Source organism: Paenibacillus wynnii (assembly GCF_000757885.1).
Classification (GTDB): Bacteria; Bacillota; Bacilli; order Paenibacillales; family Paenibacillaceae; genus Paenibacillus_AQ; species Paenibacillus_AQ wynnii.
Genome location: NZ_JQCR01000003.1, coordinates 575,390 through 690,732, shown reverse-complemented (window position 1 = coordinate 690,732; position 115,343 = coordinate 575,390). Strand labels below are relative to the sequence as shown.

The 115,343-nt window shown below is 45.1% G+C and carries 104 protein-coding genes and 3 pseudogenes (2 of these 107 running past the window's edge); 16 read left to right on the top strand and 91 right to left on the bottom strand.

Translation table 11 applies throughout. The features are described from left to right. The 14 genes from PWYN_RS18395 to psiE all read right to left on the bottom strand — a co-directional run. A protein-coding gene (locus PWYN_RS18395; RefSeq protein WP_036655026.1) for a DUF5682 family protein crosses the window boundary here: on the bottom strand, positions 1 to 274 show its 5' portion. 2,021 nt of this gene lie to the left of the window's left edge; 274 of the gene's 2,295 nt are visible here — the first part of the coding sequence; its start codon is at positions 272 to 274; its stop codon lies beyond the left edge, outside the window. After that, complete coding sequence (locus PWYN_RS18390) at positions 271 to 1,374, bottom strand: AAA family ATPase (protein WP_036655023.1); 1,104 nt, start codon at positions 1,372 to 1,374, stop codon at positions 271 to 273. Before PWYN_RS18390 ends, PWYN_RS18395 begins: the two co-directional genes overlap by 4 nt. Before the next feature lie 27 nt (positions 1,375 to 1,401). Beyond that, complete coding sequence (locus PWYN_RS18385) at positions 1,402 to 3,252, bottom strand: HEAT repeat domain-containing protein (RefSeq protein WP_036655021.1); 1,851 nt, start codon at positions 3,250 to 3,252, stop codon at positions 1,402 to 1,404. Between the two features lie 27 nt (positions 3,253 to 3,279). After that, positions 3,280 to 4,719, bottom strand: coding sequence for an SWIM zinc finger family protein (locus PWYN_RS18380; RefSeq protein ID WP_036655019.1), 1,440 nt, complete (start codon positions 4,717 to 4,719; stop codon positions 3,280 to 3,282). A gap of 164 nt (positions 4,720 to 4,883) precedes the next feature. Then, the gene (locus PWYN_RS18375) at positions 4,884 to 5,486 is read right to left on the bottom strand and encodes a response regulator transcription factor (RefSeq protein WP_036655017.1); all 603 of its coding nucleotides are present in this window, start codon (positions 5,484 to 5,486) and stop codon (positions 4,884 to 4,886) included. Continuing rightward, positions 5,483 to 6,619, bottom strand: a complete 1,137-nt coding sequence (locus PWYN_RS18370; RefSeq protein WP_036655014.1) for a sensor histidine kinase — start codon at positions 6,617 to 6,619, stop codon at positions 5,483 to 5,485. The genes PWYN_RS18375 and PWYN_RS18370 overlap by 4 nt, the downstream gene beginning before the upstream one ends. Positions 6,620 to 6,779: 160 nt before the next feature. Further along, a complete protein-coding gene (gene desA / locus PWYN_RS18365; protein WP_036655012.1) occupies positions 6,780 to 7,844 on the bottom strand; it encodes a Delta(5) desaturase DesA in 1,065 nt (354 codons plus the stop codon). A gap of 197 nt (positions 7,845 to 8,041) precedes the next feature. Next, positions 8,042 to 9,640 carry a response regulator gene (locus PWYN_RS18360; protein ID WP_036655008.1) on the bottom strand — a complete coding sequence of 533 codons (1,599 nt, stop codon included), beginning with the start codon at positions 9,638 to 9,640 and terminating at the stop codon, positions 8,042 to 8,044. Between the two features lie 18 nt (positions 9,641 to 9,658). Continuing rightward, positions 9,659 to 11,005, bottom strand: coding sequence for an ABC transporter substrate-binding protein (locus tag PWYN_RS18355; RefSeq protein ID WP_036655005.1), 1,347 nt, complete (start codon positions 11,003 to 11,005; stop codon positions 9,659 to 9,661). Positions 11,006 to 11,031: 26 nt separating this feature from the next. After that, positions 11,032 to 12,756, bottom strand: a complete 1,725-nt coding sequence (locus tag PWYN_RS18350; protein WP_036655002.1) for a cache domain-containing sensor histidine kinase — start codon at positions 12,754 to 12,756, stop codon at positions 11,032 to 11,034. An 84-nt stretch (positions 12,757 to 12,840) separates the two neighbouring features. Next, positions 12,841 to 13,704 (bottom strand): carbohydrate ABC transporter permease, encoded by an 864-nt coding sequence (locus tag PWYN_RS18345; RefSeq protein WP_036655000.1) that lies wholly within the window; start codon positions 13,702 to 13,704, stop codon positions 12,841 to 12,843. Then, entirely contained in the window at positions 13,701 to 14,654 is a 954-nt protein-coding gene (locus tag PWYN_RS18340; protein WP_052088110.1) for a carbohydrate ABC transporter permease, read from the bottom strand. Before PWYN_RS18340 ends, PWYN_RS18345 begins: the two co-directional genes overlap by 4 nt. Before the next feature lie 93 nt (positions 14,655 to 14,747). Continuing rightward, positions 14,748 to 16,112 carry an ABC transporter substrate-binding protein gene (locus PWYN_RS18335; protein ID WP_036654998.1) on the bottom strand — a complete coding sequence of 455 codons (1,365 nt, stop codon included), beginning with the start codon at positions 16,110 to 16,112 and terminating at the stop codon, positions 14,748 to 14,750. A 291-nt stretch (positions 16,113 to 16,403) separates the two neighbouring features. Continuing rightward, positions 16,404 to 16,811, bottom strand: a complete 408-nt coding sequence (gene psiE / locus PWYN_RS18330) for a phosphate-starvation-inducible protein PsiE (RefSeq protein ID WP_052088108.1) — start codon at positions 16,809 to 16,811, stop codon at positions 16,404 to 16,406. Between the two features lie 171 nt (positions 16,812 to 16,982). Between psiE and PWYN_RS18325 the strand changes: the two genes are divergently transcribed. Together PWYN_RS18325 and PWYN_RS18320 are read left to right on the top strand one after the other, a co-directional pair. Then, entirely contained in the window at positions 16,983 to 17,195 is a 213-nt protein-coding gene (locus tag PWYN_RS18325; RefSeq protein WP_036654996.1) for a hypothetical protein, read from the top strand. Positions 17,196 to 17,219: 24 nt separating this feature from the next. Then, entirely contained in the window at positions 17,220 to 17,630 is a 411-nt protein-coding gene (locus PWYN_RS18320) for a VOC family protein (protein ID WP_052088106.1), read from the top strand. A gap of 90 nt (positions 17,631 to 17,720) precedes the next feature. Here the strand turns inward: PWYN_RS18320 and PWYN_RS29645 are convergent, their stop codons facing one another. From PWYN_RS29645 to PWYN_RS18315, 3 genes and pseudogenes are all read right to left on the bottom strand, one after another. Continuing rightward, on the bottom strand, positions 17,721 to 17,879 hold the full coding sequence (locus PWYN_RS29645; protein ID WP_169744130.1) for a hypothetical protein: 159 nt from the start codon (positions 17,877 to 17,879) through the stop codon (positions 17,721 to 17,723). Positions 17,880 to 18,063: 184 nt separating this feature from the next. Then, positions 18,064 to 18,258, bottom strand: a pseudogene (locus tag PWYN_RS30070) (transposase); the annotation flags it as partial. Between the two features lie 297 nt (positions 18,259 to 18,555). Further along, on the bottom strand, positions 18,556 to 19,557 hold the full coding sequence (locus PWYN_RS18315; protein WP_036654994.1) for an aldo/keto reductase: 1,002 nt from the start codon (positions 19,555 to 19,557) through the stop codon (positions 18,556 to 18,558). Between the two features lie 379 nt (positions 19,558 to 19,936). Here PWYN_RS18315 and PWYN_RS18310 point away from each other — a divergent pair, with 379 nt between their 5' ends. Continuing rightward, positions 19,937 to 20,611, top strand: coding sequence for a tetratricopeptide repeat protein (locus PWYN_RS18310; protein ID WP_036654992.1), 675 nt, complete (start codon positions 19,937 to 19,939; stop codon positions 20,609 to 20,611). Between the two features lie 186 nt (positions 20,612 to 20,797). Here PWYN_RS18310 and PWYN_RS29320 read toward each other — a convergent pair whose 3' ends face one another. Beyond that, the gene (locus tag PWYN_RS29320; protein ID WP_157261217.1) at positions 20,798 to 20,947 is read right to left on the bottom strand and encodes a hypothetical protein; all 150 of its coding nucleotides are present in this window, start codon (positions 20,945 to 20,947) and stop codon (positions 20,798 to 20,800) included. Between the two features lie 408 nt (positions 20,948 to 21,355). On the opposite strand from PWYN_RS29320, the pseudogene PWYN_RS18305 reads away from it, so the two are divergent. Then, positions 21,356 to 21,607, top strand: a pseudogene (locus PWYN_RS18305) (transposase); the annotation flags it as partial. A gap of 271 nt (positions 21,608 to 21,878) precedes the next feature. Here PWYN_RS18305 and PWYN_RS18300 read toward each other — a convergent pair. From PWYN_RS18300 to rpiA, 8 genes are all read right to left on the bottom strand, one after another. Next, a complete protein-coding gene (locus PWYN_RS18300) occupies positions 21,879 to 22,799 on the bottom strand; it encodes a metal ABC transporter substrate-binding protein (RefSeq protein WP_036654989.1) in 921 nt (306 codons plus the stop codon). Between the two features lie 2 nt (positions 22,800 to 22,801). Next, complete coding sequence (locus PWYN_RS18295; protein WP_420805817.1) at positions 22,802 to 23,635, bottom strand: iron chelate uptake ABC transporter family permease subunit; 834 nt, start codon at positions 23,633 to 23,635, stop codon at positions 22,802 to 22,804. Beyond that, entirely contained in the window at positions 23,631 to 24,377 is a 747-nt protein-coding gene (locus PWYN_RS18290; RefSeq protein ID WP_036654984.1) for a metal ABC transporter ATP-binding protein, read from the bottom strand. The genes PWYN_RS18295 and PWYN_RS18290 overlap by 5 nt, the downstream gene beginning before the upstream one ends. Positions 24,378 to 24,793: 416 nt before the next feature. Beyond that, positions 24,794 to 27,952: an MMPL family transporter gene (locus PWYN_RS18285; protein ID WP_036654982.1), complete on the bottom strand. Its 3,159-nt coding sequence runs from the start codon at positions 27,950 to 27,952 to the stop codon at positions 24,794 to 24,796. Beyond that, positions 27,949 to 28,401 (bottom strand): MarR family winged helix-turn-helix transcriptional regulator, encoded by a 453-nt coding sequence (locus PWYN_RS18280; protein WP_036654979.1) that lies wholly within the window; start codon positions 28,399 to 28,401, stop codon positions 27,949 to 27,951. The genes PWYN_RS18285 and PWYN_RS18280 overlap by 4 nt, the downstream gene beginning before the upstream one ends. A 143-nt stretch (positions 28,402 to 28,544) precedes the next feature. Next, positions 28,545 to 28,985, bottom strand: coding sequence for a GNAT family N-acetyltransferase (locus PWYN_RS18275; RefSeq protein WP_036654977.1), 441 nt, complete (start codon positions 28,983 to 28,985; stop codon positions 28,545 to 28,547). A 14-nt stretch (positions 28,986 to 28,999) separates the two neighbouring features. Then, positions 29,000 to 29,455 carry a VanZ family protein gene (locus tag PWYN_RS18270; RefSeq protein WP_157261216.1) on the bottom strand — a complete coding sequence of 152 codons (456 nt, stop codon included), beginning with the start codon at positions 29,453 to 29,455 and terminating at the stop codon, positions 29,000 to 29,002. 29 nt (positions 29,456 to 29,484) lie between these two features. Further along, complete coding sequence (rpiA, locus tag PWYN_RS18265; protein WP_036654975.1) at positions 29,485 to 30,171, bottom strand: ribose-5-phosphate isomerase RpiA; 687 nt, start codon at positions 30,169 to 30,171, stop codon at positions 29,485 to 29,487. A 75-nt stretch (positions 30,172 to 30,246) separates the two neighbouring features. Between rpiA and PWYN_RS18260 the strand changes: the two genes are divergently transcribed. After that, a complete protein-coding gene (locus PWYN_RS18260; RefSeq protein ID WP_036654973.1) occupies positions 30,247 to 30,444 on the top strand; it encodes a hypothetical protein in 198 nt (65 codons plus the stop codon). A gap of 18 nt (positions 30,445 to 30,462) precedes the next feature. On the opposite strand, the gene PWYN_RS18255 is transcribed toward PWYN_RS18260, so the two are convergent. The 3 genes from PWYN_RS18255 to PWYN_RS18245 are packed head-to-tail and all read right to left on the bottom strand — an operon-like array spanning position 30,463 to position 31,994. After that, the gene (locus PWYN_RS18255) at positions 30,463 to 30,945 is read right to left on the bottom strand and encodes a GNAT family N-acetyltransferase (protein ID WP_240479785.1); all 483 of its coding nucleotides are present in this window, start codon (positions 30,943 to 30,945) and stop codon (positions 30,463 to 30,465) included. Positions 30,946 to 30,979: 34 nt separating this feature from the next. Then, positions 30,980 to 31,522 carry an O-acetyl-ADP-ribose deacetylase gene (locus PWYN_RS18250; protein WP_205622806.1) on the bottom strand — a complete coding sequence of 181 codons (543 nt, stop codon included), beginning with the start codon at positions 31,520 to 31,522 and terminating at the stop codon, positions 30,980 to 30,982. A 4-nt stretch (positions 31,523 to 31,526) separates the two neighbouring features. Beyond that, positions 31,527 to 31,994 carry a hypothetical protein gene (locus PWYN_RS18245; RefSeq protein ID WP_036654969.1) on the bottom strand — a complete coding sequence of 156 codons (468 nt, stop codon included), beginning with the start codon at positions 31,992 to 31,994 and terminating at the stop codon, positions 31,527 to 31,529. Positions 31,995 to 32,244: 250 nt separating this feature from the next. On the opposite strand from PWYN_RS18245, the gene fsa reads away from it, so the two are divergent. Beyond that, entirely contained in the window at positions 32,245 to 32,892 is a 648-nt protein-coding gene (gene fsa, locus PWYN_RS18240) for a fructose-6-phosphate aldolase (RefSeq protein WP_036654966.1), read from the top strand. A 192-nt stretch (positions 32,893 to 33,084) separates the two neighbouring features. Here fsa and PWYN_RS18235 read toward each other — a convergent pair whose 3' ends face one another. The 3 genes from PWYN_RS18235 to PWYN_RS18225 all read right to left on the bottom strand — a co-directional run bounded on the left by PWYN_RS18235 (position 33,085) and on the right by PWYN_RS18225 (position 37,982). Beyond that, positions 33,085 to 34,365: a bacillibactin exporter BcbE gene (locus PWYN_RS18235; protein WP_036654962.1), complete on the bottom strand. Its 1,281-nt coding sequence runs from the start codon at positions 34,363 to 34,365 to the stop codon at positions 33,085 to 33,087. Between the two features lie 128 nt (positions 34,366 to 34,493). Further along, positions 34,494 to 36,851, bottom strand: coding sequence for an RNA polymerase recycling motor HelD (gene helD, locus PWYN_RS18230; protein ID WP_036654960.1), 2,358 nt, complete (start codon positions 36,849 to 36,851; stop codon positions 34,494 to 34,496). 99 nt (positions 36,852 to 36,950) lie between these two features. After that, positions 36,951 to 37,982: an FUSC family protein gene (locus PWYN_RS18225; RefSeq protein ID WP_036654958.1), complete on the bottom strand. Its 1,032-nt coding sequence runs from the start codon at positions 37,980 to 37,982 to the stop codon at positions 36,951 to 36,953. Positions 37,983 to 38,149: 167 nt separating this feature from the next. Between PWYN_RS18225 and PWYN_RS18220 the strand changes: the two genes are divergently transcribed. Further along, entirely contained in the window at positions 38,150 to 38,620 is a 471-nt protein-coding gene (locus PWYN_RS18220; RefSeq protein ID WP_036654955.1) for a hypothetical protein, read from the top strand. A 34-nt stretch (positions 38,621 to 38,654) separates the two neighbouring features. Here the strand turns inward: PWYN_RS18220 and PWYN_RS18215 are convergent, their stop codons facing one another. Next, a complete protein-coding gene (locus PWYN_RS18215; RefSeq protein WP_036654952.1) occupies positions 38,655 to 39,305 on the bottom strand; it encodes a phosphatase PAP2 family protein in 651 nt (216 codons plus the stop codon). A 111-nt stretch (positions 39,306 to 39,416) separates the two neighbouring features. On the opposite strand from PWYN_RS18215, the gene hfq reads away from it, so the two are divergent. Next, positions 39,417 to 39,638 (top strand): RNA chaperone Hfq, encoded by a 222-nt coding sequence (hfq, locus tag PWYN_RS18210; RefSeq protein ID WP_157261215.1) that lies wholly within the window; start codon positions 39,417 to 39,419, stop codon positions 39,636 to 39,638. Between the two features lie 110 nt (positions 39,639 to 39,748). Here the strand turns inward: hfq and PWYN_RS18205 are convergent, their stop codons facing one another. After that, complete coding sequence (locus PWYN_RS18205) at positions 39,749 to 40,855, bottom strand: lactonase family protein (protein ID WP_036654949.1); 1,107 nt, start codon at positions 40,853 to 40,855, stop codon at positions 39,749 to 39,751. 216 nt (positions 40,856 to 41,071) lie between these two features. Here PWYN_RS18205 and PWYN_RS18200 point away from each other — a divergent pair, with 216 nt between their 5' ends. Next, positions 41,072 to 41,413: a LytTR family transcriptional regulator DNA-binding domain-containing protein gene (locus tag PWYN_RS18200; RefSeq protein WP_036654947.1), complete on the top strand. Its 342-nt coding sequence runs from the start codon at positions 41,072 to 41,074 to the stop codon at positions 41,411 to 41,413. A 197-nt stretch (positions 41,414 to 41,610) separates the two neighbouring features. Then, positions 41,611 to 42,783: a peptidylprolyl isomerase gene (locus tag PWYN_RS18195; protein WP_036654945.1), complete on the top strand. Its 1,173-nt coding sequence runs from the start codon at positions 41,611 to 41,613 to the stop codon at positions 42,781 to 42,783. Positions 42,784 to 42,840: 57 nt separating this feature from the next. On the opposite strand, the gene PWYN_RS18190 is transcribed toward PWYN_RS18195, so the two are convergent. Continuing rightward, a complete protein-coding gene (locus tag PWYN_RS18190) occupies positions 42,841 to 43,440 on the bottom strand; it encodes a nitroreductase family protein (RefSeq protein WP_036654942.1) in 600 nt (199 codons plus the stop codon). A gap of 164 nt (positions 43,441 to 43,604) precedes the next feature. Here PWYN_RS18190 and PWYN_RS18185 point away from each other — a divergent pair, with 164 nt between their 5' ends. Further along, positions 43,605 to 45,011, top strand: coding sequence for a metallophosphoesterase (locus PWYN_RS18185; RefSeq protein WP_052088097.1), 1,407 nt, complete (start codon positions 43,605 to 43,607; stop codon positions 45,009 to 45,011). 184 nt (positions 45,012 to 45,195) lie between these two features. Here the strand turns inward: PWYN_RS18185 and PWYN_RS18180 are convergent, their stop codons facing one another. From PWYN_RS18180 to chvE, 5 genes are all read right to left on the bottom strand, one after another. Continuing rightward, positions 45,196 to 46,707, bottom strand: a complete 1,512-nt coding sequence (locus PWYN_RS18180; RefSeq protein ID WP_052088095.1) for a copper amine oxidase N-terminal domain-containing protein — start codon at positions 46,705 to 46,707, stop codon at positions 45,196 to 45,198. An 84-nt stretch (positions 46,708 to 46,791) separates the two neighbouring features. Further along, complete coding sequence (locus PWYN_RS18175) at positions 46,792 to 47,418, bottom strand: TraX family protein (protein WP_036654939.1); 627 nt, start codon at positions 47,416 to 47,418, stop codon at positions 46,792 to 46,794. A gap of 120 nt (positions 47,419 to 47,538) precedes the next feature. After that, the gene (mmsB, locus tag PWYN_RS18170; RefSeq protein WP_036654936.1) at positions 47,539 to 48,702 is read right to left on the bottom strand and encodes a multiple monosaccharide ABC transporter permease; all 1,164 of its coding nucleotides are present in this window, start codon (positions 48,700 to 48,702) and stop codon (positions 47,539 to 47,541) included. A 6-nt stretch (positions 48,703 to 48,708) separates the two neighbouring features. Then, positions 48,709 to 50,238, bottom strand: coding sequence for a multiple monosaccharide ABC transporter ATP-binding protein (gene mmsA / locus PWYN_RS18165; RefSeq protein ID WP_036654934.1), 1,530 nt, complete (start codon positions 50,236 to 50,238; stop codon positions 48,709 to 48,711). A gap of 104 nt (positions 50,239 to 50,342) precedes the next feature. Then, positions 50,343 to 51,425, bottom strand: a complete 1,083-nt coding sequence (gene chvE / locus PWYN_RS18160) for a multiple monosaccharide ABC transporter substrate-binding protein (protein WP_036654931.1) — start codon at positions 51,423 to 51,425, stop codon at positions 50,343 to 50,345. A 1,181-nt stretch (positions 51,426 to 52,606) separates the two neighbouring features. Between chvE and PWYN_RS29315 the strand changes: the two genes are divergently transcribed. Continuing rightward, complete coding sequence (locus PWYN_RS29315; RefSeq protein WP_157261214.1) at positions 52,607 to 53,083, top strand: hypothetical protein; 477 nt, start codon at positions 52,607 to 52,609, stop codon at positions 53,081 to 53,083. On the opposite strand, the gene PWYN_RS18155 is transcribed toward PWYN_RS29315, so the two are convergent. From PWYN_RS18155 to PWYN_RS18080, 17 genes are all read right to left on the bottom strand, one after another. Next, positions 53,006 to 54,223 (bottom strand): response regulator, encoded by a 1,218-nt coding sequence (locus PWYN_RS18155; protein ID WP_084146781.1) that lies wholly within the window; start codon positions 54,221 to 54,223, stop codon positions 53,006 to 53,008. The genes PWYN_RS29315 and PWYN_RS18155 overlap by 78 nt on opposite strands. A gap of 26 nt (positions 54,224 to 54,249) precedes the next feature. Next, positions 54,250 to 56,112, bottom strand: coding sequence for a cache domain-containing sensor histidine kinase (locus PWYN_RS18150; protein WP_052088094.1), 1,863 nt, complete (start codon positions 56,110 to 56,112; stop codon positions 54,250 to 54,252). A gap of 24 nt (positions 56,113 to 56,136) precedes the next feature. Then, positions 56,137 to 57,150, bottom strand: a complete 1,014-nt coding sequence (locus PWYN_RS18145) for a substrate-binding domain-containing protein (RefSeq protein WP_036654924.1) — start codon at positions 57,148 to 57,150, stop codon at positions 56,137 to 56,139. A gap of 162 nt (positions 57,151 to 57,312) precedes the next feature. Beyond that, complete coding sequence (locus PWYN_RS18140; protein WP_036654922.1) at positions 57,313 to 58,305, bottom strand: aldose 1-epimerase; 993 nt, start codon at positions 58,303 to 58,305, stop codon at positions 57,313 to 57,315. Between the two features lie 87 nt (positions 58,306 to 58,392). Further along, a complete protein-coding gene (locus tag PWYN_RS18135) occupies positions 58,393 to 59,109 on the bottom strand; it encodes an MgtC/SapB family protein (protein WP_036654920.1) in 717 nt (238 codons plus the stop codon). A 528-nt stretch (positions 59,110 to 59,637) separates the two neighbouring features. Further along, positions 59,638 to 59,847 (bottom strand): hypothetical protein, encoded by a 210-nt coding sequence (locus PWYN_RS30065; protein ID WP_240479784.1) that lies wholly within the window; start codon positions 59,845 to 59,847, stop codon positions 59,638 to 59,640. After that, entirely contained in the window at positions 59,841 to 61,169 is a 1,329-nt protein-coding gene (locus tag PWYN_RS18130; RefSeq protein WP_240479783.1) for a hypothetical protein, read from the bottom strand. The genes PWYN_RS30065 and PWYN_RS18130 overlap by 7 nt, the downstream gene beginning before the upstream one ends. A gap of 130 nt (positions 61,170 to 61,299) precedes the next feature. Beyond that, positions 61,300 to 62,088, bottom strand: a complete 789-nt coding sequence (locus PWYN_RS18125) for an SDR family oxidoreductase (RefSeq protein WP_036654919.1) — start codon at positions 62,086 to 62,088, stop codon at positions 61,300 to 61,302. 89 nt (positions 62,089 to 62,177) lie between these two features. Further along, on the bottom strand, positions 62,178 to 63,212 hold the full coding sequence (locus PWYN_RS18120; protein ID WP_036654916.1) for a glycoside hydrolase family 88/105 protein: 1,035 nt from the start codon (positions 63,210 to 63,212) through the stop codon (positions 62,178 to 62,180). Positions 63,213 to 63,246: 34 nt separating this feature from the next. Beyond that, a complete protein-coding gene (locus tag PWYN_RS18115) occupies positions 63,247 to 64,086 on the bottom strand; it encodes a carbohydrate ABC transporter permease (protein WP_036654913.1) in 840 nt (279 codons plus the stop codon). A gap of 3 nt (positions 64,087 to 64,089) precedes the next feature. Then, positions 64,090 to 64,986: a carbohydrate ABC transporter permease gene (locus PWYN_RS18110; protein ID WP_036658849.1), complete on the bottom strand. Its 897-nt coding sequence runs from the start codon at positions 64,984 to 64,986 to the stop codon at positions 64,090 to 64,092. 103 nt (positions 64,987 to 65,089) lie between these two features. Further along, complete coding sequence (locus PWYN_RS18105) at positions 65,090 to 66,370, bottom strand: ABC transporter substrate-binding protein (RefSeq protein WP_052088496.1); 1,281 nt, start codon at positions 66,368 to 66,370, stop codon at positions 65,090 to 65,092. A gap of 182 nt (positions 66,371 to 66,552) precedes the next feature. Beyond that, positions 66,553 to 68,106 (bottom strand): response regulator transcription factor, encoded by a 1,554-nt coding sequence (locus PWYN_RS18100; RefSeq protein ID WP_036654909.1) that lies wholly within the window; start codon positions 68,104 to 68,106, stop codon positions 66,553 to 66,555. Continuing rightward, the gene (locus PWYN_RS18095) at positions 68,099 to 69,880 is read right to left on the bottom strand and encodes a sensor histidine kinase (RefSeq protein WP_036654907.1); all 1,782 of its coding nucleotides are present in this window, start codon (positions 69,878 to 69,880) and stop codon (positions 68,099 to 68,101) included. Before PWYN_RS18095 ends, PWYN_RS18100 begins: the two co-directional genes overlap by 8 nt. A gap of 335 nt (positions 69,881 to 70,215) precedes the next feature. Beyond that, positions 70,216 to 71,010 (bottom strand): ABC transporter ATP-binding protein, encoded by a 795-nt coding sequence (locus PWYN_RS18090; RefSeq protein WP_036654905.1) that lies wholly within the window; start codon positions 71,008 to 71,010, stop codon positions 70,216 to 70,218. Beyond that, positions 70,994 to 71,923: an ABC transporter permease gene (locus PWYN_RS18085; RefSeq protein ID WP_036654903.1), complete on the bottom strand. Its 930-nt coding sequence runs from the start codon at positions 71,921 to 71,923 to the stop codon at positions 70,994 to 70,996. The genes PWYN_RS18090 and PWYN_RS18085 overlap by 17 nt, the downstream gene beginning before the upstream one ends. 71 nt (positions 71,924 to 71,994) lie before the next feature. Next, positions 71,995 to 73,053, bottom strand: coding sequence for an ABC transporter substrate-binding protein (locus PWYN_RS18080; RefSeq protein WP_036654900.1), 1,059 nt, complete (start codon positions 73,051 to 73,053; stop codon positions 71,995 to 71,997). Positions 73,054 to 73,379: 326 nt separating this feature from the next. Here PWYN_RS18080 and PWYN_RS18075 point away from each other — a divergent pair, with 326 nt between their 5' ends. Then, the gene (locus tag PWYN_RS18075; RefSeq protein WP_036654898.1) at positions 73,380 to 74,285 is read left to right on the top strand and encodes a C40 family peptidase; all 906 of its coding nucleotides are present in this window, start codon (positions 73,380 to 73,382) and stop codon (positions 74,283 to 74,285) included. A 75-nt stretch (positions 74,286 to 74,360) separates the two neighbouring features. Here PWYN_RS18075 and PWYN_RS18070 read toward each other — a convergent pair whose 3' ends face one another. From PWYN_RS18070 to PWYN_RS18055, 4 genes are all read right to left on the bottom strand, one after another. Continuing rightward, complete coding sequence (locus PWYN_RS18070) at positions 74,361 to 74,648, bottom strand: stage VI sporulation protein F (RefSeq protein ID WP_036654895.1); 288 nt, start codon at positions 74,646 to 74,648, stop codon at positions 74,361 to 74,363. A gap of 66 nt (positions 74,649 to 74,714) precedes the next feature. Next, positions 74,715 to 76,766, bottom strand: coding sequence for an ATP-dependent DNA helicase RecG (recG, locus tag PWYN_RS18065; protein ID WP_036654893.1), 2,052 nt, complete (start codon positions 76,764 to 76,766; stop codon positions 74,715 to 74,717). Positions 76,767 to 76,778: 12 nt separating this feature from the next. Continuing rightward, on the bottom strand, positions 76,779 to 77,639 hold the full coding sequence (locus tag PWYN_RS18060) for a DegV family protein (RefSeq protein WP_036654892.1): 861 nt from the start codon (positions 77,637 to 77,639) through the stop codon (positions 76,779 to 76,781). A gap of 58 nt (positions 77,640 to 77,697) precedes the next feature. Further along, complete coding sequence (locus PWYN_RS18055) at positions 77,698 to 79,476, bottom strand: DAK2 domain-containing protein (RefSeq protein ID WP_036654888.1); 1,779 nt, start codon at positions 79,474 to 79,476, stop codon at positions 77,698 to 77,700. 192 nt (positions 79,477 to 79,668) lie between these two features. Between PWYN_RS18055 and rpmB the strand changes: the two genes are divergently transcribed. Further along, positions 79,669 to 79,857 carry a 50S ribosomal protein L28 gene (rpmB, locus tag PWYN_RS18050; RefSeq protein WP_036654886.1) on the top strand — a complete coding sequence of 63 codons (189 nt, stop codon included), beginning with the start codon at positions 79,669 to 79,671 and terminating at the stop codon, positions 79,855 to 79,857. Positions 79,858 to 79,959: 102 nt separating this feature from the next. Here rpmB and spoVM read toward each other — a convergent pair whose 3' ends face one another. From spoVM to PWYN_RS17970, 16 genes are all read right to left on the bottom strand, one after another. After that, a complete protein-coding gene (spoVM, locus tag PWYN_RS18045) occupies positions 79,960 to 80,040 on the bottom strand; it encodes a stage V sporulation protein SpoVM (RefSeq protein WP_020431362.1) in 81 nt (26 codons plus the stop codon). Between the two features lie 230 nt (positions 80,041 to 80,270). After that, positions 80,271 to 80,936: a ribulose-phosphate 3-epimerase gene (gene rpe / locus PWYN_RS18040; RefSeq protein ID WP_036654881.1), complete on the bottom strand. Its 666-nt coding sequence runs from the start codon at positions 80,934 to 80,936 to the stop codon at positions 80,271 to 80,273. 4 nt (positions 80,937 to 80,940) lie between these two features. Continuing rightward, positions 80,941 to 81,846 carry a ribosome small subunit-dependent GTPase A gene (gene rsgA / locus PWYN_RS18035; RefSeq protein WP_036654879.1) on the bottom strand — a complete coding sequence of 302 codons (906 nt, stop codon included), beginning with the start codon at positions 81,844 to 81,846 and terminating at the stop codon, positions 80,941 to 80,943. A 39-nt stretch (positions 81,847 to 81,885) separates the two neighbouring features. Further along, positions 81,886 to 84,063: a Stk1 family PASTA domain-containing Ser/Thr kinase gene (gene pknB, locus PWYN_RS18030; RefSeq protein WP_036654877.1), complete on the bottom strand. Its 2,178-nt coding sequence runs from the start codon at positions 84,061 to 84,063 to the stop codon at positions 81,886 to 81,888. After that, the gene (locus PWYN_RS18025; protein ID WP_036654875.1) at positions 84,060 to 84,836 is read right to left on the bottom strand and encodes a Stp1/IreP family PP2C-type Ser/Thr phosphatase; all 777 of its coding nucleotides are present in this window, start codon (positions 84,834 to 84,836) and stop codon (positions 84,060 to 84,062) included. The genes pknB and PWYN_RS18025 overlap by 4 nt, the downstream gene beginning before the upstream one ends. A 6-nt stretch (positions 84,837 to 84,842) precedes the next feature. Continuing rightward, the gene (gene rlmN, locus PWYN_RS18020) at positions 84,843 to 85,883 is read right to left on the bottom strand and encodes a dual-specificity RNA methyltransferase RlmN (protein WP_036658846.1); all 1,041 of its coding nucleotides are present in this window, start codon (positions 85,881 to 85,883) and stop codon (positions 84,843 to 84,845) included. Between the two features lie 140 nt (positions 85,884 to 86,023). Beyond that, a complete protein-coding gene (gene rsmB / locus PWYN_RS18015; RefSeq protein WP_084146780.1) occupies positions 86,024 to 87,436 on the bottom strand; it encodes a 16S rRNA (cytosine(967)-C(5))-methyltransferase RsmB in 1,413 nt (470 codons plus the stop codon). Then, positions 87,433 to 88,383 carry a methionyl-tRNA formyltransferase gene (gene fmt / locus PWYN_RS18010; protein WP_036654872.1) on the bottom strand — a complete coding sequence of 317 codons (951 nt, stop codon included), beginning with the start codon at positions 88,381 to 88,383 and terminating at the stop codon, positions 87,433 to 87,435. Before fmt ends, rsmB begins: the two co-directional genes overlap by 4 nt. A 5-nt stretch (positions 88,384 to 88,388) precedes the next feature. Beyond that, positions 88,389 to 88,874: a peptide deformylase gene (gene def, locus PWYN_RS18005; protein WP_036654870.1), complete on the bottom strand. Its 486-nt coding sequence runs from the start codon at positions 88,872 to 88,874 to the stop codon at positions 88,389 to 88,391. A gap of 86 nt (positions 88,875 to 88,960) precedes the next feature. Continuing rightward, a complete protein-coding gene (gene priA / locus PWYN_RS18000) occupies positions 88,961 to 91,519 on the bottom strand; it encodes a primosomal protein N' (protein ID WP_036654868.1) in 2,559 nt (852 codons plus the stop codon). Beyond that, positions 91,519 to 92,739 (bottom strand): bifunctional phosphopantothenoylcysteine decarboxylase/phosphopantothenate--cysteine ligase CoaBC, encoded by a 1,221-nt coding sequence (gene coaBC, locus PWYN_RS17995; protein WP_036658840.1) that lies wholly within the window; start codon positions 92,737 to 92,739, stop codon positions 91,519 to 91,521. Before coaBC ends, priA begins: the two co-directional genes overlap by 1 nt. A 295-nt stretch (positions 92,740 to 93,034) precedes the next feature. After that, on the bottom strand, positions 93,035 to 93,253 hold the full coding sequence (gene rpoZ, locus PWYN_RS17990; protein ID WP_036654866.1) for a DNA-directed RNA polymerase subunit omega: 219 nt from the start codon (positions 93,251 to 93,253) through the stop codon (positions 93,035 to 93,037). A gap of 40 nt (positions 93,254 to 93,293) precedes the next feature. Then, positions 93,294 to 93,863, bottom strand: a complete 570-nt coding sequence (gene gmk, locus PWYN_RS17985) for a guanylate kinase (RefSeq protein ID WP_036654864.1) — start codon at positions 93,861 to 93,863, stop codon at positions 93,294 to 93,296. 19 nt (positions 93,864 to 93,882) lie between these two features. Further along, a complete protein-coding gene (gene remA, locus PWYN_RS17980; protein WP_006209218.1) occupies positions 93,883 to 94,143 on the bottom strand; it encodes an extracellular matrix/biofilm regulator RemA in 261 nt (86 codons plus the stop codon). 49 nt (positions 94,144 to 94,192) lie between these two features. After that, a complete protein-coding gene (locus PWYN_RS17975) occupies positions 94,193 to 95,089 on the bottom strand; it encodes a YicC/YloC family endoribonuclease (protein ID WP_036654860.1) in 897 nt (298 codons plus the stop codon). Positions 95,090 to 95,127: 38 nt separating this feature from the next. Continuing rightward, entirely contained in the window at positions 95,128 to 96,999 is a 1,872-nt protein-coding gene (locus tag PWYN_RS17970) for a bifunctional homocysteine S-methyltransferase/methylenetetrahydrofolate reductase (protein WP_036654857.1), read from the bottom strand. 173 nt (positions 97,000 to 97,172) lie between these two features. On the opposite strand from PWYN_RS17970, the gene PWYN_RS17965 reads away from it, so the two are divergent. Beyond that, on the top strand, positions 97,173 to 97,430 hold the full coding sequence (locus tag PWYN_RS17965; RefSeq protein WP_036654853.1) for a hypothetical protein: 258 nt from the start codon (positions 97,173 to 97,175) through the stop codon (positions 97,428 to 97,430). Here PWYN_RS17965 and PWYN_RS17960 read toward each other — a convergent pair. The 5 genes and pseudogenes from PWYN_RS17960 to PWYN_RS17940 all read right to left on the bottom strand — a co-directional run bounded on the left by PWYN_RS17960 (position 97,403) and on the right by PWYN_RS17940 (position 104,691). After that, the gene (locus PWYN_RS17960) at positions 97,403 to 98,503 is read right to left on the bottom strand and encodes a GerAB/ArcD/ProY family transporter (protein ID WP_036654850.1); all 1,101 of its coding nucleotides are present in this window, start codon (positions 98,501 to 98,503) and stop codon (positions 97,403 to 97,405) included. The genes PWYN_RS17965 and PWYN_RS17960 overlap by 28 nt on opposite strands. 15 nt (positions 98,504 to 98,518) lie before the next feature. Continuing rightward, a complete protein-coding gene (locus PWYN_RS17955; protein ID WP_036654847.1) occupies positions 98,519 to 99,724 on the bottom strand; it encodes a Ger(x)C family spore germination protein in 1,206 nt (401 codons plus the stop codon). Next, positions 99,717 to 100,838, bottom strand: a pseudogene (locus PWYN_RS17950) (spore germination protein); the annotation flags it as partial. The gene PWYN_RS17955 and the pseudogene PWYN_RS17950, both read right to left, overlap by 8 nt. A gap of 133 nt (positions 100,839 to 100,971) precedes the next feature. Next, positions 100,972 to 101,805, bottom strand: coding sequence for a diaminopimelate epimerase (gene dapF, locus PWYN_RS17945; RefSeq protein ID WP_036654845.1), 834 nt, complete (start codon positions 101,803 to 101,805; stop codon positions 100,972 to 100,974). Positions 101,806 to 101,874: 69 nt separating this feature from the next. Next, positions 101,875 to 104,691 (bottom strand): calcium-translocating P-type ATPase, SERCA-type, encoded by a 2,817-nt coding sequence (locus tag PWYN_RS17940; RefSeq protein WP_036658838.1) that lies wholly within the window; start codon positions 104,689 to 104,691, stop codon positions 101,875 to 101,877. A 195-nt stretch (positions 104,692 to 104,886) separates the two neighbouring features. On the opposite strand from PWYN_RS17940, the gene PWYN_RS17935 reads away from it, so the two are divergent. Then, entirely contained in the window at positions 104,887 to 106,728 is a 1,842-nt protein-coding gene (locus PWYN_RS17935) for an Rqc2 family fibronectin-binding protein (protein WP_036654843.1), read from the top strand. Positions 106,729 to 106,792: 64 nt separating this feature from the next. On the opposite strand, the gene PWYN_RS17930 is transcribed toward PWYN_RS17935, so the two are convergent. The 9 genes from PWYN_RS17930 to PWYN_RS17890 all read right to left on the bottom strand — a co-directional run. Then, entirely contained in the window at positions 106,793 to 107,638 is an 846-nt protein-coding gene (locus PWYN_RS17930) for a PHP domain-containing protein (protein WP_036658836.1), read from the bottom strand. 61 nt (positions 107,639 to 107,699) lie between these two features. Next, positions 107,700 to 108,599 (bottom strand): selenium metabolism-associated LysR family transcriptional regulator, encoded by a 900-nt coding sequence (locus PWYN_RS17925; protein ID WP_036654841.1) that lies wholly within the window; start codon positions 108,597 to 108,599, stop codon positions 107,700 to 107,702. Between the two features lie 92 nt (positions 108,600 to 108,691). After that, entirely contained in the window at positions 108,692 to 109,132 is a 441-nt protein-coding gene (locus PWYN_RS17920) for a hypothetical protein (protein ID WP_338049203.1), read from the bottom strand. 181 nt (positions 109,133 to 109,313) lie between these two features. Further along, positions 109,314 to 109,577: a YlbG family protein gene (locus PWYN_RS17915; RefSeq protein WP_036654838.1), complete on the bottom strand. Its 264-nt coding sequence runs from the start codon at positions 109,575 to 109,577 to the stop codon at positions 109,314 to 109,316. A 40-nt stretch (positions 109,578 to 109,617) separates the two neighbouring features. Continuing rightward, positions 109,618 to 110,058, bottom strand: a complete 441-nt coding sequence (locus PWYN_RS17910; protein WP_036654835.1) for a YlbF/YmcA family competence regulator — start codon at positions 110,056 to 110,058, stop codon at positions 109,618 to 109,620. Positions 110,059 to 110,074: 16 nt separating this feature from the next. Beyond that, positions 110,075 to 112,006, bottom strand: coding sequence for a helicase-associated domain-containing protein (locus tag PWYN_RS17905; RefSeq protein WP_036654832.1), 1,932 nt, complete (start codon positions 112,004 to 112,006; stop codon positions 110,075 to 110,077). Then, positions 112,003 to 113,679, bottom strand: coding sequence for a DNA repair helicase XPB (locus PWYN_RS17900; RefSeq protein ID WP_036654830.1), 1,677 nt, complete (start codon positions 113,677 to 113,679; stop codon positions 112,003 to 112,005). The genes PWYN_RS17905 and PWYN_RS17900 overlap by 4 nt, the downstream gene beginning before the upstream one ends. 83 nt (positions 113,680 to 113,762) lie before the next feature. Then, positions 113,763 to 114,227 (bottom strand): CBS domain-containing protein, encoded by a 465-nt coding sequence (locus tag PWYN_RS17895; RefSeq protein ID WP_420805779.1) that lies wholly within the window; start codon positions 114,225 to 114,227, stop codon positions 113,763 to 113,765. A gap of 37 nt (positions 114,228 to 114,264) precedes the next feature. Beyond that, on the bottom strand, positions 114,265 to 115,343 hold the 3' portion of the coding sequence (locus PWYN_RS17890) for an amidohydrolase (RefSeq protein ID WP_036658830.1). The gene runs 94 nt beyond the window's last position; only the last 1,079 of its 1,173 coding nucleotides appear in the window; its start codon lies beyond the right edge, outside the window; the stop codon is at positions 114,265 to 114,267.

Below are 115,343 nucleotides of genomic sequence, written 5' to 3'. Positions count from 1 at the left end.
CCCATTTCATGCCTTGATACTCGGGAGAGTAAACGGCGTAAGGCCATAACACCGTGCGCACCGGGATCTCATCGGTGAAAGCTAATATAGCGACAGGTGGCTTCGTAACCAGATTCGTCAAATGCCTGATCTCGTCTGTGGCATCCGTAGGTCCTTCTATAAGAACCGCTGTAGGCTGAAGCTTATCCAAGTACTTCAGAAGATGATTCGCACCGCCTGGAGATAAATGTCTCACCCCGAAAATATGCACTGGAGCATCCGCTTTCGATGTCACTCGTTCATCTCCTTACAGGCCTGGTAGAGTCCCCGCCATTCCGCTCCTCTTTTCTTCATTACATTATCCAGGTATTCCTTCCAAACCAGCTTATCCTTGTCATCATCCTTCACAATTGCTCCTTGTAGCCCGGAAGCCAAGTCGGCATCTGTAAGCTCTCCAGTGCCGAAGCTGGCAGCCAACGCCATACTGTTGGTTAATAGGGAGATTGCCTCAGCAGTAGAAATTACACCGGCAGGTGATTTCAACTTCTCTTTCTTATCCAGCGTCATGCCGCTTCGCAGCTCGCGGAAGATAGTAACCACCTTAAGCAACGCTTCATCCGCAGGAAAAGAAGCCTGCAGTTCATAAGAAGAAGCAATCTCACGAACCCGCTTCTTGACAATCGAAAGCTCTGTTTCGATATCCGCCGGAGCAGGCAGCACAATAATGTTGAAGCGTCTTTTCAGCGCTGCTGACATCTCGTTGACGCCGCGGTCTCTTGTATTCGCAGTAGCGATGATGGAGAACCCTTTACGCGCGCTTGTCTCTTTGGCCAACTCAGGAACAGAAATCGTCTTCTCCGACAAAATCGAGATCAGAGCATCCTGAACTTCTGAAGCACAGCGAGAGATTTCTTCAAAGCGTGCAATGCCCCCGCTCTCCATTGCCCGCATAATTGGGCTTTTCACAAGCGCTTCCGGTGTTGGGCCGTTTGCTAGCAACATCGCATAGTTCCAAGAATAGCGAACATGTTCTTCACTAGTTCCTGCAGTTCCTTGAACAACCAGCCCCGAATTCCCGTAGATAGCCGCCGCCAAATTCTCAGACAACCATGATTTTGCGGTACCTGGCTCTCCTATAAGGAGAAGTGCCCGGTCAGTAACAAGCGTTGCAATAGCCATCTCAATCAGACGCGTATTGCCGATATATTTGGGGGTAATTTCCGTTTTACCGGCTTTACCCCCTGCAATGAATGTCAGCACCGAGCGGGGTGACATTTGCCAGCCTGACGGAATCTTTCCTGTATCTGCTTTACGAAGGGCTTCCAACTCCCCACTGTACAGCATCTCTGCAGGCAGTCGCATGTAATCCTGAAGTTGATCTTGCCCAATAGTCATCGATACATCTCCTTTTCATTTAAGGCGCTAGATACGTGATTTGTTGTGCAAATGTCTAGATACAACCTCCAACTGTCGGCTGGCTTCATATTTATGTTGCGTAGCGGCAGCCTCAATGCGGCTGATATAACTTATAGGGAAGCGGAGCATCATATCAAATAGATAATAATCAAACATGTACGGATGATACCGCTTTCTGTTCTCTAATACAGTCATCAGCAGCTCTAATCGTTCTGATTCTTCCATCCCCGTACGCTCTAGGCCCATGAGGACATGTTTCACGTCATCGGAGTAGTAATTTTTTCTGCCGATTGGCTCATTGTGCAATTTATTCAATATATATTCCTCAGCAGCCTTATGCCCAGGTCGGGCAAATGCACAGACTAGATCCATTGAATCCCGTTCGATCAGCCAGTCCAGCCAGCGGGGATCCCATTGTGTTGAAATCTCCTCTGCAGACATCATCTCAAGTGTGTAATGAGTGTCACCTCCGTCTAACTCCGGCGGTACTTCATAAACCAACTGTGTACAGTGCATAACTTGAGTCTCAAGAGTTTCCAAGAGCTGTTTCTCACGCTGAAGCGCAGATTTCGATACAAATGATTTTAATTTATCGATTAGGTTCCCAGTAAAATGGTTATAAATATCCTTCGGTGACATTAGCATCCTTGCGGCTCTGAAGTAATGAGGAAAATAACGCAGGTTCTGCTTCTCCAGTACCTGAAGCAGTTCCAAGGCTTCCATTGAACCGGTCTTCTCCAGGTATAATGCCGCTTGATCAATTAATGGAATCCAACCCAGAGCAAGGAACTGCTTATATTCCTTCACAACATAGCTGTAAATCTCATCAAGCTGTTTATTTCGTTGCTCTTCTAAAGCGGTTATAAAGGGGCCGATCGTATTAAATACGGCCTCACACTTTTTCTTATCATCCGTCTCTATAGGAGCTTGCTTAAGCTCAGCCATAAAAAGAGGTGACAACTGCTCCGTCAACTGTGGAGACGGCCATTTCACCAATGCTTCCGCTACCAGCCCTCTGTCATTTCCTAGAAAAGCTTCATATAGCCGTTCTCTGCCTAGCAAAGTACCCCCAGAGGCTAAGGCTTCATAGGCAGCTTCCCGAATCACTTTTTTCTTACTCTTCGTCCATTGCAGCAGTGCCTGCACATATTCATCAAAGCCCGATAGGCATTTGATTGCCTCTACTCTAATATCGTCCGTTCCATTCTCTGCTGCATTGTAGATCACCCCAAGGACCTCAGTACCGCCTACTTTGCGGATGACCTGTAGCTTGCGAACCTCACTTTTGCTGCCGGAGGGGTTGAAGATCTCTAGTAGATGCGGGACTATTGGCTGTCCGTAGGCAGGAAGAATCTTATCTTTAGCGAATTCAGCAATCTCCACATATGGATCATCCAGCGCTTTAATAGCTAATGGAAATAGACGTAAATCCCGGAATATTCCTTGTGCAAATGCTTCAGTTACAATTTCGTAGCGTCCGCTTCCAGTTGTAGTTAGTGCTCTTTGCACCTGTGCCAGCTTCCGGTAGGAGAAGCTCGTTGACAAATTTATAGGCCGGTAACTAAGGTCCACAGACACACCGTCAGGTGTAGTTGAGCCTTGAGTACGCAGCACTGAACCTAGTAGCGAGGTGAGATTCTGAAGCTTTATAGCCGTTTCCTGCCCCTGACCCTCCGAACTTTCCAGAAGCTCGGTAATGCCTTCCCCTAATTTCTTAAAGATAGGTGCCCGTGTCCCAAGTTGCTCAAACTGCGGTAAAAGCCTCTTTAACCGGAAATCTCCCGGCGCCAAATCACTTCCGGCAATATAGAGCCTTCTTACCTCTTGATGAAGCTCCTGCAATAAATCTTTACTCATCGTTGATCCTCCCAACTTATGGTTCTGCTAGTATAAAAGGCGGGTGACAAGAGTTCGAGTAATAAACGTCAGAGGCTGCGCGATAAGCCTTCCCTGATCCATACGGTGTTCGAACATCACCAGTACCGAACTGTCTTCTACTTGTATGGGATCAAGAAAAGGAAGAAAGGAAACCGTCCCTTGCGGCAAAGATAAAAGATCCTCAAGGACTAACAACTCGCCAGTCTCATCCTCGATTGCGTATTGGCCGCTTTCTGTTTGGCTCAGCTTAGATACATGCAGCAGTACAACCGGTGAAGTATCACTGAGTGGATTTTTGAGCTGATTCTTCACCTTTTTAATGACCTCCGCATAAGAGCGCTGTGCACTGTTTGTAACTTCGGTCAAGTCAGCTGCCGTCAGAGGTCTGGGGATCATTTCCTCATACCGTACACGGGCATTCATACCGCCGGGATATCTATTTAAAGCCGGAATCTGAGCAACCTCAAAGAAGCTGTCATCCTCTCTGATAAACTTAGCAGCCTTGTAGGGCCGGTACTGTATCGTGCGGTGTATTTCTCCGTTGGATATTTCCATCCAGAAGCCTATATCTACATGTTCCTGACGAGCGGTATCGTTATAGCTATAAAAGGCTAGTTGAAGCAATTCTGCATTTTCCCTTATCAGGCCGCATTCTTTCAGCTCCGATAACTGCCATGCATGGCCGAGCCACTCTTCAATTGTAGATTCATGATCCAGGGCAAGCTCCGGGTCCTCCTGCTTGGCAGTCAAGTAGGTCCGGCCTTTCTTAATGAATGAATGAAGCCGAGTTAATTGATCTACGGCATATGTATAGCTCTGCTCACGATCGTGATCCTGTGACAACAGCAGCGCGAACCGTCGAAGCTCTACTTGTGCACCTGATAAATAATAGTTCCCCATCTGTTTCACATGCTCGTGAATATGAGATATCGTTTTGCTGTCAATCGTAGCCAGTCCGCCACGAATCAGGAAAAGGATCAGCTTCTCCAGTACATCCAGTCCTTCCAACTGCGTGGTGATTTTTTTCTTTAATGCAGACTTATTCACTTTTTTAGGCTTTAATACGGCTTCTTCCGTCAGTTGGTTCACTTTGGACTCTACACGCTTCTCGGCCTTTTCACGCTTCAAGGTAATATCCTCAGGTACAACGTCTACCGTAAATGCTTGACCTTCTGCAGAAGCATACATCAGGCCCAACACATGCTTACATGGAAATTGCCTGCTAGGACAGGTACAACGGAATACCGGCTTATCCGGGGACATAAAATCTACAGAACATTCATAGTTGGATTTCCCGCTGCCTGAGCATTGTCCGAAGAGTAATTCTCCGTTTTCTGAACGGTTAAGCTGCACGAAGCTTCTCTTCCTTACAAGTCCTTGACCGTTCTTAATGGCTGCGGCATTAGGGGCGAGTGAATCCACGTAAGAAGATGTAAGTTCAACCAAATAAGTTCCCTCCCTATTCAGTAAATATAATAGTTTTTATATATAATAGATCAGCTTGGATATTATTACCCATTCCCAGCAAACAAGATCATCTGTTTGCCTATAATTTTAACAAAAGGTGTCCCACAACCATTTTCATGGCTTTATGAGACACCCTTGCTCATTCATTTGAACCAGCCCTTCTCTTTGAAACGGGTAATAGCTTCAATCCGGTTGCCAACACCAAGCTTATCCAAGATCACGGAGATATAATTACGTACAGTTCCAGTTGTGATGTACAGCTGGCTGGCGATTTCCTTCGTATTTTTGCCGTCGGCTATTAGTCCTAGAACTTCTTTCTCCCGCTGTGTGAGCGGATTAGATTCGCCGCCATAAGCCTCATCCATAAGCTCGGGGGCGTATATCCGGCGCCCGGTCATCACGTTGCGGATAGCGAGCGCCAGCTCCTCACTCGGGCTATCTTTCAGCAGATAAGCATTAACCCCAGCCTTTACTGCACGTTCGAAGTAGCCTGCCCGGGCGAAAGTCGTGAGAATCATCACCTTACAACCTGACCCCTTAATCGCCTCTGCGGCTTCAAGACCGCTCATAGCCGGCATCTCAATGTCCATGATACATACATCCGGTTTATGGATCTGCACCAGCTTTACGGCTTCTTCCCCGTTACTTGCCCTGCCCACTACCTTCATATCCTCTTCCAAATCAAGCAGCGAAGCCAATGCGCCCAGCAGCATTCGCTGATCCTCGGCAATCACAATTTTTATCATATATTAGCCTCCTGATCGGCCTGTTTAAATACATTGGGCACCTTAATGACAAGGGTCGTACCCTGATCGCTAACGATATCCATACAGCCGTTTACAAATTCTAGCCTTTCTCTCATTCCTTGCAATCCATGTCCTTTAAAATATACATTATTGTCTGAAATTCCTGCACCATTATCCTGCACTTTAATCATGAGGTCCGTCCGAGACGGCTCAATAATGATATGGCAGACCTCGGCCTTACTGTGCTTAACCACATTGGTAACGGCTTCTTTAATGCACATGCTTAGGACATTCTCGGTAATAAGTGACGTATTAGTCAGCTTCGGGTTGCCTTCCAATATAAATTCAATTTCAGCAGCATCTAAAAGCTGTCGTATCCGCAGCAGCTCATCCTCCAACCGAATACCTCGCATCTGCGTGACCATCTCACGCACCTCTTTCAAGGCACTTCTTGCCGTCTGGCGTACGTCATTAATCTCAGAAATCGCTTGCGTCGGATTTTTGGTAATCAGCTTGCCGGCCAAATCGCTTTTCAGCCCAATGAGTGACAGCTTCTGACCCAGTGTATCATGCAGATCACGGGCAATCCGCTGACGTTCTTCTTGCTTGACCATCTCGGAAATACGCTTATTAGCATGTTCCAGCTGACCTTGCAGCTTATCCTGATTGTTGCGGTTATAGGTGGTCACTGGAAGCAGCACAACAGCAATCATACTGACAAGTACAAAGGGCAGCTGGGTAATGAACACGGGATTCCGCGAAAGTAATCCATAGTTAATCGTAACAATTGTCGTCACCAGATGTATTGAATATAGGGTAAAGAACCCGATACGATTCTGTATGTTACCAATGAAAAATGCCAGGAAAAGCGCAAAGTATACATATCCGAACAACAGTGTCATCGCGATAGAGACCACAATCTGTACACTTGTCCAGAAATAAACGACCCAGCCTTTGGATATAAATGAGAGCACATAACATATGAAAAAAACAGCTATCATGATAATCCCGGAGACCACTTCATACATGGAGGAGGATCGAAAGATAAAGTAAAAAGGCAGAATGTAAAAAACAGCCCAGACATAAGGACTTAGACCCGTACTTTTGTGAAAGATATGATGCCACTTCTGCATGTCCGCCATCCTTTTTCCAATGAATTGATACCCTTATTTTAGCATAAACCTGACCGTATCCGGTAAACCACATTAAAAAGAGAAGAAGATCAAAACCGGTAAGCATTGCTCGGCTTTAATCTCCCTCTGAATTACTGCTTATGGTCTGCACTTTTATGCGCTATTCATTTTGTAATCTTCGCTGTTTAATAATTAGATCCTCAGCCGCGTGTTCCGGATTGCGAAGTCTGGATTTTAGCTGCTTGAAAGTGATAAAGGCTTTATTCTCCTCATCCCATAAGCGGTAGTGGAGCGCCTTAAGACTTGTTTTAATGGTGATGGTCGTAGCTTTATGGAGCGGCGGTGTGGCGTTATGTGCTTTTTCCAAATTATAATTAGGTACCTTTGGACTTAAATGATGGACATGGTGGAATCCGATATTGCCCGTGATCCACTGGAGCACCTTAGGCAGTTTATAGTAGGAGCTTCCTTCTACCGCTGCTTGGACATAACTCCAATCTTCTTCCTTCTCGAAGAACGTATCCTCGAACTGATGCTGAACATAGAACATCCAAATTCCAAGAAAACCAGAAACAAATACAATAGGGATCTGAACCAGAAGAAAAGCCTGCCAGCCGATAGCCCAAGTAAGTAATCCGTACACAGCAGCAATAGAGAAGTTAGTCAGATAGGTGTTCATCCGTTCCTTGCGTTTTGCGCCTTTGGCATTAAAGCGGTATTGAATAACAAAGACTGCAATCGGTCCGATCCCGAAAATCACCAACGGATGACGGTAGAATCTGTAATATAGACGCTTCCAGGCGCTTGCGGCCTCATATTCCTCAACAGTCATTATCCAGATATCACCAATTCCTCTTTTATCGAGGTTGCTGCTTCCGGCATGATGAATGGAATGGCTATGCTTCCACTGCCGATACGGAACTAGGGAAATGATTCCCGTAATGGTGCCGATAATATCGTTGGCCTTACGACTTTTAAAGAACGATCCATGACAGCAATCATGGCAAATTATAAACGTTCTGATCACAAAACCGGCTGTCGGAACCGCCAACAAGAGCGTAAGCCAGTAGGAAACAGACAGACTGAGATATGTTGCGTACCATAAAAACACAAGCGGCACCAAGGTATTCACAAGCTGTCTAATGCTCGCTTCTCGATCATATTTTTCGTAAGGGGCAACACTCTTTTTTAAGTTGATAAGTTGTTTGGTGTGATCTTTATTCATCGTAAGGGTTCCTCCTTGATGTTTCTGGCAAGAAAATCTACATGTATCTATTTTTAATTATAGATATTGTATCCCCGATTTGTTAGTCATAAACATCAAGTGGAGAGTATGACATTTGTCATACTCAAGAGCAAGATTAATCGTTTGCGATTGTAGCAACGGTCCGTTCGCGGAGCGTCCATTCAGCCACATCTTGCCTAATTTACCTCTTTAGCATTCTGCTCCCTATACTCCGTAGGAGTCTTTCCTGTAGCTCTTTTGAACACTTGGGTAAAATATCTGGAGTCCTGGTAACCGACAAGCGGTGCAATCTGGTATACCTTTACATTACTGTTCTGCAGAATATTTTTCGCTTTCTCCATGCGGCAGTACGTGACATACTCCAAAAAGGTATAGCCGGAAATTTGCTTGAACAGCGTGCAGAAATGACTAATGCTAAGATCCGCCAGCTCGGATACTTCCTCAATGCTCAGATCTTTATGATAGTTACTGTCGATATACCGTATGGATTTCTCAATGACACTTCGTCCGTCCTCACGGGTCACGGTCTTGTTGCTTTGCAACATCCATTCCCGAAATTCCTGCTTCAGGGCGTCAATCATCTCACTTAGGGTTTCCAGCGTATGCAGCTTGCTCAGCAAACCATCCAAGGACCAATCTGCTAATAAATTTAAATGCTCAAATTGTCTATACAGCACAACAACCATCTCAATGATGAGCCGCTCAGCTATTTCTTTGGGAAGGGCCTGCACTTCGATCACCGCTGACACCTCATCAAAAAGGGTTAACATGCGCTCCAAATCCAAGGTTCGGATACTGTCCATTAACGCGGCTTCTAATTCCTTAGGGTATTTAATCTCCCGACTCCCTGGAATTAACTTGTCTTCATCAATATAAACTCCAGACTGACCGGAATAGAAACGTTGATACAATGCTTTTGCCGCCAATGGATAGATGGTGCTTAATTGATCAATACCACGCGTATTGCGACTAATTCCTACAGAGCAAGATAATTTGGAGTATCTTATAATCGAGCGAGTCAAGTTTTCTCCGAGACTTACCTTCTCGCTGCTTAGTGAACCCGGAAACAGGATAATCCACTCCCCGTTATGAAAAGGAAACACCGTCATCCCGCCATTTTCCATGGACCATTCCTCTGTTATATTCCGGACCGCGAACAGCCATAGCCGTTTCTCTTCGGCACTCCACTTCGTAGTCAGAGACGCATAATGGTCGAGCTGGACGACTGCCATGAAATAATCTCCCTCCAGCTCACTGTTCTCTAGCCATTGTAAATGCTGTAAGGGACGCGGATTGCCCAAAGTGAATTCTGCAAACATACGCTCTCTGGCTAATAAGGACAGCATATGTACCGAATGTAGCAGCTGATCATTCTCTTTCTGTTGGTCCAGCCTTAATTTAGCCCGGGTTAGCATGCCCGTCAGCTCATCATGATCAATGGGCTTCAGTAAATAGTCAAAAGCTCCCTGCCGCAATGCTTCACGAGCATACTCAAACTCCCCATAGCCGCTTATAAAAATAAAAATAAGCTTGGAATTGCGTGACAGCACTTCTTTCATTAAGGTAATTCCATCTATAACAGGCATTCGGATGTCGCTGATAATAATATGCGGAGAGCATTCACTGATCAGGCGAAGTGCTGCCTCCCCGTTCCTGGCTTCACCAACGATATCGAGCTGAAGATCATTCCACGGAATGGCCATTTTCAAGCTGCGAAGAATGATGGGCTCGTCATCGACCAATATCACTTTGTATTTCTCTTGTTGTACTCCCAATTGCAGCACCCCCAGGTATTAATTAACGTTAGAGCTTTGGATCAGTTTCCAGTACTGCTCAGAAGCCGACTGTAGTTGCCGTAGTGCATGGTCAGAATCCTTACTCCCATCAATCATTTCTTCAATTACACTCAAAAACGTCTTTTTCACTTCCGGTGACAAAACATTGTCATAGGGAACAAAGCTCAGACGACTCTCCTCCATGAGGCGCATAACCTGAGCAAATACAGGTCCTGTCTTCTCGGGATCAAAGGAAATCTGCATGGACGGAATACGCAAACCTTCATATACGATACGAGTCTGCACATCCTTCGTGTAAAAAGCTTTCATCAGCTCTAACGCCGCCTCCCGCTTAGCTCCATTTAAATTAGAGGATAAACCGATTCCCATCGTATACCCGCCGGCAATGGAAGCTTCCTCCCCAACCTTTAGCGTAGGGAATGAAATAACCCCCACCTCATTTTGAAAATTAGCTGGCGTATCCCCGCCGGAGAATAAATTAATATCCCAGTTCCCGTTCAAATACATAGCAGCTTTTCCGTTGGTAAACAGTTGAACGGCCTTCTCCGTGGATAGATCGTTAGCTCCCGGACTGAAAGCACCGTCTTTTACCCATTTATCTAGATGGTTGAAGGCTTGAACATATTCTATATTCTGAAATGTAGACTGGTCTTTCCCTGTCACCAGATTATTGATAAGCGTAGAACCGGCATACCTATCCATCAAGTATTGGGCAAAAATCCCCGCCGGCCACCGGTCCTCATTCCCCAGTGCAAAAGGGATATATCCGTTCTTCTCCAATTTAATGATAGCTGCGTCCAATTCCGCAAGGGTCTCAGGGATCTTTAGGTCCAGCTTACTGAATAGAGTTTTGTTGTAATACAAAGGTTCGGCGTTCCCCTCAATGGGCAAGCCATAGATATGTTTGTTTAATGTCCACAGATGAATATCCTTGAACTGGTTGCCCAGCCCATTCTCTTCTACAAAGTCAGATAAATCCATCAGTCGGTTGGACCGTATATACGGCTCCATCTCTGCCCCGCCGAACAATACAAACATATCCGGAGGCGTACCGGTTACCATCTCGCTCTTCAGCTTTTGTTCACGGTGGATGGTCTGATCGAGGCCTTCAAAGTTCACTTTGACGTTCGGATGAGATTGTTGATAGTCACTCACGATCTCTTCAAAAATACTCAGCAGCGGACGGTCATGCTCCTTCATCCAGAAGTGGCGGAACGTCAGCGTTATTTTATCCGGCGATTGATCTTCTATAGGTTCCCGGTCACCAAGGGTGATAAACAGAACGGCACTGGTCATAGAAACGACATATAGCAGAATCCATCCCCATTTCATTAGCCACTTCACGGCATTCTCCCCTTTGTCCCTGATGTTCAAGGTAGTATTTTTGGTATTCGGATGCGGATGGTTGAACCGAACCCAGGGGATGAACATACAAGAATGCCGTACGGGCTGCCAAAACGAATGTTTAAGCGTTCGTGCACATTTTTGAGTCCTACACCGCTGTCATTGTATTTCTTCTGATTGCCGGTTTCTTTGTCCCAAAGACTTTGCAATGTCAAAAGGTCGAAGCCGGGCCCGTTATCCTTCACCATAATGATAAGGTCAGGACCGACCTCACTCGCCTCAAGCACAATCGTACCCGGATTCTCCATCTGCTCAATGGCGTGGTACAAAGCATTTTCTACAATAGGCTGTACAATCAGTTTCTGAGTCATATAGGTTCTGAGATTCTCAGGAATTTCAATGGCATAGGAGAATTTGTCCTCAAAACGGAATTTCTGAATATCCAAGTAATGACGCACGTGTTCAAACTCCATATGCAGCGGGATAAGCTCCTGATTTTGACTGATACTGATACGCAGCAGCTTGCCGAGAGAGATCACCATTTTACTAATATCCTTATTCCCTTGCAGTACAGCCATTGAGTTAATGGATTCCAGTGAATTATAGATAAAATGGGGATTGATCTGGGCCATCAGCGCCTGCAGCTCCGCTTCTTTCTTGCGCCCCTGCTCGGTCTGCACCTGTTCAATCAACTCATTGATCTGCGTACTCATCTGATTGAATCCGTCAATCAGCAGGTCGCTTTCGTCATCCGCGCGATGGGGTGTAGTGATGGGCATAAATATCCCCTGTTTCACCCGCTTCATTCCGTTCACTGCACTGTTAATACTACGTACGAGTCGAGTAACGAAATAACGGTCAAACAAAACGGCAGATAGCAGGGATACCATGACCAAGATGATCGCAATGTTGCGGATCGTGTCCGATTCCGAGGAAATAAGATTCATCGGTGTAATCGCTACCAAATACCAATCTAAATTATGCGAAGGGAGGAAAGTAATCAGAGATTTCTCATCCTCATAATAGTCAATGTAATAGTCTTGCTCTTTGGAATAATGACTTTCCAGGAAAGGGAAATCTGTCCGCTGCCCAATGTGTTCACCGGATTTATTAAAGACTATATTCCCTTGCTTATTCACAAGCAGAATATCACCTTTCTTCAAGGTAGCCGCTTCCCAAAAAATCTGATCTAGCAGATCCGGCTTCACATACACGACTAGGTACCCGATATCCTCCAACGAGTAATAATCCTTGATGACTCTGGCTTGAATAAGTACAGGATTTCCGGCTTGAGCCGATCCATTCTCCCCGGGACCGGACCAAACAGGGCGCCCTTCAGCGCTTTCCATTGAACCGTACCAAATTTGTTTTTTCATATCTTCATAAGACATGGGTGCATTATATTGATATAACAGCTGATCCTTACTGTAAAGACTGAATGAAGTAATCATAGGATGATTGATCAGCAGGTTATTGATTTCTTGTTTGCGGTCATAAGTAATAACAAATTCAGGTTGCTTAAGTGTCTGTTGAATGGCTGGCTGTGTGATGGCGGAATTTGAAATAGAGGCTATTTCACTGAGTGCGAATTTCAGCTTACGGTCGGTCTCTAGAAGAGAGATCCAGTAGAAATTACTTGATTTCTTCTCCATGGCATTCGAGAAATTAATATACGTTACGGTTCCCATTAATATCACAGGAATAAACACGAGAAGAATAATAGCGAACAAGATTTTACGGCGGAGCTTCATCGTCTTTCCCTTCCTCCTGCTGTCTCTGTTCTCTAGTATTCTTCATCATGCTCAAAAGTCCTTGCTTGCACTGAAAAAGTAATCTTAGCTTTTTATGGCTCCTGAGGTAAGACCGGCTATAACCCAACGGCTGAACAATAGGAATACAACAAGTAATGGCAGTGTTGCTGTAAAGGTCGCTGACATAATCATCCCATAATCGATACCGTCCCGCGTCGTAAACAGCTGCTGCAATGCGATTTGAATCGTGTAATGCTCCCGACTTTTTAACACAACCAAAGGCCAGAAGAAGTCATTCCATACCGTCATGAAATTCAAAATACCTAGTGTAGCCATCGCCGGAGTAATAACCGGGATCGCAATGTTCCAGAAGATTCGAAAATGTCCGCCTCCGTCAATCCGGCCTGCTTCAATCAGTTCTGTATGTACTGCTGTGGAAATATATTGACGCATCCAGAAAATCCCGAAGGCATTTACCATGGCAGGAACGATCAGCGCCTTGAAGGAGTCGATCCAATGAAGCTTGGCCATAATGACATACGTTGGCAAAACCCCAAGCTGCTGTGGTACGAACAGTGTAGCAATGACAAAATAAAACAATATATTTTTAAACGGAAATTCATACTTGGCAAAGGCATATCCAGCCAATGTACAGAAAAATACTACAGAAATCGTAACCATCGATGAAACGAACAAGGAATTTCCGATCGCTTGGAAGAAATCTGACTTCTCCAGCACTCTTTTGAAATTATCTATGAACTGATCTCCTAAGGTTAGAAGCGGTGGGACATGAAACACTGCACCTTTATCGTTTGATGCAACAACGAACATCCAATAAAAGGGGAATACAGAGGCTAGAGCTCCAAGAATGAGAATGAAGTAAAAGCCGATTTTACCGAGTAACCCCATATCGTCCGGTTTCTTGCGAAAAGCACCTAATGTACTCATTTTTTTCTCCCTCCTGTATCTCCGCCCATGCGGCTAGAGACCAGCATATTAATGACAGAGAAAATGATCGTAACTAGGAACAGCATAACCGCGGTAGCTGCTGCCGTACCGAAGAATCCATTACGGAATGCCTCACTGTACAAATAAGTTACCATAGTAACACCTTCCTGCCGTGTTGAGCCTGTTCCCGATTGACCTAGGAATACATAAGGTTCCGTAAATAATTGCAGGGCGCCAATGGTCGAAATTAGAGTTACAAAGACGATAAACGGTTTCAACAACGGTAATGTAATGAAGGTAAACTGCTGCCTTCTGTTCGCACCGTCAATTCGAGCCGCCTCATATAAGTCTGTCGGTATGCTCTGAAGTCCAGATAGGAAAATAATTGCGTTATAACCCGTCCAGCGCCACATCACCATCGTGGAAATTGCTATTTTCACACCCCACCAACCGGAGTTAAAGGCCATGCTTTCGAGTCCTAGTCCATTTAACATCCAGTTTATCATCCCGTTATTACCGAACAGGGTGCTGAATACCAAGGTAACCGCCACAATCGAAGTAATATTGGGCATAAAAAATAGAACACGGAACGTTTTCTTAAAGCGAGTCATTCCTGACTGCAGCAGTACTGCAAGCAAGAGTGCCAAAATGATTTGGGGAATGGTTCCCATGACTCCCATAATCAGCGTATTGCTGAAAGATATCCAAAAGGTAGGGTCACTCGTAATCAATTCATAGTTTTTCATGCCCACAAATTTCATAGGGCCCATAGCATCCCATTTGAAGAAAGACAAATAAATCGTGAAGAATATCGGGTACAGTCCAAATATCGAGAACAGAATAAAGAATGGAGATATGAAGGTATAAGCAGTAATGCGGCTCCGTCTTTGTTCAGTTAAAAAAGGACGTTTGCTCTCGGCATGCGGACTAATCAATACAGGTTGTGCCATGTCACACCTCCAGTTAATATACGGATAAATCCGGGTTCACAGAGAGTTCAGCTCCCCGTTAAACCCGGACATTTAATACAACTTAGTACAAATTTAGCTGCGTTCAGCAAGCTTCTTAGCTTGTTTTACCGCTTCATCCCACTCTTTGGCCGGGTCAGCCTTTTTCTCCAATACGTTTTTCAGGGCATTCTTGAAGAAAGTATCGGTTTGGTCATGTAGAGGACCGTAGAATACCGGTTTTACACGTTGTGCTGCTTTACCATACTCAACTGCAGTTACTTGATCCCCGAAGAATGCATCTTTACCTTCTGTGAAAGCAGGATCTTCGAACAATGCTGGAATCGAAGGCATAAGGCCTACAGATTTAAATGATCCAAGTTGGTTCTCTTTGTTAAGTGCAAATTGAATGAAATCGTAAGCTTCTTTAGAATGCTTCCCTTCTTTAGGCAGTGTCAGGAATGAACCGCCCCAGTTACCAGCACCTTCTGGAAGTTGTGTAATGGACCATTTTCCAGTTGAATCCGGAGCATTGGTCTTAATATTTCCAGCCATCCAAGCAGGTCCAAGAACGACTGCAAATCCGCCGTCTGTCATGCCTTGACCCCATTCAGGCGACCACAGCATTGCATTGCTGATCCAGCCTTCTTGAATGCCTTTTACTGTGAAGTCATACGCTTTTTTCACTTGTGGATTGGTGTCACCAATGAATTTTCCATCTGCTTTGCTGAAATAGATTTCATCTTGGGATTGGTCACGAAGTGCATTGAACACCAAATCTGTTACGTCTGCAAAAGGTTTACCGGTTTTTTCCTTGTACTGTTTGGCAACGGTTGCAAACTTATCCCAAGTATTAAGTGCTGCTCCTAATCCTGCTGGATCTACTGGCAGGCCGGCTTCCTTCATCAGATCTGAACGGTAATACACAACCGTTGGACCGATATCCGTTGGAAGACCGAGTTGGAAGCTGCCGTCCACGGAGGAACCTTGTTTCCATTTCCAGTCGAGATAGTTCGCTTGAATGTCTTTCGCACCTAAATCATTCAAGTTATAGAATTTATCCTGAGCGCTGATGAAACGTTCCATGAAACCGATCTCAAGTTGGAAAATATCAGGAGCGCCCGATCCTGCCGACAATGCTGTGGTCAGGTTGTTGTGATGAGCGGTTTGATCGCCTGTATTTTGGAACTTGAAGGTTACGTTTGGATGCTGTTTCGTATACTCTTTAGCCAAATCTTCATAGTCAACAATACCGAGTGTCCAGACGGAAAGCTCAACCTTTTCTGCGGGCTCAGCAGTCTCTTCAGTTTTTGTAGCATCGTTTGTTGCCGCAGTGTTACCTGAAGTGTTCTTGGAATTATTAGTGCTGTTCTTGGCATTGTTGTTGCCTCCGCATGCTGCAAGTGAAGCTACAAGCATGATAGCAACTAACATCAGTGCCAAATGTTTTACTCTTTTCATTCATCTGTACCCCTTTCGACTATTTCTCTTACATTTCCAAGTGTACATTAGGCCATCTAATATTTTGAGGAGGCAAACTTCCGATTTAAGGTGGAAATACTTACGGTTTGGTTTGAGCACAAGAAGAAACGGCTTTGCCGTCCTCAACGGGAGCCTATGCTTCCGAAGCAGCGATACTCCGTTTCGCTTTCAGGTATCCGTTTCTCGTACTTTCTTATATTTTTAAAAAGAGTTGCCCCAACAGCCCATAAATAGCTGTTGGAACAACTCTATTTTGACGATAAAAGCTTGTTAATCATCCCGTTTAAGCTGTCGTGAATTGGCAAGATACAATGTAACAACCAGTACTAGAATCGCTACTGCGTAAATCAGTGTGTCGAATGGATTCTCGTGATCAATAATGATCAGTCGAATAATCGCCGTTATTCCAATATAGATAAAATAACGGAGTGGGAAATGATGTCTTGCCTCGAAATATTTGATGATTAAGGCAATGAACTCGAAATACAAAAAATAAATTAGTATACCCTCCAGTAAATCCAACTTACTTAAATCTCCCTCGTCATTAATGAAGCCAAAGATATACAACGTCTCCTTACCTAGAAATGTAACGAGAATGATCGCCAACACAATTAGAGCGATGTTCAAAACCCACTGTAGGACTCTCGGAATGTACTCAAACTTATTTTTTATGTTCAACTCGATCACCTCCTCCACTAAAAGTAATTTCAGTATAGAAGTGATTCCGTTTTCACAGCAAGTACGCCATAGATTTTTGGTTAACGGTTGGTTTTCTTTTTCTCCAAAGGTATACTATTGTTACTTCTATTTATAAATTTGTACAACTTAATCAGAGGAGATTTCTAACCTATGCCTATTAACCGCCCTATAATTACAGATACCGAGTTACAGGAGGCGATGGATCGCAAACTGCATGTTCGAGTCTTTCAGGATGATCACATGGTGGTTTCCAATGCTACTGTCGTACGTTTTACTGATGCGGATGTAGTGATGCAGTCCAGAGTAAGCGATCTCGCCTATTATTCCCGCCGAACCTGCGAATTCTATGAGGTTAGAGCTTAATTCAAGAACAGGAGTGATGGACTTTTGACCAACAAACACATTCTTCGTGTGGCAACCGTTGAAATTCCCGTTACAGATTTGGACGAGTCTATTTCTTGGTATTCAAAGTATCTTGGCACAACTATCCTCACAAAAACAAACCATACAGCCATGCTTACTTGTTCAACCACGAATTCCCCGGGTAATCCCACTCTTTATCTGGTAGAAACCAGTGACAATGAGCGTCTATCATTTAGAAGCAGTCATACTGGCATTACCCATAGTGTTATTGATTTCTATGTTCCTGACCTAGAGTCTTTTCATGCTTTCCTAGCCGAAAATGGAGTCCAAGTGAGCCCACTACATCTATTTCCCGATACGAAAGGTCTAGGGGGCTTCGGGTTTAGCGATTCAAGTGGTAATTCCTTCGGCGCTACTAATATTGTTCATTCCTAAGTTCTAAAATGACAAAAAGCCGAATGCATCGACCCTAACCAAGGTCTTTGCATTCAGCTTTTCACATGTCAGCCTATTAGAAAGTTCTTACTATTTACTTGGTGCACGGTTTGATCTCATTTTTTCATTCAGAACTTCCTGAAAGCTTAGGGTGGTCTTATCGGATTTCTCTAGCTTTAGATTGACCACGGGCTGAGGTCTAAAAAACTGATGATTGAAAGCCATAAGATTATGTACTGTCATACTCATTTACTTCAACCTCCTCCCGTAATCTTTCCAGTAAATTTACGCAGATGCCGAAATTTCTTATTTCTTAATTACCCCGGTCATTCCAATCCTAAACAGTTATTCTCAATTGGCTTTAGATAAAAATTTAGAATAACAATTAAGGGCTGTCCCAAAAGAAGATAATTTTTACGTATGAAACAGCCTTTTACACATCGAAGCTGTAATAGTAAAAAAACGAGCCAGTCTCCGGGTTATTGGAGACTAGCTCGTTTTCGTTTTTGATCCGTAGTGGCTGCTTTAGCAGGTTATGGGCAAGCGAAAGCCACCCGACTTCGAGCGTCACTTTTGACAACCCTCGAAGCAGGAAACGCCGGAATCCCCGGTTGTTCTTCAGTTGGCCATTTTACCAAAGGGCGATTTCTTTTTGTGATTTCAATGAAGATTTTGAGTATGATTTTTCCGCTGAAACCAGCGGAGAGAACGGAATGATTGCGGAAAAGCGGTAGCGGTCGCCTTTGTGTCCGGATTTTCACCGCTAAGGGGGATTAAAATAATCTGGACACAACAGCGATTGGAGCAACAGTCCGTTCGCGGAGGGTCCTCACAAGCACAACCGTTTATCCGACTCCAAAAACAAGGGGTGTCCCAAGCAGCCATTTCATGGCTTATGGGACAGCTCCTTCATTAATAACATTGTTTATTTTAAAGCTGCCCACGAAACATCACTCAAATGATCCAGTTCATCCCTGGTAAGCTGGAAAGTCATCGCCCCGATATTTTCTCTGGCATGACGAACCTTGGATGCTCCCGGTATGGCCACTACAGTGTTACCGTGATAATGAATAAGCCAATTCAGTGCAATCTGACCTGCTGTTACATCATACTTTTCTCCAAGTGTCGTTAATGCTTCAATTAAGGGTCTGGTTCTTTCCATGCCCTTAGGGTCCATTCCATTTTGCATTCGACGAATACGAGAAAGCGACTGAATCTGCTCAGGGTTGTTATGGAATCTTCCTGTAAGAACTCCCTGTTGCAGCGGAGAATACGCAATGATGGAAATCCCCAGTTCTTTAGCAGCAGCTATAATCCCGTTCTGATCAATATTACGATGCAGAAGATTGTACTTCACTTGATTTGAAATCAGGGTTAGACCATATTGTTGTAACATCTGATGTGCCTGTACCATTTGCTTAGCGGAATAATTACTAACTCCCACATATCGAATTTTCCCTGCTTTCACTAATCCCGCCATAGCTTTCATTTCATTTGCGATCGAGGATAACGAAAAGGGCTGATGGATCTGATACAGATCAATACTTCGCCCCCCTAAACACCGGATACGATCTTCTATAGTGGAAGATATAGATTGAGCTGTACGGAATAGAGGCCACCATTTGGTTGCAATCAATGGCGTAAAGCTGCCGTTACTGCCCTCTGCTTGCAATTGATCCAGTACTTGGGCAAGTGCCTGTTCCGATTTGCCGCCCCCGTAGATCTCTGCCGTATCGACCCAGTTCATCCCTCCTTCTAAGCTAACTCTTACAATATCCAGAATTTCTCCTTCATTTAGATTGCTCCAGTACTTTCCAATCAGACCGCTTCCTCTGCTGAATTGCCAGCAGCCCAACCCAAGCGGTGAGACGGACAGCGATGATTGTCCCAAGGGACGCATACTAATTTCTGTTGTATTTGGCTCCATTAACTCATCCTTCTTTCATTGGAATCACTTGTCTGTAAATTATATTTTTCCAAGAGCCGTCTTCCAACTTGCTCATATGAATAATATTACCTGTCTCATGATCTCCGTAGAAGATGATGTGACTGGACACCCGGTTGTACGAGTAAGACCAAGCTGAGGACACATGCAGAAATCAACTTTTTCATAAGTCTTCTCCTTATAAGAACAACATATTTTATTGAAATCGGCTAATTATAGCATTCACCACATCCCTTTGTATGTATAATTTTTGGAAGAAATCCACGATCCAGTTGGTTAGCTTATATGGTATAATTACCCTGTTACAGCGGCGATTTTGCTAACTAAAATCACGGGTACATCAATACAATGGAGGGAAATCATGTTTAAATTATTTATAGGTTATATCTTGTTAAGCAGATTAGTCGGGAATCCCTTTCTCGCTATACTGATCCTTCTGGTTATTGTATATCTTCTGGATCGCAGGTATGTCGGGATCTTCCCCAACGTTACGAAGCCTTTCCGCAGAGCGCGTCAAATCTCCAAGCTGCGGACGACAATCTCATTGAATCCCAATGATGTATCTTCCAAGTATGAGCTTGCCCGGCATTTGTCAGACCGAAAGCGTTATTCAGAAGCCAAAGATTTATTCCTGCAAATTCAAGCCCGCTTTGAGCAATCTGCAGAATTTTGGGTAGAATTAGGACTTGTGAATCTGAAGCTCAGGCATATGGAAGAAGGAGAAACCCTGATGCTTCAAGGGTTAGAGATTAACCGTAAAGCCCAATACGGGCAACCTTATCTCCGGCTGGCCGAAGCTTACCGTAATACAGACCGCGACAAAGCTCTATATTATGTAAGTCAATTTCAGGAGATCCATACCTCATCTAGTGAGGCCTATTATTTAGCCGGATCCATGTACAGAGCCTTAGGCCGAGAAGAAGACGCCAAACGGGCCTTCGCGGAATCCACATCCATTTATCGCTCCCTTCCTAAATATAAGAAGCGGCAAGAACGACGCTGGGCGCTGCGCAGCTTTTTCGCTAAGATGAGATAAGTCTGCCCAATTAACAAACAAACACGGCTTTCGAGACGCTGTAAATAACGGTTAGGATCTCGGCGGAGGCGTTTGGTGCCTTCGAGAAGTCGGTATTCCCATCTTCGAGTAAAACGGCGTGCACCGCAGCCAGGTAGTCTTTGGCAATGGCGGCCTCTTAGGAATCATCGGACTGGATCTTCTTCCCTAACGAGCGAATGCCTCGCAAATTTTTCTTGATTCCCTCTTTAGCTTGCGGTCCAGATCCATGACAGGCTTGACAATATCCTTGCAAGTTTTGTGCAGCGAGAAACCTGTCGCTGAACCTTCGGTAATCCGGTTTTTAGTTGAAGGCATGAATACCGCCTCCTCCTTCCTTACCCTTTACTACCCCTTAGGAGAATATTTTTACAAACGTTAGTCAAACGGGCAGACCTAGAAAAAAATGGGGCTGTACCAAAAGCCATACAAATGGCTGCTGGGACACCGCTTGTTATTTTGGAGTAAGATCAACGTTAATTGGGGTGAGGACGCTCCGCGAACGGACTGTTGTTCCAATCGCTGTTGTGTCCAGACTTTATTTATTCTGCTTAGTGGTGAAAATCCGGACACAAAGGCGAACGCTGCCGCTTTTCCACAATCAGTCCGTTCTCTCCGCTGCTTTGAGCAGAAAAAGTTTCTACAATTCTCTTAAAAATCGCAAAAAGAAATCGCCCTTTTGGCAAAATGGAGGTACCACCCAACCATTCAAAAGGAGCGATTTCTTTGTACATTCAATATACCATGGACAAACTTTGCTTGCCAATGGATCTGGAAGAAGACTGCCCGGAAAACCACCTCGTTCGTGTCGTTAGCTCAGCCGTCAATCGGTTGGACGACACCATCTTTGACGCTGCCTATCCCGGCGGCGGTCGTGACAGCTACCACCCTAAAATGCTCACCAAAGTCATTATCTACGCTTACACCCAGCGAATTTATTCGTCTCGCCAAATTGCCAAAGCGGTACGGGAGAATATTTGTACAGATCGGGACGGAAAATCAGTTTATTTTAGCCTACAGTGTTCATCAAAGACCTACAGATACACGGTGTCTGGAACCTCATTTTGAGAAGGCGAAACGGACACTGGGAAGACTACCTGGAACGGTCATCGCCGATGCAGGGTATGGAAGCAAAGAAAGTTTTTTAGCTTTTACAGATTTGAAGTGTAAAAGGCTCTCTCATACGTGAAAAATATCTTCTTTTGGGACAGCCCCGACTTCATAAACCATAAGAATTAAGTTCACTCATTTATTTCTGGGATAATCCTTCTATGACTTTATCAATATTCCATTTAATCATCTTAAGGTAAGTGTCCCCTTCTTCACCTTTTTTAGCTAAAGAATCGGTAAATATTTTTGAATAAATCGGTACCCCTGTTTCATTTGAGATGGTATCCATTGTTTTCGGATTAACGCTTGTTTCTAAGAATAAAGCAGGTACATGATTATCATTAATGATTTTAATAATTTTTTTCATTTGTTCCGGCGTTCCTTGGCTATCTGTATTGATCTCCCAGATAAAAGCTGATTTAAATCCATAGGCGTTTGAAAAATATTTGAAAGCCCCCTCGCTTGTAACAAGAATACGTTTCTCTTGTGGGATTTCTTCTACAGCTTTTTTTGCATATTGATCCATTTCCTCAAGCTGTTTAACATATTGAGTTTGATTTTTTAGATAAAACTCTCTGTTGTCCGGATCTTTTTCAATTACACGCTGTGTGATAATATCTACATATTTAATTGAATTCTGAATATCCAGCCAAGCATGGGGATCTTCCTGAGTTTCTTTCCCTTTATCGCTTAAATAGATGGGTGTTACTTCTTCTGAAACAGCAAATGCAACATCTTTTTTATTGGTCACTTCGAGAAGGTCCTGAAACCATCCCTTACCCGTTTCAAGGTTCAATCCGTTATAGAAAACTAAATCTGCGCCTGATACTTTTTTTGTATCCGAGGGTAACGGATCATACATATGAGGGTCCGTTCCGATGGGCACCATACTGTATACTTCAGCTTTATCCCCTACAATATTTTCTGTCATATCAGCGATAATGGAGTACGTTGCAACAATTTTCAACTTATCATTATCGGCTTCCTTTTCACCAACATTTGAACACGCGGCTAGTAGCAACATAAACATTGTCAAAGATAATATTTTTATTTTCTTCATCACTATTTCAGCCCTTTCCTTAGAAAATTATTTTTAGGTGAGAGTATAAATGAGATACTAAACATGCTTACTCCTACCAAGACGATCGTAGCACTTGTCGGCAAATTAAACCTAAAGCTCACAAACACCCCTACTATTCCTGAAAGAGCACCAACCGCCGAGGCTAAATAAATCATGTGGGATAATTTATTCGTCCACAAATAGGATGTGGCTGCCGGAATAACCAGCATTGCGATCACAAGTACAATCCCTACCTGAGACAATGAAGATACGGTGACCACAGATAGAAGCATCATCAATAGATAATGATAGAAACCCGTTCTTAAACCATATGCCTTTGAGACAATCGGATCAAACGAACTGATTAATAGTTCCTTGTATAACAATATAATTATCACGATAACAACAATCATAATCATAAACGATCTCGTTAACTCAGACTGTGGGATGGCTAGAATGTTACCAAACAAAATATGTGTTAGATCAAGTCCGCTTTTGGCATAGGTGATCAGGACAATGCCAAGTGCAAAAAATGAGCTGAGAATAATTCCGATGGAGGTATCGCTTTTAATATTGCTGCGGCTTGTTATAAATTGAATGAGAATTGCGGCTAAAAGACCAAACAGTGAGGCTCCCAGAAGGATATTAATCCCTAAGATATAAGATAACGCCACACCAGGCAGTACAGCGTGAGATAAGGCATCTCCCATCAACGACATCTTTCTTAGTACAATAAAACTTCCTAACGCTCCTGAAACGATGCCAAGAATGATGGCAGATATTCCGGCATTTAGCGCATAGACTGGAATGTTCAGCAAGGCAGATAAAAAATCAATCATTATCCCCCCCTCCCATCCCTTTGATAATCACATTTCCTAAGGAGGACCCATAGGCACGGCGAATATTCTCAGTTGTAAAAGTGTCTTTAACATCACCAAAAGCAATCATTTTTTTATTGAGGATAATTATTTTGTCAAAATATTCCTCGACCTCATGCAAATCATGATGAACGACTAGTATCGTTTTCCCTTCTTCGCGAAGTTGCTTCAGCAGATCTACTATAATTTTCTCACTGACCAGATCAATGCCGACAAAAGGTTCATCCAAGAAAAATACATGGGCTTGTTGTGCTAGTGCCCTGGCAATGAAGACCCTTTGAAGCTGTCCCCCGGATAAATTACTGATTTGTTTATTGGCAAGGTCACTTATATCCACCATTGCCATACAATGCTCGACCCTTTCCCGCTCTTTTTTTCCGGGACGCTGGAAAAGTCTCAAGTTTGGGTACGTTCCAGTCAGCACTGTATCTTTCACTGTTATTGGAAAAGAAAGGTCAATATCATTTTTTTGAGGTACATATGCAATCTTCCGTTTAAACTCAGAAATACTTCTTCCCTCGACCATAATCGTTCCGGTTCTTTTTTTTATGACTTCTAACAACGCCTTAATGAGAGTAGATTTACCAGCACCGTTCGGCCCAATAATACCAACGATATGTCCAAAGGGTATTTCTATACTTACATCTTCCAGTGCAGAATTACCGAAATAATCAACATTTAAGTCTTTAATCTCGATCATAACAAAACTCCTTATCTCCTATGAGTTCTTATATAGCTTTACTTTCATCGACTCCTTTTGTTTACCCCAAGAAACAATGATGTAATCATACATAAATGTTTCCTAAGGGAAACATTTATTCTTAGAATCAATATATTTAAATTTAGGCAAAGTGTCAATAATAATTTAATTTTTTTGATTTTTAGGCAGAGAAGTTGATGCAAAACGGTCTTTCGTAGAATCCACAGGCATTTATCGCTCACTCTCCAAATATAAGAAACGGCAGGAACGCCGTTGGGCACTTCGCAGCTTTTTCGCTAAAATGAGATAATTGGCCACTACATACTTAAGTGAAAACCTTGTACACATTAAAAGTTAAAAAAGCAGGCAGCCTCCGGTTTATAGGAGGCTGCCTGCTTTTTATTAATGCACTTTTATTACATATTCAATTCATTTGAAGAAGGCTCGGTTGGTTTAACTCTGAAAGGCCACCAATTCCCCCGTCCAAAGATCCGTACCATAACCGGTACAAAGAATGGTAGGAAGATCAAAGCATACAAGGCCAATCCTACGAGTACCACAGTTGCAATCTGCATCATCGACAATACTCCTGAAGGATACATGGAAGCGAACGTGCCACCGAGAATAACTACAGCTGACAGTATCACTGTACCCATATTCCGCATCGCATGAAGTATAGCTTCGCGCACATCCCAAGTTTTGTTCTCGTTAAAGCGTGCCATGAGGAAGATACTGTAGTCTACTCCAAGCGCTACTAACATTACAAAACTGAAGAATGGCGTAGTCCATGTAATCCCTGAATAGCCCAGCAGATTAACAAATATAGCCTCTGTTACTCCCAAAGCTGTAAAATAGGTGATCACCAGTGAAACAATAAGGTAAATAGGCATAACTATGGAACGGAGTAGCAGAACCAAGATAATAAAGATCCCGCCTAACATCAATATAACGGTACGTGTGTAATCTTCATTGGATATTTTTTGAAGATCGCTGTAAGTACTTGTAACCCCGCTAATGGCTGTTTCAGCATTTTCCAGCTTGGTCCCGATAACCGCACGGTCCACTGCTGCCTGAATATCTCCAACGCTATCGATCGCTTCTGAACTGTATGGGTTTTGTGAGAACACTACATCCATAGTCATAACCTTGCGGTCACCAGACAAATAGTTGTCAAAAACCGTCTGAATCCCTCCCGTCTTAAGTGCCTCGGCAGGTACAAAGAATCCGCTCAACTCATCATTCTTAGCAGCCTGAATCTGGCTTAGGTAGTCTTGTGCGGAATCCAGACCGCCTGTAATTTGCTTCAAACCATCTGCACTGTCGCTTAGTCCTGCGGTCAGCTCTCCGATTTGCCCTGTCAGTTGGCCAAAACCGTCTACAAGCTGCTGTTGTCCACCTTGAAGTTGATCCAACCCTCCAGAAAGGGTAGGAATTTGATCAACAATTTGTCCTTGGCCGGCTGCTGCCTGATTAAGACCTGATTGCAGCTGACCTATTCCTGCAACCAGCTTCTCCAAGCCTTGAGCCAGAGCGGTTTGACCAGCTGCAGCTTTCGCATAACCTGTATTAGCCTCATTCAAACCTGAAGCTGCGCCTTTTAATTGACCTGATACTTGATCCAGGCCTGCCGCAAGCTTGGAGGCTCCTGTACCGCTCTCGGTCACAGTCCCTTTTATCGTCTGGTAGTTAACATCCTGCAGAAGATCAGGATAGCTGGTTTCCAGTCCGGTAAAGGACGTACCTAATCCGGTAAGCGCCGTCGCTACACCTTGAAGCTGATCCTTAAGCTGACCTAGCCCTCCATTTAATGCAGTCAATCCACCGCCAATTTTTGTGTAGCCTGCCAGAAGTGCCTCATTGGCATCTGCTAACTTCTGAGCACTTGCTGCTGCCTGCTGCAGTCCAGCTTTGATCTCTCCTGCCCCGGTGGAGCCGCTCTTTATGCCGCTCTCAATACGGGATAGTCCATCACCCAAAGCAACTATGCCGTCTTTGAGATCTGATGTGCCTTTTGTGAGCTTAGCGCTGCCGGCAACCGCCTCATTAAGCTTCGGCGCATTATCACTAAGCTGCTTGCTCGCCAATGACAAGCCCGTCTGAATCTGAGTCAATCCCTCATTGGTTTGAACCAGTCCATCCGATAGAGTTCCCACCTGCGTCGGAATTAGAAAATCATTAATTTGCTCTCCAGCTGGGCGTGACATACTACGTACGGATTTAACTCCCTCTACCTTTTCCAGCTCACGGCTGATTTTCTCAGCCAAGCCCATATATTCTGAGGTATCCATTCGATCATCATTTTTGATTACAATCTTGCCCGGCATGGATTCACCCGGTCCGAAGCTCTCGGAGATGATGTTAAAGCCTTTAACCGAAGCATAGTCTGAACCAATCTCATCCATGCTGTTGAAGGAAAGCTTTCCGTCATACGTAGCCAGAAAGGGAATAACAACCGCCGCAACAATCAGCATGGCTGCCCAAGGTCTTTTTAAGGAAAAAGAACCTGCTGTGCCCCATATCCGACTCTCACTATGCTCAAGCTTGCCGCGTGACGGCCAGAACATTGTTTTGCCCAATACAGCCATGAAGAAAGGCACAACGGTAACTAAAGCCAACAGCATCACAGCTATCCCTACTGCAACTGCCACCGCTGAACGATAAAGAACGAATTTAGACATTCCAATGGCCACGAAACCGACGAATACGGCCAGCCCTGAATAAAAGACCGTTCCCCCTGCCTTACGGTAGGTTGCGATAATGGCACTCTTGGTATCTTCAGAGCTGGCAAGCTCTTCTTTAAATCGGCTGATCAAGAGAATACAATAATCGGTCCCGATCCCAAACATAACTGCCACCATAAAGATTTGCGTAAAGGTCGATAAAGGAAAAGAGTACAAATCAACCAAAAAGGCCACAATCGATTGAGCTACAATGTAGCTAAGCCCAACGGTCAGCAGCGGCACAAACGGTGCCACAAACGAACGGAACACTACAAACAGGATAAGTAGAATAAATACAACTGTAATGTATTCGGATTTCTTCAAACCCGCTTCCGAGCTGGCAATCGTATCCTCGGTAATTAGCCCTTCACTGGTCAGGTAATGATCAGCATCAACATCTGACAGTAAGGCATCTACTTTAGCAGGAAGCTCTTTAACTGCCTCCTCACCACCCATAACGGACAACGCCACCATAAGGGTCTTGCCGTCTTTGGCAACTAAAGTTTCTTTCAGCTCCGGTTGCGTGAACGGGTCAACAATGGAATTAAGCTGCAGGGCTTCTTTGTTCGCGAGCAGCTTCTCAACACCCTGCTTAACGGTCTCTGTTTCTTCAGCACCAATGCCCTTAGGATTATTGAATACCAACGCCACCTGATGCAGCGTTTCCCCGCCTTTGGCTTCTGATACTTCCTTCATAATCTCAGCAGCCCTCGATGAGGTGTATCCGGCCGGAACCGAGATTTGTCCCTTCTCACGAACGAGATCCGATATCGCCGGGGCCGTCATAAATAAAACTACTGCTGCTGCGAGCCAAATCAGAATAACGGCCCATCTTGCTTTTAAAATGGTCTTCAATTGTTTTTCCCTCCTGATTCCTGCATTAGACTTCCCAACTTCTCAAACATCTTTATGAACATCTCAATATCACTTTCCTCAAAATGGAACAAGTACGGAGAAACGATTTCTTGAACCTGCTTCTCCGCAGCATCAAATATGCTTTTTCCATCCTCCGTCATCGACAGGTATACCTGGCGGCGGTCATTCTCATCCCGGGTGCGTTCAATCATACCTGCTTCCACTAACCGATTGGTCATCGCTGTGATCGAACTTTTACCCACGGCAAAAGCTTCTGCTAAATGAGTTGAGGTACACAGTTCCTGACCTTGGATCAGCCTTAAAATGAGATACTGGTCGCTGGTCAGTTCTTCCGAAATGCTGTCTCTGATCTGGGCATTAATCCGCCTTGTCACGACGAGGTAGGCATCCATGTAGCGATTGATCCAATGTTGAGCTTCTTTATTCAATGGTTCGACCTCCGCTAATAGTTCAACTATGAAATAGTTTCATTGTAAAACTATATTGCCTCCGCCTAAAAAAGTCAAATAAAAAAAGAGCTCCCCTGCAGTAAAAAATCACTGTAAGGAAACCCTATTCTAAAAATCAAACATTATTCCATATCTTCGGCCTCTTCCGTTTCATACACACAGCGGAACATTTCAATTCCCGCACCATTGACACCCAGACTATATACCATAAACCCTAAGCTGCGGTAAAAGTTAGCCGCCACTTCGTCCTCTGTTTCTGCCATTAGATAACGGGGTTCGCGTGAGGTCAGCAGCTCCAAAATCATGCCACGTGCATAGCCCTTGCCTCTATTTTCCGGGAGGACGGCCATATGTTTCACTTCTAGTGAACCATCCTCCGTTTCTTCGAATCCTACAAGGCCTAGCAATAATTGCTCCTCTTCCCAACCGAATAATTGGAGCGCCGCTTGTTCGCTATATTCGGACGAGGTATGTTGAAGGGCATCAGGCTCATCAATCACAGCATAACTAAGTAGCTCATTCACCTCAGGGGTGCCAATAAGGTGCTTTATGTCTCTTAACATGTATGTAAATCCTCCTACACTTCTGAATTCATCTTGGAAAACCGGAGTATACGATACCCTGCCCAAACGCCAACCATATTCAACAGCAGATCGTCGACATCAAAGCTGCCTACATGAAGCAGCATTTGCATCATTTCCAATATGAGAATGATAAATATCGCATACAGCGTGAGTCTTGTCAAAGAGTATAATCGATTCCGAATTAACGGGAGCATAAATCCAAAAGGAATGAACACTACTATATTCCCAATTAAGTTTATAATCCGGTCGGTTAGAGCTACTCCGTTGTCAAGATTAAGGAAGAGGAGCACTGTACGCAAAGGCACAAGATTATACTTCAAGATACCCCCAGTATGAATCTCTCTCCCAAAACCGATAAACATCCAATAGATAACTGCAGCACTATAAAAGATAAACGCTGGTCCTATTAATCTTCGAAGCCACTTTATGCTACTCCTTTGAACTGGCACTACTGACTTTTCCCGTTCTCCCCGAAAAATCAAATACTCCGTACGCCTTCAATAATTTCAATACTTCCATCGTTCTTGCCAATGATAGCTAAATCTGCGATTCCAATAAACAATCCGTGCTCCACAACTCCAGGAATACCCTGTAGTTTAAGTGCTAGATCGGAGGCGGAGTCGATAGCCACAAAGTGGCAGTCTGCTATGTAATTTCCGTTATCCGTCTTATACAACTCGTCTCCGTTCTTACGAAGCACAGGCTCACAGCCCAGCGTGGCAAGCTCTGCAACGGTCCATTCCCTGGCAAAAGGAACAATCTCCACGGGAAGCGGGAATTTCCCAAGTGTGGCTACGGATTTGCTCTCATCAGCAACAACGATCATCCGTGTGCTATTACTGGCTACGATCTTCTCACGAAGCAGCGCACCGCCGCCGCCCTTGATTAACTGCAGCTTACTATCCAGCTCGTCCGCTCCATCAATCGTCAAATCCAGACTGTCAATATCTCCGAAGGCCACTAGAGGGATTCCGAGCTCTCGTGCTTGATCCTCAGAGGCTTGGGATGTTGCGACTGCGGTAATTTTCAACCCTTCACTGACACGTTCCCCGAGTTTGCGGATGGCCCAGTAAGCAGTAGACCCCGTACCCAGACCCACCTTCATTCCATCCTGCACATACTCTACTGCTTTTTCTGCTGCCAGCTGCTTAACATTGATACTCATTTAAATACCCCCATGTTATCCGTTATAATGATCTATATTGAAATTGTAATAAACCCAAGAATAGGAGGATTTCAGATGAGAACCGAAAACCAGATTCAATCTAAAATCAATGAACTTACACTTCAGCGCAGAGCACTGGAATCACGTCTGGCGCCATTAGAAGAAAACAGTCCGCAGCAGGATAACCTTAAAGCCCAGCTCACCCGTCTCGAAGACATGCTGATGATGTTGGAATGGGTGCTAAATGCGCCTGTGGGTAGATATCATGCTTAATTGTGATGCCCAACCTTCTTACAGAACTTTCCCGTAACAGAGACTATCTGGATCTCCCACATAAGGACCGTACAGATCAATAGGCTGGTAGCCGTGCTTGACATAAAGCGCAATGGCTTCCGGCTGTTTGATCCCTGTCTCCAGTCTAATCTCCCTATAACCTGAAACCACAGCCTTCTCTTCGAGGAACAGAAGCATATTCGTAGCTATTCCCATCTTGCGGGAGTTGGGGTCGACATAGAAACGTTTCAGTTCCATTGCCGGGGTCATTAATTGCAAATCATCCAATGGCCGCAGTCCCCCGCATCCCACCGGCTTCTCATTTAAATATCCAACCACAAAAATCATTTCCCTTACCTTCGGGTCTTCAAAGTCAACGCCATAGATATTCTCGTGGGGATATCGTTGTTTCAGATCTAAGTCCAAATGCTCAATAAGCGCCCTTAAATCAGGATGATCTGATTGGACTACAATAAAGTTCACATCAGTTACCGGTATCACTACCTTCCCCCTCCAAAGCCATTGTTATTACGTTCTATTTATGATCATTATAAAGGTTAAGCTGTTCTTCATACAATTCTGCATTTTCATTATCATAACAAATAAAGTCTATTCTTCGAAACGACATGTCACTTGACGGATGCCCTTTAATATATTCGATCACGGTTTCAATGGCTGTCTTGCCGGCTAAAGCCTTGGGAAATCGATATATGCCCGTACTAATATTAGGAAAGGCAATGCTTTGTGCTTCTTGGGCATAAGCAAGTTCCAGACTGCTGCGATAGCATTTGGATAAAATAGCTGCCTCTCCACCGCTCCCGCCCTTCCAAATGGGGCCAACGGTATGAATAATGTAACGAGCGGGGAGTTTCCCAGCATTTGTTAATGCTGCTTCACCGGGTAGACATCCTCCCTGCTTCTGACGAATCATCGCGCATTCCTCAGCAATTTGCGGACCGCCGGCCCGGTGAATCGCTCCATCCACCCCACCGCCTCCGAACAAACCCGAGTTAGAAGCGTTAACAATAACATCCCCTTGCCATTTCGTAATATCGCCTTTGGTTGAAGTTATCACCACATTGTTAACGTTGATTTGCAAGATAGGCTACCTCCTTAGCAGCTTTCTCTAAGTTGACGATCAACTCCATCTCATCGTTACCCCGGACTTTATCTATAAAAGCTTCATACTGTATCAGGACACCCCTGACAGCAGCTTGTCTGATATGGTTAAGTATCCAGCTCTGTCCATCCGCCAGTATCATTTCGCCTTTTCCCTCTGTGACCCTGCAAAGAGTAAGAGTACCCTCATCGGATTCAGCAGACAGGGTTGCGTGTCCATCGGCCCTAACCGTCAGTTGAAACAGCGCAACGGCTTCTAACTTTAAGTCCAAGTCTGCTGCAGTGCTATTATATACGGAATAGGTTAATGAGGTTCTGCGTGGGGCATCGGCGGATTCCCCACGGCTGATGATCAATTTACTATTCATATAGGTTAATATTCCGCCTGCTGTTAACAATAAGAATACAACAGTAAATAAAATGTATAACATCCGTCAGCCACCATCCCGGTTCTCTTGAGAAACTAATTACATCGATTAATATATTATCATCAATACCCCGATTTAGCAGTCCCAAATCTAATTAGAACAATCTAATTGTACAATATAAAAGCCACCAGAATCTATAAAGTTATTTTGAAATATTCAGATTAACAGTTGAAACTTTGCTGGACATGACTCATAATGGATTTTAGAACGCTGCTTGTCAATCCATATGGAATTCAAGGGAGGATAACCGGAAATGAAATTTTTCTTGGACACCGGAAATATTGAGGAAATCAAACGTATTACCCGCCTGGGATTAGTGGATGGCGTGACGACGAACCCGTCGTTGATCGCTAAAGAAGGCAGACTTTTTAAAGATGTAATCAAAGAGATCGTTGCGATTGTACCCGGACCTGTAAGTGCTGAAGTTATTGGTCTGAAAGCGGCAGATATGCTTAAAGAAGCTTATGAAATCGCGGAGTGGGCACCGAATGTTGTTATTAAACTGCCTATGACAGAAGACGGCTTGGAAGCTTGTTATGAGCTCACCAAGAAGGGTATCAAGACGAATGTGACATTGGTATTCTCCGCAGCTCAAGGTCTTATGGCCGCCAAAGCGGGAGCTACCTACATCAGTCCTTTTGTTGGCCGTCTGGATGATATTGGTGTTGACGGTATGAAGTTGATCAAGGATTTGAAGACCATCCTGACCAACTACGGCATGACTTCAGAAATCATTGCTGCAAGTATCCGCAACATTGCCCATGTAGAGCAAGCCGCTATTGCTGGAGCACATATTGCTACCATCCCGGGCTCACTCTTACCTTCCCTTTGGAAACATCCGCTTACCGATAACGGTATCGAACGTTTCTTGAAGGATTGGGAATCGGTTCCTCAAGCTTAACTATAAATAATTTAGTAATAGAACAAACAGGCTGTCTCTCAAGTAGATTTTTCTACTGGGAGACAGCCTGCTTTAATTATTAGGCCAACCTAAGATTACAGTACGTTGAACCCCGCCAACGCGGAATGGCTAACGGTATGTGGCTGTTCATGCTCGAAGATCACACAGATCTGCTATTGCAGTATCTAATGATCAGCGTACACGCTGACGCCGAATATGGCGTATATTCCGCCCTGATTTATCCATATGCCTACCACTCGTCTTTCCAGTTTTATCTTTACTTGGTGTAACGGCGAACAAAGTTAGTAAAACGCCAACGACTCCCACAGCAGCTAAGCTGCCAAACAACACCCAATGACCTCTTGGCATTAGAAGAGAAACCACAGGCGGGCCCACCGCCACTCCGATAAAACGCATACTGCTATATAAAGAGGTTATAGTCCCGCGGTTATTCTTTTCAATACCCTCCGTAATCAGTGCATCCATGCAAGGCAACGCCACCCCAATTCCGATCCCTACCAAACTTAGAAAGCTTAATAAAAAGATAATCCCTTTCCCGAACCCGGCAACAATCATAGCTGCTGTAAGCAACACCATACCGGCAAAACCAAGCCACTTCATCAACCTTTTGTTCTGCCCAATGATCTTCCCGCCGCCGTAAGAGGATAGACAAAGGAGTGTAAGAGGAATGGCGAGTACAAAACCTTTTGTAGTCCCATGCAGGTTATATTTCGTTTCCAATGTCTCTGATAAATAAAACAAAACACCGAAAATTAGGAACATGCAGATACCGCCTATAGCAAAAATAGCATACAACCAACGACCTTTTTTATGCAAAACACCTTTGATTTCAGACAGGAATTGTCGGATGTTAGGCTTCTCGGCATCTTCATCTTTCTCCGGTTTTCTAACCAGAAATAATACCAACAGAAAGGATAATAAACAGAGGATCGGAATCGCAATAAATGGCGCATACCACAACAGTGTCCCGAGATATGCCCCTAGAATCGGACTTAGAACTTTACCGAAAGTATTGGAGGTCTCAATAATTCCTAAGCTTTTGCTAATTTCCTTCTCATCATTGAACAAATCACCTACAAAGGGGATCACAATAGGAAAAGCACCTGCGGCCCCGATTCCCTGCAAAAAACGACCTGCCAGAATGACCCAGTAGGCGGTGAGCCCGTCCATAAACCAAGCTGCCGCTACGCAGATAGCTCCACCTGCCCCGGCAAGAATTAAGCTCGGCAAAATTACTACTTTCCGCCCATAACGGTCAGAGAGAAAGCCGGCAATTGGAATCAGTATGATAGCCACCAACCCAAAAACAGTAATCAGCATACTGACTTGAAACGCTGATATACCCAGTTCTTTAGATATTTGCGGCAAAATAGGGATAAGCATGGAGTTCCCCAGGGTCATAATTAGCGGTATGGAGGCTAATGCAACCAGATCCCATTTTTTATCCTTCATGATTCTGACCACCTTTGTCGTTGTTCGCAGTAGTCATTATTGTGGTTTAAATCCCCCCCTTTATTCATGAATATAAAAAACCACCCTCGTATTAAACGGAAGGTGGTTAGCGATTGAATTAAGTTCTATTAGACTTGCAGGGATTCGGCAATTAAGGATTGAGCCTTGGGAACCGGTAAAAAGCGGCTTGCTTCACCCAAGCTATATATATGAAGTAAATGCATCGCTCGTGTGCAAGCGGTATAGAATAATTTCCGTTCACTCTCCCGGCTATACCTTTGATCCGATCCGTCATAGATAATGACAGCATCAAATTCAACGCCTTTAGCCAAATAAGCCGGCAGCACAAGCGTACCCTTTTGAAAATTAGGGGTCTCTTTCGTAACGAGTCTCACCTTAAGATTTCCTTCTAATTGGGTACAGACCTGTTCGCTTTCCTCAGCTGTTTTACAGATAACGGCTACATAATGGAAACCACGCGAGTGGAGTTCTCGAATATCAGCTTCTACCGCACGGAGCAGATCCTGTTCAGTGGACATCACACTAATCAGCGGTTCTTCGCCTCGGCGATTAAACGGAACGATCCGTTCCCCTCCGGGAATCATAGCCCGTGTAAATTCAACAATCTCATAAGTAGAGCGGTAGCTTCGGGTCAGCGAGATTACTTCTGTATTCTCTTCTCCATACACACTGACTAAACTAGACAGATCCCCAAGTACTTCACCCTGCGCGTAGATCGCTTGGTTAAGATCCCCGAGTACAGTCATTTTGGCCCGAGGAAACAGTCTGCGCATGAACTCAAGCTGAAACGGTGAATAATCCTGAACCTCATCAACGATAACATGACGAATTAATGTATTGGTCCGGAAGCCTTGACTGAGCTCCTTTAAGTATAGGAAAGGTGTAGCATCTTCATAGGAAAGCTCATTCGCATGAATAGAGCTCAAGGTTTGTGTACATATATTATCCCAATCAAGGGGAAGTTCTTGATCACCATTTAGATGTTCAAAGAGTTCAAGATTCGTGAATAATGAGCTGTACAGACCTTTTACATCTACAAAACGGCCTCGTTTGACCCATCTTCTTAACGGTTTCAGACGCTGGCTGACAATATAACGACCCAGAAGCTCTTTTTCCGTATCATAATCATTGAACGTTTCTCCCTTCCCTCGCTTTTTCCGCAGCATCATTTGATAAGCCCGATGATATTCATCCGAATCCAGCATCTCAATTTGATCTTCTACCCAGGTTGCACTGCGTTCCTCATGTCCAAAGTCGGAGATTTGCTTCAGCAGCCAGCCTGTCATTAGTTCAATTCGGTTAGCCAGCTTAATGGTGGGATCAAAGCCGTAGAACTTCTTCAGCATATCCTCCTTGCTAACAACAATACGTCCCTGAAATACGACAGGCTTAAACTGCATACCTTCACGCTCTAACAGGAAGACATACCTGCGGATAACATCCAGGAAGGATACAGAAGATTTGTAGGTTATTCCTGCTCTTCGAATACTTGCTGTTGGTACATCAGGAGCATTCAAGAGACTTTCTGTCTGCGTAAAAACATCCTCCAGCTGGAATTCCTGACCTAATCGGTGCTCTAGATACATCTGAAAGGTGGTCTGCTGCATATTTTCTTCACCTAGCTCAGGCAGAACTGTTGAGACATAGCTGTTAAAGAGAGGATTTGGTGAAAATAAAAGCATTTGATCCGCCTGCAGGACTTCACGGTATTTATATAGCAGGTATGCCACCCTTTGGAGTGCGGCAGATGTCTTACCGCTACCTGCTGCCCCTTGAACAACTAGCATTCGACTTTTATCATTTCGGATAATGGCGTTTTGTTCCTTCTGTATAGTAGCTACAATGCTTTTCATACGGTCATCCGCACTATGACTCAGAACCTGCTGCAGCAGCTCATCCCCAATCGTCACACCTGTATCAAACATAACATCTATTTTACCTTCATCAATTACGAATTGTCGTTTGAGATCCATAGTACCCGATACTATGCCGCTCGGTGTATCATAGGCAGCTGGCCCAGGTGCACCGTCATAATAAAGACTCGAGATAGGCGCTCGCCAATCATAAATCAGGAATGTCCCGTCCTCCTCCATGAGAGAACCGATTCCCAAATAGATCTTTTCTGACTTCCCATCAGGTTTTTCCGTAAAATCTATTCGGCCGAAATACGGGGAGACTACCAGCTTTTTATATTTTTTAAGCGCCTTACTGGATTGTAAATGATGCCGCTCGCGTTCGGACAGAATCTGCGATTGCTGCCGGAGACTTGTAGAGGTTTCACCCAGATCATCCGGGCTGCTAAAGTTCACGGTAACCTCTTCCCAGAAATCTTTACGCATTTCTACTACATCGGTACGGTGGAGCCCTAGTTCTTCAGATAATACGCGAATACGGCTGGATAAAAGGTTAGTAACCCCACTGACTCTCTCTTGTTCTTCTTTCCATTGACTTTCGTTATTCGTCACTATTTTTCATCCCCTTTGAAAGGTTGACTTATAATTGTACCCACGATTAAGCTGTTTATCAAGTAATTCTACATATGTATTACCAATTCGGCCCGTCCTTTATTTGTCCTTCTCCTCAACCATTCGGTTAATTTGATCGGCTACCCGATCCAGCCTTTCCAATTGGTAACCATATTCATACACAGCCGCTGCGACAATAGATAATCGAAGATGACCGGATTTCTCAGTATTGTACCCCAGTATGGCCGACTCGAGAAAACGATCATTATCATCGCCGAGCGAATGGGTATCCGTGGTATTCGGCTTGAGCTTGTCTTCAAATTTCAGTAGGATATGCTCGTGATATTTAATTAATTGTTCCAGATGTCCATCGAAAAGAATATCAATTTGTTCGGTCCGCTCCGCCTGAAAATAATGACGATCAACCGCCTCAAGAACCTCATAACCCTTTTGCAATGTCGCTAATAAATTCTTATACACTACCATCTGTCGCGTTTGACTATACTTAGGACGTCTGAGCTGTTTCTGCTCCTCTTCGAACAGACTGTATTTATCAGCAAGTGATTTAATGGAGCCTTCAAGTGCATTCTTCTCGTCACGAAAGACACTTTCCTTCATCTCATGGGAAACCGCCGTACGCAGCAGTAAAGATAAACTTGTAAAGACATTCTCAATCTGTTGAATATATTGCTCACGGGGTTTGGGCGGGAAGACAATAATATTAATTAAAAAGGCAGATATGATACCGATAAGTGTTAGCAAAAAACGGTTCAGTGCAAATTCCCACTGCCCGGAGGCTTCCATAACAGAAATTACGGTGACAAGCGTAAGTCCTATAGTGTCCCCTCGATTCATCTTCATACTAATCATAATGACCAGTATACACACGAGACCTACTACAACCGGTTCATTAGACAAGAGCATTCCGCCTAAAAGAGCAATGACGGCACCGATGGTACTGGTCTGAATCTGATCCAAAAAATAACGCCAGGAACGATAAATGGAAGGCTGCATCGCAAAAATAGCCGCAATCGCCGCGCCAACTGGAGATGGAAATTGAAGCAGTGCGGATAAGTATAGAGCAAGAGTTACTGCCATTCCCGTTTTAAGTATGCGGGCGCCAAAAGCCAATTTCATCCCTCCGATATTTGATATCTGTCTAAATTTCTATAAAGGTTATTACCCTTGAATGAAGCCTGCGAACTTAATGAAGTTTCTTGTTCAGTCAGCCTGAAATTTCCCATATTGGGAATAATGATATTGCGCAGCCCATAACCCACCAAAGAGGAGGTGTAAGAATGAGTAAGAATATCACAAAGATCCTTGCCTTGGCAACAACAGCAACTCTATTCTGCCTATCTCCATCAACTGGAATCACAGGAAGTGCAGGTGCTGAGAAGGCAACCCCCTCTCCATCACATATTGCTCCGGAATCAAGTCAGCGGCACATGCACCACCATGGAAAAGACGGCAAGGTTCGTGCCGGCAGGCATTTCATTATAGAGGAGACTTCCAGACTGCTGGAAATAGAACCATCCTCCCTTATTGAGAATCTAAAAGCCGGAAAAACACTTTCCCAGCTCGCTTTGGAGAAAAAAGGCTGGACTGAGGATCAGTATGTACAAAAATTAGTAGAGTCCGCAGGTCGGAATATGGATAAAGCCGTAACTGATGGCCGTATTACCGATTTAGAAGCACAGAAGCTTAAGGAACAGCTCCCTACGATTTTAAAGCTTAAAATTAATAATATGGATAAATTTCACGAATAGAATGATTTACAACTTCACACACCTTCCTGAACTCTCAGGAAGGTGTGTTTTGATATCCGCGATATATCTGCAAGAATCCAATAGAAAGCATAAGCCAAGCTCCGCTGGCAGCGTACCCGCCTAATACATCACTGGGATAGTGAACACCGAGATAAACACGGCTCCACCCGATCCCGACGGTGAGGAGTATTGTTCCAGCAATCAATAAACCGCGTCCGGCTTTGGAGTTTATAGAGTGCCATAGCAGATATGCAATAACGACGTACAAAGAAAAGGCCGTCATGGAATGACCGCTTGGAAAGCTATATCCCCCCTGTTTAATTAACTGGTTAATACTAGGTCTTTCCCGATGGAATTGAAGTTTCAGGAACGTATTCAGGATCTGAGACCCAAGAACCACGACCCAAAGAAACAATACAAGCTCCATTCGATGTCTTACTACGATAATGAGCAGCACCATGGTTATTACGGCAATCTCAAGAGCCAATTGCGATGAGCCCACAAATGATAATCCTTTTGCCATAGAGGTTAAAAAAGGCGATTCAGCAGATTGCACATTTTTGATGATGAAGTGATCTAGAGGAGTTATCCAGTTATTCGCCACCAGTACAGCTATTCCTGTAAAAACCAAAGCAAATACAATAAACAGTACAAATCCCCTTAACCCATATTTTGCGAACTTCATAAATTCCTCCCGGTTAGTATTTGGTACTCCACCATCAACCTATTTCCTGAGAGAGTCTTCCCCGTGGTATACTTGCTTAGAAATTAAATCATGGAGATGGAGTGCTGCCAAGTGGAAAGTCTCAAGCTGCAGGAACGTTTGTTGAATCAATTCATATCCACAAAGGTACCGGTAACGATTTTTACAACCAACGGGGTCAAAATGCAGGGCCTTGTAACCTCTTACGATGCCTTTACCATCACACTGCATGGTCAGGGTGACGGGAGACAGAACGTACTGTTCAAATCAGCAGTATCCACTATCGTTCCCTTAAAGCCAGTCTCTCTGAAGTAAGACTAGATCTTATCTATACTCTGCTTCACTTCGTAATTTGATCCATCGATTTCTTAACAATACCAACAAAATGAGAACACCGGATATGAAATCCGGTGTTCTTTTTATGTCTATAGGTTAAACAATGCCGGTTTTACACATACCGGTTTGGATACTTCAGCAGTATTTCCTGTAAAGGTAAGACGACCTGTATCTCTATCCAATGAGAATACAACTAGGTTGTCAGCATCACGGTTGGCAACAATGAGATAACCACCATCCGGTGTTACCGTGAAGTGTCGTGGATGTCCTCCCCGAGTAGATACATGCTCAATGAATGTAAGCTTCGCCGTAGCTGCATCAACACCGTATACAACAATACTGTCCATCCCCCGATTTGACCCATATACAAAACGTCCATCTATAGACAAAGTAATCTCGGCACAAATATTGTCTCCTATAAAACCTTCCGGCAATGTAGATACCGTCATAATAGTATTCAGAAGTCCAGATTCAGGCTCAAAGGTAAAGGATGTAATCGTTGAATCTACTTCATTTATGACATAAGCAGATCTTCCGTCCGGGTGAAAGGTGAAATGACGGGGACCCGCTCCGGGGTGAAGTGCTATATCCCCTTGAAATACCCATGTCCCATTAAGTCGATCAATACTATAACATCGAATGACATCCAGACCCAGATCAGGAACGAATATGAAACGTCCATCCGGACTGAATATCGCAGAGTGAGGATGCGGGCGGTCCTGACGAACAGGATCAGTTCCATGACCTGTATGAACCGCTATATCACACACTCGGCGTGTCTTCCCTTCATCATCCAGTGAGAGCAAACCGACGCTTCCACCATGATAGCTGCATACTACCAGGTACTGACTCTCCACATCTCGGGAGATATGACAGGTTGTCGTCTGACCTTTGCCCCCGGCAGGCATGGTTGCTGAGCGACTCAGTTCACTCAGTTCCCCAGTCTCCGGATGGATCGCGTATGCCGCTACCTCCCCTTCCTTGCCGCCTTCCCCATTGGGCTTTTCTCCAATAGCATATAATCTCAATCCAACGGGATCGACCTCTACAAAGGTCGGGTTGGTAAGTCCTTTTACTTTATGTAGCAGACTCAGTGTCCCTCCGGCTTCTACATTGAATTCAAATACCTGAATACCATTATCGGCCGCATCAGAATAGGAGCCTGTAAAAAGCAGCATTTTTGCATGTTTATTCATTCATTAATTCCTCCTTCAAGAATGCAGACTCATTCCCCGACATCCAGCCGAAGCATCAGCCATTAATATAATTTACAATTTTTTAGCGTCTATGACAAATACAACGCACAAAATGTCATAAAACATTTCAAAAATAAGGCTTCTCAAGCCCAGAGGAATATGTTATGATGAAAGCGCTAACATTAGTCTTTTATTCCGTATAAAGGGGGAACATGAATGAGTAGCATCCTGCTGGAAGCCAAAAATGTATATGAGGACTTCGAGGTGGAAACGGACATTCTGTTCTTTAAGGTCGGAGACCACGACCTAGTCATTTTTCACGGCAGAAACTATAACATTAAAAAGAGAATGTCTGTCGAGCAATTAAATCGTTTACTGTCTCATTCAAGTTTCTATCATGTGAACGGCGGCTGTTATGTCAATTTAAACAAAATCAGCTCCATCGAGGATGACTGCATTTATTTTGGGGAAATGGGCTTGTATGCGAAACAAGTTCGAGTCCCGAGACGGAAACAGGAAAGTATCCGTCATCTCTTAAGAGGACGACTCAGCTCTTAAATTGCTTGTAATTTCCCCGTAATCAAAGGGCCGGAAGAACATGGGTAACCATGTATCTTCCGGCTTTTTGCTTTTCTTAATGAAAACTTAAAAAGAAAAAGTGCTTTTTTATACTTTCTTAAGGTAACATGTAACGTTTTCTGATAAAGTTGTAGAAAGACAGGCAACACCTATATTGAAGGGAGTCATTAACACTAATGGATAAAAAAGATTACAAAGAAAATGAACATCTGGATAACAACGGAACTACGGAAGAACACAACGCTTCCGATAACGAAATTGAAGGTCCTCTCGCAGAGGAAACCAGCCCAGTGGTAGAAGAGGTCATCACCTCGGAACCTCCTGTTGCTGCGGAAATAGAGGAAAGCGTTCCCGTAATGAGTAAAGTAGGCTCAGCTCCTGCTATCGTTGAATCCTCTCCAAAAAGCAATAAGGGCTGGATGATTGCTTCCCTAATTCTGGCAGCAGCACTTATTGTCGTTCTAATTAAACCTCCCTTCCAAAAAGCAGACGGCGAATCAGCTGTAGCTACGGTAAATGGAACAAACATTACGAAGGATCAGTTATACGCTAAACTTGTTGAGGCCGGTGGTGAAAACACCCTTAAATCAATGATTACCACCACTATCGTTGAACTAGAAGCCAAAAAGGCCAATGTGCCTGCAGTAACTGATGCGGATATTAACGCAGAAATTGAAGATCTCAAGACTCAATTCGGCGGTGAAGCTGCCCTGAATTCTGCGCTTAGTCAAAGCGGCATGACCATTGATGATCTTAAGAAGCAAATGCCTATACAAGTTCAATTGCGTAAAATTCTAGAGCCGCAAATAAAGATTACAGATGATGAAGTTAAGAAATATTATGAAGATAACAAAGCAACGTATGATACGGTAGAACAGGTTCGGGCTTCCCATATACTCGTAGCTACCCAAGCTGAAGCTGATGCCATCCTGAAACAACTTAAGGATGGAGCTGACTTCGCCGCACTTGCTCAAGAGAAATCTACAGATACAGGTTCGAAGGACAACGGCGGAGATCTTGATTTCTTCAATCGTGAAGCGATGGATCCTAGCTTCGCAGATGCAGCCTTCAAGCTGAAGGTTGGGGAAACCAGCGGTGCAGTTAAATCCCAATTCGGCTTCCATATCATTAAGGTAACAGACCGCAAAGAAGCACATACTTCTACTTTTGAAGAGAAAAAGGAAGAAGTTCGTAAAACCCTTGTTACACAAAAAGTTTCTGAAATGTCCGCTACCTGGTTGGAAGAAACCACTGCGAAAGCAAAAATCACTAATACCCTTACGGATCCCAAAGATGACGCTGCAGCAACAGATGCACCAGCTGCCAGCGAAGCGCCAGCAAAAGAATAATATTGCCCTACACCAAAGAAGGACAAGGCCTAGGAGCCCTGTCCTTCTTTTTTATGCTTATTTAAATACTTTTACACGTTGTTCAATGGGTTGGAACTCCTTAGGACCTGGTGCAGCAGCAATTGAACCGAACGGAAGCTCAGCAATCAATTTCCATTCGGCGGGAATGCCCCAAGTTTCTTTAACTTCATCGTCAATCAACGGGTTATAATGCTGCAGCGAAGCGCCAAGGCTCACTTCAGCAAAGGCAGTCCATACTACATATTGAAGCATACCTGAAGATTGATTCGACCAGATCGGGAAATTATCAGCATATGCTGCATACTTTTCCTGTAGCTGTTTCAAAATCGCTTGATCCTCAAAGAATAAGACCGTTCCGTATCCACTCTTGAATGAACCCATCTTTTGTGCAGTGCCTTCAAATTGATCTGCAGGAACAATTTTACGTAAGGTTTCTGTGGTAATATCCCATAATTTATCATGTTTCTCTCCCAACAGAACTACAGCTCTAGAGGTTTGGGAGTTGAACGAAGTAGGGCTATGTAGAACCGCCTCTTCAACAATCTCTTGAATTTTGGCATCGGATACCGGGGATTGTTTACTGATCGCATATACAGAACGTCTAGCCTTGACTGCCTCAAAGAAATTACTCGTCATACATTCACTACCTCCATTTAATTTCAGATACTTTCTTTTAACCCATATAACATTGCCTGACCAACTACTATTGTCCCTAACTTCAAATTTTATTATTCCGATATATATTAATACCTGATTAAGCTATAATGAATCAGCCAATGTAATGAAAGAAGGTATACGGAATGGATTTATGGACAACATCACTTTTAAAAAAGGGAAGACCTCTCCTCTCCCTGCTCATTCTTTCAGCAAGTATCGGTCTGGCAGGATGTAAAAACATAAACTCTACTAATCCCTCAGAGACAGCAACAGCGAATATGGGAGATCGTAAGGCTGTTTCTTTCTGGGTGGCAACAGATCTTCACTATCTGGATAAAGGTCTACAGGACGGAGGCCAAGCCTTCCAGACCTATGTTAACGGAGGAGATGGCAAACTTCTTCCTTATATAGATGAGATCACAGAAGCCTTTGTTTACGATATTAAGCAGCAGAAGCCTGACTTTGTCATTCTTAGCGGGGATATAACGAATAATGGAGAACGCAGCAGTCACGAAGAATTAACAAAAAAGCTGCACCGAATTGAAAAGGCTGGAACCGCCGTTTATGTAATTCCGGGGAATCATGACTTGTTCAATCCTTGGGCAAGAGCCTTTAAAGATGACAAACAGATCGTTATCGATAGTATCACGGATAAAGAGTTTGCTGATATGTACGGTCAATATGGGTATGATGAAGCACTATTCCGTGATAAAGAAACGCTAAGCTATGCAGTACGAGCCGCTCCTGGTTTATGGCTCCTGATGATCGATAGCAGCCAATACTTGAATAACCGAAAGTTCGGCTTTCCCCAAACGGACGGACGAGTGGCTCCATCAACTTTGAAATGGATAGACGAGTGTGTGAAGTCTGCAGCCAAGGAGCATGCCTCCATTATTACCGTTCTGCATCATAACCTGTTGGACCATACCAGTATGTCTATTTCCGGATTTAAGCTGAATAACAGCCAGGAAACCATGAAGAATTTCCGCAAAAACGGCCTTAACCTAGCTTTATCAGGACACATTCATATGCAAGATATACGCCTTGATCCAGACCCTAGCCAGAAATCAGCAGATTCTACTTTAAATCCCGTTTATGATATCGCAACCAGCGCTTTTGCAGTTAACCCTCACCAATATGGGGCTATGTCCTTTGATCCTAATACTAGGTCAGTTAATTACAAGTCGGTGCCTGTTAATGTTGAAGGTTGGGCTAAAGCTAATCAAATTTCGGATCCAAATCTAACGAACTTCAAAGCTTATGCTGAAAAAAGCTTTGCAAAAGGTTCATATACCAAAGCTTATAACAGTCTAAAAGAAAGTGAATTTACAGAAGAACAAAAAGTATCGATGGCCGAAGCCATGTCAGCGCTAAATGTACGTTACTTTGCCGGGACTGCTGGAAGTCGTGCTGCAGACCTCAAGGATATGCCGGGTTTCAAGTTGTGGAATCAAGTTACTGACGGGTTCATTCCAGGTTATATACAGACTATGATTGCCCCTAAAGCAACTGATAACATAAACCTTCAAGTCAATTTGACAGAAAGGTAAATAAACCAAGAAGAAACGGCTTTGCCGTCCTTAATGGGACGGTACCCGTTTCTCGTAGAAATATAAGAAAAGTATACTAATAAATTATACTTTCTTATATTTCAAAAAAGAAGCCCGGATCTTCCGCGATTAAGCGGTAAAGAGCCGGGCTTCTTCATGTGAAGGGTAAAAACGGGAACGGCAACTATTTACGATCAATTAAGATATAGCCGTCGCTATCCTTTTCTATTGTTGCTTGTAGGGATTCCACCAATATACGAAGAGGTACGTAAGTGTCTCCATACTCATCCACGAATACCTTGCTTTCAAGCTTAACCTTAACTCCGTCAATGACAGCTACATTTGAGCCAATTTTGAATGTGATTTTTTTGCCACTGAGATCATCCGTTACAATAATCTGGCGGTTTGCTTTATCCCATTCGACTTTAGCATCCAAATCTTGAGCTACATAACGAAGAGGTACCATTGTTGTATTACCAACAACAACCGGATAGTAATATTCATCATCAGGAGCGATAACTAATGATTTCTTCGTAATACCCATATCCTCTTTCAGGATACGATATGCATTTGAATTCACATCAAAGTTTCTCATGGTTTGACCAGGAGTAAGTTGAATGGAAGACATATCAAACGCACCCTCAGTGCTCATTTGATCAGCCGTAACCTTGCCGTTGATATTCCAAGATTCACTTTGCGATTTGAAGGAAATACTCTTCAAAGGAAGGTCTTCGCTTGATGGCAACGCTACGTTCAATTCCACGTTCTGCTTGCGAACATGAAGTCCACTGTCCACAAAGAGATCCACGCTTAGCTTCGTATCCTTGCTTAATACGGTCTTCAGTTCCGGTGTGGTTTCATACAGGTTATTTAGCTGTTTGTCATAAACCAACAACACAGCATCAACAGCAAGTTTTACCGCATCATGAAGAACTGTCACAACATCTTCTTTATTGTCCAGTGGAATTTCTCCCAAACCTAAGAAGTCATCGGCAGATTCGCCAGCTGATTTAATGACAGGAAGTAAATAATCATATAAACCATTAAGCAGCTCTGTTAAGCCTTCTGCATCCTTAGATACTGATTTAAGGAAAGATTTAAGAAGTGCAGGGAATTCCTCTCCTGTAACTTCAGCATGTAGTTTAGTCATGCTCACTTGCTCTCCATAAACAGCTTCTGTAACAGGGCTCACCTGAATTACGGATGGATTCGGCAGATTCTTGACCACAAAACGGGTCATGATTTTGGTAACTTCCTCGGCCTTAGCAGTATCCAGTCCTTCCTCACCAAGTAATGCTTCATAGTCAGCAATAGGGTAGTAGAAAGGCTGCTTAGCACCTTCTACAGTAAATACTACAGCTTTCTTATCTAAGTATACTGAGAATGGCAAGTTCAACTTTTTAAAAATCACAGAACCTTGTGCTGAAATATTACCATTGTCCTGAAGCTTGACATGACTAACATTTAAAGAGAACGAATTGATAAGTTCGATCATGTCCTTATCCTCTTGGCTAATACCAGCTGCAGGTACAGCATTTAGGGAGAACGTCATATTGGATTCTGACGATTTGACGTCGACGTTTCCGATCAATGCCTTTGTGGTATCAAAACCACCAATAGATTGACAACCTGCCAGGATTAATAGTATTGCGATGAAAGGGACAAACCATTTTGAGCGTGCGATAAATTTCCTCATTGCATTTCTCCTCTACCTGGGATAATTTGATAACCTGTTTATTATCTCAGTAAGGGTAAGATTTGTAAATTATCAGTTTTTTAATTAATATAAATACATCTTTATTATAGCCAGTATCAACAGATGTCCCGGATAAAAGGACCACCAAACCTTACGTGGGACACGCCGTTTCTCTAACTGTCCCCAAAGAGCTGGACCGAAAGCAATCATTAGAGTAGGCAATAAGCTTGTCATCTGTATAACCCAACCGCTATAGAATAGATAGAAGCTATTCAGTAACAAATGGCCTAGTACCATCCAATAGGATTTGGCATAACGATAGATCAGCACCAGCAGCAAGCCGTACGCTCCATAATCGACAGGGAAATAATCCATAGTTACACTAACTCCAGCAACCAAAATTAACGCAAGCCCTGGGTTTGGAAAGCGATCCAGTACTGCCAAGACAAGAGCAGACAAAAGTAATGTAAATACGATATTCAGTCCATGAGGATCTATCGCCAGATTATAGGGAAGCTGTGCCAGAACTGCAATCAGCAGCAGCCGTAATAAATATTTCGTTTTGGAGGATGTATGAATATGCCCTTGAACAAGAGCGTAGCAATAGATCGGAAAAGCAATTCTCCCGACATACCTCCAGGTCATATCCTGTGGAAAAAAGATATATCCTATATGATCAATCAGCATCGTAATCATGGCAATAAGCTGCAAGGGGGGCCTCCCTCTTTTTTACCTTTTATTATCTATTGATTTGCCCATCAATACAAGTTGTGAGAAAAAGCCGTCCTCCGAGGTGAATCGGAAGCGGCTGGGGTATGATATATGCCTAATTTAGGAGGTTTTTGATTTATTGTAAATATCAAATCCAACTGCCAACAGGAGTACAAGTCCTTTGATTCCTTGCTGCCAGTCCACACCTAGACCTACGAGTGACATCCCGTTATTCATAACACCCATAACCAGACCGCCGATAATAGCTCCGATTACGGTTCCGATCCCACCTGAAGCAGAGGCTCCACCAATAAAGCAAGCAGCAATCGCGTCCAATTCAAAGTTGGTTCCCGCTTTAGGTGTTGCCGAATTCAATCGAGCTGCGAATACAAGTCCGGATAGTGCTGCCAATACACCCATGTTGACGAATACCCAGAAGGTAACCCGCTTGGTTTTGACACCGGAAAGGCTTGCTGCCTTCTCATTTCCACCCAATGCGTAAATATGCCGTCCCATCGTCATCCGGTTCATTACGAAGGAGTAAATAGCGATCAGCACCAGCAAAATAACTAGGATATTCGGAATACCATTATATTGAGCTAGTACAAAAGTAAATGCATTAATTACAAGTACCAGCGCTGCTGACTTTGCAACAGATAGCCAAACAGAGGATTGTTCGAAACCGTATTTGGTTTGAATTTTACGGGTTTTGAATTCCTGATACACAACAAGTGTGGAAAGAAGGACACCTATTATAAGCGTTAACACATGCATCGTACTTCCATTAAATATATCGGGTATAAATCCCGAACTGATTTTCTGAAACGTCTTTGGAAAAGGAGCAATCGATTGACCATTTAGTACGATCATCGTTAAACCCCGGAACAACAGCATTCCCGCCAGCGTTACAATGAAAGCCGGTATTTTAATATAGGCTACCCAGAACCCTTGCCAGGCTCCTACCAGTGCACCCATAAGCAAGGAGAGAACAACGGCGAGTACCGGATTCATTTGCATGTCCACCATCATTATTGCTGATAATGCACCGATAAAAGCGGCTACTGACCCTACAGAAAGGTCTATATGACCGGTAATAATGACTAACACCATTCCGATTGCCAGCACAAGAATATAGCTGTTCTGGAGGATCAGGTTGGTTACGTTAAGCGGCTTGAGCAAAATTCCATCCGTAAGGATTTGAAAGAAAATGGATATAAAGATCAGTGCAACAATCATGCCGTATTGGCGGATATTTTTTTTGAAAAGTTCACCTATGGCTCCCATTTGGTATTACCCCCTGCTTCGTGTCATGTATTTCATTAAGGTCTCTTGCGATGCATCCTGCCGATCGACTTCTCCGCTGATATGCCCTTCATTCATAATGTAAATCCGGTCACACATCCCCAGAATTTCGGGAAGCTCCGAGGAGATGACTAGCACACCTTTACCTTCGGACGCCAGCTGATTAATAATCGAGTAGATTTCATATTTGGCACCTACGTCAATACCACGGGTAGGCTCATCCAAGATGAGAATATCCGGCCCCGTATAGATCCATTTGCTCAGAACAACCTTCTGCTGATTGCCACCGCTCAGATTCACTGTTTTTTGCAAGATACTTGGCGATTTGATATTCAGCTTCCTGCGGTACTCCTCCGCAACCAGCACCTCTTCGTTCTCGTTAATCACGCCACGCTTGGACAGCTTCTTCAAGCTGCTCAAAGAAATATTGCGCTTAATATCATCAATTAGAATCAGTCCATAATGCTTGCGATCCTCTGTAACATAAGCTAAACCGTGGTCCATCGCCTTGTTAATGTCCGTTAGATGCACTTCCTTGCCGTGCATGAATACTTGGCCGCTGATGCGTTTACCGTATGATCTGCCAAAGACGCTCATGGCAAGCTCGGTTCGCCCAGCACCCATCAAACCTGCGATGCCCACCACTTCACCCCGGCGGATATGCATATTAATGTTATTCAGCATTTTGCGGTCCTGTTGAGTCGGATGGTACACTTCCCAATTCCGCACTTCAAAGATCGTTTCTCCAATCTGCGGAGTACGTTCGGGATATCGATTCGTCAGGTCACGCCCAACCATTCCCTTGATAATGACATCCTCGGTAACTTGGTCTTTCTTCATATCCAGTGTCTGTATCGTCTGGCCGTCCCGAAGTATCGTTACGGAATCCGCTATCTTCTCGATTTCGTTCAATTTATGCGAAATGATAATGGACGAGATCCCTTGTTTTTTGAGCTCCAAAATGAGCTCCAGCAGATTCTCACTATCATCCTCATTGAGCGCCGCAGTGGGTTCGTCGAGAATAAGCAACTTAACTTCCTTGGAGAGTGCTTTTGCGATCTCTACCAGCTGCTGTTTACCGACCCCGATAGTGGATACCTGTGTAAAAGGCGATTCATTAAGGCCGACGGTTTGCAGCAGTCCTCTTGTCTTAACCGTCGTTTCGTTCCAGTTGATCACCCCACGCTTCGCCTGCTCATTCCCGAGGAAGATGTTTTCCGAAATCGACAAATACGGAATTAACGCCAGTTCTTGATGGATAATAACAATCCCAAGACTTTCGCTATCCTTGATATCTTTGAACTGGCAGACCTGTCCTTTGTATAAAATATCCCCCTCGTAGTTGCCGTGAGGATACACACCGCTGAGCACTTTCATCAGTGTAGATTTGCCGGCGCCATTCTCGCCGCATAAAGCGTGAATTTCACCCTCTTTAACCTTTAAGTTAACATTTGAGAGTGCCTTGACCCCGGGGAACGTTTTGGTTATTCCCTTCATCTCCAAAATGTAGTCTGTCAATGCTTTTCACCCAGCTTTCCTTGTGACTGTAATAACGGAAGCGGCAAGCGGGCTTTATTCAGACCCACCGCCGCATCCTCATTTCCCTATCCATTACCGGCTGATTATTGGCCGAGTTGATCTTTAGTGTAATATCCGCCTTCTACGAGAACCTTATCTAGATTAGCAGCATCAACAGATACCGGCTCCAGCAAATATGCAGGTACGATTTTGACACCATTGTCATAGGTTTTTGTATCATTCACTTCTGCTTCTGTTCCTTTAAGCACGCTTTCAGTCATCTCTACCGCTTTCTTTGCAAGCTCACGAGTATCTTTAAATACGGTTTGTGTCTGTTCGCCAGCCAGGATAGATTTCACGGAAGCAAGCTCAGCATCTTGACCTGTGACTACTGGAAGTTTCTTGTCTCCTGAACCATAACCAATACCTTTAAGCGAGGAAAGAATACCGATACTGATACCATCATAAGGAGAAAGGACTGCATCCAGATTGTCGGAAGCATAGTTCGCGCTCAACAGGTTATCCATACGGGCTTGAGCTGCTGCTCCATCCCAACGAAGGGTGGCAACTTGATCCATAGTTGTCTGTTTACTGCGAACAACCAATTTACCGGATTCGATATAAGGATTCAGGATGGACATCGCTCCATCAAAGAAGAAGTACGCATTGTTATCATCCGGGGAACCGCCGAACAATTCAATATTGAAAGGTCCCTTGCCTTCTTTCAGTCCGAGCTTTTCTTCAATGTATGAGCCTTGAAGCACTCCGACTTTAAAGTTATCAAAAGTAGCATAGTAGTCTACATATTCACTTTTTTTGATTAAGCGGTCATAAGCGATAACTTTTACGTTGGCATCATGCGCTTTTTGCAACACGTCTGTCAGTGCCTCGCCATCAATTGAAGCGATTACAATTGCATTTACGCCTTTAGTGATCATATTTTCAATCTGGGAAACCTGATTCTCAACGACATCCTCCGCATATTGAAGATCCGTCCCATAACCCAACTTCTCGAACTCTTTGACCATGTTGTTGCCGTCGTTTACCCAACGCTCCGAAGATTTCGTCGGCATTGCAATCCCAACCTTGCCTTTATCTCCTTCAGAACTGCCACTAGAACCATTACCACAAGCGGATAAAATAAGTACAAGTGCCATCGTCAACATCATCCATGAATATTTTTTCATTTGGCCATACCCCCTGAACTATTCTGTTGTCTTTACGGAAGCGGATGCTTCGTTTGACAAGTTGAGTATAGCAAGGCAGTGTGGGTGCGGTATTTACAATGAAACTACTGTTTTTATAAAAATCAAACCTTTGTTAGCGTTTTCATAAATGGGCCAAAAATAAGGGAGTTCCAATCACCATATAAATGGCTAAAGGAACACCCTTATCAAATATTTCAAACTAAAGGAAATGAATTACTTTCTATACTATAATTATATAGACTGAACTTTTATTTACAGGTGAATTCAAAGTCGATCATTGACTTCCAACGGGTTCACATGGATGCTGCTCACAAACGTAGTAACGTTAATTCGGATACAAGGCGTTTGCTATCGCTCCTATGGTTTTCAAATTACCTTTCGCTCCTTCTCGCTTTTTGTGTTTTTTTCTTCAGCTTATAAAAAGAAGGAATTTTTGCTACTAATTAAGGATTCAACTCCTAAGGAGTTAATTACAAGGAATTTCCCACTCTGATTTTAGGTTTTAGATGAATATTTCGGAGGCATCAGTAAAATAGATGTATCTTATACACTTACTTCTAGCTTTTAGTGCTGTGATGTATGGATAGATGTACTTTGTGCAACTAAAAACATGAATATGCCGGTTAAACCCCGGAATACCCAAAAATAAGTGTATAAAGTGCAATTAAACACCCTAAAGTGTGCTAAAGGAGAAATATAAGTGTAGAATGTGCAACTATATAAATTGACACCCATGTAGGTAGAGGTTTTTCCGTTTTTTTTCGCGGATAACCCTAGGAGATACTTCTACTCTTATCCACAAACTTCTTGACGCTACCAATATGGATAATTCCATGTTGATTACAAGGTTTTATTTATGATTTACAGGGAAACTTTCCCTCTAAACTATATTTATCACAGGTACAGAGTCCTAGTAGTAAAATGGATCTAAAACAAACTTGTATTATCGGTTACTAGAGAACAATCAAATCAGTGAGAGGTTCTCCCCGAGTATTCCTACATGAACGCCTATTCATTAACGTGAGTCCGCTCACGGTTGATAACTCAAAGTCTAATCATACTTCATATTTACTACCTCTCTTCTAGGGAATAAATATGAAGTACACTCTATTTAGATGGATTGGTTGTTGAACCACTGTAATTATTTGGGAGGTTATCCTGTGTTTCAAAACTTAATATTTGCCTTAATAGTCGCCATTCCTTTTAGCGTTGTTAATTTTAACGGTTATCTTATGGGGGGGCCACCCACTCAGGCACAAGTAATTGCTTCTTTTCTTTTTAATATGATATGGCTGATCTTTGGTTTAATTATGGCTATCAAGGCAAGGCGGAATTTCATAACATTTACAACCATTTACTGGTTTGTTGGAGGATTATTAGGTACATTAGCTTATTTGTTTGAATCTTTGGAAATGGCACTTATACCTGTCTTTATTTTCGCAGGGCCTTCTTATGGATTGAATTTTAATAGCGTGTATATTGATTTCTTACGCATTAAGTTTATTAGGTTATTTTCTCGGCAGGTTAATAATGACCACGATTCGGATGAAAAGCGACTCCTAAGTAACACTACCGTCTTCCGGAGATGCCCCTTTGCGGAATTGCAGGGGAGATACACCCGTTTGTTTTTTAAATGATGTGCTGAAATAATGCTGAGTCTCATATCCTGTCCGCTCGGCAACTTCATAAATACTCATATCCGTTGCATTCAACAGCTGTGCAGCCTTCCGAATTCGGATCTGGGTCAAATAAGCCCCAAAGGACGTTCCAAGCTCCTGCTTGAACAGCCTGCTGAGATAAACCGGAGAAGCTTGCAGCATGCCTGCCATTGAATCCAGAGTCAAGCCGTATTCATTGTAATGCTCTAGCATATACTGCTTAGCTCTACGTACCAAAGGGGATAAGGGGACTTCCTTAGACAGAGATACTCTACACTTGCGGTAGGCAGTAGAAAGCTCTGTAATGTCTCCCTCAACCGGCTCAATACCAACCTCAACAGCGATTTTTAGGTGAAGCCGGACCTCTTGTTCCACACGCGCCAGCATGGCCTCCGCATTATTCTCCCAAAGAAGAACAACAATTAGACCGGTAGAATCACGAAAAATAGCTTTAGGGTATTCATTTAATAACTCCAGCGTAATATTCTCTATCGCAAACATAAATAGCTGCCGTTCTTTCTCTTTCATACCTGAGTTCTGCACTTCCCAACGCCAGCGGATAATACCCAGCAATTCAGGACGGACTAACGGCAATTGCAAAAAGTGGAGCTGTTCCTTTATCTCGGATGGGCTCAAGTTTCCGTCGAGCCATTCCTGACAGAAGCGTTCACGCAGCAACGGGAAGTTTTTCAGGATTTGCCTGGAAGCCTGCTCCAAATGCTGACTCTTCTGCCGCTCAGACTCCAGTTCATCCCTAACACCCCGTATTACCTGTGTCAGCTGTTTGGGATCAGCTGGTTTTAGAATATAATCATTCACTTGGAGTCTAATCGATTCCTGAGCGTAGGTAAATTCATCATGTCCCGTAATCACAATGATCTTGCAGGCTGGCAGCTTCTCTCTGAGCTTCTTCATCAGCTCAATTCCGTGCATAATGGGCATATTAAGATCAACTAGAGCGATATGAATGTTATGTTCTAATGCATTGTCCAGCGCTTCCTCTCCATCCTCTGCTTCCGTTACAACCTGCAGTCCCAGACCTTCCCAATCCACTGACTGCTTAATGCCTTCCCGGATGATGTATTCATCATCAGCAATCATGACCCTCCAACGTTCCATAACTTGAACCTCCATGAGCAGTTACTCTATATGTTTTTGTGCGTATTATAGCTATCTCGGACGATAGGGTGACGAACAGTGACCGTAGTCCCGGTTCCCAACTCACTATCAATAGAAAGACCGTACTCTTGACCGTAAGTGAGTCTAATTCTAGCCTGCACATTCAGAATTCCGTATCCGCTCCCTGTCCCCTCCATTTGATAGGGCTCCGCCTCACCAGAACCCGACTCTTCCCCAATTCTGTTCAGCTTCTGTCTTAATATCGCAAGTCTGTCCGGTGGAATACCAGCTCCATTATCCCGAACAGTCAAGAGAAGATCCCCTTCTGCTTCTGTCACTTCAATGGAGATATGCCCAGGACCACGGCGCTCCTTAATTCCGTGATAGATTGCATTCTCTACAAGGGGCTGCAGCAACAGCTTCAATACATAAAACTCCTGAAGCTGCGGATCTGCTTCTATTTTATAAGCAAGCTTGCTGCTGTACCGAACGTGCTGGATCTTTAAATAGCTGACAATATGCTCGAGTTCATCGGCTAGTGGAACAATGTCGCTTCCTTTGCTTAGTCCCAGACGGAATAGCCGTGACAGAGAGTGAACAACCTCCGCAATATCCTCCGACCCTTTACTGCGTGCCATCCAATGGATCGTATCCAGTGTGTTATAAAGGAAATGCGGTTTAATATGGGCTTGCAAGCTGCGCAGCTCCGCTTCCCGCTTCTGCCTTTCCTGTACTTCTGTTAATGAGAGCAACCGGGCAATTTGTGCCAGCATAGTATTAAAGCTTCTACCCAGCATCCCAATTTCATCCGATCGCTCCCCCCAATAGCGGATGGTTAAATCACCGGATTCTGCCTTGCTCATAAAGGACATGAGTTGACAGATCGGTCTTGAAATAGAATAAGCCAGATAAAAAGATGCCGTCATGCCCAGCATGCAGACCACGAATACAAAGGTGACGACATTAAACGTGATTTCTCTGACCCCATAGGCTGATTCCTCCATCGGAAAAACACCCAAGGTCGTCCATCCGGTAAACGGGGAGGTTCTGTAAATCATCTGGATATGCCTTCCATCCACCTTCTCTGAGGAAATACCAGAAGTTTCTGTGAACAGATTCATAGGTATATTCTTGATAAGTGGATGCTGCGGTGTATATATCATATCCCCGCTACTGTCCACCACTGTCAAATAACCGGTCTTGCCAAGCGTAACATCTCTAGCTGTCTCTGCAATGACACGAAGCTTCAAATCCACTAGCACGACACCTTGAACCACCTGAGTCTCCGGATCAATAATGGCTCTTACTGCGGATACAACTTCACTTTCCTTATAATCTGCATGTGATCTTACTGCCCGACCATAGGGATGACCAATAATTTTGAAAATCCCCTTATTATCAACAGCAGCCTTATACCACTCTTCGTCCGTGACACTGGTTCCAGAGCGCGTGTACATCTCATTACTAATGAAATCGCCCCCGCTGTTCACCACCATGATACCGGCGATTTCCGAGCTTAGTGTCGTGAAGCCCTGTAGAAATTTACGTATATTATATTGAGCAGATTCACCGCTGGTGGTTCCCGTAATGTCAGTGGATTTCCCCTTCGCTAAAAACTTCTGAACCCCTGGATCGAAGGATATTAAATAAGTGATTTTCTGCAGATTCTCAACATCATTCTCCAGTGCCGTATTAACTTTTCCAATCAGCTGGATCGTATTCTCATTGCTTTGATCTTCAACAATGCGGTCCACAGTCCAGCCTATTAATAGCCCTAAACCGATAGAGGGCAAAATACTAATGAGCAAAAAGTGCACAATTAGCTTGTAGCGTAAAGGTAGATTATTTAATTTCAGACTATCCATCGTAATTCGTGATTTACGGGTCATAATTCAACCCCCCTCTTGCAGCAGTTACTTTGCATAGTAGTTATCCACATTTGCCCGCGTAACTACATCAATTCCTGTATTCACCGTATCCGGAACCGTCATAGGCATATACTGAGAATATCCCGAAGGAGCGGCAGCAAGATGACGATTAAGCTGAAACAGTTCCATAAGTGACCAATACCCCATATTCCAAGTACCCTGGGCCATAGTAGCAGAGATGATGCCGTTCTTCACTAAATCAAGCGTTCCCTTGTCGGTGTCAAAGCTGATGATTTTGGGAGATACTCCTGGCCCCTTATGTGCTTGTACCGCTTCAGCAACACCTATACCGCCATTCGATTCTGTAGCAAATATTCCTGAGAGACCCGGATACCTTGTTAGTATTTGTTCAGCAGCCTCTCTAGAATAGACTTGATCACCCCGTCCATCCTGAACGGCAACAACTTCCATATCTGGATACTCGTTAATTATCGTGTCACGGAAACCATCTGTACGCTCCTGATGATTATGCTGATCGGGTGTGGTAACAATAGCTATCTTGCCGGCACTCCCTGTCAATTCAGCCATTTTGCGGGCGGCTTCAATACCAGCACTATAATTATCTGTACCCAAAAAAGAATAAGCCTTGCTATTCGGTGCTCCTGAGTCAAATAGCACTACGGGAATACCGCTCTCCACCGCTTTGTTGATCGTAGCGGTTAGAAGCTTAGAGTTTACTGCCGAGATGGCAATTCCTGCAGGCTTTTTGGCTATCACCTGCTCAAGCACGGTCATTTGTTCATTTGCATTATGTTGAGTAGAACCATGATATTCTACAGAGACATTCAATTCTTCGGCCCCATCCTCGAAGCCCTTTAGGACACTTTTCCAATAATCGATCCCGCTCTGAAAGGTGACCATAACATAGGTGTCTTCTATATTCCCCCGCAACCCCGTTGTCTCCCACGGATCTGCAGTTCGAGCCTGAAGCTTGTAATTCAGTACATATACGAGGAAAATTCCGATTAGAAGGACATAAACAAGCCACAGCTTTTTCATACTGAAACCCCTTTCAATTGTGAATATAGCTACAATAACCCATGCCCATCATACCCCTTTTAATTTACAAAATAAATATCTATTTCACAAATATATAAAGAAAAGAGGCGTTACGGAAGTCTTCTTCCATAATGCCTCTTCTCCGACAAAATAATACTTAAATTAGGCTTTTACGTACAAACGACTGCTTTCTTCCCAGTATTCCCCTGGCTGCAAACTAAAGAGTCCAATTTGGTCTGCTGGCAGGTCAACATGCGGGGCATTCACCAGATTGATTTGCGGTTCCGGGCAAAAGAAACCCTCAGTCGCAAAGTTATTCCAGATCATCCACTGTTTATAGGAGGTACCTACGTCATACACAAGAGTAACCCCTGCTTTGTTATCTGTGAGTTCCATACGATTACGTCCGTTTTGCGCTACAGCGGTGTAATGGTTGTCCATAGCCGCAAAAAAAGGATATACACCTTCGTCGCGAAGCGCTACTTCTTCCGCCTGCAGCTCCTGATAGCCACCTGTAGGCAACATCCGTTCGTTCAGCTCCCAACGATCACCAATTGTAAGCTTTACACGGTAATCCTGAGCCGAACTTCCAGGTGCAAACGGAGCATTAACCGCTGTATGGAAGGCTAGCAGACACGGCATGATATCATCCCCATCATTATGGACGAGCAGTTGTTGAGACAATCCGCCTTCTCCAAGGGTATAACGAAGCTTAATGGTATATTTATGTGGGAGATATTGATAGGAGTCATGATTCTCATCTACTTGGATCTTCACAGTAACGAAGCTTTCGCTTACGCCGCTGCCGAATTCCTCAACTTCCCAGGCTGCTGTATGTAAGAACCCATGCAAATGGTTGCCGGTTGCGGCTTCATTGACCGGGAACTGATATACTTGTCCATTCCACGGAAACTTACCATCTTCATAACGATTTGGAGGAAACAACACAGGTATTCCATGAATGCCCGGGTTTTGTCTGAAAGCGTCCATTTCCTCAGCACCAGGCTCGTGCAGAAAACGGTAACCGTTTTCGGTATCTCGGAAGCAGATTAAATTCCCCCCGATTCCAGGCAGCACTGCCGCCTCATAACGTCCGGCTTTCAACCAAATGGCAGCCTCGCCTTCATAATGTCCTTCAAATGCTGAAATTGACATATTAACAATAACTCTCCCTTCCAGAATCAAAAAATGTCTCTGCACTTGTTAGATTACCACAACTTGCCTCTGAAGCGACATGTCAATTTATAATTGTTCTACTTCAACACTCATTACATGGTTGATATGCTTAACATCATAATAAATTTCGGTAGCATAATCCCTATCCGGTGCAGACAAAACCATGTCTATTAATTGTCTTCCGTCTTCCAAATCTTTAATTTTCATTCTGCGGATCACTCTAGTCCCGCCTTTGGACTTCTTGTTTTCACTTTCTTGGCGGTTCTCAATTTTTTGAATTACTTCGGTTAAGACATAGTTGGCTTCCATAATAATTTTGACGGAGACCTCATGTTTGTTCAATCCCTCCGGGCCAATCGCTTTGATTAAAAGAGGTACCACATTAACCGCGAACATTAGCAGCACTACAGCATAAGCAGCCTCGATATAAAAGCCCGCCCCCACCGCTATTCCTATCCCGGAAGCCGTCCAGATTAATGCTGCCGAGGTTAAACCGGAGATTGCATCCCCGCCTCTTCTGAGAATAACTCCTGCTCCCAGAAAACCGATCCCACTTACAATTTGAGCTGCCAACCGCATGGGATCCATGTTAGGATGGTTAGGGTTTGCGAATTTGTCGTAGGCATGGATGGAGACTACGGTGACAAGACAACTCGCGATACTGATGACCATACTGGTCCGAATCCCCAACGGCTTCTGTTTTAATTGCCGGTCAATGCCGATGAAAAGCCCGAACAGCATGGCAATAAGTAATTTGATTAACGATTCTGTGTGCATTTGCATAGAAACCTCTCCTTAACATGATAAACACAGTATATTATAACGGATTACCAATGATTTGATTATTTTTATTTTATTATATTATATTATAATAAATTGAACTTAAGATATTAACTTAAGGCTCAGGAGTCTCTACAGTGATGAGTTGGACTTCGGCTTATTTTAGAAGGGATTTTTCCTACTAAGTTAAGTGTTGAATCAACTATTGAATATTTAGTGGTGATAAATCCCTCCAATTTCAGGTTTTAGCCTCAAAAAGCCTTTAACCGGATAAGTTTCTAGTATTTAGTGGTATTTCCCTCTAAACTTTATTTGCCTTAGATTCAGACTCCCTGCAGCAACCTGGATCGAAAACAAACTTGTAATTATCCGTTACTGGAGAACCATCGATTCCTGTTGAATGGTTCTCCCCGACGTTGTCCTTCCGTACACCCAAGAGTAAATCTTAAGCACTTTCTATATAATAAGAAACGGCTTCGACGTCCGCATAGGGACAACGAAGCCGTTTCTGGTCCTTCTTGTCCTATGAGTTCAAAAATCCCGCAATGTATTAAAAATTTCAAGCAGCTTGTCTCTGTCCACCCTATCGATCCCGTCTTTGCTTAGTTTATGTTCAGCATAATCCAGCAGTTCTACAAGAACCGTATATATTTCTTCGCGCTCTTCAGTAAGAATAAATCCGGTTCGCCTGTCCATTGTATTGAAAGCTTCGGTGTATAGAGTCACCATATCCTTCAACATCCGTTCACAACTTCAATTCCTTCCTTGCGCTGTTCCTCCATGGTGTGAATGCTTGCAATCATTTTCTTGTATAGTTGAACCGCTTTCTTTGCGTTAGCCGGCGTAATATTATCGCGTCCATCCCAGTCTCGGAAGGGATTGGATACATTTTCAGCCAGCCATTCAGGTTTTCGCGGTTTGCTTATGGAGAGGTCAAGACCTTTCACGACTTCTTTCTTATAATTGGCCTTGATGAATTGGGCTGCTTCTGCCGGCAGACTGGTCATCCACAACCAAGAAAGGTTAGACATTTGATCAGGGCCTGGAAATTGATTTCCGGCGAATCCAAACATATCATAAGTACTAAACCCTTGAAGCCTGGCAAGCTTTTCTAAGCTGTGTATGTTGGAGACCGTTCCAGGCTTCCCCCATATACGCAGTTCCCGCAGTTCCGGGAAGCTTTGGACAATCGGTTGCAGGTCAAGCTCCGTAACACTTCTAAGATGGAGGCAACGCAAGCGATTTAGACCGCAGCTGATTGGCGCATTAGATGAACAGTTGGCTGTTATCCAACTTCCTTCATTATGAGCATGAATGATGAGATCTGGCGAAAGAACGCCTACGAAAGAAAGCTCCGCCAGCCCCTCATTTAAAAACAATTCGCCAAGTCCCTCAGCATCAATAATTAGTGTTTCGAGGTTACTCTCTCTAACATCTACGCTGGCGTAACCGTGATTCGTGAGATGAAGTTGATTGATTATAGGATTACTTATTACAAATGGCAAAAGAGATTCATAAGGACCGTTGGCATGAATTTGTGTCAGACAGGGCAGCTTTTCGAGCTCAAACAGATCCTCTAAGGATTGAAGAAAGTCATCATCCACCTTATTCGTGGAAAGGCTTTTGTTACCCTGACCCATTTCAATTAGACTGTTATCCTTTGCCGCTTCTTTGAAGCGTTGTCGCCGATCTTCATCGATTAGGCTCCACCTTCTTTGACGACGTGTACTTCCACCTATATGCCAACCACTGTAACTGTTCGTTTCCTCCGTAACAAGCGGGGGTAGGTTCCCTACGAGAATGTAGTGAGGTGGGACGTTCGCATCTACCAAGCAGTGATCCAACTTATCATTCCAGAAATAAAAATCACATACGAGCGGCTTCATATTCAGGAGCTCAGCTTCATCCGGCAGCTTGTCTCCCGTCCAGTCGAGTTCCAGGATAGCGGCTAGCTGGCTTTTTTTGCCGGAGTCCGTATCCTTAAGCATTGTGACTTGGCAGGCTGTAAATTGGGAAATACGCTCAACATATACACAATATATATCTCCAATATTCGGTTTCATGCAAACATCCTTTCCTACTTAGACTCGCTATGTGAATTATATTAGATAGTTATCTTAATGCAAATAAAATAGTTGTTAAACCAAATTAAATTGGAATAACAACTATTGTGGCGAAATAAATGTTGAATAATCAGTGCAGAAGTGATTCTGCACCATCGCAATAAATCTCTGTTCCTGTAATATGATCCGAATCGTCAGATGCCAGGAATAGGGCTAACTTAGCTACTTGAGCAGCACTGCCGGGCCCCTTTTCCAAAGGCTGTCCACCTTCCGGGAACTCGACGGGAATTTGCACTTCTTTTAAATCATCCGAAGGAAACGTATTCTGGTCAATATTTGTTTCTATCGCTCCTGGACATATAGCATTGACGCGAATCTTGTATCGGGCCAGCTCTAAGGCAGCCATTTTCATAAAAGCAACCTGACCTGCTTTCGTTGTGCTGTAGGCCGAGAAACCAATACCTGAAAATACTCGATTTCCATTAATAGAGCTAGTGATGATCACGCTGCCGCCCCGATCTTTTAGAAAAGGAATAGCATATTTAACCGTGGCGAACGTTCCTCGCAGATTGATCTCATGAGTCTGGTTCCAATCCTCAATAGTCATAGTCTCAATAGGGGCCATAGCTCCATTAATACCCGCATTGGCAAAGACAATATCCAGCTGCCCATATTGCTCCACGGTTTGTTTAATCGCCTTTTCTACCATCTCCGGTTTAGAAATATCGCATTCAAAGACAGTAGCTTGCCCGCCATTCTGCTCCACTTCACGCTTAACTTTCTCTGCCTCATCAATACTACGATCCAACATGGCCACCTTAGCCCCGTTTCTTGCAAACTCGAGTACCGCAGCACGACCTATACCAGAGCCTCCACCCGTAACGACAGCAACCTTACCCTTAAGCCTGTGATCTGCCATAGTTCACTTCCCCCTTAGTAGTCAAGCGTCCAGTTAATCTTTCCTTAACCTTTACCTCACATACGGAGAAATGAAACGGCAACAGGGACTTATCCGAAGGGATTATTCTTTGTTCTTAGAATCTGTGCTAAATAGGCAAGTGTAAGGCCTTGGCCCCAACCCTGAATACGTTTCTTCGGCACCTGCCGATATCCATCAATATCGTTCATCACCGCCGTGCCCGCAGAGACTTCAGTAACGGTACCATCCTCCTTGATTCGGGATAGAATCCCTTGCAGCGAGAGGCTTGAATATTTATTATACAATCGGCCCTGCATCAGTACCGCTGTTGCGATCCCGGCGGAAGCCGAGGTTTCCAAATAGGAAGTGTCGTCATCCAGTACTGTATGCCATAAGCCCTCGGGAGATTGCAGACGAACGAGAGCCGCAAGCTGATCCCGAAGTGAGCCTTCAATAATCATGAATGAGGGATGCGTAACCTCCACGAGACTCAGTGCTTTTGCCATCGTAAGTGCCGCCCATGAATTCCCCCTGGCCCAATGAATCCCTGACATATTGTTCTGATTCAGATGATCCCAGCCGTGATAATATAAATGATTATCCGCATGTTGCAAATATTGTTCATGCCCGTGATATTGAACTAGCCCGTCCTCTATATAATCCTTATTATCTAATAAATACCCGATTCGCAATAAATAATAACCCGCCATAAACATCGTATCGACCCAAGCCTGCTGGGGAAATACATAGCTAAGTGAATTAACTGTATGCTGGAAAATCCCCTCACCGAAGCGCTCCGCCATATTCCTCAGAAACTCTGCCATCTCTAAAGCATTATCCAAGTACTTTGAATCTCCGGTAGCTTGATAAAGCGTTAGTAAACAGTGGCCTATAGACACTCCATTTACAGACAGCTTCGGCAGCCCTTCCGCGATGTTATCATCCACCCATGTTTTCAGAGCAAGGAGATAATCTTCCCTTCCAGTTGCCTCATAGGCCTCGCAAACTCCGTAGAAGGCTACTCCGCCTGGCCAGTCCCACGAAAAATCCATGCGGAGGGTACGCTCTATTACACGGTCAATCGTTGCTTTTATTTGTTCTTCATCATACGTAAAAGCTGTCATGCATTTTCACACCCTTCAATAAACCTCCACTTAGTCATCCCTTCAATCCGCTAGTGCTGATACCATCCACAATTTGCTTCTGGAAGATAAAAAATATCAACATGACCGGAGCAAGACTAAGCACGGACATCGCAAACATCGGTCCCCAGTTAGATACAGATTCACTGTCCAGAAACATTTTCAACCCCATGGAAACCGTATATTTGGATGGGGAGTTCAAGTAGAGAACCGGCCCAAGCAAATCTTCCCAGCGCCAGTAGAAGGAGAAAATAGCTGCAGTCGCCATAGACGGGCGGATTAGCGGGAGAATGATTTTGAAATAAAGTCTGAATTTCCCACAGCCGTCTATCGTGGCTGCTTCATCTAACTCTCCTGGAATGGTTCTAATAAATTGAATCATCAGAAAGGTGAAGAAAGGCACTCCAAAGAATTGCGGGATTACGATCGGTCGGATACTGTCCAACCAGTTCAGTTTCGTATAAATGATATATTGCGGAACTAGCACCACATCGGCAGGCAACATCAGAGTCATCATCATAAGGCCGAACCATAAGCCGTGACCCACAAACTTGTTACGTGCAAATCCAAAGGCCACTAATGAAGAAGAAATGACCGCTCCGAAAGTAGCTACGATAACGATAACTAGTGAGTTCTTGATAAAAACTCCGAAGGAGTACCCTGCAACTCCTTCCCAGCCCTTCGCATAATTTCCCCACTCCCAAGGATTGGGGAAAAGCTGCTTTGCAGTGACAAATACCATGCGGCTTTCTTTAAAGGAGCTCATGATCATCCACAGAATCGGATACAGCATAATGATGGCGAGCCCGCCGATAAGAATATGATAAAGCGGCCATTTGATTTTATTCATCGCCATAAATTATTTACCTCCCGATTCGTAGAAGACCCAAGATTTCGAGGTCTTGAACAAAATTCCAGTCATAATGCCCACAAGCAGCAGCATCACCCAAGCCATCGCCGAAGCATATCCCATGTTATTGAACATGAAGGCCTGGCGGAATAAGTAGAGCGAGTACAGCAGAGTTCCATCCATCGGACCTCCCTCGCCTTTGGAAATAATATAGGCCGGGACAAAGGTCATGAAGGCGCTGATGGTCTGCATTACCAAGTTAAATAGAATTACTGAACTAAGCAAAGGCATTGTAATTTTGAAGAATTTGCGGAAAAAGCTGGCTCCATCCACACTGGCTGCCTCATACATTTCACTCGGTATATTCTTTAGGCCTGCCAGAAAAATCAACATAGATGATCCAAATTGCCATACGGACAAGGAGATCAGCATAACCAAAGCTGCGCTTGGATTGCCAAACCAGCTAACAGGACCAAGTCCAAAGAAGCCGATTAATCCATTTATAATTCCTGTATCACTAAATATATTCCGCCACATGATGGATACTGCCACGCTGCCGCCAATGATAGAAGGCAGATAATAAATCGTGCGATAAGCTCCAACCATTCGGGACTTCGTATTCAGAATCATTGCCACAAATAATGCGAAGGTTAGTCTCATAGGAACACCGATAAATACGTAGAGCAGCGTTACCTTGAGTGACTGTAAGTATTTAGGGTCATTCGAGAACATTTTGATATAATTATCCATCCCCACCCATCTAGGCGGGGAGAATAAATTATATTTGGTAAAGGAGAGATAGAGAGAGATTACCATCGGCACCAGAGTGAAACATAGAAAGCCAATGATAAATGGGCTGATAAAAGCATAACCGGTCAAATTTCTCTTTAAGTGTTGTCCTAGCAACGATTTCTTAACAGAATTCGGTGGATTCACAGGAAGCGGATTGCTGAAACCCAAAGTCTCCAACTCCTTATCTGGTTAGACTCACAGTATAGTTGTGCTTCTCTTATCGATTGGCAAGAATGGAATTAGCTTCTTTACGGAACTGTGCCGCCGCGGTATCCGGTTTGATCTGTCCGAAGTTCATTTGTTCAGCAAGGTCAGTCAACAATGCCACAACCTCTGGTGAACCTACAGGAGGACTCATAGGAGATGTAACAGGCTCCATATCCGCTACAAACTTGAATACCTGCTTACCGGAATCAGTCAACACTGTAGATACGGATTCTTTGATTTTGCTGGAAATCGGCACGCCGCGTTCGCCTTTAATCAGCTTATTGGCTTCCGCATTATTCGTCCAAAAGTCAACAAATTTAGCCGCTTCTTCTTTTGCTTTGGAGTTAGAAGTAATAGACCAGTACATACTTGGCTCCATATAAAGTCCTTTTTGCATATCCGGACCCGGCATTTGGGCCAGCTCCATCGGACGGTTTACGGCGATTTGCAGCGCTACATATTGATTTGACCACTGCCAAACCCCAACCCCTGTTCCTTTCACAATCTCTGATTCCTCAATAACACCCTTGTTCTGGCTCAACTTATCTTGAGTAGGAACCGCTCCGTCGGCGATTAAGCCTGACAGCATTCCGAAGAAATCACTGAATAATGCATCATCCTCATAACCAAGTGCTGTTCCCTCATTGTTATACAGGGCCAATCCTTTCGTCCGGAGATAATAATTGAAGAAGACATCCGCAGCCATCGAACCGTCCATGAACAGTCCAGCCGCTTTAGCTTTCATGGCAATTTCTTTGTATTGATCCCATGTCCAGTTCTCAGGAATGGAATCCACACCAGCTTTCTTCAACAGCGCCGGATCATATTGAAATCCAAGTACGTTCACACCGAGTGGAACACCAAACTGCTTGTCACCAATTTTACCAGTAGCCAGAACGTTCTCATTTACATCGCCTACTTGAATTTGTTTATTCAAATAAGGAGTCATATCTTCAAGCTGTCCGTTCGATCCATATTGATTAATATAAGAAATATCCATTTGTACGATATCTGGAAGACGATTCGCTGCAGCCTGAGGAGCCAGCTTCTTCCAATAATCATCAAACGATGCATATTCAGGTTCAATCGTTACATTGGGGTTCGCCGCTTCGTACATATCAATAACTTGCTGAGTATACGAATGTCTTGTATCTCCGCCCCACCATGCGATGCGCAGAGTCACCGGTTCAGCCGGAGCTTCCGTAGCCGTTTGGTTACTTTCAGCAGGTTTTTCTACGTTTTTAGCATTTTCAGCAGGAGCATTATTTCCCCCACCACAGCCTGCAAGCATTGAGAGCAGCAACGGGATAGCCAATAAAGCGGATCTTTTTTTCAACTTTAAATCTCCCCTTTTCAAACAATTTTTAGAAAGGCATCTTTACTGTTAGCGCTTCCATATGTGAATTTTCTCAAATTTTCCATGTAAGTTGAATACAAAAAACCGTTATCTTTGTTTAATAATCAGTCTGAAACTTAGGCCTTCATAAAATCTGTAGGTGTTTTTCCCGTTACTTTTTTGAACACCTGGCTAAAATACTGGGCATTGCCGCCGAAACCAAACATTTCCGCCAATTCGAATACTTTAACGTCCCCGCTACGGATAATGTATTCAGAAGCTTTGTTAATTCGGTAAAGGGTAACGTAGTTGGAGAATTTCTCACCTGTAACCTTTTTAAATATTTTTCCTAGGTAATCTGGATTCATATACAGCATTTCGGCCGCCACTGAACCAAGAGACAGCTCCTCCTTGTGGAAATCCTCCGCGATAATTCGCAGCATACTATCTACGATAGAGGATTGCCGAGAGACAAAATGACGGTCATACATCGTGGTTAGACGGGTAGCCGCCTCTTTGACATAACCTTTAAGCCCCCCTAAAGAATGGATTTCTGCGAGCTCTGCCAGACCCGAGGTGAAAGCATTCCTTTCTTCCGGTACACATAAACGAATCATTGCGGAATACAGCTGCAAAACATAGGACCGCGTCACATTAATATCCAATCGCTGTAAAGATAAAACGCCGAATAAACGCTCCAGCTCACATTCAACCGCGCCTCTGTCCCCTGCTTTAATCATCAGGCAGATTTGATCTTCATTGAGTTCGACTTCATCCCCCCCGCTAAAATCATTGTCCGGGAGATCGCTTACGGTGATCAGACTGCCATCCTCAAGGTAAAAGCGGTGACTCATACATTGCAAGGTCTGTCGATACAACCTGCGTGAATGAATCATCCGATCCGTATCACTAACTGCAATAGTCACACTCATCTTATAAAAACGGCAGAAGACCTCCCTCACACCGTCAATCCTCGTGAAAAGAGTATCATTTTCCACTTCTTGCTTATCCTCAAGAAGAACTAGCAGGTGGCCGCCAATGGTAGTGCTCAACAAAACCTCCTGAAGCATATCCTGAACAATATTTTGCAAGGCGAACAGATGCTCATACTCGTGGGGATCCTCCAGCTTGAATAGAATCAGCCTCACACTTTTATCGTTCAGTTCTATGCCGAATAAATCTTGGTAATATTCAAGATCGTGGCTTCCATAGGTTTTGTTGGAGATCCATTCCTTCAAGAACTGTTCTTTCACATGGGGAAGTACTTTGGTAAGTCTCTGCTTAATACCGCTTACGAATAGATCCCGTCTTTTGAGCTCCCTCAGCTCCAGCCCCAGCTCTACCAGAGCTTCATGAATCTGATTTTCGTTGCAAGGCTTTAAAAGGTAATGTTTAACACCGTGCTGCATCGCTGTCCGTGCATAGTCAAAATCCTTATAACCTGTCAACATAACGAATTTAATTTCAGGAAACCGCTCGCTGCATCTTCGCACCAATTCCAATCCGTCAAGACCCGGCATAGAAATATCAGAAATCACAATATCAGGGCGCATGGCCTCTATTTTCACCAAAGCCTCAATACCGTTTCTAGCCGTCCCGACGAGCTCAGTCCCCGCCTTTGCCCAGTCCACTACTTGAGATATCCCTTCCAGAATAAGACGTTCATCATCTACTAACAGCAGCTTATACATGCTTAGTTTCTCCTCTCCAATAGGGAATTCGAACATGAATGGTCGTCCCTTCCCCCGGCTCGCTTTCAATCTCTGTACCCCACTCTTGCCCAAAGACTAATTTAACACGCTCTGTAATGTTAGCCAGGCCAATGCCTTCTCCACGCGTCTGAATTCTCCCCTGTTGCAAATCCCTTATGAATTCAGCAGTCATCCCCGGTCCATTATCGCTAACTCTTAAATCCAGACTATTCTCCTGTAAGCTGGCTGAGATTGTAATGGTGCAAGGCTCAATATTAGGCTCAAGTGCGTAACGGATTGCATTCTCTACCAAGGGCTGCAGAGTCAGCTTCGGGACTTGAGCATTTTGTATATCTTTAGGGATGTCCATTTCAAAAATAAGCCTCTCCTCAAATCTGGTTTTTTGAATCGTAATATAGCTTCGAACAATGCTTAGTTCTTTTTCCAGTGATATAAGCGGATTCTTAAGACCAATGGAGCTTCGAAGTAAATAGCCAAGTGCTTCTACCATTTCAGAGATCTTAGACTGCTTGTTTATTTTGGCCAGCCAATTAATAGACTCGAGCGTATTGTATAAAAAATGGGGATTAATCTGCGCTTGCAACGCTTTAAGCTCCGTCTCTCGAATTACAAGCTGTTTTGCATAGTTCTCGTCGATAAGTTCTCGGATTCTGCGAATCATCATCTTGAAGGTCCTATTCAGCTGGCTTACCTCATCCTGTGCCGTTTGGGAGACCAACCCCAGAGCTTGTTCCTCCAAGTTGTCCAGATCCCCCTTCTCAATCTGCCTCATCTTTTGAGTCAATTTACTAATAGGACGGACGATGCTGCGGGCTAGGCGGTAACCCAGGATTAATCCCAGTAAAAGTATGAAAGCAAAAATTAAAACTACCAGTCGCTTAACCAGATTGATTTGTTTGAATATCTCGTTAAAAGGAGTGGCATTGATATACGTCCATTCCATGTACGATGAATTCGTTTTAGCTACGAAATAGGTCCCCCCTTCATAGCTCGCAGTGCGATAGGCATCCGGACGCCTTACCTCCTCCGACAGCTCCTGCGGTTCAAGTATCGGAGCCTTCGGGTAAATAGCCAGCCCGCTTTCGGCGTCGGCTATAATAAGCTGTCCGTTACTTGTGGCAAGATCCGTACTATCCGCAATAATCCGGTCAATCCTAATACGGATGACTAGAGTACCTAGGTTGTCTAACGTAAACGTCGAACCGGTATAAGACTTAATTTGTCGAACAGCCAATAGAGAGTTATTACTGCCTTGCGTTAGCCAAGTATTGCTTCCTTTAGCATCAATCGCCAGTGTCTTTAATTGATTCTGAAGAGATATCGCTACTCCCTCTCTATTGCCAGCGGTCATAACCCCCTCATTCACATCCATCAGCATCATGGAATAGACGTATTTCTCCGCGCCGGCAAAGGCTACTAACCTATTAATAATTTTGTTATTAAGAAGCTGTCTTTCATAAGGAGTAGGATTATTTTGCAATTGGCGCAGGCACTGTTGAATTTGCTCGTCAGTGACCACCGTATACGATAGCTGCTCCAGCTCCTTCAACTCGCGTTCAATACTTATAGAAGACATCCCAAGCACCTCTGAGGCCTTTTCATAAATCTGTTTGTCATAAATACGATACACATATTGAAGCACGGTTAAGGAGAAGAGAAAGGAGAGAAGCAGCATAAAGGAGATTAGCAAAATCATTTTATTAAAGATGTTCGAGTTTTTGTAAGCGTTCTTATTATTTCTGATGATTCGCATAATCCACTCTACTTTCTAATATGTCAATTAAATTTTTTGGCTCAGTCTTAAAAATCAGAGGTTTACTATATGATCGGACAGAGCGAAGGGTCGGAGGGATTCTGGAGAAACGGTAGTGTTCGCCTTTAAAGCCCGATTTCAACCTATATTTCAATTACTCCGAACCCGTAGCGGCTTGTTTCACAAACGGTCAACTACTGATTTGGTTTTGAGTCATATATATAATAAACGATAATAATTGTATTTGGGAATATACACCAAAAAGACTTAAATATGCTGTCTGGTTCCAGACTACATATCCAAGCCTTATTCGGGTCATCTCTTATTGGAGAAGCCTAGCCAAGCATCATTCGATCATCTGCCAGCTTGTGGCCGCTTATCGCTTCAAATTCACCGAGAAGACGTTCTACCGTAAGATCCTTCTTACGGGTCTCATCAATATCCAGTATCACGCTTCCTTTGTCCATCATAATCAAGCGGTTCCCAAGCCGTATAGCCTGTTCCATATTATGAGTGACCATAAGGGTCGTCAATTTCTTCTCTCGGACAATGGTTTCTGTCAGCTTCGTAATCAGTTCCGCACGGGAAGGGTCCAGCGCAGCTGTATGTTCATCCAGCAACAAGATTTGGGGCTGAGTAAAGGTGGCCATAAGCAAGCTTAGTGCCTGTCTCTCCCCACCGGACAGCAGGCCAACCTTGGCACGCAGCCGGTTCTCTAGTCCAATACCCAAGTGTTCCAGCTGTTCACGAAACAGATTTCGCTTGGATGCACTAACTCCAAAGGACAACCCCCGGCTTTTGCCTCGCTTATAAGCCATTGCCAGATTCTCTTCAATGGTCATATGCGGCGCAGTCCCAGCCATGGGATCTTGAAAGACTCGGCCTATCCAGCGGCTTCGTTGATACTCAGCCAAATGGCTTATTGAATTACCTTCAATCCGGACTTCACCCAGATCTGGTTTCATTACACCGGAAATGATATTCATCAGAGTCGATTTACCAGCACCGTTGCTTCCAATTATCGTAACGAAATCTCCAGAATGCAGTTCGAGGTCTATGCCCAGTAGCGCGATTTTTTCATCGGGTGTCCCGGGGTTAAAGAGCTTGGTTACATTATCTAGCTTTAGCATCGATAGCCCCCCCCTTCTTGCTGTTCAGGGCCTGTTCAGCCAATTCAATGGTGCGCTTCCGAGCCGTGCTTTTAAGCTTCAAAAATCTCTGTACAGAAGGGAATACAAGAGCAACTATAACAATGATGGCGGTAATCAGTTTCAGATCGGAAGCCTCTAGCCAGTCTACTCTCAACGAAAGTGCCACTACGATCCTATAGACGATGGAACCAAGTACAACCGCCAGAGTTGCGCGGAACACACTCCCTTTTCCAAAGATAGCCTCTCCAATGATCACAGAAGCCAATCCGATAACGATCATACCAATACCCATAGATGAATCAGCAAAAGCCATGTACTGTGCGATTAGGGCTCCCGAGAGCGCTACCATTCCGTTAGCCAGGCTTATACCGAGAATAGTCGTATTATCTGTGTTTACTCCAAAGCTTCGAATCATTCGTGCATTATCACCCGTCGCCCGCAGTGCGAGTCCCAAATCCGTTCGCAGGAAGAGATCCATAAGTACCTTCACGAAAATAACTACAAAAGGCATGACAAGCAGAGGATTTATCGAAGTGAACAGAGAGTTATCTCCCATCAATGAAACGTTAGGTTTCCCCAAAATCCGTAAATTAATGGAATAGAGCGCAATCATCATCAAAATTCCTGACAAGAGGCCGTTTATCTTTCCTTTGGTGTGAAGTAGCCCCGTACACATTCCGGCAGCCATCCCTCCGCCAAATGCAGCCAGAGTTGCCAGCCACGGTGAGAAACCATTAGAAATCATTACAGCAGCTATAGCACCGCCTGTTGTGTAGCTTCCGTCTACTGTTAGATCTGGAAAATCTAAAATCCGAAATGTAATATACACGCCTAGAGCCATAAAAGAAAATAACAGCCCCAGTTCAATGGCTCCGATTATTTGTTCTGACATAGGTGACTTCCTCCCTCAAACGGCAGAGGAGCGCTCTCTTAAGGAAACGCCCCTCACATCTCTAATGTGTCTTATTGAATAATATTATTGGTTTGATCCGCAACATCTGCCTTCATAGCATCAGTTACTTCAATACCTTGGGCTGCAGCAGCCTTTAAGTTAAGAATAAGGTCCAGCTTTTCCTGCATCGTAACTTTTAGATCGCCGACTTTTTTACCATTCTTGAGAATCTCTACAGCCATTTGTCCTACTTGGTATCCATGGTCGTAGTATTTAAATCCAACTGTTGCAAAAGCACCCTTCTCAACCGTATCACGGTCACTGGCAAAGAATGGGATTTTATTATCATTAGCGGTCTGAATGATCGTATCTACTCCGCTAACTACTGTATTGTCCAGAGTAATATACAAGGCATCTGCTCGGCCAATAAGTGATTCGGCGGCCTGTTTCACTTCAGAAGTATTCGTAATAGCTGCCTTTACTAACTCAATTCCATGCTTATCGAGAGCTTTCTTGGCTTGATCTGCCATGATAACTGCATTTTGTTCGCCCTCATTAATAACCAGACCCAGTCTCTTTACCTTAGGAAAGTTGGCTGCAATATAATCCATCAGTCTAGTAATGGCTTCAGGATTCGTATCCGATGCGCCGGATACATTACCGCCAGGGTGCTCCAGATCACTTACAATCTTGGCATCCAGTGGGTCCGTAACAGCTGCGAAAAGAATCGGTGTATCGTTCTTCATCGATTGTACAACGGCTTGAGCAGATGGTGTCGCGATGGCAAGCACCAGATCATTGTCATCAGACGCAATTTTCTGGGCGATCGATAGATTGTTGGTGGCATCGGCTTGTGCATTTTCGAAATCCACTTTAAGATTCTCACCCTCAACGATTCCCGCGTCCTTTAACGCAGCTAGAATCCCTTCTCGGGTTGCATCAAGTGCAGGATGCTCCACATATTGTGATATGGCAATTTTGTAAGATTTCGTCTCAGCATTGCCAGTAGCGGCATTTCCTGAGTTCGTTCCAGTACCTGTATTCGTATTCGTAGCAGAATTATTACCGCAACCTGCGGCAATCAGTGCCAAACATAAACTTAAACCCGCCCAGACTTTTTTCTTTTTCATCATAATACCCCTTTTCGTTTACGGTATCAGCGCGTGCATAGGAAGTAGCGCCACAGCATTGTCGCTTTTATAGATAAAAGCGTTAAAGCATAAGCTCCCACAAACCTTACATATGCCTAGGAAAATCTATTAAACTTAATATTATATGGAGGTTGATTATCCGTCAATCATTTATGTTCTCGCCATATTTTACAAAATAAGCACAATCTCATTTTTTTATATATGAACAGAGTTGATTTCCTTGACATACATTACCTAGCTCTGAATACATAATAAAACGCCCTCTGCACACACTTAACTTACAGTTTATAAGGGGAGCGTGTGACATGATATCTTTTCAGCAAAAATTACAATCTATCCTTATTCTGACGGCTATTGTCTCGACTGGTACGGCTTGCGGCAACACTCAAAACGTTAGCCCGCAATCTGCAAACTCTAATTCCCAGTATAGAACAGCTGCCTCCAGCTATATCGAGAAATCTGCAATAACAGACCAGACAGGAAAGACATGGGTTCCGCTTGAACCAGCTATAGCCTCTCTCGGATACCGTATTAAAGACGAATCCTCGAACGGGGGTTACGCCAAAATCGGTTACAGTGATGTGATGTACATGATGCGTCCTTCTTCGAGGAAAGTATACTCCCTTGGCCAGCAGTTCTACTTACCGGAAGCCCCACAGCGACGAAACGGTCATATTTATTTGACGACCACCTCGTTATCGAAATTTCTGCAAACTAAGGTAAGCATAAATTCAAACAACGGTGAGGTTATGATTGACACCCCTACAGAGCCTATAAATAACAACCAGGTTCAGTCTTTCCGAATCCAAAGTAGAACTTCCGTGAATACCGATGAATTAGTCTCTTACGCTAAAAGGTATATGGGTGTTCCGTACGTATTTGGAGCTGGACCGTACGAGGATACCAAGACCTTTGACTGCTCTTCATTTACCCGCCATGTGTACCGGAAATTCGGTGTTAACTTGCCGAGGCTAGCCAAAGATCAGGATAACCAAGGGAGACGTGTCAATCGCAACGAGCTGCGGCAAGGCGACCTGATATTCTTCACCGTACCCGGACGGTTCAAAAGTAATGCGATTCCTGGACATGTCGGCATTTATATCGGAAACGGCAAGTTTATTCACACCTGGGGTGAACCCGGAGTACAGATAAGTAATTTGGATAATGGGTATTGGAGTGACGTAATTCTTCATATGCAGCGTATTCATTAAAATAAACGGCTAAAAAAGCGTTCCTGCCTTTGTCGGGCTGGAACGCTTTTTTATTATGAGTACCTTATACAATCCTTAGCGGAACATCCCCCACAGACGAATAAGATGAAAGGTATTATTGGGATCAATTTTCTGAGCAATAATAAACTTCACAATTTGTTCTTCTTGTGTAGATGTTAATTTCTCACTCATCACACCTGCTGCATTGCGCACCAGCCTACGTACAATCGCACCGTCCTGAAGATCCTTCTTAGAGATTCCATTGATCATATTCTTAACACGTTCCTTGATCGCAGGATTCTTCATCTTCAGCTTAATCCGTTCTACGAGCTGCGGGCTGATTCCAAATTGCTGATAATTCAAGCTCGGCACCCCCAATCATATCCAATATTGCTTAGTATATGTTGGTGAAGAGCCGCATGTGCCTAATTAATCAATTAAATCCCCTTGGAAAATCTGCTCGCCCTGAAGATAACTCCGTAATGGAGCGAAATCAGGAGAAGTCCAGAACTGAGCATCCTTCAGCAGCTCGGCCGCATCGTCCCTTGCTTGTTCCAGAACATCGAAGTCTGCAGTCATGTCCGCCAAGCGGAACTCCGGCAATCCGCTCTGCTTCGTCCCGAAGAAATCTCCAGGTCCACGCAGCTCCAAATCCCTCCGCGAGACTTCGAATCCGTCATCCGTTTCTGTCATAGCGCTCATCCGTTCCCGCCCAATTTCAGACTTCGGATCAGCAACCAGTACACAAAAAGAGGCGTGGACTCCTCTGCCTACCCGCCCACGCAGCTGATGCAGCTGTGACAAGCCGAAACGATCCGCATCCATGATTACCATCAGTGTAGCATTCGGAACGTCAACACCCACCTCTACAACCGTTGTGGAGACCAGCAATTGCAGATCATTGCTATAGAACGCGCGCATAACCTCATCCTTTTCACCCGGTGTCATCCGTCCATGCAATAACCCAACTTTAAAATCCGGAAAGGCCTGACTCATCTGAATATGCAGATCAATAACATTCTGAACATCCAACTTGTCCGACTCTTCAATGAGGGGACAAATGAGATAGGCCTGCCGCCCTTGGTCTACCTCACGTCTAATTAGCTTCAGTACTCTCTCCAAAAGGTCATGCTTCACCCAGTAGGTAGTAATGGGTACACGCCCTTTGGGGCGCTCCGACAGCGTAGACACATCCATATCACCAAATACGGTAATCGCCAGTGTACGCGGAATAGGGGTGGCTGTCATCGTAAGTACATCGGGGTTGTAGCCTTTACGGCGCAATACACCGCGTTGATTCACTCCGAATCGATGCTGCTCATCCGTCACAACCATCCCAAGACTCCGAAAGAAGACATCCTCCTGGATCAAGGCATGGGTTCCTACCACAATATCCGTCATCCCCATTTGGAGTGAAGCTAATAAATCTTTACGTTTACGTCCGTTTACACTTCCTGTTAACAACCCAACCGTAATCTCAAACGGCTCAAACATCTTCGTAAGAGACCTCATGTGCTGTTCAGCTAATATCTCCGTTGGAACCATAAGAGCACCCTGAAACCCTGAGCGGACTGTAGTGAACAAGGCAATGGCAGCCAAAACAGTTTTGCCGGAGCCTACATCCCCTTGCAATAACCGATTCATACAGTAGGGAGAGCGCATATCATGAAGAATTTCAAGCTCCACGGATTTCTGGGCATTTGTAAGCTCAAATGGAAGACTGCGGACAAATTGTCGGATCGTGGCGTTATCCGTGGTGTGAACTACTCCGTCCATTCGTCCGCGATTTAGTACACGAAAGGCTTGGACCTTTAATTGAAAAAGGAACAATTCTTCGTATACCATGCGCCGCCGCCCCTGCTGCCCTTCCTGACTGTCCTCAGGCTTATGAATCGTAGCGATTGCCCGTTTCCGGGGCATGAAATCGTATTTCCTCAGAATCAATTGGGGTAAAATTTCCGGGATTAGGTCGCCGAACTGCTGCAAGGCCTGATGAATAACTTTTCTAATCCATGACTGCGTAATCTTGGCACCCACAGAATATACAGGTTGCAGTGTCCCCGTCTTCCCTTCACCTCGGTCAGGAAATTCATAATCGGTTACTGTAATTTGATTTCGCTTCTGATCCCACTTGCCTGTAAGAACAATCTCCCGGCCTATAGTCAACTGCTCCCGTACATATTGACGGTTGAACCAGGTGGCAGTGAACATCCATGGCTCCGCCACCATTTTGCAGCTAAGACGTGATTTGCCACCGAACCGCTGCAGCACAGGGATGCCGATTACTTTGGTCTCCAGCGTCACTTTATCCCCATGCTTCACCTCACTTAACGTTCGAGGTCGATAATCCTCATAGCGAAACGGATAATATTCCAGCAAATCCTTCACTGTAGAAACGCCAAAGGCGTGGAGCTCGCCTTGCTTTTGAGCGCTCACGCCAGTTATTTTCTTAACTTCAATTTTATCTAAAGACTGTGTCATGTTCATCCCTCATTATGCGGGCCAGATGAATACGGCTAAAGTTCCGTTTCCGACATGGCTGCCAACCACAGGACCTATGTTGGTTAGCACTTGCTCTTCCAGCGTGAAATGCCCCGCCAGTTCGTTAAGGAATTCCTTGCCGGACTCCGGTTCAGCGGTATGACCCACAGCCACATTAATTTTATTCACACCCTGCAGATCTGCCTTGAACAGCTCGATCATACGGGCAACTGCCTTCTTCCGTCCTCTGACCTTCTCAACCGCATAAATAACACCTTCGGAGTCAATCGAGAGAATCGGTTTGATATTCAGTAATGTACCCAGTACAGCAGATGCTTTACCGATCCTGCCTCCCTTTTGAAGATACTCCAAGGTATCCACCAAAAAGTACAATTTACGGGAAAGACGCAGCTTTTCTACGGATTCCAGAATTTCAGGAACTGATTTACCCTCTGCAGATAATCTGGCCGCGTGAGTTACCATTACACCGAATCCATAGGACGCAGAAAGGGTATCCACAACGGTTATCCCTTCCCCCTCTTCCTCAAGCATGGATTTAGCCAGCATTGCGGATTGGTAGGTCCCACTTAGAGCGGAAGAAATATGAAGGGAAAGAATAGAACTATCCGGATAACGCTCTAAAATAGTCCGGTAAACATTCATATACTCTACCGGTGACGGTTGAGAAGTAGTCGGCAGCTGTGGAGAACGGGGAAGACGCTCATAAAACTGCTCTGGTGTCATATCCAAATTGTCCCGGAAAGCTTCTTCGCCGAACATTAATGTCAATGGGACTACCTCAATACCCAGTGCTTCCGCCATTGCTGGCGGGATATCGGAAGTACTATCGGTTACGATTATGGTACGATTCATAGATTGCCTCCCCCATTTAATTGCACATACCGCTATATTTTAGAGTAATAAGTTCAGGTTACGGCTCCACGGAAAATAAATAGTAATAGATTGGTTGGCCGCCCTCATGTATTTCAACTTCCACATCCGGATAGGTCTCTTGCAACCACTGACCCAAAGTCTCCGTAACCTCCGCATTCGCTTCTTCACCAATCAAGATCGTGACGATTTCATCGCCATTCTCAATCATATTGGATAATAAAGCTGTACTCGAAGCCAAAAGATCATCCGCTGCGGCGACAATTTTGGAGTTGGAGATCCCGATAAATTGCCCTGATTTAATTTCTAGTTCGTCAAAGCTGGTATCACGCACTGCGTGGGTCACTTGGCCCGATTTAACTTGGGAGATAGCCTCGAGCATGTTCTCAGTATTACTCTCGACTGCATCCTCTTCCTGAAAAGCAAAGGCGGCCGCGATTCCTTGAGGAATACTCTTGCTAGGGATCACTGTAATATCACGTTCACCTTCCAACAGTTCCTTGGCCTGCTGTGCAGCCAAAATAATGTTAGAGTTGTTAGGCAGGATATAAACATGCTTCGCAGATATAGAAGAGATCGCATTTACGAAATCCTCTGTGCTCGGGTTCATAGTCTGGCCTCCTGCCAGGACGGCATCTACTCCAAGACTTTTGAAAATATCAGCTATCCCCTTACCGGATGATACCGCTATGAATCCAAAGGGAGCCAAATCGTCCGCCGGGGGTACCGCTGGAGATTGAATACTGCTTATCTCCTTAGGAATATCTGCAAAAACCTCCGGCATTGGAGCAATATCCATTCCTGCCGTAAGTAAGTCGCGATGCTGTTCTCGCATATTTAAAATATGGATTTGTGTGATCTCTCCGAATTTCAAGGCCAGATTAAGGACCTCACCGGGAGCTTTGGAATGTACATGCACTTTAATGGTCTCATCGTCTGAAATAACGATGATGGAATCGCCATTAACTGATAACGCTTTCCGAAATGCATCCTCATCAAAATCCGCTACAGCGGTTCCGCCTAGGTGACGATTAATGAAAAATTCCATATCGTATAAGAATTCAATGTCTTCCGTAGACAGCTGAGATTGTGCAGTAGTCTGTACCGTTGTTAAGGCAAGATCCGTTTTCGTTAATACGGAAACGGGCACAGTCTTCACTGGAACGGCTTGTCCCTGTGATGGGGTGCTAACGGCATGGTTACCGTTCGTCAGGTACTGGTGGAAGCCTTCGTAGATATAAACCAGGCCTTGCCCTCCAGAGTCAACAACACCTACTTGCTTAAGCACAGGCAAAAGCTCAGGTGTGTTCGCTAATGCTTCTTTAGCCTTCGTCAACACTTCTGTCATCAGCTCAGTAACATCGCTTGTACGGCGGGCATAATAAACAGCATGTCTTGCAGCTTCTTTGGCAACGGTAAGAATAGTTCCTTCTACCGGTTTAACAACTGCTTTATAAGCGGTATCTACTCCTGTTTGCAATGCTGCTGCAAATTGTACTGTACTAAGCTCTTCATGCTGCGCAGAATACCGGCTAAAGCCTCTGAACAACTGAGACAGTATTACACCGGAGTTGCCGCGTGCGCCCATTAAAAGACCTTTAGAGAGGACACCAGCACATTGACCAACAGAGGATGTATTAATTTTCTTCAATTCATTCGCACCTGCAGTCATCGTCAAATTCATATTAGTTCCCGTATCACCATCTGGGACCGGAAAGACATTTAAAGAATTGACGTACTCAGCATGCTGCTGCAGCTTATCCGCACCTGCTAAAACCATTGCGGTAAAGTCTGTTCCATTTATAGAACGCTTGCTCAATGAGAATTCCCCTTCCTACACTTCATGCCTAATCAACGCATTCATTAACTGGACATAATACACTAATATATATTGTACTATAAGAGACAAAAGAAATAAATGTTTTTGAATCGGTTGACGTAGCATTTTTTACTGTGATATTATATTTAAGTATTGTTTTATGCAGGTGTAAGTAACAAGGAGGTGTAATATATGTCCCGCAAATGTGCAGTAACAGGCAAAAGCCCAAGTACTGGAAACAACGTGTCTCACGCAAACAACCGTAATCGTCGTACTTGGGGAGTTAACGTTCAGAAGGTCCGTATCTTGGTAAACGGCAAACCGAAACGCGTATACGTCAGCACCCGTGCTTTGAAATCCGGTAAAGTTGAGCGCGTCTAGTTTCTAGAAACTTCCAGACTCGACCTATATTTTTTATCAAGCAAAAAGCACCCTTTACATTTGTAAGGTGCTTTTTTTCATGTTTTCTTTTGTTTTAGGGACTCAGCTTTTCTGAAATGTGTTCAGAATTGCTTTCACAAAACCTCCCAAAAATCTCGGTAGCTTGAATGTGTAAAATTTCATAATTCACCCTCCCATCATTTCATGCCTTACGGTAGGAGACTTACTCTGAATCCGAAACGAAACGGCATTGCAGTCCTCTCCGTTCCATAAGAAGAAATATAAGAAGATTGTGGGAACCTTATTTCTTTCTTATATTTCAATAAAAAAAGGCTACATGAGATTTCTGCTCATGTAACCATATTTATGCGTATGGGGCTTATCCTATTACCTCAAGTCTTCTTATTGGCCTCTTATTGGGCCTTTTCATTCGCTGCTGCACGAATGGAGGCAATCGCCGCTGTACGGTCACTCCGTCCAAATACCGCGTTGCCAGCCACTAATACGTCCGCTCCGGCTTCAGCAACCAATGCAGCCGTTGACTCCGCAATGCCACCGTCCACTTCAATACGAAGACCGGGATTCACTTCATTCGCCCACTGGCGAATCTGCCGAATTTTACGCAAAGTCGCAGGTATGAACGCTTGACCTCCAAAACCGGGGTTCACTGTCATCACCAGCACCATATCTACATCCATAAGCACTTCACGAATCGCAGCTGCAGGAGTCCCTGGATTTATCGCCACGCCAGCCAAAAGCCCAAGCTCCTTAATTTGGTGAATGACACGATGTAAGTGGATGCAAGCTTCTGCATGAACTGTAATTACTCCGGCGCCTGCGGCAGCAAAATCAGCAATATAACGTTCGGGTGCTTCAATCATCAGATGAACATCAAGCGGCAATGACGTATGAGCTGACACTGCTTTTACAATTGAGGGGCCCAGGGTAATATTGGGCACAAAATGTCCATCCATTACATCTACATGAATCCAATCCGCACCGCTGGCCTCAGCTTCTGCTACTTCAGCACCCAGAGCGGCGAAATCCGCCGACAATAGGGATGGGGCAATAATAATCATCGAGTCAGTACCTCCGCTTCTTATCCTTCATTTCTTGATAAAACAGCTTGTAATGTTCATAACGGCTCATCGAGATATTCCCTGCTTCCAAAGCTTCAATTACGCGGCAATCCGGTTCATGCAGATGACTACATCCGCGAAATTTACATTGTTCCGCAAGAGGGACAAATTCACGGAAGCAAGCAGAGAGTTCATCGACTTCAAGTTCGAGGAAGTCCAACTGGCTAAAGCCGGGAGTGTCTGCTACAAATCCGCCCTCTCCAATATCCATCAGCTCAACATGACGGGTTGTATGGCGTCCTCTACCAAGTCTCAGACTAATCTCACCTGTCTCCAGAAGGAGGCCGGGTACAATCCGATTCAGTAAAGTTGACTTGCCCACGCCAGATTGTCCGGAAAACACACTGATGATCCCTGATAACCGTTTGCGCAGGTCTTCACTTCCGGAACCCGTCAGTGAGCTGGTAACCATCACTTCATAACCAATACGCTGATATAATTCTTTAACTTGGTTTGTTGTTTCTTGGTCATTTTCTGCTAAATCCTGTTTGGTAAGAACAATCAACGTTTCAATCCCGGAATGTTCTATGTGTACCAGAAATTTATCCAATAAGTTCAGATTCATATCCGGCTCGCGAACAGAAAACAGCAGTACTGCTAGACTAACATTAGCGACAGTTGGCCTTATCAGTTCGGAAATTCTCGGCAGAATTTCAGTAACCGTACCTTCTCCGTTTTCTGTTAGAACATAGATTACCCGATCACCAACAAGGGGGGTAATTCCTCTGTTTTTGAAGACACCACGCCCTCTGCATGTTACAGCTGTTACCTCCGAGGCTATTGCCCCTTCCCGAAGCGGTTTGACGTAATAATATCCGCTTAAAGCCTTAATAATTACTCCTTCAGGCATACATAGTGAGCCTTCCTCTCCTGAGTTTGGTTTCTCTACTCAATTGCCGTTCTTTGCTTTCCCTTTACCTTTAACATTACCACTTTGGAATCCAGTCTGATCTACTTCCCCATTCTCTGTACTGCCATCCCCTGGATCTACAGGAGCGATGGTTGGATCCGTTGCCGGGTCTTGGGTAGCTGGCTGTTCCGTTGGTTGCTGTGTAGGCTCCGGCGTAGGTTCTCCCACTTGCTCTGGTATCGGCACCGTATTATTTTTGGCATCCATATAGGAAACCAGATAAGTCTCAAAGAATTCGCCATCACGATATAGCGAGACAACCCCATCCTTATTCGGCGCTAACACCAGATTTACAGACAACACCTGACTTTTACCAACTGACCGGGTTCCCCATTCTTGGTTCTCACCATTGTTTCGTGCATCTGCAAATACAATTCGCATCTTGGTCTTTTTACCAATTTGTGTAGGAGCAACAGGTAGATTAAAAGTATATTCTAGAGCTTCCGGTGGATAGCCTGTGCTTAAATAAATGGTTATTTTGGTTCCTGGTGCAACCGGGGTACCTTTATCATAAGGCCATTGTTTTGTAACCTTGCCCTTGTCTACAGTAAAGCTGGAATCTTCCTTCACGTCACCAAGCACAAGATTGAATTCCTCAAGCTTCGCTTCAGCCTCTTTCTCAGTAAGGCCGGTTAGGTCGGGCATATCAACACTTTCTTCGCCTTTACTCACGATAATTGTAACCTGAGCCGTTTCCGGGTCAAATTTGCTGTTCGGAAGCGGGTCCTGCGTGATGATTAGCCCTGGCTCTACGTCTGAGCTATTACGGTTGTCCGAAGTAATCCGATTCTCAGTTACCCCTAGAGCAATCAAAGCTTTGGTTGCTTCTTCAAGTGTCTTTCCAGAAAAGTCCAGCATGTTTGCCATAGGTTTAGCTGTACTCACTGAAAGCACAATACTTGTGCCTTTTTTCACCATCGTTTCCTCAGGCTTGTTTTGGTCAAAGACAATACCTTCAGCGAAGTTGGGGTTGTACTCCTTGATCACTGGATCATCTATTAGTAGACCCACTTCATCCAGTTTAAGCTTTGCATCCTCAAGAGACATATTGACCACATAAGGTACAGCCACCTCTGGAACGTCCAACATGGATTTCACATACCACACAACGCTAAACATGGCCACTAGAAGCAGTAAGGTAAGTCCAATCCATAATGCAGGACTGAGCCATTTCTTCTTTCCTTTGGTCACTGGATACTCTTCCTCTGCCCGTTGCATCCTGTCACTGCCTCCGTTGCGGGAGCCGCTCCCTCTTGGAAGAGGTTTGATAGCAGGAATGATGCGAGTCTTGTCCTCATCATATTCATCATGGAAGTCTACCTTTGACTCACTTCGACGTTCCGGGAGCAGGCAGGTTTCCAAATCCTGTAGCATTTCCTTGGCAGAATGATACCGTTCCTCCGGATTCTTACGCATGGATCTTAGAATTACGTTCTCCACACTCTGCGGAATTAATGGATTCAGTTTCTTAGGCTCTTCAAAATCCTCTTGCAGGTGCTTTAAGGCAATACTAATTGGACTTTCCCCTAAAAAAGGCAAGCATCCAGTCAGCATCTGGTACAATACAATACCTAGGGAATACAAATCGGATTTCTCGCCAGTAGTTACACCCTTAGCATGCTCCGGAGAAAAATAATGTACTGAACCAACAACGGAGCCGGTTTGTGTAATCGTTGTGGAGGTAACCGCGCGTGCAATACCAAAATCAGTCACTTTGACTCTTCCATTACGTCCAATTAGTATATTATGAGGCTTGATATCACGGTGAATAATCTGATTCTGGTGCGCATGATCTAGTGCGTCGCAAATCTGCGAAGCAATACGCACAGACTCATCTACTTGAAGTGAGGATCGTTCTTTTATGATTTCATTCAAATTCTTGCCTTCAATATATTCCATAACGATATAATGAATTTCGTCTTCCTGTCCTACATCATAAATACTGACTACATTCGGATGAGATAAGGAAGCTGCAGATTGCGCCTCCCGCCGGAACCGGCGAATAAATTCTTCATCATGCACAAACTGACTGCGTAAAACTTTAATAGCGACGTTTCGGTTCAACAATATATCATGGGCTCTATATACGAGCGCCATTCCGCCTCCACCTATCCGTTCGATGACTTGGTAACGGCCGCCCAATTCGTGACCGATCATAAGTCCCACCCCTTTGCTTCGGGCACAGAGGCCTCTTCATGATGTTCTAACATAGCGACGCTGATGTTATCGCCGCCGCCAGCAAGTAATGCCAGCTGAAGTAATCGGTCCGCTCTTTCCTCTAGCGTTATTTCCAATATCCCTGCTACCTTCCCCAAATGCTCAGTGCTGACAAAATTACTTAAGCCATCACTGCATAGGAGCAGTACTTCCCCGGGATCTAGGACTACAGCTGTTAGATCAACCTTGGTTTCCGCATCCGTCCCCAGTGCTCTAGTAAGTACATTGCGGCGAGGATGGTGTTCAAGCTCCTCCTGGCTGATCTGTCCGTTCTTGAACAGCTCATTGACCAGCGTATGATCTTCAGTTAACTGAGTCGCAATACCTTCCTTTACCTTGTAAGCTCTGCTGTCCCCGATGTGGCCGATATATCCGGCTGATCCTTTCAGCAGTGCAGCAACGACTGTAGTACCCATATTGTGATACTTCTCGTCACTGGACGCTTCCTTAAAGACAGTATCGTTTGCCTCCAGTATTGCGGTTGACAGGGCTTCCCTCAGCCCATCATCAGAAATATCTGGCTGAAGGCTGTCAAGCTTGCCTTTCATATCATTTAGTGCGAGCTTGCTTGCGATGTCACCGGCCTGATGTCCGCCCATTCCATCGGCGATAATGCCAAGCGTATAACCGTGGCGCGTAGCGCCGACCCAGACTGAATCTTCATTGACGGAACGTACCCGACCAATGTCGCTGGCATGAACTGTTCTGATCAAATATCCTCACCCCAACTCCATGTGTTTAGCGCGCAGCTGTCCGCACGCGGCTGCGATATCATGGCCTTGCTCACGGCGTATTGTAACATTCACTCCATGATCTGCCAATATCCGTTGAAATTCAAAGATGTCATTACGGGAAGTTCGAACATATTTGCGTTCCGGAACGTGATTTACCGGAATCAGGTTGACGTGACACAGCATCGTTTTCAGCACTCCGGCCAATTCTTCGGCATGCTCCGGCTGGTCATTAACTCCGCCGATCAACGCATATTCAAAGCTTACGCGCCGACCTGTTTTGGCCTGGTAATAACGCAAGGATTCAATTACATCGTCAAAAGGGTAACGCCGATTAACCGGCATCAGCTTGGAACGCAGCGCATCGTTAGGTGCGTGAATGGAGATCGCCAGATTGATCTGCGTATCCTCATCCGCGAATTTATAAATGTTTGGCACAATACCGCTGGTGGATACCGTGATATGGCGTTGTCCTATATTAAGACCCTTTTCATGGATCATCAGACGTAAAAATCTCATGGTTGCATCATAGTTCTCAAACGGTTCTCCGGTACCCATAATTACGATGCTGCTGACACGTTCACCACGGGCATCCAGAATTTGTTGGGAGCGGACCACCTGAGCAACAATCTCGCCTGCCGTCAAGTCACGCTTCAAACCTCCAAGGGTAGACGCGCAGAAAGTACACCCAATTCGGCAGCCGACCTGTGTGGTTACACAAACGCTGTTGCCGTAGTTATGCTTCATGATTACTGTCTCAATCGCATGATCATCATGCAGACCGAACAGGAATTTAACCGTACCGTCCTTAGACTCCAGCTTCGTTATTTCTTTTAACGCATCTATTGAAAATTGTTCTTGAAGCTTTTCACGCAGACCTTTGGAGAGGTTGCTCATTGCTTCGAATTCACTTACACGTTTCACATATAGCCAGTCAAAAATCTGCCCACCGCGAAAAGCCGGTTCTCCATTGTCTTTGGCCCATTGCTGTAACTCTTCCAGAGAAAAATCATATATTAAATGTTTCATTATAGTTAGCACCTGTTCTTTCATAAGGATATGCTTATTATTTCTCATTCTTCCTATTTTAACATAAAATTTAGACACGGTAAAAGAAAGGCCCACCGGGAGAGCCCGGCAGGCGGGATTGCCTTATAGAAGCAGTGCTGCTACAAGCGACGCTGAAGACAGGAAATATAGAACCCGTCACTTCCAAAATGATTCGGTAAAATTTGAATCCCTTCTCCTCTTGCCAGTGCAGTTTCCTGAAGGCGACCCCATATTGGAGACGAAAAAGTTATTGCGGTAAAGTCCGGATTCATATCTAAAAAGGAGGTGACGATATCGCTGTTCTCTGCCTGCTCCGTCGTACAGGTACTATATACCAGCATACCTCCTGGCTTAAGCAGTTTCGAGACCGATTCTAAAAGTCCCTTCTGTAATGCAGCAATACTTGCTACATCTTCAGGTTCTTTGCGCCATTTCAAATCGGGCTTGCGGCGAATAACTCCCAGACCGGAGCAAGGAGCATCCAATAATATCCGATCAAAGGAAGAATGCTCACAAGTACTATCTAAATCCATTGCATCTACACTGCCTATTACAATGCTCTCCAACCCGAGGCGCACTGCCTGATCAGAGATTAGCTTGGCCTTATGGAGATGAAGATCATTAGCGTAAATATAGCCCTCGTCTTTCATGAGCTCAGCCATGTGAGCGGTTTTACCGCCTGGAGCTGCACAGCAATCAAGAACTTTCATCCCGGGCTCAGGAGCTACAGCTTCAGCTACGAGCATAGAACTCTCATCCTGAATCGACAGATAACCGTCACGATACCATGGTGTAAGAGCCATATTGCCTCCGCCTTTGACCACAATACCATACGGACTAACCTCAGAAGCTAGTGCGTTCAGCCCCTGCTCCTGCATTTCATTGAGCAGCTTTTCGCGGCTAATCAAAGTTGTATTTACCCGAACACTTACTGCAGGTGGTTCATTATTAGCAGCACATATGGCCTCTGCTATCTCCGCACCATATTCAGCTATCCAGCGCTTCACCATCCATAAAGGGTGTGAATGCTGGAGAGAGATACGTTTGGCCTCACTTAGATTTCCCGGCAAAACCGGCAGGTCTCCGGCCCGCAGTACACTACGGAGAACGCCGTTTACCATACCGGAAATCCCCTGATGTCCGCGTTTTTTGGAGATATTAACCGCTTCATTAACAGCCGCGTGTGAAGGAATTCGATCTAGATACATGATCTGATAGAGACTGAGCCGAAGTAAACTCCGGACCCAAGGTTGCAGTTTGACAAGCCCTTTGCTAACAAACTGCTCCAGCACAAAATCCAGCGTAATCAGCCGTGAGATTGTACCGTATACAAGCTCTGTAGCAAGCCCGGCATCTTCTCTGCTTAATCCAGATTTTTGCAAGCTGCTGTTCAGAAGCAAATTACTGTAAGCTCCCTGCTCATCCACACGAACAAGCACATCAAGTGCAACCTCCCTGGCTGTTAATGCTCTAGGTTTGGGATTAATACTATGCCCTTTGTTACGGCCCTTGCCGTTATCGCCCGGAGTCACACCAGCACCATGCCGGGCTTCATGGACCCGCCACGGGCAAAGTCGCTTGCACTCATGGCTTTTTTACCGGCAGGCTGAACAGAAGTTAGAACTAGAACCCCGTCTCCGGTCTTCACTAGAATACCTTGCTCATTCAATGCAAGAACCGTACCGGGCACTGCATTTGTCGATTTATACGTTGAACCGGGAGTATTCGAGGGATTTGCTGCCGCCCAAACCTTGAACGTCTCTTCATTCCAAAGTGTAAACACACCGGAAAACGGTACTAATCCACGTATCCGGTTGTAAATATCCCTGGAGCCAGCATTCCAGTCTATCCGCTCATCTTCTCTTTTAAGATTAGGAGCATAAGTAGCTTCGCTGTCATCCTGAGGTATCGCAGGAACAGGTCCGGCTACCAAGCGCTGCATCTCCGACTTCAACAAATCCCTGCCGGCCAAGCTTAGCTTCTCGAACAGTGTACCCGCCGTATCGGCCTCGTCAATCGGAACCTCCACCTTCGAGATCATATCCCCGGTATCCAGACCTTCAGCCATATACATCAATGTGACACCTGTCATCTTCTCTCCGTTGATCACGGAACGCTGAATAGGTGCACCTCCGCGGTATTTCGGGAGTAATGAACCATGGACATTTACACAGCCGCGCACCGGCAAATCCAGCACTGCTTTTGGCAATATTTGCCCGTATGCGGCTGTTATAATCAACTCGGGCTCATAGGCAGCAAGCTCTTCTACAGCCTCCCCACGGCGCAATCGTTCAGGCTGCAAGACGGGCAGACCTAGAGATAATGCTGCTTCCTTGACTGGTGAGGGCGTAAGGGTCTTCTTTCTGCCCTGCGGCCGATCGGGCTGGGTCAACACAGCCACGACATTGTAACCTTCTTCAACCAGCATTTGCAGACACGGTACCGCAAAGGCAGGTGTGCCCATGAACACAATCTTCATTTTGTTCACTCCTCAGTCTCGATACGGTCAAGTTTCATCTCATATACCTTCTCAGCAATATCCGTAAACAATACTCCGTTAAGGTGATCTATCTCATGCTGAAACGCCCGTGCCAAAAGTCCGCTGCCGGTAATTGTTATTTCTTCACCATCACGGTTAAGGCCACGAACAGTTACGGTCTCCGCCCGACGTACATCTCCGTTAATTCCCGGGATACTAAGGCAGCCTTCAGGCCCCAGCTGTTCCCCCTCGGAGTGAATGATCTCTGGATTAATCATTTTAATCAACCCGTTCTCATCATCTGCATCTATAACAATCAACCGCTTTAGGATCCCTACTTGCGGCGCTGCTAATCCCACACCTTCAGCGTCATACATTGTATGAGCCATATCATCAAGCAGTTTTTTAACATTAGATGTAACTACTGCTACTTCTTTTGCCCGTTTGTGCAACACATCATCCGGTTCTAGTACGATCATTCGAATTGCCATACTGCCAACACCTTCCTTGTCCTGAACATAGTCCCGTAGTATTTTATCATATTAAGTAACGGAATTCCGTCTTTTTTGAAATAATTTCACATTAACATCTGAGGATCCACATCGATGCTGATTTGAAGACCCGTATCACGCGCTGAGTCTTCCAATTCTTCTGCTATTTCTCGGGCAAGACCGATGGCATTAATTGAACCTCGCCACTTAATAATACATTGAAACCGGTATCTGCCCTTCAGTCTCGGCATTGGAGATGCCACCGGACCCAAGAGCTCTAGGGCATCTGAAGATTGCTTATCCAAACTGCCGTACCATCTTCGCTGTCTGGCTTTACCCTGTAAATTCAGAGCATAATTCTCCGAAAGTCGAAGTAGAACGGGCAGCTGCTCATGTGACAATGTAACCAGAATCAACCTGCAATATGGCGGGTAATGCAAACCTCTGCGATGATTCAATTCTTCAAGCATAAACGAAGTGTAATCATGACCGCTAGCATGGATAATCGAGTAATGCTCGGGGGTGTATGATTGAACAACCACCTCACCCGGGAGCTGATGGCGTCCCGCTCTCCCCGCGACTTGAGTCAGCAGTTGAAAGGTTTTTTCCGCGGCCCGAAAATCCGGTAAATTAAGCGCAGAATCAGCGGTAATAACCCCCACCAGTGTTACGTCGGGGAAATCCAATCCCTTTGCCACCATTTGAGTACCCAGAAGAACATCAGCCTTCTTATCTCTAAATTGGCCTAACAGCTTTTCATGGGAGCCCTTTTCTGTGGTAGTATCCACATCCATACGAATTACGCGAATGCCTGGAAAAAGCTTGCCAAGCTCCTCTTCCACCCGTTGTGTTCCTGTCCCAAAAAAACGAATATGCTCACTAGCACACTCCGGGCATTCCTTAGGTGACGGTTCTGCATGTCCACAGTAATGGCATCGCAAATTGTCGCTGCGGCTGTGGTACGTCAAAGAAATATCACATTCCGGACAGCCGGCCACATAACCGCAACTGCGGCACATCACAAAGGTCGAGAATCCCCGCCGGTTCAGCAAAAGTACGGTTTGCTCCCCCCGCGTTAACCTTGCCGCCAACGAGCTGTGGAGTAAACGGCTAAACATAGATCGATTGCCTTCCTTTAACTCCTCACGCATATCCACAACTTGGACCTTCGGCAATTCATTGCCTAATGCCCGGCTTGGCATCTCCAGCAATACCGGGGAGAAATGGATGTCACTCTGCGTTCTAGCGGCATAATAACTCTCTAAAGAAGGTGTCGCTGATCCTAAAATAACCACTGCATCACCCTGCTCTGCCCTGCGGACAGCTACATCGCGGGCATGATACTTAGGGTTTTCTTCTTGTTTGTAGGAGCCTTCATGTTCCTCATCCACGATGATCAATCCCAGATTGGTGAAAGGAGCAAATATAGCGGAACGTGCACCGACAGCCACGGTAGCCTTGCCTTCACGGATCTTCCGCCATTCGTCATACCTTTCACCGACAGACAAACGGCTATGCATAACAGCCACCCCGCTGCCGAACCGGCCTTTGAACCGTTCCACCATTTGCGGAGTAAGCGAGATTTCCGGTACAAGAACAACAGCTTGCCTACCTTGATCCATACACCGTTGGATACTCTGCAAATAGATTTCCGTCTTACCGCTCCCCGTCACCCCATGCAATAAAAACACTTCGTGCCGCAGCTCATCAACAGTCCTAGCTATTCGTGTATATACTACTTCTTGTTCTTCAGTTAGCAAGAGAGGTTCTGTGGGTTTAAAATCCCGGCCTCGGTAGGGGTCCCGATACACTTCAATCTCACTGATTTCAATGTAGCCTTTCTCCTCCAAGCTTTTCACGGTGCCTGCGGTTACTTGCAGCATAGCTAGAACTTCTTTTAGAGGCAGGGGAAGCATAGCTTCCATTTCTATTAGAAAAGAGAGGACTTCTTTCTGACGGGCAGATCTAGCCGGAAAGCTGCTCAGTGCTTCCCGGGCTGAATCTGCACCCACGGCTAAGTTAACCGCTTTTAGTTTCTTTTTGCCCATTTTGTCCTTAATCGTCTGACTCTCGACAAGCACGCCCCGGCGCAGCATAAACTTCACGGATTCCGCTGCCTCAGGGAAAGTTCGGGTTAACTGCTTCATCGATACCTCGCCGCCACTGCGTGAAATAAAGTCCGTAATATCACGCTCTTCACGACCCGTATCTGGAAACATCGGGAACAGTTCCTCGTCCAAAAATATTGAATCCGCACTATGATCAGCAGCCTGATCGTTTACAGGATCCCCAAGCGAAATAAACCGCTCGGCTTTACCCTTTAAAGCCGTCGGAAGCATGGCTTGCAGCGCAGATATCCGGCGGCAAGCGTATCTTTGACTCATCCATTCTGCCAGATCGATAAGTTCTGGAGATAGAGGTGGTATTAAATCCAAGACTTCCTGTATGGGCTTTAACCCCGGAATTTCTCTAACATCCCCTGACTCAAGGGCGATAACAAATCCCTGAACTGTACGATGACCGAAAGGAACTGCAACCCGGCTGCCCACTTCAATCCAAACGCGCAATGGCTGGGGAATCGAATAATCAAAAGGCCGGTCAGTGCTTCGGACAGGAACATCGACAATGACCTTGGCAATATCCATTATAAACTTACTCCGGAAATACGTTCTGCCGCCAACGTCAGTAGATGCTGGGCAACCTCATCTTTGGAAAGCTGCGGGAGACTGACTACCAAGCCGTCTCGATCAAAGATCGATACGATATTCGTATCCACTCCAAAGCCTGCTCCGGCGACACTGACATCATTCGCAACGATTAGATCACAATTTTTACGAGCCAGCTTATCTTTGGCATAGCTCTCTAAATTGCCGGTCTCGGCGGCGAAACCAATTAGGAATTGATTCCTTTTATGCTTACCGAGCGTTTCCAATATATCAGTAGTCTTTATGAGTTCAAGCGTTATAGAATCTCCGCCTTTTTTGATTTTGGATGGCATGCTCTGTTTAGGGCGATAATCTGACACTGCCGCCGCCTTAATTAGAATGTCACAATCCTCCCAAAGTGAATAAACCGCTTCAAGCATATCCTCGGCAGATTGAACCTGAACCACCTTAATATCTTGCGGGGGCTTACCATCCGTACGGGCAGCCACTAGAGTGACATCAGCTCCCATTGCACGCGCTGCACTGGCGATGGCGAAACCCATTTTACCAGATGAATCATTCGAAATGTAACGAACCGGGTCAATTCTTTCAATCGTTCCTCCAGCCGTAACAACTACCTTTTTCCCAGATAAAGGACCTGACTTCACACTTTCCTGCTGTCTAAAAAAAGTCTCAATACAACCAACTATAGCTTCTGGTTCCTCCAGTCGTCCTTTCCCAACATAACCGCAAGCCAGTAATCCTTCGCCAGGTTCTATAAAATGCACGCCGCGGTCTGCGAGTATATTCATATTGTGTATAACTGCCGGATGCTGGTACATATGTACGTTCATTGCAGGAGCCACCATTACAGGGGCCGTTGTTGCCAACAGAGTAGTCGATAACATGTCATCAGCAAGACCATGAGCCATTTTAGCAATGATATTTGCAGTTGCCGGAGCAACAAGTACGAGATCAGCAGAATCGGCAAGGTCGATATGAGAAATAGAGGACGGATCACGTTCTTGAAACGTATCACTATATACGCGCTGCTTGGATAAGGACTGCAGGGTCAGCTCTGTAATGAATTCCTTCGCTGATGCTGTCATAATCACATGAACCTCAGCACCCTTTTGCACAAGCTTACTGCACAAAGAAGCCGCTTTATAGGCCGCAATGCCACCGGTAATGCCGAGGATTATTGTTTTACCCTTTAACATGATATTCCCTCCCATTCCTGTCTCCAACAATCGGGTTTTTCGGACATATTTCTTATAGGATAAGAAAAAAATAACAACCTTCCGGTTGTCAGGTACAGCCCAATCCGGGCTATCATAAGTCACTTGTACTCCATAAATAACTATAACCTTAATAAGAAACGGCATCTCCGTCGTGAAGAAAAGACAGTGAGCGTTTCCGCAAAAAATATAAGCAACTTATAGTGAGTTCTATAAATTGCTCATATTACAGAATTACAAACTTTAGAATCATTTAGGGATTCTAGTTAAGAGGCGACTATTTCCGTCTTTCTTCTTCTTCTTCTCCGCGAGTAACAATAAGGCGATCTTCATATATTTCCTCAAGTGCAATGCCGACCTGTTTGTGAGATTTTGGTGATTTGATATCTGTCTTGCCGCCTTCACGTAATGCTCTTGCCCGGCGAGATGCTGCTACTACCAGCGAATACTTACTGTCGACTTTAGTCATCATTTCATCTATCGATGGATATAACATGGGACACCTCTTCATAGTTTAGTATAACTCGGTTAACGAATTACCTGATCTTACAATGTTCGGCCATAATGATACTTTCTATCCTCTTGCAGGCCAGATCAATTTCATCATTGACCACTGCGTAGTCGTAATGCCTCATCAGATTAATCTCATCTTCGGCTACTGACATACGGTGATCTATAATATCCGGGTGTTCTGTTCCACGACCGCGAATCCGATCTTTAAGCTCATCCATAGATGGAGGAAGAAGGAAAACAAATATGCCCTCAGGAAATTTCTCCTTAACCTTAAGTGCACCCTGTACCTCGATTTCGAGAATAATATCTTTCCCGCTAGCGAGGGTCCGCTCTACAAAATCTCGAGGAGTACCGTAAAAATTACCTACGTATTCCGCATATTCAAGCAACTGGTCTGCCTCAATCATATCGGCGAACTGTTCCTTGGTTTTGAAAAAATAATTAACGCCATCCTCTTCGCCTACTCGTGGACTACGTGTAGTAGCAGACACCGAATAGACCAATCTTGGCATTTTTGGCCGTAAAGCAGTGCAAACGGTTCCTTTACCGACTCCAGAAGGGCCGGATAATACGATTAATAATCCTTTTGACATAATACACTCCAATTAGTTGTTATTCGTCGTTATCGTCGTCTTTACTGGACAAGCGGTGTGCTACAGTCTCCGGCTGAACAGCTGACAAAATGACATGATCACTGTCTGTAATAATGACGGCACGCGTCCGACGACCGTATGTAGCGTCAATCAGCATATGCCGGTCTCTAGCTTCCTGGATAATCCGCTTAATCGGTGCAGATTCCGGGCTGACGATGGAAATGATACGATTAGCCGATACAATATTTCCAAAGCCGATGTTAATAAGTTTGATTGCCATGTTCCGGTTGTTCCCCCCAAAAGTTACAGCTTGTCTTTACTAAAAGACCCTACTCTAAATTCGCGGCTTGTTCTCGGATTTTCTCCAGCTCCGCTTTCATTTCAAGAGCACGGTTGACCAGAGTCAAGTGGTTGCTTTTAGAACCTATGGTATTCGTCTCTCTGTTCATCTCTTGAATTAGAAAATCCATTTTGCGTCCCACTGGCTCATTCCCTCTCAGGAGTGTTCTGCATTGTTCAATATGACTGAACAGTCGTGTCAACTCTTCATCAATATTGCAGCGGTCGGCAAAAATGGCAATTTCCATCCCGAATTTATGCTCATCAAAAGGAAAGGTTCCATCATTAAGCTCATTAAGGCGTTGTCGAAGCTTATCACGATATTCACTGACCACTGATGGGGCTAGTTCCAGCATATCATAATGAAGCTGCTCCAGTTTCGCCAGTCTCAGCTCCAAATCGGCAGTTAGGTAACTTCCTTCCCTAGCCCGCATCTGAAGCAAGGAATGCACGCTTTGTTCCAAGCCCTCTACCAAGGTTGCCTGCCAGGAATCCGATACAACGGGCTCTAGGACAGTTCCTTCACCGTTCTCCATTACTCCGTGTAAAGCCAACATATCGCGGAGGCTAAGTTCACCTGTCAAACCAAACTCTCTCTTCAGTTCATCAGCAGCCTTCAAATAGGACCTTACGGTTGGGATGTTCAGAACCGGACCAGAAGCTGTATCTTCTTCATCTTGTTCTCTGTTGATTGTGACATCAACCCGCCCCCGTTTGATATGCTGTTGAACCGTTCTTCGCAACACATCCTCAAAACAAGTCCATTCCCGGGGCATCCGCAGCACAATTTCGGAGTATCGGTGATTCACCGATTTGACTTCGAACGTAATCTTGTAGCCGCCGAATAACAGGGACGATTGACCGTATCCGGTCATGCTAAATGACATCGGCATCACATCCATTACACTATTGTAATTGATTATTACTAGCGAAACAAGGGGGACAATTTACGTCCGGACTTCTCCCACACATACTCTAACAGCTGTACACTCATGTCATAGAACATAAACGGTGTCATCAGATAGATCCCATTGAAGTGCTCTGTAGCTGCATCGAGCAGCTCTTTGGCAATAGTTACTCCCTCTGCACGGCCTTCCTCACCTTCAAGACCTTTCATCCGCAACCTCACTTCATCAGAGAGCTGGATACCAGGAACTTCATTATGAAGGTATTCCGCATTTCGTCCGCTAGCCAACGGCATTACGCCGATAAAGACAGGAATATCAAGATGTGCAGTGGCTTTGGCGATATTGGCAATCAGTTCACAATCATATACGGGCTGAGTCATAATATAGTCGGCACCCGATGCAATCTTTTTCTCCAAACGCTGAACTGCCTTGTCCAAATGCTTCACATTCGGGTTAAAGGCTGCTCCAATCACGAAGTTTGCCTTTTGCTTAAGCGGCTTGCCGGAGAATGCGATACCATCGTTCAATTGCTTGATCATACGTATGATCTCAAAAGAGGTTAAATCATACACCGAACTGGATCCAGGTAAATCTCCAAACCGGGCAGGATCACCCGTTACAGCCAAGACATGGTCGATTCCGAGGGCATCAAACCCCATCAAATGGGATTGTGTCCCTATAAGATTACGGTCACGGCAGGCAATATGCACAAGCGGTCGAAGCCCTGTCCGTGCCTGCACCAGATGTCCCAACGCCATATTGCTCATCCGGGTAACAGCCAAGGAATTATCGGCTAATGTTAAGGCGTCCGCTCCTGCTCTACGCAATGCCTCTGCGCCTTTCATAAACTTAGCTATATCCAGATCACGTGGGGGATCCAGCTCTACAATTACTGTATGCCGCTCTTTAGCAAGATCAACCAGGGTCGGCTCTCCGCCGCTTTTTCCGGTATCATCGCCAAAATGTTCCTGTATCTGTACTCTTTCTACAACACGGGAAGTTGGTGCAGGAAGAGGCTGAGGGATATAACCTTGCAGTGCATTAGCAATCTCGGCAATATGCTGCGGCGTTGTTCCACAGCAGCCCCCAATAATCCGGCTTCCCATATCGGCAAACGTTAACGCCATCTCACCAAAGTACTCCGGTGAAGCTCCGTATTTGTATTCACCATCCACATAATCAGCAACCCCTGCATTCGGGTACACAGATACAGGAAGTACAAGGCTGCCCTGCAAATGCTTAAGTGCTCTCTTAATCCCGTTCGGACCTGTGCGGCAGTTGAAACCTATAATATCCGCTCCGTCATCCTCCAGTATCCGAAAAGCCTCAGGCAGACTCAAACCATCTAGTGTACGCGCTGTTTCATCTACGGCTAATTGGCAGATAACCGGAAGTTTACTGTGATTGCGAACCACGCGAAGTGCTAAATGAAGTTCTTCCACATCGTAGAAGGTTTCCAGCATAATGCCGTCAACATCCTCTTCCAGCAGGGCAACAATTTGTTGTCCGAAATACTTCTTGAGTTCTGCTGCCGAGAGATTAGCCCGCTTCCCCGCCCGAATGGAACCCACCGCACCAACGACATATCCGTTAGCACCAGCTGCACGGCGGGCAATTCTGACCCCTGCACGGTTTATTTCTTCTACCTTGGATTCCAAACCGTATTTAGACAGCTTGTCATAGTTAGCTGAGAACGTATTGCTCTCCAGCAAGACGGCACCCGCCTCTATGTAGCTGCGATGTACATCTTCAATGACCCCGGGTGAGGTCAGGTTCAATTCTTCGTAAGAGATTCCAACTGGAAAACCCTTCTGATACAAATAGGTACCCATCGCTCCGTCCCCGACCAATACAGTTTTTCCCCATGCAGACCGCAAATCGGGCTTCATTAGAGCCCCTCCCCTACCCATAGTTTCATACTAATGTAACATAAATCGGGATGATTGATAAGCTTTCTCGACAAAAGAAGACCCAACGTTCGTCTAGGCGTGCATGCGGACCGTTCCATTGCTTCATAATATAATCAGTACGAATATAACGAACAACGGAGGAGTGAACAACTATGAAAAAGCTGATCAGAAAACAGCTGCTCAAAAAATACGCCGTAACCGCGCTTCTTTCGGTGCTTGGACTTCTGTATCTGTACGTAGGTGACGTGATATTCGGGTATGGCATGAACAACATAAGCAACCTAACTTCCTATTTATTTTTCACTATTTCTGAAAAGCTGCTCGGAGTCATCCTGTTTATTATCCTGTTAGGTCCGGATCTTCTTCACTGGATCACCGGACATCAACCGGGACGGGATGCCGAACGATAACGCCTGAAGGTAGTGACAATTATCAAGGCAGTCGGGATGACAATGGTGAAGAAGGGAAGGACGTTGGAAAGGAGTTGCCCTCCCTCGTCCAGATGTTCCGTTAAACTACGAGCGTTTAGTATAGAAGAAAATAAAATAATTAACGCTGAGGGATAGATCATGGTTCGGTAAGGAAGACCAAACAGATCCGAGATACCGACTAATGCCGCTCCGTAGAAAACCGTAATTTTGAAAAAAACCCCGATAATCAGCAGCATGACTACCAAAATATCCAATCGCTGGATAAATTCGGACACGGTCGCTTTGCTTATGGTGGATAATAGCGGAAACGGTGAACGATCTACCATTTCGCTACCTAGAACCGTGATATTGACGATTGAGATATAGCTGATCAGCAGTCCAGCCAGAAGCATGGCGGCGGGGATGACCCATACTCCCTTTCTATCGTTGCTGAGATATGGCATCAGCATAGTGAAACAGATGATTTCACCGAACGGGAACATATAATTTTCCCGGACCACCGAAATCGCTACTGGCAGAAATCCGTCCCCCAGCACGGGAAACAAACGCTTCCATTCCATTTCCCCGGACAAAAGGACCAGCACCGAAAAGATCGCGCCGATTGACAGCACAAAGACCAGAAAGATTAGAGATGTTCTTGCCAACACCTCTATTCCTTTATGTAGAACATAAGCGCAGGACAAGATCATCAATGCGCCTACGACCAGAATCGGTGTGTGGTGCAGTGTTGCCATTACAAGCAAAGAACTGCCGTCGCGCAAATCGCGGCCCGCCGTATTCATGAACATTACCACATAAAGAATGGCCACTGCTGCACCCAAATGTTTACCGAGAATCTCCCGGGCATAACCGGACATTGGCATGTCTGGATACAGCTTGTATAGATAAGCATAACCCGAGAATATGACAAGCCCCGCCATACAACCGACCAGTATGGAAATCCAGGCGTCTCTGCCGGACTCTATACCGACATTAGCAACAAGCGCCGTTCCCAGTTCAAACAGGAACGTAAGTGAAAAAAACTGCAACAATCCTATTTTTGGGCCCTTCATGAACTTCCTCCTTACTTAATCCCCTGTTTTCGACTGGAAGGAACGGGTCCTCATATCGGTATGTCTGATAACGGAATTCACCTTGATGTTTACTTTGCAGCGGGTAAATACGATATCCCAACGATCCTGCACCTTTTTCCATCCTTTTGGATTATTCCGTTCGACTGCTTCTCCAAACCCGATGTAATCACTCTTGAATTCCATGGCTGTCTTGACGGCAGCCACAGTTTCCTTCTTGGTCTGTTCATTCAAACGTTTCTCTAGATCTCTCAGTACCTCGGGCCTGGTCAAATCAAGCGGGCCGCTAGATTCTTTAAGTCCGGCCAGTTGTTCAATACTTATGTTCATGATCGGATGCTCCGGATCTTTGGCGTCTGCCCTCACCGTGGTATGCACCTTTTCTATATTAAATGCTGCGATATTATCTTTTCCCAGTTCGATGAACGCTGCATACTGCTGCAGCTTGTTATGCAAAAGACTCGTGCCCATTCCCTCAGCACCATCCAGAAATCCTACCAACTTGTCTTTCTTGAACACAGCGAGACCGGAAATCCGCATGAGCGCCTTTGGTTCGATAGCCTCCACATTTTTCTTGCTTTTCCCTGCTTCTTGATCACCGTTTACAACCACACCGTTGATAATCGGGCCCCCTCCTTTGGCCACAATGCCCCGGATTACATCGTCCACCTCCATCTGGAAATTAAATCCGAATCTCTTGGATGAAGTTTCCAGTTTCTGCACAAGATCGTTGGAAGGAATTTTCCCGAAAACGGTCATGACGGACAGGATGTCTTTAGCCGGCTTCCCTCTGGATATGAAGAGTAGGCTGTTCAACCGCATCTCGGAGTCCCGCTCCAGAAAATCCATGATATTCGAAATCCCTTCACGGGCAAGCTCCTCTGAAATGATAATTACCCGGATATGTCCCAGGGACAGATACCGCGCGATTTTCCGGGAGGCGTTGCCCATCGCTTCGTATATCGTCCTGCCGCTTCCATGGTACAAGACGACCGGGGAATTACCCCTGCTGTTTTTACTCGAGATTTCATCCGCCACGATCACTTGGAATGAGACTGTGTATTTTTGATCCTTTGACAGGTCTTTGTCGATGGACATACCCGAAACAATGGCCCTGCGGTTCAGCTCAATGCTGTCCCAGCAGCTTGTCAACATCAGAAGAAAGACACCCGAGAGCAGAAACAACGTTAATTTTCTAAGCATCGGTTCGCCCATCCTTTCCGGAAGACGACAACCCGTCATCAATACTAGCAGTATTATCCGCATTTTTTGTTTTATGAGGACGGAGACTGATCATCCACATGGGCACTCTCACTAAAGTATCCTTCTGTCCTCTCAAGGAAAACGGACTGAACGGGGATAAATATGGAACACCGAACGATCGCAGGCTGTTCATATGGGCAACCAATACTATCAATCCAAGTGTAATGCCATAGAAACCGAATAAGGACGCAACAATTATAAAGCCAAAACGGATGATTCGTCCCGCAATCGCCAGATTGTAGGCGGGAATCGCGAAGCTGGCAATACCTGTAAGTGCCACCACAATAACCATAACCGGCGTAATGATGCCTGCTTCCACAACCGCCTGGCCCAGGATCAAGGCGCCGACAACTGAGACAGTCTGCCCTACAGCTCTTGGCATACGAGTGCCGGCTTCCCTCAGGATTTCAAAAGCAATCTCCATCAGCACCGCCTCAATTGCAGCCGGAAACGGGACGTCCTCCCGTTGGGCCAGCAAGCTGATCAGCATCGGTGTCGGTATCATTTCATAATGAAAGGTGGTCAGCGCTATATAAATCGAAGGTCCGAGAAGCAAAATGATAAAGCTGATATAACGAACCAAACGCATTAATGTGGCAATATCGAACCTTTGGGCATAATCATCGGTCGATTGAAAAAATTGAGCGAATAGCGTAGGCAAAATAAGCGCAAAAGGCGTACCGTCAACGATCAGTGCGATTCTGCCTTCCAGCAAATTGGCCGCCACTACATCCGGGCGTTCCGTATTATAGATAGTAGGGAACGGCGTAAACACCTTATCCTGAATAAGCTGCTCAATATATGCGGATTCGAGAACTGCTTCAATATCGATATTTTTCAGCCTCGTTCTCACTTCATTCACGATCTTGTCATCCGCCCTATCTTTAATATACAGAATAGCGACGTTCGTATTCGTTACTGTGCCGATATTCATAAATTCAAACCACAGCTTTGGAGATTTGATCCGCCTGCGGATCAGTGAAATATTCGTATTCACCGATTCTACGAAGGCATCTTTCGGTCCCCGAATCACCAACTGGGAGGAAGGCTCGGATTATTTACGACTCCAGCTTTTGTTATGCGACTTAAGGGAAAATGGGAATTGCCGCTATTGAACAGAAAAAAACCGCCGTTAGATGACGGCGGTTAAGAAAACAAGATTCGTTATCGGAAAATCCGGTTGTTTGTTAGGAAACTGAACCCGTATACACAACCTCGGCAGGTCCCGTCATGTACACATGATTATCTTCTTCATTCCATTCAATATACAGATCGCCGCCCTTCAGGCTGATCCATGCGGAACGATCGGTAAGTCCATTGAGAACAGAAGATACCAGAGTAGCACATGCGCCAGTTCCACAAGCCAGAGTTGGACCCGCCCCGCGTTCCCAGACACGCATATCAACCCGTCCACGGTCGAGAACAGTAGCAAACTCCACATTCACTTTTCTCGGGAACAAAGGATGAACTTCAAGCTTCGGCCCCCAGGTCGAAAGGTCAAAAGAAACAGCATCATCTACATAAATAACACAATGTGGATTCCCCATAGAAACGGCAGTGAACTTAAATTCAGTTCCATCGGCTTCAATAGAACGATCCATAACCGGCTCGGCTTCAATAGCTACAGGAATTTGAGGGCCAGACAACACAGGCTCACCCATATCTACAGTAACCGTAACTACAACTCCGTCTTGAACATTCAGGGTGACCTTTTGTTCTCCGGCTCCGATCGTTTCGATTACAATTTCTTCGGAGCTTACAAGACCGTGATCATATACATATTTGGATACACAGCGAATGGCGTTCCCGCACTGCTCCGCTTCAGAACCGTCCGAGTTCATAATTCGCATCATGTAATCGCCGCGCTCCGAAGGCAGGATATATACCAGTCCATCAGCCCCGATGCCAAAGAATCGGTTACATAATTTTATGGCTAATTCAGAGGCATTCGAAGGCAGTTCCTGCTCTCCAAAAACGACGATAAAGTCATTGCCAAGTCCGTGCATTTTTGTGAATTCCATTGAAAAGTCCACTCCCTTAAAATTAACTGAACCAAGCATACCTCAAGGAGTGGAGCAATGCTATTGATTTTATGCCGAAAATTTTGTACTTTTTATCATCGGACGATTGCTGCCCCGGCTCCGTTTTCTTTTACCGCTCCATACACTGCCAGCTCCCATTACGAAGGTTGGTATGCCTGCAGTTACCAGAACGAGGCACCATTCACGGAAGTTCAACGGCACTGTTTTGAAAACCGGCTGCAGAACTGGAAGATACATGACCACAAACATCAGAATCAAAGAAGACAACACTGCTAGAACCAAGTATTTATTCTGGAACGGATTCCGATGAAAAACAGAACGAGAACTGCGGCAATCGAAGACATGTATCAGTTGAGCCATAACCAGTGTTGCGAAGGCTACCGACTGAGCGCGGATGAGCTGAGATGGACTATCCGGTGCGATTCGCAGCGTCAGCCAAAAGGCGATTAAGGTACATAAGCCGATCAAGATCCCACGGCTGACGATTTTCCAACCCAATCGGCGGGCAAAAATATTTTCTTTGGCACCGCGCGGTTTGTGCTCCATCAAATCCTTCTCGGGCTGATCCACACCAAGAGCCATTGCAGGCAGTCCGTCGGTGACCAGATTCACCCATAGGATCTGAATCGGCACGAGCGGCAGCGGCAGACCCAGCATCATTGCGAAGAACATCGTTAATATTTCACCTACATTAGAGGCGAGCAAGTAACGGATAAATTTACGGATATTCTCATAAATATTTCTTCCCTCTTCAATAGCAGCCACAATGGTGGAGAAGTTGTCGTCACCCAGTATCAATGATGACGCTTCTTTCGTCACATCTGTCCCGGTAATCCCCATGGAAATACCGATATCCGCCGCTTTTACTGCAGGTGCATCATTAACACCGTCTCCTGTCATCGCCACCACATGTCCATGGCGTTGCAGAGACTTTACAATACGGAGCTTATGCTCCGGGGAAACGCGTGCGTAAACATACACATTGTCAGATACTTTATCCAGATCATTCTCACTCATCCGTGAGATTTGACTCCCTGTCAGAACGGTACCTCCACGCTGGAGTATTCCCAACTGATGAGCGATGGCTTCAGCGGTGGTGCCGTGGTCACCGGTAATCATCACTGTTTTGATGCCGGCTTTGCGAGTGATGCTTATCGCTTCGCGTACTTCACGGCGCGGAGGATCAATCATTCCCGCAAGCCCGATGAAGATCAACTGACATTCCGCTTCCTTCTCATTGGATACCACTTCATTGGGGCGCATATCACGATAAGCCATACCTAGGACGCGAAGCGCTCCAGAAGCCATTCCCTCATTGGCATCTAGCACCTTCTGCCGCAAAGTAGGTGTACATGGAACCACTCCACCATCCCAGAGCATATATGAGCAGCGACCCAAAAGAACATCAGGCGCTCCTTTGGTGCAGATCATTCGTCCGCCGGGTTGGCTTACAATAACAGACATAAGCTTGCGCTCTGAATCAAAGGGGAATTCCTTTTCCCGGGTGAATGAGACCGCAAGAGTTTGAGCGGTCAAACCCATTTTTCCAGAGAGTGCTACGAGCGCTCCTTCAGTAGGGTCACCCTTCAGCTCCCAAACCGAGGTTTCATTCTGGATTTTATCTCCCTCAGCAGATTTCCCTTTCCCTTTTCGCTTACTGTTATCGGTGGAAACTGTCTCCTGAATTTCCGCATTGCTGCATAATGCCGCAACCTGCAGCAATCTGCGCAGACTCTGATCATTTTTAAGATCTATCGGTCTGCCCTTGTCCAGAATCTGCCCCACAGGTGCGTACCCCTCACCCGTTACATCCAGATTTCGTCCCCCTGCCCAGAGGCGGGTTACCGTCATTTTATTCTGTGTCAATGTACCTGTCTTATCCGAGCAGATCACCGAAGCACAACCAAGAGTCTCCACAGAAGGCAATTTACGGACTATGGCTTTGCGTTTGATCATACGCTGGACACCCAGTGCGAGCGCAATTGTAACAATTGCGGGCAGTCCTTCTGGGATTGCTGCTACTGCGAGACTGACGCCGGCCAGGAACATCGCTGCGGCAGGCTGACCATGCATAATGCCTGCCACGACTACAACAATGGTCAAGCCCAACGATACATAGATTAGGATTTTACCCAGTTGCTCTAGGCGATTCTGAAGAGGCGTTTCCTGGGAATCGGTATTTTGGATTAGATCAGCGATTTTCCCCATCTCTGTATCCATTCCGGTTCGAATGACAATAGCTTTCCCTGTACCTCTTGTTACCATCGTCCCCATAAATCCGATATTCCTCTGGTCTCCCAGTGGAACCTCCTCCGCCTGTATAGGCTCCGAATGCTTGGCTACGGGTAGAGACTCCCCGGTTAATGCGGATTCCTCCGCATATAGTGCACTGCACTCCAGCCAACGGACGTCTGCCGGAATTCGATCTCCGCTCTCCAGCATCACTATATCTCCGGGCAGTAGCATTTTAGCGGGAATGGTTTGGCTTTTGCCTTGACGGAATACCTTGGCTGAAGGAGCAGATAATTGCTTCAAGGACCGAAGTGAGCGCTCGGCACGAAATTCCTGAACAAATCCAAGGACCGCATTCAGCACAATAATTACAATAATCGTGACTGCATCCAGATATTCACCCAGCAGTCCGGATACTAGAGTCGCACCCATCAGCACCAATACCATAAAATCCTTAAACTGGTTCAACAGCAGGGTAAACGGGGAAACGGTCTTCCCCTCTGAGAGTTCATTTAACCCATCCGTCTTGCGCCTTTCCACGGCATCCTCTTCACTTAGGCCCGTTTGCGGATTAACGCTAAACATCCTTTGAAGCTCCTCCGCACCGAGCCGGTGCCAACTGTTTTGTTCCATGACCTTTCTATCCCCTCCCGGTCGATTCTTGCCTTCCGGCGGCATACAGCTTTTCCACCTGTTTAAGTCCAATGTATTCAGGGTCGTCCCGAAATATCACCCTCATCCCAAGTCCCCTTTTGCGCGAACCGAGTAAAGTGTGGCATCATAGGTAGTGGAACGAAATTTATTTTATCGCGACAGGAGAAGTTTATTATGGCATTAGACGGTATTGTTACCCGTTCCATCGTGCATGAGCTTCAATCATGCGTAGGGGCACGAATAGGAAAAATATATCAACCAAGCACTCACGATCTCATATTTAATCTGCGGGGATCGGGAAACAGCAAGCTGCTTCTCTCTGCAAATCCTACCTACCCGCGTATACATTTCACAGAAAGAAGCTCCATTAACCCCTCTGAAGCGCCTATGTTCTGCATGCTGATGCGCAAGCACTGTGAGGGCGGAACTATCGAAAGTATTACCCAAGTGGGAATGGAACGTATTATTCACATGATCGTTAGAACTCGGGATGAGCTTGGTGATGTCTCTGCCAAAAAAATCATTATCGAGTTGATGGGACGACATAGCAACATCATCCTTACTGAACTTAACACGGGAACAATTATAGACGGCATTCACCATGTTACCCCTTCAATTAGCAGTTACCGAATCGTAATGCCCGGCTTCGCTTACACAGAGCCTCCTCAACAGCATAAACTGAACCCATTGGAAATCGGCCAAGAAGAATTTCTCAGCTTAATCTCAAAGGCCGAACAAGATGTCCAAGAGGTACATACAGAGGCAGTAGGGGAGTTGGAGGAAGAACTCAAGGCTGACGGTTCCGGGGGACCTGCACCTTCGGAAGATCCACAGGGTTGGATTGTGCATGCTTTTAGCGGAGTCAGTCCGCTTATTGCCGGGGAGATCGTACAGCGATATAAAAGCTCTGGAGCCCTTATTGCTACTCTTGGATTCAGCAAAGAAAATCAGGTGCAGTTATGGGAAGCCTTCAGCTCCATTATGGAGCAAGTGCGGGAGAATCAATTCTCTCCTGTTGCGGGTGCAAATGCCAAAGGCAAGCTGATCTTCTCTGCGATTCCATTAACGCTTTTGGAAGATGACGTGAAGGGTTACAGCTCCATCAGCCATTGCATGGAAGATTACTACGGGGACAAAGCGGAGCGGGATACCGTTAAACAGCGGGTAAGTGATCTGATTCGCTTCCTTGGCAACGAACGCAGCAAGAACGTCAAGAAGCTTGCCAATCTTCAAGAGGATCTGGATGAAGCCCAGGAGGCTGATCGCTACCGGATCTGGGGTGAATTATTGTTCGGTTCGCTTCATACCGTGTCCAAAGGAGACAAAACTGCCACACTGGTAAATTACTATGATGAAGACCAGTCAGACATTGTGATTCCGTTGGATCCGCTGCTTAACCCTTCGGATAATGCACAACGCTATTTTAAAAAATACAACAAGTACAAGAACAGTCTGCTCGTAATTGATGAGCAGCTCATTAAGACCCACGAGGAAATAGCCTACATGGAAAGTCTCCTCCAGCAGCTTGCTCACGCGTCTTTGAATGACATTGAAGAGATTCGTGACGAACTGGTAGGTCAGGGGTATCTACGCGACCGTAACAAAAAGGGTAAAAAGAAGAAAAAAGCGACAAGGCCTACTTTGCAGGTATTCACTTCTTCTGAGGGGATAGACATCTATGTCGGCAAAAACAATCTCCAAAATGAATATGTCACCAACAAACTAGCTTCATCGAATGATACCTGGCTGCATACCAAGGATATACCGGGTTCACATGTTGTCATTCGCAGTGAGACGTTTGGAGATGCGACCCTAGAAGAAGCGGCTCAACTTGCTGCATACTTCAGTCAGGCTAAGCAATCCAGCAGTGTTCCGGTAGACTGCACCCTTATCCGCCATGTACGCAAACCGAGCGGCTCCAAGCCCGGTTTTGTCATTTATGATCATCAGAAAACATTGTTTGTCACACCCGATGAAGATCGGATTAAGAGTCTTCCAAGCAGTTTGAAAAGTTAACAGTTAAATACAAAAAAACCTCCATGCCACAGACGCTAATACGTCGGGCATGGAGGTTTTTCAGTTAGTTCCTCAACAGCTTCAGAACCTCAACAGAGACCGATACACTGCCTATGTCCCCATGAAATATTACACCTTGCCGTGCACCATGGAAATCCGAACCGCCTGTAACGACCATTTCGAATTCCTCAGCCAAAGCCAGATAATGTTCTTCCTCAGCAGGGCCATGATCCGAATGGTAGACTTCAATGCCTTTGAAAGCCCCTTGCTCCACGATTGAACGAACCAATCCATCATCCCCGTACAGACCGGGATGAGCCAATACAGGCGCCCCTCCTGCTTCAATAATCCATTGACAAGCTTCTACGGGAGTAATCCTCGGAGGGGACACGTAGGCCGCTGCCCCCTCTGCCAAATATCGATTAAAAGCATCCCTCATATCCACGGCAGCCCCTAATCGAACCAACTCATCAGCAATGTGGGGGCGGCCGATACTTTCATCCGGCTTCAACTCACGTCCCATTCCTGCCACAACGGACTCCATGGTAATAGAAATACCTAGATTTTGCAGCTTGAGGAGGATGGCTTCGTTCCGCTGTGCCCGTGTATTTCTCAGTTCAGCTAAACGGGATAAAAATAAGTCATTCCCTGAATCGACATAATACCCAAGCACATGAATGTCTTTCCCACCGGCTCGTGTACTAATTTCTACACCCGGCACCACCGTTATTCCGTACTGTATTCCTGCTTCTAAGGCTTCCGATATACCCGCTACAGTATCATGATCCGTAATCGCTACTGCTGCCAAGCCCTTCACCCGGGCAAGCCTAACATTTTCCGCTGGAGGTTGCATCCCGTCCGAGGCTTGCGTATGTGTGTGCAGGTCGGCGCGATTGACCATTAATTTCATTTCGTTCTCCATTTCAACTCACTCCATTCCAGTCTCTACGAAGTAGAATTGTCATTCACCATCACCCCTCTAATGCATGTTGCCGTAAAAAAGTCAGAAAAGTGACCGCCGAAATCGGCAGAAGTGTAGACTTCAGATGTATGGCATAAAACTGCCTTTTGAAGGAGGCGTCGGAGATATTCAAGATTTTCAAAAGCCCCAACGTCACCTCATGCTTCACCGATGAAGTAGAAATCATGGTAATGCCCAGGCCTGCCTCCACCGCAGATTTAACGGCTCCTGTACTGCCTAATTCCATAACAATTTGCATATCGCTCGGATTTAGTCCTTTGGCCAGTATTTCTTCCTCCATGACCCGGCGCGTACCCGACCCCTGCTCCCTCAGCACGAACTTATACTTCAAGGCTTCCTCAAGAGTTACCTCATTCCGCTCCGCAAGCGGGTGATCAGCAGGCACAATCAGCTTCAATTCATCTCCCATTACAGGTTCGATAACCATATCAGGATGGGTAACCGGAGCCTCAATTAAGCCGAAATTCAACTGGTGTCTCGTAATTTCATCCATAATCTGAGTGGTGTTCATCACTTTCATCATAATGGATATATGCGGATATGTTTTTCCGAATGGGCCCAAGAGCCGTGGAAGTACATATTCACCTATAGTCAGGCTTGCCCCGAGCTGTAATCGCCCCTCAAGCATGTGGGTGAATGCGGACATGGCTATATCGGTTTCTTTGAACAATTCAATACTGCGCAGTGCATAGGGCATCAATGCTCTTCCTGCCTCTGAGAGAACGATCTTTTTGGTGGAGCGATTGAAAAGCTTAGTCCCGAAATAATCCTCGAGAGCCTGCACTTGCATGGTTACAGCCGGTTGTGTCATATGTAGTGCCTGAGCTGCAGAAGAAAAACTGCCTCGTTCCGACACGGTATAAAAAATATGTAGCTGATGAAAATTCATATTATTCGCCACTCCCCTGTAATAAAAAGCTTATTCTGCAAAAAAGAACATGCAGCTATTGGCCACATGCCTTCTTGGCAGTTGTTATTTTACTACTTGCGTTTACGTCTTTTTTTGATCATCTTCACCCGGCGCGTTTGGCGCAGCAAAGAATAATATGCCCTTAAATCCCGCAGTTGAGGGGTGCGAGAAATTTTGCCAAGAAAAGAGACAATAGTCATACAATAGAGCTGGTAACCGAAATGATTCCGCTCACCTGCAAGCTCTGTGAACTCTGCTATAACCACCGTGTCATCATCAATCAAGTAAGCATTCTGGTCATGTTGTGAATAAGGCTGTATCCGTTTCTGTCTTAGGGATTGCCATATCCATGGTGCAATGTCGCCTTCATTACTCCCCTCATCACTAATCCGGTCCAAATATCGACTTTTCGCATGATTTGTAATCACAATATTAGCAACCCGGTAGTCATTGAGCGGGATGTGGAAGGGCTCATATTTACCCCACAATTCTGTTCCCTTATCGCGCATCATTATCACACTCCACCGTATCATGCACTTATTGTTGTCATCTTACCGCATTGTAGAAGGTTGTACAAGCCTTTGCCTCTATCAGAAGGATGTACCAGCTCCTTATAATTAAACATAAGATGTCTAGTATTTCCCACAAAAAAACAGGCGTCAAATTCACGCCTGTTCATCATGCTGTTCCGGTCTACAGTCCGTAGTAACGAGACTTGTCCGGTCCATTGCTGGAATATTCCGTCTTCAATTCATTACGGTAAGATCTTTCAATCTTTCTTACATACGAAAGTCTGCGGACATTCTTCATAACTTCTTCAGCCCGATCTGCATTCACGTACATAACCGCGTAGTGCATCTTCCTTGAAACATAATGCAGGGTTCCGTATTTCTCAAGGTTACGCGCTGCTTTAATATCACTTACCCAAATAATATAACCTGTGCGTTCTGCAAACATAAGCTCTTCCGCCTTCCTGTCTCTCTTTATCCGGGCTGCCTTACCCGCAGGAGCAACTGCCGCCGCTACCGCAACCGCCGCCTTTAGGCAATGGATTATTACTAGGAACCTTTATACTGTTCGACACAGAGAAGGCTATCGTTTCTGACATTGAAAAAAGAATGTCATCCAGTGTTTTCTCAGCCGTCTTGAAGTTTATAACCTCTTCGAATTGCTCCAGCTCAGCTTCAACCGCTGAAACCTCATCTTTGGCCGAATGATAATTCGGATGAAAATGTCCGAATCTCTGAGTCTCTTCGAACAGCTCCTTCTTACTCTGAAGCCGCTTAATCATCGCCTGGATTTCAGGGCTAGCGTCAACCCGCCCCTTCCAGTATAGGTAATCCGACACTTCGGCGGATTGATTAATCATGTCGCCCAATTCATAGGCGTATGTCAGCACTTCAGCCATATCGACCGTGTTCATTTCCGCTACGCTCATGAACTTCAACTCAATTCTATGTGTAATGTTGATCTACCTTGTGGGTAGTCTCGTTTATCATAACATATCCAGTTGCTGTAACAGAAGGGGGAATTGTTATCGAACGTGGAATAATCAGCTGCATCTCATTCCAACTGCCCGCAGGAAGCTCCCGTTCCTCTAGGATCTCTCCTTCTTTGCTGGACATGATATAACCCGCTATTCGCCAAGGGTTTCCCTTAATTCGGGTGGGTATGAACTCCTGAATTTCTTCCTCAATGGAAAGACGCACCTTAATCCCCGAGTTCAATGCTTGTTCCATTATTTTCTGAGCTGTGGTCGTGTGATAGCGGTGAAGCTCCTTAAACCACATAGAGGGTATGCTTTCTTCTTCCATCAAGGGCGGTACATCTGGTTCAAGCGGCGCCGGTTGTAAATAGAGCAGTGGACTGTTTATAGCCATCAGACCTTGCTGAGTATCTGCTGAAGGAAGTGAATAACCGCTTGGATGTTCTGGCTTCTTCAAATACCATTCGGGGCTTGCTGTTAAAATCCCTGCTTCTCTGCCCTGCACGCCATTAGGAGGGGCTAATCCTGCCGCTATAAGCTCCTTACGCACGTACTGCTCGTGTTCCCTCAGTATGCTGAAATGTGCCAGTCCCAATCTGCACAGCAGGCCCTGCAGCCTTGGATGTGCAGCAATCGCATCTGCATCCTCTTCCTCTCTGCAGGATAACAGTAAAACGTCGGCAAAGGATGTCCGACCGATGTCCTTTCCCCATTGCTCTAGGACGAGTCTAACCTCTTGCGGGAGACCGCCCACGGTATGCTCATCTAGCCAGGAAATGACCTTGTCTGGAGGCATCCTCCTATCGTAAGCCAGCTCCAGTTGCTCACGAGATAATCTATAGCTCCACATGGAATCCATAGATAGCAACTCCGCACAGCAGGCCAGGCACCAGCGTACGTAATAGGGAACATCTGGGGGCACAAGCACCTCAAAGTCTGTTTGCACGATGAAACTAGCTGGAGAAGCTGAAACCGGGTGGGCTCTGGGTGTGAAACCCCTTAATTGAGGCTTCATTCTTATCCATCGGAAGCACAAGCCACCCTCTCGGTCAGTTCCAACCTGACACCAGCCACAACCGGCCAAGCACTCCAGCCAAGCCAAGCTTGATGCCTCTAGACCCGCACGTTGTATGGGCATTACCAGACCGCTGGACTCCATCCAATCCAGTAAATGGGTCAGGGAGAACCACTCCCTCACCACAAATTCAGGGCGTGCTATTAAATACCGAAAATGCTGAGCGGCTGGATCAGAGCTCCCGTAGCGTTTCATTGCCACATTAAAAAGTAGATCCGACATCACGGACTCCGAGAGATTAAGCCAGCTCTCCAAAACTTCAACACAAAGGATATATGCGCTTTCTTCCCGCTTGATCAGTCCCAGACATAGCATCAAATCAAGCATTACCGCCGCAGGCAGCGTGTAGATATCCGAGGATGGATACCTTAGGGAAAGGCCTCGCAAATGCTTATCTTGAAGGGTAAGTTTAGAGGTGAGCCTAGCTATATTTTTCTTATGAATGCTTCCCTTACCTGTAATAGGCAACCCCTCCCGCTCCACGAACAACAAGGCTTGGAACAGCTCATTTGCCAGTCCTATACCCTCTTCCATATATATATGAACCTCACTGCTGTCTTCAAAATAAGGGGCATAGGGAAAGAAAAGGCTTTGAATTGTGGAGAGATGTTCTTCAGGGATATAATACAGCTTCTCCCCCCACATTTTTAGTAAAGCAGCAAGGAATCCTGCTTGACGAAGCTCCGACAAGGCAAGTCTTTGCTCAGCACGACACAGATCTAAGGGCCTGAATTGTTCCTCTTTCCCTTCTTCAAAGGGCTGACCTGCATAAGCTGCATGTAATTTCTTCAGCAGAGCCTGCGCATGGGCTGTTAATTGAATCAATGACTATCCACTCCATTCAATTCAGCGTATTTCACCTCATATTGGTACCCTTGTTCTGTCAGAAACATCCGACGACGCAGCGAAAAATCCTGCTCTCTGCTTGCCTCTGACACCAGAGTATAGAAGTAAGCTTTATTTTCACCTGACTTCGGCCTTAAAATGCGGCCAAGACGTTGAGCTTCCTCCTGACGTGAGCCGAAAGCACCCGATATCTCTATCGCAACACTGGCATCCGGTAGATTCACGGCAAAATTGGCTACTTTTGATACCACCAGCACAGGCAGCTTCCCTTCGTTAAATGCAGTATACAACTCCATTCTCTCCGCTTGCGGTGTTTTGCCTGTAATTAGAGGGGCTCCTAACTCTTCCGCCATGTGAACGAGCTGCTGAATATATTGACCGATAATCAATATAGAGGCTTTTTCATGCCTGTTGAGCAGCTTCTCCACAACTTCCACTTTAACCGGATTAGTGGCAGCTAGCCGAAATTTTTCTCTGGGGGATGCATACATATATTCATGCTTAAGGAGGTTTTTCATCGGCACAATCATCTCCACACACTCCACCTCGGCAATCCACCCTTCCTTTTCCAGTACCCTCCAAGGCAGATCATAACGTTTGGGTCCTATTAGAGAAAATACATCTCCCTCCCGTCCGTCTTCCCGTACAAGCGTAGCGGTAAGTCCTAGACGCCGTGTGGCTTGAATATCCGCCGTTGCACGAAATACGGGAGCCGGCAGCAAATGAACCTCATCATAAATAATGAGGCCCCAATTACGTTCATCAAAGAGACTCATATGGTGGAACTCTCCGCCCTTAGTATGTCGATGCGTCAAAATTTGATAAGTAGCCACAGTTACGGGCCGAACCTGCCTCTTGTCACCTGTATATTCACCAATTTCGTCTCCTGAAAGGTTTGTTCGTTGTTCAAGTTCATTTATCCATTGCCTCACAGAGGTTGTGTTGGAGGTAAGAATAAGCGTTTCACACTGCAGGGCTTTCAGAACCGCCATCCCCACCACCGTTTTGCCTGCTCCACACGGAAGTACAATTACACCACTGCCTCCACTGCCAGCTATCCCCTGAAAATGCTCCACAGCGTCCTTCTGATACTCTCTTAATTCAAAGCTGCTTTTTTTCCATGAAACACTCAAGGATTGACCTTCATGATAGCCTGCATAATCCAATATAGGATAACCCAGTGCTGTCAGCTCTTGCTTCAATTGACCGCGTCTTAATGTGGAACAGGTCATTTCACGTGAACCGACTCTCCGGAGCCCAAGGGCTTGTAGTGTGATTTGCTGAACCAGTTCATCCAACAAGCCCCCTTCATCGCTTCGTAGGATCATTTGGCCCGAATCTTCAGCATTCGAATGAAGGGTCAAGCAACCGTATCTGGACATAATCAGACGAATCTCTTCCTCAAGTCCTGCGGGTACCTCATAGCGTGATAAGGTCCTAAGATCATTCACAATCTCATCCTCAGTTAATCCTAGTGAAGCCGCGTTCCAGAGAGATAAGTGACTGATACGGTAGGTATGATAGGAAGGCGGACTTTTTATAAGCTCAGCAAACGCAGAAAGTTTTACTCTTGCAGCCTCGAACTCCGTATGTAGACATTCTAAAAGTATGAATCGATCCCTTCGAACAACGCATGCTCCTCTTCCTTCCACACAACCATCCTCCTTTCGGTCACCCGAATAGCTGAAAAAGCCCATTCCGGTTACGGACATGAGCTTTCCATTGTTAACTTATCCTAATGTAAATGTTGTTCTGAGATTTCGCTCAGGGCTCGGCCAGCTTCATCCACATAGTTGTGGCGCACTGCCAAATCGCCAATAGACACAACACCGATCAATTTACCGTCTTGAACTATGGGCAACCGGCGAATTTGTTGGGATGCCATCAGTTCAACCGCTTCATCCACGGATGTATCTTCTGAAGCTGTGCGGATACTCGTACTCATTACTTGTTCAACGGAACTGGATCCTGAATGCTTCTCCGCATATCCCCGAAGGACTAAGTCACGGTCTGTAATTACCCCAATCAAAGTTTTGCTGTCCGTGCTGTCCACTACCGGAACAAACCCGGTGTCATTATCTCTCATAATAACGGCTACCTCAAAAATATTATCCTGAGGGGTCACGGTAATAGGATTCCTAGTCATAGCTTCTTTTACAGTTCTCAAGGTTAGAACCCTCCTCTTGTTATGGCGAAACATGAGAGTAGGTTCTCCGTAATTACGAGAATTATTCGACTTACTCCTCGTTCAGTTGCGAATCCGCCATAGCAATGAGCAGCTTCACTCCATGAAGCAAGGCATCTTCATCGAAGTTAAATCGGCTGTGATGATGAGGGTAAACAGCGTCCTTATCGGGATTTCCCGCTCCAACGAAGATAAAACAGCCTGGAATTTCCTTAACATAATAAGAGAAATCCTCCGCAGGCATCAACTTCTCCATCGTGATAACCTCTACAGATTCACCTAATGCCCGTGGCGCTTCTCTGAAGAAACGCTCGGTTTCGGTCTCATCGTTGACCAACGGTGGATATCCCATCAAATAATCCACTTTCGCCTCAGCACCGTATGCACCTGCAACCGCTGAAGCCATCTCTTCAATTCGGCGCCGAATCACATACCTCGTCTCCTCATCAAAAGCGCGAACCGTACCCGTAATCCGACATTTCTCCGCAACAACATTCTGGGCGAAGCCTCCTTGTATCGTGCCCACACTGAGAACCGCAGGACGCAACGGATTTACCGAGCGGCTTACAATGCTCTGAAGCTGTGTCACCAGTGCGGCTCCGGCCACAATGCTGTCAATCGCAAGATGAGGGATTCCTCCGTGTCCACCTTTTCCGATAATATCTATGAAGAACTCATCTGCTGAGGCCATTAGAGGACCCGCTGCGCTGGCTACAGTACCTATAGGAAGCGGTGTCCATAGATGCAGACCATAAACTGCATCCGCACCAGTCAGGACTCCCTCAGCAATCATACCCAGAGCTCCTCCGGGACAGACTTCCTCCGCAGGTTGGAACAGAAAGCGGAGTTCTCCCTCAAGCTCGTCTTGGCGACTGCTGTAGTAGGATGCCGCTCCAAGAAGCATAGCAGTATGTCCATCATGTCCGCATGCATGCATGACGCCCTCATTTAACGAAGTGTAAGGACACTCATTCTCTTCCTTGATCGGGAGCGCATCCATATCGGCGCGGAGCACAACAGTCTTTCCTGCCTTCTTACCCTTTATAATTCCAACGAGCCCGTAGCCTGATGTGCTTTTCTTAACCTCAATTCCGAAGCTTATCAGCTTGTCCTCCACAAATGCAGAGGTTT

Bases quoted from the DNA above. Each gene is read 5' to 3' on its own strand.
- PWYN_RS18120 (WP_036654916.1), bottom strand. From the start codon at position 63,212: ATGACAGCTTTTACGTATGATGAAGAACAAATAAAAGCAACGATTGAC.
- PWYN_RS18205 (WP_036654949.1), bottom strand. From the start codon at position 40,855: ATGAATAAACATGCAAAAATGCTGCTTTTTACAGGCTCCTATTCTGAT.
- PWYN_RS17975 (WP_036654860.1), bottom strand. From the start codon at position 95,089: ATGTCATTTAGCATGACCGGATACGGTCAATCGTCCCTGTTATTCGGC.
- PWYN_RS18075 (WP_036654898.1), top strand. From the start codon at position 73,380: ATGATATCTTTTCAGCAAAAATTACAATCTATCCTTATTCTGACGGCT.
- spoVM (WP_020431362.1), bottom strand. From the start codon at position 80,040: ATGAAATTTTACACATTCAAGCTACCGAGATTTTTGGGAGGTTTTGTG.
- PWYN_RS18220 (WP_036654955.1), top strand. From the start codon at position 38,150: ATGAGTAAGAATATCACAAAGATCCTTGCCTTGGCAACAACAGCAACT.
- PWYN_RS18185 (WP_052088097.1), top strand. From the start codon at position 43,605: ATGGATTTATGGACAACATCACTTTTAAAAAAGGGAAGACCTCTCCTC.
- PWYN_RS18335 (WP_036654998.1), bottom strand. From the start codon at position 16,112: ATGAAAAGAGTAAAACATTTGGCACTGATGTTAGTTGCTATCATGCTT.
- PWYN_RS18155 (WP_084146781.1), bottom strand. From the start codon at position 54,223: ATGGAACGTTGGAGGGTCATGATTGCTGATGATGAATACATCATCCGG.
- PWYN_RS18100 (WP_036654909.1), bottom strand. From the start codon at position 68,106: ATGTATAAGCTGCTGTTAGTAGATGATGAACGTCTTATTCTGGAAGGG.
- PWYN_RS17930 (WP_036658836.1), bottom strand. From the start codon at position 107,638: ATGAAATTAATGGTCAATCGCGCCGACCTGCACACACATACGCAAGCC.
- PWYN_RS17955 (WP_036654847.1), bottom strand. From the start codon at position 99,724: ATGCTTAGAAAATTAACGTTGTTTCTGCTCTCGGGTGTCTTTCTTCTG.
- rpoZ (WP_036654866.1), bottom strand. From the start codon at position 93,253: ATGTTATATCCATCGATAGATGAAATGATGACTAAAGTCGACAGTAAG.
- PWYN_RS18325 (WP_036654996.1), top strand. From the start codon at position 16,983: ATGCCTATTAACCGCCCTATAATTACAGATACCGAGTTACAGGAGGCG.
- PWYN_RS29645 (WP_169744130.1), bottom strand. From the start codon at position 17,879: ATGAGTATGACAGTACATAATCTTATGGCTTTCAATCATCAGTTTTTT.
- PWYN_RS29320 (WP_157261217.1), bottom strand. From the start codon at position 20,947: ATGCCTTCAACTAAAAACCGGATTACCGAAGGTTCAGCGACAGGTTTC.
- coaBC (WP_036658840.1), bottom strand. From the start codon at position 92,739: ATGTTAAAGGGTAAAACAATAATCCTCGGCATTACCGGTGGCATTGCG.
- PWYN_RS18115 (WP_036654913.1), bottom strand. From the start codon at position 64,086: ATGGCGATGAATAAAATCAAATGGCCGCTTTATCATATTCTTATCGGC.
- PWYN_RS17960 (WP_036654850.1), bottom strand. From the start codon at position 98,503: ATGAAGGGCCCAAAAATAGGATTGTTGCAGTTTTTTTCACTTACGTTC.
- PWYN_RS18375 (WP_036655017.1), bottom strand. From the start codon at position 5,486: ATGATAAAAATTGTGATTGCCGAGGATCAGCGAATGCTGCTGGGCGCA.
- PWYN_RS18145 (WP_036654924.1), bottom strand. From the start codon at position 57,150: ATGAAAAAGCTGTGGCTTGTTTATGTCCTTCTAATCGGAATTTTCCTC.
- rpe (WP_036654881.1), bottom strand. From the start codon at position 80,936: ATGATTATTATTGCCCCATCCCTATTGTCGGCGGATTTCGCCGCTCTG.
- PWYN_RS18095 (WP_036654907.1), bottom strand. From the start codon at position 69,880: ATGCGAATCATCAGAAATAATAAGAACGCTTACAAAAACTCGAACATC.
- PWYN_RS18310 (WP_036654992.1), top strand. From the start codon at position 19,937: ATGTTTAAATTATTTATAGGTTATATCTTGTTAAGCAGATTAGTCGGG.
- PWYN_RS17915 (WP_036654838.1), bottom strand. From the start codon at position 109,577: ATGTTTGCAGAACGCACAGGTTATATTATTTGGGTAAGTGATATTAAA.
- PWYN_RS18180 (WP_052088095.1), bottom strand. From the start codon at position 46,707: ATGAGGAAATTTATCGCACGCTCAAAATGGTTTGTCCCTTTCATCGCA.
- PWYN_RS18340 (WP_052088110.1), bottom strand. From the start codon at position 14,654: ATGGCACAACCTGTATTGATTAGTCCGCATGCCGAGAGCAAACGTCCT.
- PWYN_RS18315 (WP_036654994.1), bottom strand. From the start codon at position 19,557: ATGGAGCCAAATACAACAGAAATTAGTATGCGTCCCTTGGGACAATCA.
- PWYN_RS18300 (WP_036654989.1), bottom strand. From the start codon at position 22,799: ATGAAGAAAATAAAAATATTATCTTTGACAATGTTTATGTTGCTACTA.
- mmsB (WP_036654936.1), bottom strand. From the start codon at position 48,702: ATGGGAGCCATAGGTGAACTTTTCAAAAAAAATATCCGCCAATACGGC.
- PWYN_RS18090 (WP_036654905.1), bottom strand. From the start codon at position 71,010: ATGCTAAAGCTAGATAATGTAACCAAGCTCTTTAACCCCGGGACACCC.
- PWYN_RS18290 (WP_036654984.1), bottom strand. From the start codon at position 24,377: ATGATCGAGATTAAAGACTTAAATGTTGATTATTTCGGTAATTCTGCA.
- PWYN_RS17895 (WP_420805779.1), bottom strand. From the start codon at position 114,227: ATGTTTCGCCATAACAAGAGGAGGGTTCTAACCTTGAGAACTGTAAAA.
- rpiA (WP_036654975.1), bottom strand. From the start codon at position 30,171: ATGAGTATCAATGTTAAGCAGCTGGCAGCAGAAAAAGCAGTAGAGTAT.
- PWYN_RS30065 (WP_240479784.1), bottom strand. From the start codon at position 59,847: ATGTTGAAGGATATGGTGACTCTATACACCGAAGCTTTCAATACAATG.
- PWYN_RS18350 (WP_036655002.1), bottom strand. From the start codon at position 12,756: ATGAAGCTCCGCCGTAAAATCTTGTTCGCTATTATTCTTCTCGTGTTT.
- def (WP_036654870.1), bottom strand. From the start codon at position 88,874: ATGGCAATTCGAATGATCGTACTAGAACCGGATGATGTGTTGCACAAA.
- PWYN_RS17925 (WP_036654841.1), bottom strand. From the start codon at position 108,599: ATGAATTTTCATCAGCTACATATTTTTTATACCGTGTCGGAACGAGGC.
- PWYN_RS17910 (WP_036654835.1), bottom strand. From the start codon at position 110,058: ATGAGCGTAGCGGAAATGAACACGGTCGATATGGCTGAAGTGCTGACA.
- fmt (WP_036654872.1), bottom strand. From the start codon at position 88,383: ATGAAGATTGTGTTCATGGGCACACCTGCCTTTGCGGTACCGTGTCTG.
- remA (WP_006209218.1), bottom strand. From the start codon at position 94,143: ATGGCAATCAAACTTATTAACATCGGCTTTGGAAATATTGTATCGGCT.
- PWYN_RS18060 (WP_036654892.1), bottom strand. From the start codon at position 77,639: ATGAATCGTACCATAATCGTAACCGATAGTACTTCCGATATCCCGCCA.
- PWYN_RS18105 (WP_052088496.1), bottom strand. From the start codon at position 66,370: ATGCTTGCAGGCTGTGGTGGGGGAAATAATGCTCCTGCTGAAAATGCT.
- PWYN_RS18370 (WP_036655014.1), bottom strand. From the start codon at position 6,619: ATGCAGAAGTGGCATCATATCTTTCACAAAAGTACGGGTCTAAGTCCT.
- recG (WP_036654893.1), bottom strand. From the start codon at position 76,766: ATGACACAGTCTTTAGATAAAATTGAAGTTAAGAAAATAACTGGCGTG.
- chvE (WP_036654931.1), bottom strand. From the start codon at position 51,425: ATGAAAAAATATTCATGGATGATGTTGACGATGGCACTTGTACTTATT.
- PWYN_RS18195 (WP_036654945.1), top strand. From the start codon at position 41,611: ATGGATAAAAAAGATTACAAAGAAAATGAACATCTGGATAACAACGGA.
- PWYN_RS17970 (WP_036654857.1), bottom strand. From the start codon at position 96,999: ATGAAGCCCGATTTGCGGTCTGCATGGGGAAAAACTGTATTGGTCGGG.
- PWYN_RS18190 (WP_036654942.1), bottom strand. From the start codon at position 43,440: ATGACGAGTAATTTCTTTGAGGCAGTCAAGGCTAGACGTTCTGTATAT.
- PWYN_RS18390 (WP_036655023.1), bottom strand. From the start codon at position 1,374: ATGACTATTGGGCAAGATCAACTTCAGGATTACATGCGACTGCCTGCA.
- pknB (WP_036654877.1), bottom strand. From the start codon at position 84,063: ATGATCGGTCACGAATTGGGCGGCCGTTACCAAGTCATCGAACGGATA.
- desA (WP_036655012.1), bottom strand. From the start codon at position 7,844: ATGAATAAAGATCACACCAAACAACTTATCAACTTAAAAAAGAGTGTT.
- PWYN_RS17920 (WP_338049203.1), bottom strand. From the start codon at position 109,132: ATGATGCGCGATAAGGGAACAGAATTGTGGGGTAAATATGAGCCCTTC.
- rlmN (WP_036658846.1), bottom strand. From the start codon at position 85,883: ATGAAACATTTAATATATGATTTTTCTCTGGAAGAGTTACAGCAATGG.
- PWYN_RS18345 (WP_036655000.1), bottom strand. From the start codon at position 13,704: ATGAGTACATTAGGTGCTTTTCGCAAGAAACCGGACGATATGGGGTTA.
- PWYN_RS17965 (WP_036654853.1), top strand. From the start codon at position 97,173: ATGAAAAAGCTGATCAGAAAACAGCTGCTCAAAAAATACGCCGTAACC.
- PWYN_RS18135 (WP_036654920.1), bottom strand. From the start codon at position 59,109: ATGCAAATGCACACAGAATCGTTAATCAAATTACTTATTGCCATGCTG.
- PWYN_RS18245 (WP_036654969.1), bottom strand. From the start codon at position 31,994: ATGTTATACATTTTATTTACTGTTGTATTCTTATTGTTAACAGCAGGC.
- PWYN_RS18140 (WP_036654922.1), bottom strand. From the start codon at position 58,305: ATGTCAATTTCAGCATTTGAAGGACATTATGAAGGCGAGGCTGCCATT.
- PWYN_RS18235 (WP_036654962.1), bottom strand. From the start codon at position 34,365: ATGAAGGATAAAAAATGGGATCTGGTTGCATTAGCCTCCATACCGCTA.
- fsa (WP_036654966.1), top strand. From the start codon at position 32,245: ATGAAATTTTTCTTGGACACCGGAAATATTGAGGAAATCAAACGTATT.
- PWYN_RS18125 (WP_036654919.1), bottom strand. From the start codon at position 62,088: ATGGCAGATCACAGGCTTAAGGGTAAGGTTGCTGTCGTTACGGGTGGA.
- rpmB (WP_036654886.1), top strand. From the start codon at position 79,669: ATGTCCCGCAAATGTGCAGTAACAGGCAAAAGCCCAAGTACTGGAAAC.
- rsgA (WP_036654879.1), bottom strand. From the start codon at position 81,846: ATGCCTGAAGGAGTAATTATTAAGGCTTTAAGCGGATATTATTACGTC.
- PWYN_RS18085 (WP_036654903.1), bottom strand. From the start codon at position 71,923: ATGTCAGAACAAATAATCGGAGCCATTGAACTGGGGCTGTTATTTTCT.
- gmk (WP_036654864.1), bottom strand. From the start codon at position 93,863: ATGTCAAAAGGATTATTAATCGTATTATCCGGCCCTTCTGGAGTCGGT.
- dapF (WP_036654845.1), bottom strand. From the start codon at position 101,805: ATGGAATTCACAAAAATGCACGGACTTGGCAATGACTTTATCGTCGTT.
- PWYN_RS18275 (WP_036654977.1), bottom strand. From the start codon at position 28,985: ATGTTAAGAGACATAAAGCACCTTATTGGCACCCCTGAGGTGAATGAG.
- PWYN_RS17935 (WP_036654843.1), top strand. From the start codon at position 104,887: ATGGCATTAGACGGTATTGTTACCCGTTCCATCGTGCATGAGCTTCAA.
- PWYN_RS17940 (WP_036658838.1), bottom strand. From the start codon at position 104,691: ATGGAACAAAACAGTTGGCACCGGCTCGGTGCGGAGGAGCTTCAAAGG.
- PWYN_RS18260 (WP_036654973.1), top strand. From the start codon at position 30,247: ATGAGAACCGAAAACCAGATTCAATCTAAAATCAATGAACTTACACTT.
- PWYN_RS18150 (WP_052088094.1), bottom strand. From the start codon at position 56,112: ATGACCCGTAAATCACGAATTACGATGGATAGTCTGAAATTAAATAAT.
- PWYN_RS18080 (WP_036654900.1), bottom strand. From the start codon at position 73,053: ATGAAAAAGAAAAAAGTCTGGGCGGGTTTAAGTTTATGTTTGGCACTG.
- PWYN_RS18385 (WP_036655021.1), bottom strand. From the start codon at position 3,252: ATGAGTAAAGATTTATTGCAGGAGCTTCATCAAGAGGTAAGAAGGCTC.
- PWYN_RS18200 (WP_036654947.1), top strand. From the start codon at position 41,072: ATGAGTAGCATCCTGCTGGAAGCCAAAAATGTATATGAGGACTTCGAG.
- PWYN_RS18215 (WP_036654952.1), bottom strand. From the start codon at position 39,305: ATGAAGTTCGCAAAATATGGGTTAAGGGGATTTGTACTGTTTATTGTA.
- PWYN_RS18130 (WP_240479783.1), bottom strand. From the start codon at position 61,169: ATGAAACCGAATATTGGAGATATATATTGTGTATATGTTGAGCGTATT.
- priA (WP_036654868.1), bottom strand. From the start codon at position 91,519: ATGGATATTGCCAAGGTCATTGTCGATGTTCCTGTCCGAAGCACTGAC.